Source organism: Streptomyces sp. NPDC058274, assembly GCF_042881375.1.
In the GTDB taxonomy this organism is placed as follows: Bacteria; Actinomycetota; Actinomycetes; order Streptomycetales; family Streptomycetaceae; genus Streptomyces.
Genome location: NZ_JBHVXW010000023.1, coordinates 69480 through 159804, shown reverse-complemented (window position 1 = coordinate 159804; position 90325 = coordinate 69480). Strand labels below are relative to the sequence as shown.

76 protein-coding genes, 1 tRNA gene and 2 pseudogenes (1 of these 79 running past the window's edge) are annotated in these 90325 nt (G+C 71.1%); 48 read left to right on the top strand and 31 right to left on the bottom strand.

The features are described from left to right. Positions 1-150: 150 nt before the first annotated feature. Positions 151-2442 (bottom strand): transglycosylase domain-containing protein, encoded by a 2292-nt coding sequence (locus ACFVYF_RS33175; RefSeq protein WP_389461410.1) that lies wholly within the window; start codon positions 2440-2442, stop codon positions 151-153. Positions 2443-2850: 408 nt separating this feature from the next. On the opposite strand from ACFVYF_RS33175, the gene wblA reads away from it, so the two are divergent. Further along, positions 2851-3189, top strand: coding sequence for a transcriptional regulator WblA (gene wblA / locus ACFVYF_RS33170; RefSeq protein WP_383289487.1), 339 nt, complete (start codon positions 2851-2853; stop codon positions 3187-3189). A gap of 334 nt (positions 3190-3523) precedes the next feature. On the opposite strand, the gene ACFVYF_RS33165 is transcribed toward wblA, so the two are convergent. Both ACFVYF_RS33165 and ACFVYF_RS33160 read right to left on the bottom strand, forming a co-directional pair. Next, on the bottom strand, positions 3524-4942 hold the full coding sequence (locus ACFVYF_RS33165) for an ArsA family ATPase (RefSeq protein WP_389461408.1): 1419 nt from the start codon (positions 4940-4942) through the stop codon (positions 3524-3526). Continuing rightward, complete coding sequence (locus tag ACFVYF_RS33160; RefSeq protein ID WP_389461407.1) at positions 4939-5916, bottom strand: ArsA family ATPase; 978 nt, start codon at positions 5914-5916, stop codon at positions 4939-4941. Before ACFVYF_RS33160 ends, ACFVYF_RS33165 begins: the two co-directional genes overlap by 4 nt. 72 nt (positions 5917-5988) lie before the next feature. Here ACFVYF_RS33160 and ACFVYF_RS33155 point away from each other — a divergent pair, with 72 nt between their 5' ends. The 4 genes from ACFVYF_RS33155 to ACFVYF_RS33140 all read left to right on the top strand — a co-directional run bounded on the left by ACFVYF_RS33155 (position 5989) and on the right by ACFVYF_RS33140 (position 8407). Then, complete coding sequence (locus ACFVYF_RS33155) at positions 5989-6147, top strand: DUF4177 domain-containing protein (RefSeq protein ID WP_019063748.1); 159 nt, start codon at positions 5989-5991, stop codon at positions 6145-6147. Beyond that, the gene (locus tag ACFVYF_RS33150; RefSeq protein WP_389461405.1) at positions 6144-6611 is read left to right on the top strand and encodes a RidA family protein; all 468 of its coding nucleotides are present in this window, start codon (positions 6144-6146) and stop codon (positions 6609-6611) included. Before ACFVYF_RS33155 ends, ACFVYF_RS33150 begins: the two co-directional genes overlap by 4 nt. A 99-nt stretch (positions 6612-6710) precedes the next feature. After that, on the top strand, positions 6711-7580 hold the full coding sequence (locus ACFVYF_RS33145; RefSeq protein WP_389461403.1) for an NUDIX hydrolase: 870 nt from the start codon (positions 6711-6713) through the stop codon (positions 7578-7580). Continuing rightward, positions 7577-8407 (top strand): MBL fold metallo-hydrolase, encoded by an 831-nt coding sequence (locus ACFVYF_RS33140; protein WP_389461402.1) that lies wholly within the window; start codon positions 7577-7579, stop codon positions 8405-8407. Before ACFVYF_RS33145 ends, ACFVYF_RS33140 begins: the two co-directional genes overlap by 4 nt. A gap of 18 nt (positions 8408-8425) precedes the next feature. Here the strand turns inward: ACFVYF_RS33140 and ACFVYF_RS33135 are convergent, their stop codons facing one another. Continuing rightward, positions 8426-9253 (bottom strand): nucleotidyltransferase domain-containing protein, encoded by an 828-nt coding sequence (locus ACFVYF_RS33135; protein ID WP_389461400.1) that lies wholly within the window; start codon positions 9251-9253, stop codon positions 8426-8428. Between the two features lie 249 nt (positions 9254-9502). Continuing rightward, the gene (locus tag ACFVYF_RS33130) at positions 9503-10177 is read right to left on the bottom strand and encodes a Crp/Fnr family transcriptional regulator (protein ID WP_016642758.1); all 675 of its coding nucleotides are present in this window, start codon (positions 10175-10177) and stop codon (positions 9503-9505) included. 299 nt (positions 10178-10476) lie between these two features. Here ACFVYF_RS33130 and nth point away from each other — a divergent pair, with 299 nt between their 5' ends. From nth to ACFVYF_RS33115, 3 genes are read left to right on the top strand one after another with little or no spacing between them, the layout of a single operon-like run. Then, positions 10477-11589 (top strand): endonuclease III, encoded by a 1113-nt coding sequence (gene nth, locus ACFVYF_RS33125; protein WP_389461398.1) that lies wholly within the window; start codon positions 10477-10479, stop codon positions 11587-11589. Between the two features lie 52 nt (positions 11590-11641). Further along, a complete protein-coding gene (locus ACFVYF_RS33120) occupies positions 11642-12337 on the top strand; it encodes an NUDIX hydrolase (protein ID WP_389461397.1) in 696 nt (231 codons plus the stop codon). Between the two features lie 13 nt (positions 12338-12350). After that, a complete protein-coding gene (locus ACFVYF_RS33115; RefSeq protein WP_389461395.1) occupies positions 12351-13550 on the top strand; it encodes a MarP family serine protease in 1200 nt (399 codons plus the stop codon). 112 nt (positions 13551-13662) lie between these two features. Here the strand turns inward: ACFVYF_RS33115 and ACFVYF_RS33110 are convergent, their stop codons facing one another. From ACFVYF_RS33110 to acs, 5 genes are all read right to left on the bottom strand, one after another. Then, a complete protein-coding gene (locus tag ACFVYF_RS33110; protein WP_389461393.1) occupies positions 13663-13842 on the bottom strand; it encodes a hypothetical protein in 180 nt (59 codons plus the stop codon). Positions 13843-14002: 160 nt separating this feature from the next. Then, entirely contained in the window at positions 14003-14953 is a 951-nt protein-coding gene (locus ACFVYF_RS33105; RefSeq protein WP_389461391.1) for an alpha/beta fold hydrolase, read from the bottom strand. Beyond that, entirely contained in the window at positions 14950-15438 is a 489-nt protein-coding gene (locus ACFVYF_RS33100; RefSeq protein WP_389461389.1) for a phage holin family protein, read from the bottom strand. Before ACFVYF_RS33100 ends, ACFVYF_RS33105 begins: the two co-directional genes overlap by 4 nt. 61 nt (positions 15439-15499) lie before the next feature. Then, entirely contained in the window at positions 15500-16933 is a 1434-nt protein-coding gene (nhaA, locus tag ACFVYF_RS33095) for a Na+/H+ antiporter NhaA (protein WP_389461387.1), read from the bottom strand. 194 nt (positions 16934-17127) lie between these two features. Then, positions 17128-19128: an acetate--CoA ligase gene (acs, locus tag ACFVYF_RS33090; protein WP_389461386.1), complete on the bottom strand. Its 2001-nt coding sequence runs from the start codon at positions 19126-19128 to the stop codon at positions 17128-17130. A 183-nt stretch (positions 19129-19311) separates the two neighbouring features. On the opposite strand from acs, the pseudogene ACFVYF_RS33085 reads away from it, so the two are divergent. Beyond that, positions 19312-19461 (top strand): annotated as a pseudogene (locus ACFVYF_RS33085) (RNA polymerase subunit sigma); the annotation flags it as partial. Positions 19462-19801: 340 nt separating this feature from the next. Here the strand turns inward: ACFVYF_RS33085 and ACFVYF_RS33080 are convergent. Next, on the bottom strand, positions 19802-22237 hold the full coding sequence (locus ACFVYF_RS33080; protein ID WP_389461384.1) for a bifunctional SulP family inorganic anion transporter/carbonic anhydrase: 2436 nt from the start codon (positions 22235-22237) through the stop codon (positions 19802-19804). A gap of 337 nt (positions 22238-22574) precedes the next feature. Between ACFVYF_RS33080 and ACFVYF_RS33075 the strand changes: the two genes are divergently transcribed. After that, positions 22575-23846 carry a hypothetical protein gene (locus tag ACFVYF_RS33075; protein ID WP_389461382.1) on the top strand — a complete coding sequence of 424 codons (1272 nt, stop codon included), beginning with the start codon at positions 22575-22577 and terminating at the stop codon, positions 23844-23846. Between the two features lie 94 nt (positions 23847-23940). Here the strand turns inward: ACFVYF_RS33075 and ACFVYF_RS33070 are convergent, their stop codons facing one another. Further along, positions 23941-24921, bottom strand: coding sequence for an ATP-binding protein (locus ACFVYF_RS33070; protein WP_389461380.1), 981 nt, complete (start codon positions 24919-24921; stop codon positions 23941-23943). A gap of 147 nt (positions 24922-25068) precedes the next feature. Between ACFVYF_RS33070 and ACFVYF_RS33065 the strand changes: the two genes are divergently transcribed. Continuing rightward, positions 25069-25893 (top strand): oxidoreductase, encoded by an 825-nt coding sequence (locus tag ACFVYF_RS33065; RefSeq protein ID WP_389461379.1) that lies wholly within the window; start codon positions 25069-25071, stop codon positions 25891-25893. A 402-nt stretch (positions 25894-26295) separates the two neighbouring features. Here ACFVYF_RS33065 and ACFVYF_RS33060 read toward each other — a convergent pair whose 3' ends face one another. Then, positions 26296-27129: an HAD family hydrolase gene (locus ACFVYF_RS33060; protein WP_389461377.1), complete on the bottom strand. Its 834-nt coding sequence runs from the start codon at positions 27127-27129 to the stop codon at positions 26296-26298. A gap of 573 nt (positions 27130-27702) precedes the next feature. Here ACFVYF_RS33060 and ssd point away from each other — a divergent pair. From ssd to ACFVYF_RS33025, 7 genes and pseudogenes are all read left to right on the top strand, one after another. Continuing rightward, the gene (gene ssd, locus ACFVYF_RS33055) at positions 27703-28797 is read left to right on the top strand and encodes a septum site-determining protein Ssd (RefSeq protein ID WP_389461375.1); all 1095 of its coding nucleotides are present in this window, start codon (positions 27703-27705) and stop codon (positions 28795-28797) included. Then, positions 28794-30179 (top strand): TadA family conjugal transfer-associated ATPase, encoded by a 1386-nt coding sequence (locus tag ACFVYF_RS33050; RefSeq protein ID WP_389461374.1) that lies wholly within the window; start codon positions 28794-28796, stop codon positions 30177-30179. Before ssd ends, ACFVYF_RS33050 begins: the two co-directional genes overlap by 4 nt. Beyond that, positions 30160-31032 (top strand): type II secretion system F family protein, encoded by an 873-nt coding sequence (locus ACFVYF_RS33045; protein ID WP_389461372.1) that lies wholly within the window; start codon positions 30160-30162, stop codon positions 31030-31032. The genes ACFVYF_RS33050 and ACFVYF_RS33045 overlap by 20 nt, the downstream gene beginning before the upstream one ends. Further along, positions 31029-31802 carry a type II secretion system F family protein gene (locus tag ACFVYF_RS33040; protein WP_389461371.1) on the top strand — a complete coding sequence of 258 codons (774 nt, stop codon included), beginning with the start codon at positions 31029-31031 and terminating at the stop codon, positions 31800-31802. The genes ACFVYF_RS33045 and ACFVYF_RS33040 overlap by 4 nt, the downstream gene beginning before the upstream one ends. 126 nt (positions 31803-31928) lie before the next feature. After that, positions 31929-32147: a DUF4244 domain-containing protein gene (locus ACFVYF_RS33035; protein ID WP_389461369.1), complete on the top strand. Its 219-nt coding sequence runs from the start codon at positions 31929-31931 to the stop codon at positions 32145-32147. 178 nt (positions 32148-32325) lie between these two features. Then, entirely contained in the window at positions 32326-32667 is a 342-nt protein-coding gene (locus tag ACFVYF_RS33030) for a TadE family type IV pilus minor pilin (RefSeq protein WP_389461415.1), read from the top strand. 263 nt (positions 32668-32930) lie between these two features. Further along, positions 32931-33299: pseudogene (locus ACFVYF_RS33025) on the top strand (Rv3654c family TadE-like protein); the annotation flags it as partial. Positions 33300-33333: 34 nt separating this feature from the next. Here the strand turns inward: ACFVYF_RS33025 and ACFVYF_RS33020 are convergent. Next, positions 33334-36060, bottom strand: a complete 2727-nt coding sequence (locus ACFVYF_RS33020) for a DEAD/DEAH box helicase (protein ID WP_389461367.1) — start codon at positions 36058-36060, stop codon at positions 33334-33336. Positions 36061-36140: 80 nt separating this feature from the next. Here ACFVYF_RS33020 and bldG point away from each other — a divergent pair, with 80 nt between their 5' ends. The 13 genes from bldG (at position 36141) to ACFVYF_RS32955 (ending at position 55451) form a co-directional block, all read left to right on the top strand. Continuing rightward, on the top strand, positions 36141-36482 hold the full coding sequence (bldG, locus tag ACFVYF_RS33015; RefSeq protein WP_010986038.1) for an anti-sigma factor antagonist BldG: 342 nt from the start codon (positions 36141-36143) through the stop codon (positions 36480-36482). Positions 36483-36612: 130 nt separating this feature from the next. Further along, entirely contained in the window at positions 36613-37056 is a 444-nt protein-coding gene (locus tag ACFVYF_RS33010) for an ATP-binding protein (protein ID WP_389461365.1), read from the top strand. A 318-nt stretch (positions 37057-37374) separates the two neighbouring features. Further along, the gene (locus tag ACFVYF_RS33005) at positions 37375-39780 is read left to right on the top strand and encodes a sodium-translocating pyrophosphatase (protein ID WP_389461363.1); all 2406 of its coding nucleotides are present in this window, start codon (positions 37375-37377) and stop codon (positions 39778-39780) included. 205 nt (positions 39781-39985) lie between these two features. Then, positions 39986-40591 carry a small secreted protein gene (locus tag ACFVYF_RS33000; protein WP_389461361.1) on the top strand — a complete coding sequence of 202 codons (606 nt, stop codon included), beginning with the start codon at positions 39986-39988 and terminating at the stop codon, positions 40589-40591. Positions 40592-41113: 522 nt separating this feature from the next. Then, entirely contained in the window at positions 41114-42631 is a 1518-nt protein-coding gene (locus ACFVYF_RS32995; protein WP_389461359.1) for a methyltransferase, read from the top strand. 368 nt (positions 42632-42999) lie between these two features. After that, on the top strand, positions 43000-43197 hold the full coding sequence (locus ACFVYF_RS32990; protein WP_389461358.1) for a hypothetical protein: 198 nt from the start codon (positions 43000-43002) through the stop codon (positions 43195-43197). 257 nt (positions 43198-43454) lie between these two features. Further along, positions 43455-46268: a type I DNA topoisomerase gene (gene topA / locus ACFVYF_RS32985; protein ID WP_389461356.1), complete on the top strand. Its 2814-nt coding sequence runs from the start codon at positions 43455-43457 to the stop codon at positions 46266-46268. A 274-nt stretch (positions 46269-46542) separates the two neighbouring features. After that, on the top strand, positions 46543-50022 hold the full coding sequence (gene tmk, locus ACFVYF_RS32980) for a dTMP kinase (protein WP_389461354.1): 3480 nt from the start codon (positions 46543-46545) through the stop codon (positions 50020-50022). Positions 50023-50423: 401 nt separating this feature from the next. Then, positions 50424-51629 (top strand): DNA polymerase III subunit delta', encoded by a 1206-nt coding sequence (locus ACFVYF_RS32975; protein ID WP_389461353.1) that lies wholly within the window; start codon positions 50424-50426, stop codon positions 51627-51629. A gap of 191 nt (positions 51630-51820) precedes the next feature. Next, entirely contained in the window at positions 51821-53449 is a 1629-nt protein-coding gene (locus ACFVYF_RS32970; protein WP_389461352.1) for an alpha/beta hydrolase, read from the top strand. Positions 53450-53556: 107 nt separating this feature from the next. Beyond that, positions 53557-53630: transfer RNA gene (locus tag ACFVYF_RS32965), tRNA-Thr, on the top strand. A 253-nt stretch (positions 53631-53883) separates the two neighbouring features. Further along, positions 53884-54951, top strand: coding sequence for a MerR family transcriptional regulator (locus ACFVYF_RS32960; RefSeq protein ID WP_389461350.1), 1068 nt, complete (start codon positions 53884-53886; stop codon positions 54949-54951). Positions 54952-55259: 308 nt separating this feature from the next. Continuing rightward, positions 55260-55451, top strand: a complete 192-nt coding sequence (locus ACFVYF_RS32955; protein ID WP_389461348.1) for a hypothetical protein — start codon at positions 55260-55262, stop codon at positions 55449-55451. A 175-nt stretch (positions 55452-55626) separates the two neighbouring features. Here the strand turns inward: ACFVYF_RS32955 and ACFVYF_RS32950 are convergent, their stop codons facing one another. After that, positions 55627-55872 (bottom strand): hypothetical protein, encoded by a 246-nt coding sequence (locus ACFVYF_RS32950; protein ID WP_389461346.1) that lies wholly within the window; start codon positions 55870-55872, stop codon positions 55627-55629. A 209-nt stretch (positions 55873-56081) separates the two neighbouring features. Between ACFVYF_RS32950 and ACFVYF_RS32945 the strand changes: the two genes are divergently transcribed. Next, positions 56082-56978, top strand: a complete 897-nt coding sequence (locus ACFVYF_RS32945) for a glycosyltransferase family 2 protein (RefSeq protein WP_389461344.1) — start codon at positions 56082-56084, stop codon at positions 56976-56978. A 471-nt stretch (positions 56979-57449) separates the two neighbouring features. On the opposite strand, the gene ACFVYF_RS32940 is transcribed toward ACFVYF_RS32945, so the two are convergent. The 4 genes from ACFVYF_RS32940 to ACFVYF_RS32925 form a co-directional block, all read right to left on the bottom strand. Next, positions 57450-59579, bottom strand: a complete 2130-nt coding sequence (locus ACFVYF_RS32940) for a glycoside hydrolase family 3 N-terminal domain-containing protein (RefSeq protein WP_389461342.1) — start codon at positions 59577-59579, stop codon at positions 57450-57452. Between the two features lie 711 nt (positions 59580-60290). Beyond that, positions 60291-61997, bottom strand: a complete 1707-nt coding sequence (locus ACFVYF_RS32935; protein ID WP_389461340.1) for a bifunctional 3'-5' exonuclease/DNA polymerase — start codon at positions 61995-61997, stop codon at positions 60291-60293. Positions 61998-62145: 148 nt separating this feature from the next. Then, entirely contained in the window at positions 62146-62895 is a 750-nt protein-coding gene (locus tag ACFVYF_RS32930) for a Clp protease N-terminal domain-containing protein (RefSeq protein WP_389461338.1), read from the bottom strand. Between the two features lie 150 nt (positions 62896-63045). Continuing rightward, positions 63046-63687, bottom strand: a complete 642-nt coding sequence (locus tag ACFVYF_RS32925) for an ArsR/SmtB family transcription factor (protein ID WP_389461337.1) — start codon at positions 63685-63687, stop codon at positions 63046-63048. Positions 63688-63745: 58 nt separating this feature from the next. On the opposite strand from ACFVYF_RS32925, the gene ACFVYF_RS32920 reads away from it, so the two are divergent. Then, complete coding sequence (locus tag ACFVYF_RS32920; protein ID WP_389461335.1) at positions 63746-64855, top strand: S41 family peptidase; 1110 nt, start codon at positions 63746-63748, stop codon at positions 64853-64855. 172 nt (positions 64856-65027) lie between these two features. On the opposite strand, the gene ACFVYF_RS32915 is transcribed toward ACFVYF_RS32920, so the two are convergent. Then, a complete protein-coding gene (locus ACFVYF_RS32915; protein ID WP_389461333.1) occupies positions 65028-67319 on the bottom strand; it encodes an ABC transporter permease in 2292 nt (763 codons plus the stop codon). After that, positions 67313-68071, bottom strand: a complete 759-nt coding sequence (locus ACFVYF_RS32910; protein WP_389461330.1) for an ABC transporter ATP-binding protein — start codon at positions 68069-68071, stop codon at positions 67313-67315. Before ACFVYF_RS32910 ends, ACFVYF_RS32915 begins: the two co-directional genes overlap by 7 nt. 166 nt (positions 68072-68237) lie before the next feature. Between ACFVYF_RS32910 and ACFVYF_RS32905 the strand changes: the two genes are divergently transcribed. Next, positions 68238-69422: a DUF2786 domain-containing protein gene (locus tag ACFVYF_RS32905; protein WP_389461328.1), complete on the top strand. Its 1185-nt coding sequence runs from the start codon at positions 68238-68240 to the stop codon at positions 69420-69422. A gap of 206 nt (positions 69423-69628) precedes the next feature. On the opposite strand, the gene ACFVYF_RS32900 is transcribed toward ACFVYF_RS32905, so the two are convergent. The 4 genes from ACFVYF_RS32900 to rpmB all read right to left on the bottom strand — a co-directional run bounded on the left by ACFVYF_RS32900 (position 69629) and on the right by rpmB (position 71441). Next, complete coding sequence (locus tag ACFVYF_RS32900; RefSeq protein ID WP_389461327.1) at positions 69629-70162, bottom strand: DUF4232 domain-containing protein; 534 nt, start codon at positions 70160-70162, stop codon at positions 69629-69631. Positions 70163-70341: 179 nt separating this feature from the next. After that, positions 70342-70839, bottom strand: coding sequence for a hypothetical protein (locus ACFVYF_RS32895; protein WP_389461325.1), 498 nt, complete (start codon positions 70837-70839; stop codon positions 70342-70344). Positions 70840-70899: 60 nt separating this feature from the next. Beyond that, positions 70900-71205, bottom strand: coding sequence for a 30S ribosomal protein S14 (gene rpsN / locus ACFVYF_RS32890; protein ID WP_389461323.1), 306 nt, complete (start codon positions 71203-71205; stop codon positions 70900-70902). Then, on the bottom strand, positions 71205-71441 hold the full coding sequence (gene rpmB, locus ACFVYF_RS32885; protein ID WP_383289656.1) for a 50S ribosomal protein L28: 237 nt from the start codon (positions 71439-71441) through the stop codon (positions 71205-71207). Before rpmB ends, rpsN begins: the two co-directional genes overlap by 1 nt. Before the next feature lie 62 nt (positions 71442-71503). On the opposite strand from rpmB, the gene rpmG reads away from it, so the two are divergent. From rpmG to ACFVYF_RS32860, 5 genes are all read left to right on the top strand, one after another. Then, positions 71504-71668 (top strand): 50S ribosomal protein L33, encoded by a 165-nt coding sequence (gene rpmG / locus ACFVYF_RS32880; RefSeq protein ID WP_389461321.1) that lies wholly within the window; start codon positions 71504-71506, stop codon positions 71666-71668. 5 nt (positions 71669-71673) lie between these two features. Further along, positions 71674-71928 (top strand): type B 50S ribosomal protein L31, encoded by a 255-nt coding sequence (locus ACFVYF_RS32875; protein ID WP_389461319.1) that lies wholly within the window; start codon positions 71674-71676, stop codon positions 71926-71928. Beyond that, on the top strand, positions 71928-73127 hold the full coding sequence (locus ACFVYF_RS32870; RefSeq protein ID WP_389461317.1) for a GTP-binding protein: 1200 nt from the start codon (positions 71928-71930) through the stop codon (positions 73125-73127). The genes ACFVYF_RS32875 and ACFVYF_RS32870 overlap by 1 nt, the downstream gene beginning before the upstream one ends. A 3-nt stretch (positions 73128-73130) precedes the next feature. Next, the gene (gene rpsR / locus ACFVYF_RS32865) at positions 73131-73364 is read left to right on the top strand and encodes a 30S ribosomal protein S18 (RefSeq protein ID WP_389461315.1); all 234 of its coding nucleotides are present in this window, start codon (positions 73131-73133) and stop codon (positions 73362-73364) included. Positions 73365-73871: 507 nt separating this feature from the next. Next, the gene (locus ACFVYF_RS32860; RefSeq protein WP_389461313.1) at positions 73872-74135 is read left to right on the top strand and encodes a DUF397 domain-containing protein; all 264 of its coding nucleotides are present in this window, start codon (positions 73872-73874) and stop codon (positions 74133-74135) included. A 66-nt stretch (positions 74136-74201) separates the two neighbouring features. Here the strand turns inward: ACFVYF_RS32860 and ACFVYF_RS32855 are convergent, their stop codons facing one another. Further along, a complete protein-coding gene (locus tag ACFVYF_RS32855) occupies positions 74202-74717 on the bottom strand; it encodes an ATP-binding protein (protein ID WP_389461311.1) in 516 nt (171 codons plus the stop codon). Positions 74718-75089: 372 nt separating this feature from the next. On the opposite strand from ACFVYF_RS32855, the gene ACFVYF_RS32850 reads away from it, so the two are divergent. From ACFVYF_RS32850 to ACFVYF_RS32835, 4 genes are all read left to right on the top strand, one after another. After that, positions 75090-75914, top strand: coding sequence for a helix-turn-helix domain-containing protein (locus tag ACFVYF_RS32850; protein ID WP_389461309.1), 825 nt, complete (start codon positions 75090-75092; stop codon positions 75912-75914). A 182-nt stretch (positions 75915-76096) separates the two neighbouring features. Then, a complete protein-coding gene (locus ACFVYF_RS32845) occupies positions 76097-77557 on the top strand; it encodes an aldehyde dehydrogenase family protein (RefSeq protein ID WP_389461308.1) in 1461 nt (486 codons plus the stop codon). A 203-nt stretch (positions 77558-77760) separates the two neighbouring features. Continuing rightward, positions 77761-78300, top strand: coding sequence for a DinB family protein (locus ACFVYF_RS32840; protein WP_389461306.1), 540 nt, complete (start codon positions 77761-77763; stop codon positions 78298-78300). A gap of 24 nt (positions 78301-78324) precedes the next feature. After that, positions 78325-78966, top strand: a complete 642-nt coding sequence (locus tag ACFVYF_RS32835; RefSeq protein WP_389461305.1) for a PadR family transcriptional regulator — start codon at positions 78325-78327, stop codon at positions 78964-78966. A 74-nt stretch (positions 78967-79040) separates the two neighbouring features. Here ACFVYF_RS32835 and ACFVYF_RS32830 read toward each other — a convergent pair whose 3' ends face one another. Both ACFVYF_RS32830 and ACFVYF_RS32825 read right to left on the bottom strand, forming a co-directional pair. Beyond that, complete coding sequence (locus ACFVYF_RS32830) at positions 79041-80447, bottom strand: glutamate decarboxylase (protein ID WP_389461303.1); 1407 nt, start codon at positions 80445-80447, stop codon at positions 79041-79043. 50 nt (positions 80448-80497) lie between these two features. Continuing rightward, positions 80498-81808: an ion channel protein gene (locus ACFVYF_RS32825; protein ID WP_389461302.1), complete on the bottom strand. Its 1311-nt coding sequence runs from the start codon at positions 81806-81808 to the stop codon at positions 80498-80500. Positions 81809-81894: 86 nt separating this feature from the next. Between ACFVYF_RS32825 and ACFVYF_RS32820 the strand changes: the two genes are divergently transcribed. After that, complete coding sequence (locus ACFVYF_RS32820; protein ID WP_389461300.1) at positions 81895-82656, top strand: MerR family transcriptional regulator; 762 nt, start codon at positions 81895-81897, stop codon at positions 82654-82656. Positions 82657-82797: 141 nt separating this feature from the next. Here ACFVYF_RS32820 and ACFVYF_RS32815 read toward each other — a convergent pair whose 3' ends face one another. After that, complete coding sequence (locus ACFVYF_RS32815; RefSeq protein ID WP_389461298.1) at positions 82798-83163, bottom strand: YbjQ family protein; 366 nt, start codon at positions 83161-83163, stop codon at positions 82798-82800. A 140-nt stretch (positions 83164-83303) separates the two neighbouring features. Between ACFVYF_RS32815 and ACFVYF_RS32810 the strand changes: the two genes are divergently transcribed. Further along, positions 83304-84290: a VTT domain-containing protein gene (locus tag ACFVYF_RS32810; protein WP_389461296.1), complete on the top strand. Its 987-nt coding sequence runs from the start codon at positions 83304-83306 to the stop codon at positions 84288-84290. 66 nt (positions 84291-84356) lie between these two features. Here the strand turns inward: ACFVYF_RS32810 and ACFVYF_RS32805 are convergent, their stop codons facing one another. Together ACFVYF_RS32805 and ACFVYF_RS32800 are read right to left on the bottom strand one after the other, a co-directional pair. Continuing rightward, positions 84357-86018, bottom strand: coding sequence for a threonine/serine exporter ThrE family protein (locus tag ACFVYF_RS32805; protein WP_389461294.1), 1662 nt, complete (start codon positions 86016-86018; stop codon positions 84357-84359). A 143-nt stretch (positions 86019-86161) separates the two neighbouring features. Then, positions 86162-86653: an inorganic diphosphatase gene (locus ACFVYF_RS32800; RefSeq protein WP_383289767.1), complete on the bottom strand. Its 492-nt coding sequence runs from the start codon at positions 86651-86653 to the stop codon at positions 86162-86164. Positions 86654-86732: 79 nt separating this feature from the next. Here ACFVYF_RS32800 and dacB point away from each other — a divergent pair, with 79 nt between their 5' ends. The 3 genes from dacB to tilS form a co-directional block, all read left to right on the top strand. Beyond that, positions 86733-88286 carry a D-alanyl-D-alanine carboxypeptidase/D-alanyl-D-alanine-endopeptidase gene (gene dacB, locus ACFVYF_RS32795; RefSeq protein ID WP_389461291.1) on the top strand — a complete coding sequence of 518 codons (1554 nt, stop codon included), beginning with the start codon at positions 86733-86735 and terminating at the stop codon, positions 88284-88286. Between the two features lie 131 nt (positions 88287-88417). Beyond that, entirely contained in the window at positions 88418-89545 is a 1128-nt protein-coding gene (locus ACFVYF_RS32790) for a zinc-dependent metalloprotease (protein ID WP_389461289.1), read from the top strand. Positions 89546-89738: 193 nt separating this feature from the next. After that, positions 89739-90325 carry the 5' portion of a tRNA lysidine(34) synthetase TilS gene (gene tilS, locus ACFVYF_RS32785; protein WP_389461287.1) on the top strand. 646 nt of this gene lie beyond the right edge of the window, so 587 of the gene's 1233 nt are visible here — the first part of the coding sequence; it begins with the start codon at positions 89739-89741; the stop codon falls past the right edge of the window.

Sequence of the window (90325 nt, the reverse complement as noted above, 5' to 3'; positions counted from 1 at the left end):
CCCCTGGTGACCAGGGGCGCCCCCACCGCCGTATCGAGGTGTGAATACGAAGAGGGACGGCTCGCGGCCGGGGGCGGGCCGACGCGTGACGGCCGGTCCGGTCAACGGCCGCCGGCCCAGTGAAGGAAGGGCCGGCCAGGAGGAGGCGGGCTAACCCGTCCTCCCCCCGTTCCCGTTCCCATTCGTGTTGCCGCCGTTGCCCTGCCCCTGGATGAAGCCCTCGGGGATGGAGAACGAAGGTGTCGGGAACGTGCCGCCGGTCGTGCCGCCGGCGGTGGTCAGGCCGCCGTTGTCGTTCCCCCCGTTTCCGTTCCCGCCGTTCCCATTGCCGCCATTGCCGCCGTTCTTCCCGTCGTCGTTGCCCTTGCCCTTGTCGGGGTCGGGGATGTTGACGAGGTTGAAGTCGGGCGCGGGCTTGCCTTCCAGGGCGCCGGTCATCATGTCGCGCCAGATCGGTCCGGGGACCTCACCGCCATAGACCTTGGAGTGGTAGACGCCGCCGATGGTGATGTTGGTCATCCGGCGCTTGTGCGTCGGGTCGCCGACCCAGACCGCGCCGGCCATGTTCGGCGTGTAGCCGACGAACCAGGCCGCGTAGCGGTAGTCGGTCGTACCGGTCTTGCCCGCGCTGGGGCGGCTGCCGAGGCCGGCCTGCTGACCCGTACCGTCCTCGACCACGCCCTTGAGGAGCGTGCTGACCGTGTCGGCGGTGGTCTCCGACATCGCGCGCGAGCAGGTCGACTTCGGCACCGGCAGGGACTTCTTCTCGCCGCCGACGGTCTGGCTGATCGACTCGATGGCGACCGGCGTGCAGTACATCCCGCGCGAAGCGAAGGTCGCGTACGCGTTCGCCATCGTCAGGGGGGACATCTCCTGGGTGCCGAGCGCGATGGAGGGAGCCTGGGCCAGCTTGCCGCCGTCGGCGCGCTGGACGCCCATCTTCTTCGCCATGTCGGTCACCGGGCAGATGCCGATGTCGCTGATCAGCTGCACGTAGTAGGTGTTGACCGACTTCGCGGTCGCTTCCTTCATGCCGTACGGGCCGTGCTCCGACTCGTTCTCGTTGGTGAGCTTCTCACCGCGGAGGTTGGACCAGTTCTTGCCGTTGCAGACGGCGACCGGGCTCGGGTACTCCATCTCGTACGGCGACGAGTACTGCTGTGTCGCCGACTTGCCGCCCTCTATGGCGGCCGCGGCCACGATCGGCTTGAACGTCGAACCCGGCTGGTAGCCGGCGCCGCCACCCATGCTGCTGTCCACCGAGAGGTTGATCTGCGTCTCGTGCTTGCCGAAGCCGTACGGACGCGACTGGCCCATCGCGAGGATCTTGCCGGTGCCGGGCTCGACGACGGAGGCGGCGGTCGCCACGTCGTCGCTCTTGTTGACGTGGTCCTTGATCGACGCCTGCGCCGATTGCTGCGCCTGCGGGTCGAGGGTCGTACGGATCGTCAGGCCGCCCTGGTTCCAGACCTTGGCGCGGGCTTCCTTGGTCTTGCCGAAGACCGGGTCGGTCAGGAAGACCTCGCGTACGTAGTCGCAGAAGAAGCCGGCGCCCTCGACCGCCGTGATGCAGCCGTTCTTCGGCTTGCTGACGTGCAGCCCCAGCGGGGCCTTCTTGGCCTTGTCGGCCTCCTGCTGCGAGATGTCGTGCACCTCGGCCATGCGCTGGAGGACGGTGTTGCGCCGCTTGGTGGCCTCCGCCTCGTCGTTGACCGGGTCGTACCGGCTGGGCGACTGGACGATGCCCGCGAGCAGCGCGGACTCCTGGAGATTCAGGTCCTTGGCGGGCTTGGAGAAGTAGCGCTGGGCCGCGGCCTCGACACCGTAGGCCTGCTCTCCGAAGAACGTGATGTTCAGGTAGTTCTCGAGGATGCGCTTCTTGCCGAGCTTGTCCTCGATCTGGATCGCGTACTTCAGCTCGCGGATCTTGCGGCCGAGGGTCTGCTGGGTGGCCTGGGCGACCTTCGTCGGGTCGTTCCCGGCCTCCTCGATGAAGACGTTCTTCACGTACTGCTGGGTCAGTGTGGACGCGCCCTGGGCGACCCCGCCGCTCTGCGCGTTCTGGTTGACCGCGCGGAGGATGCCCTTGAGGTCGACCGCGCCGTGCTCGTAGAAGCGGGAGTCCTCGATGGCGACGATCGCCTTCTGCATGTACGGCGACATGTCCTTGAGGTCGACCACCGTGCGGTCGCGTGAGTACACGGTGGCGATCTGGCCGCCCTGGTTGTCCAGGATGGTGGTGCGCTGACTCAGCGGCGGACGCTTGAGATTGGCCGGAATCTCGTCGAATCCCTCGACGGAGCCCTTGGCCGCGAGACCGAGCGCGCCGGCCGCGGGCAGTGCGATTCCGGCCAGCACCGCTCCGGCGAGCACACTGACACCGAGGAACTTGGCGGCCTGCTGCGATGGGGACAGACCACCGCCCGAGCGCTTCTTTGGCATGAGGGCAGCCTACGTTCTGATTCGCCGGACACGCGTATATGCCTTGGCCTAAGCTGCTCCCAACTGTCACAGCAGTAGGGCCACGTATCAAGTACGTCCGGCGACCCCGAATCGTTCCGGAGGTCTCCCAATTTTTTGTTGGGGGCGTGTCCGAATCCGCCTTGTGTGTCACGTGGCGTCCGTTGTGACTCAACTGAACTGTCCCGGTTCGCCGGGAAACTCACGCATGTCCTCAGCTCACTCCCCCGGGTGATCTGCCGCTTACGCATAGTCCGTTCGGGCCATTCAAGATTGGGCCCGAAGGGGGTGTTGCGCTGTGCCCACCTTCCGTAACGTCCTCAACTGGCGGCGGTGAATATGCCGCTGCCGCCGTGGGGGAGCCTCGATTCGGGAGAGGACGGCGCCGGTATGGGCTGGGTAACCGACTGGAGTGCGCAGGCGGCCTGCCGCACTACCGATCCGGATGAACTATTCGTTCAAGGAGCAGCGCAGAACAGGGCCAAGGCGGTGTGCACCGGATGTCCGGTGCGCACGGAGTGCCTCGCCGACGCGCTGGACAACCGCGTCGAGTTCGGCGTGTGGGGTGGCATGACGGAGCGCGAGCGCCGTGCACTGCTGCGCCGGCGGCCGACGGTCACTTCGTGGCGCCGTCTGCTCGAGACCGCGCGTACGGAGTACGAGCGCGGCGCGGGTCTGCTGCCCCTTGACGAGGAAGAGGTGTACGAGAACTTCGCGGCGGTGGGCTGAGGGCACTGCCCCTCCGCTCGGGCGCCGGGCCCCGGCCCGGATGCCGCGCCCTGCTGGCTCGACCACCCGTGTCTGTGCGTATCTGCGGACTCGGGCGTCGCGCCACTCGGGATCGGCGACATGCCCTCCGGGCTGGATGTCGTGCGCTCAGGCAGCGTGCCTTCCGGGCCGGCATCACGCCGGGCAGCCGTGCCCTCCGGGCCGGACGTCGTGCCCCTCCGGGCACGAAAACCGCGTCCCGCGGGCTCGTATGCCGAGTTCTCGCGTTCGGACGACCGCGCCCGCCCTGGAGCGGGCGCCGCGTCCTGCAGGTCGGGCGCCGGGTCTTCCGGACTCAGGCGTCGGCTTCGGGCAGCTCCGGCCGGCCGGCCGCGAGCCGGTCTCCGATGGTCCGCAGCCCCGCGAGGTCGTGCACGTCGCCCGGCAGCGCGGCCACTTCGGCCACGGCCACCTCGGGGTGACGCGCGGTGAAGCGGTCACGCGTGCGCCGTTCACGGGAGAGCAGCTGCATGCGCTCGGCGTGCAGCCTCAGCAGGCCTGCGGTGAGTTGTTCGACGGATCCGTCCGTGGCGGGGGAGCCCCCGGAGGAGTCGGAGGATGCGGGCGTCGGATCAGCGGGAGAGTCTGAACTGCCGTACGTGTCGGGAGAGTTACGAAGTCCAGCTTTCCCACCCCCCTGATCCACAATGCGAGACTCCGCAAGATTTTCTGCGGACGCGGAATCACCGCTCTCCGGGGCCGCGGGATCGAGGTTCTCGGCGGCCGAGAGGTCGAGGTTCTCGGCGGCGGCGAGCGCCCGCTCGGCGGACAGCTGGGCGGCGCCGCTGCCATGGACCCGGTTGAGGACCAGGCCCGCCAGCGGCATCTTCTCCGCGGCCAGACGCTCCACGAAGTACGCCGCCTCGCGCAGCGCGTCCCGCTCCGGGGCGGCCACCACCAGGAACGCCGTGCCAGGCGCCTGGAGCAGCTTGTACGTGGCATCCGCGCGGGTACGGAAGCCGCCGAACATGGTGTCCATGGCGGCCACGAACGTCTGGACGTCCTTGAGGAGTTGGCCACCCAGCAGCTTGCCCAGGGCGCCCGTCATCATCGACATCCCGACGTTCAGGAATTTCATCCCCGCGCGGCCGCCGACCTTCGCCGGTGCCATGAGGACCCGGATCAGCTTGCCGTCGAGAAACGAGCCCAGCCGCTTCGGGGCGTCCAGGAAGTCCAGTGCCGAGCGCGAGGGAGGCGTGTCGACGACGATCAGGTCCCACTCGTCGCGGGCCCGCAGCTGCCCGAGCTTCTCCATCGCCATGTACTCCTGCGTGCCCGCGAAGCCCGCCGAAAGCGACTGGTAGAAGGGGTTGTTCAGGATGGCGGACGCTCGGTCGCGGTCCGCGTGCGCCTCGACGATCTCGTCGAAGGTGCGCTTCATGTCGAGCATCATCGCGTGCAGCTCGCCGTCGCCGTCGACGCCCTTCACGCGGCGTGGGACGTTGTCGAGGGAGTCGATGCCCATCGACTGGGCGAGCCGGCGGGCCGGGTCGATGGTGAGCACGACCACCTTGCGGCCGCGCTCGGCGGCGCGCAGCCCCAGGGCCGCCGCCGTGGTCGTCTTCCCGACGCCGCCCGAGCCGCAGCACACCACGATGCGGGTCTTCGGGTCGTCGAGGAGCGGATCGACGTCCAGGAGGCCTGCGGAGTCGATCGCGCGGGCCGGGTCGGATGCGGGGCCGGAGCCCTGGGTGCGTGCGGGGTCCGAACTCATGAGATCCCTTGCTGACGCAGTTCCTTGGCCAGTTCGTACAGGCCCGCCAGGTCCATTCCCTCGGCGAGCAGCGGGAGTTCGTGCAGCGGCAGGCCCAGCTCCTTGAGCACGGCCCGCTGATCGTGCTCCAGGGTGTGACGCTCGGCGTACTCCTCGGCCTGCCGCAGCAGCGGCTCCACCAGCCGCTCGGCGAGCCCGCCGCGCCGGGCGCCGCCGAGCCCGGCGGCGGACAGCGACTTGGCGATGGCGGTGCGCGAAGTCGCCTCGGCGAACTCTAGATCGGCCTGGTCCAGTACGGCGGGACGCACCATGTTCACGATGATCCGGCCCACCGGCAGCCTGGCCCCGCGCAGCTCGGCGATGCCGTCCGCGGTCTCCTGGACGGGCATCTCCTCCAGGAGCGTCACCAGGTGGACCGCCGTCTCCGGGGACTTGAGGACGCGCATGACGGCCTGCGCCTGATTGTGTATCGGGCCGATCTTGGCGAGGCCGGCCACTTCGTCGTTCACGTTCAGGAAGCGGGTGATGCGGCCTGTCGGCGGGGCGTCCATCACCACGTAGTCGTACGCGAAGCGGCCGCTCTTGTCCTTGCGGCGGACGGCTTCGCAGGCCTTGCCCGTCAGGAGCACGTCCCGCAGGCCGGGCGCGACGGTGGTTGCGAAGTCGATGGCGCCGAGTTTCTTCAGCGCCCTTCCCGCGCCCCCGAGTTTGTAGAACATCTGGAGGTAGTCCAGAAGGGCCAGCTCGGGGTCGATCGCCAGCGCATACACCTCCCCGCCCCCTGGAGCGACGGCGATCTTCCGCTCCTCATAGGGCAGCACTTCTGTTTCGAAGAGCTGCGCGATGCCCTGTCTGCCCTCGACCTCGACGAGGAGGGTCCGCTTGCCCTCGGTCGCGAGGGCGAGCGCGAGGGCGGCGGCTACCGTGGTCTTGCCGGTACCGCCCTTGCCGCTGACGACCTGGAGCCTGCTCACGTCTTCGAGCCTAACCAGTCCGCGCCCGGGCTACGCGGGAGGCTGTGGATAACAGCGGATACAGTCGGCCACATGACCAAGTGGGAATACTCAACCGTGCCGCTGCTCGTCCATGCCACGAAGCAGATTCTGGACACCTGGGGCGAGGACGGCTGGGAGCTCGTCCAGGTGGTGCCCGGGCCGAACAACCCCGAGCAGCTGGTGGCCTACCTGAAGCGGGAGAAGGCATGAGCGCCGTCGAAGCCCGGCTCCATGAGCTCGGCCTGACCCTGCCGGCCGTCGTGCCGCCGCTGGCCGCGTACCAGCCCGCCGTGCAGAGCGGCGTGTACGTCTACACGGCCGGCCAGCTGCCGATGGTGGAGGGCAAGCTCCCGGTCACGGGCAAGGTGGGTGCCGAGGTCACGGCCGAGGAAGCCAAGGACCTGGCCCGCATCTGCGCACTGAACGCGCTCGCCGCGGTCAAGTCGGTCGCGGGTGACCTGGACCGGATCGCGCGGGTCGTGAAGGTCGTCGGGTTCGTCGCCTCGGCGTCGGACTTCACCGGCCAGCCCGGTGTCCTGAACGGCGCCAGCGAGCTGCTGGGCGCGGCCCTCGGTGACAAGGGCGTGCACGCCCGCAGCGCGGTCGGTGTGGCGGTCCTCCCGCTGGACGCGCCGGTCGAGGTCGAGATCCAGGTGGAGCTGACCCAGGCGTAGGCCCCCTCCCCGGGGACGGCGGTTTTGTCCGAGACCCGTCCCCGGAGCAGCGGATTGTTGGCCCTCGAACATCAGCGCGCTACGGGATAGCCTCCGGCCATGGCGAATGGGCAGTGGTACCCACCGGAGTGGCCCGAGCGGATCCGTGCGCTCGCGGAGGGCAGACTCACGCCGGTCGCCCCCAGACGGGCGGCCACCGTCATGCTGCTCAAGGACACGGACACCACACCCGTGGTGCACATGCTGCGCAGACGCGCCTCCATGGCCTTCGCCGGAGGCGCGTACGCGTATCCAGGCGGCGGTGTGGACGGCCGCGACGACGACCGCCAGATCCGCTGGGCGGGGCCCACGCGCGCGTGGTGGGCGGAGCGGCTCGGCGTCGACGAGACGACCGCCCAGGCCATCGTCTGCGCGGCGGTCCGGGAGACGTACGAGGAGGCGGGCGTCCTGCTCGCCGGGCCCACCCCCGACACGGTGGTCGGCGACACGACGGGCGAGGAGTGGGAGGCGGACCGGGCGGCCCTGGTCGCCCGCGACTTCTCCTTCGCCGAGTTCCTGGACCGCAGGGGACTCGTCCTCAGGTCGGACCTGCTCGGCGTGTGGACGCGCTGGATCACTCCGGAGTTCGAGCCCCGCCGCTACGACACCTGGTTCTTCGTCGCCGCCCTCCCGGAGGGCCAGCGCACCCGCAACGCCTCCACGGAGGCCGACCGCACGGTGTGGATCCACCCCGGGGACGCGGCCGACGGATACGACAAGGGCGAACTGCTCATGATGCCGCCCACGATCGCGACCCTGCGCCAGCTGCTCCCGTACGCCACGGCCGCCGAGGCCCTCGCCGCCGCGCCGGCCCGCGATCTGACCCCCGTCCTTGCCAAGGCCCGGCTGGAGAACGGCAAGGTGGTCCTCTCCTGGCCGGGACACGACGAGTTCACCAAGCACATCCCGACCGGTGGAGCCCCCGCATGACGGACGCAGCAGCCCTTCCCGGCCGGCCGAGGGGCGGGGTCCTCTCGGGGCCCGCCACCGCGCGCGCCGTCAACGTCCTCGCGCCCAACGCGTCCGCGATGACCCTGGACGGCACGAACACCTGGATCCTCGCCGAGCCGGACTCCGAGCTGGCGGTCGTCGTCGACCCGGGACCCCTGGACGACGTACACCTGCGGAACGTGGTGGCTACGGCGGAGAAGGCCGGGAAGCGGATCGCGCTGACGCTGCTGACCCACGGGCACCCGGATCACGCGGAGGGGGCCGGCAGGTTCGCCGAGCTGACGGGCACCAAGGTGCGGGCCCTCGACCCGGCGCTGCGGCTCGGGGACGAGGGGCTGGGCCACGGGGACGTCATCACCGTCGGCGGTCTCGAGCTGCTGGTCGTACCGACGCCCGGGCACACCGCCGACTCGCTGTGCTTCCATCTCCCGGCCGACCGGGCCGTCCTGACCGGGGACACCGTCCTCGGGCGCGGAACGACCGTCGTGGCCCATCCGGACGGCCGCCTGGGCGACTATCTCGACTCCCTGCGCCGGCTGCGCTCGCTGAGCGTCGACGACGGCGTGCACACCGTCCTGCCGGGCCACGGTCCGGTCCTGGACGACGCCCAGGGTGTCGTCGAGTTCTACCTCGCCCATCGCGCCCACCGGCTCGCCCAGGTCGAGACGGCGGTCGAGAACGGCTACCGGTCACCGGACGAGGTCGTCGCTCATGTGTACGCGGACGTGGACCGCTCGCTGTGGCCCGCCGCGGAGCTGTCCGTGCGGGCGCAGATGGACTACCTCCAGGAACACGGCCTCATCTAGACCGCCGGGACTGTCCGGCTAGGCCGGCTGGTCCGGCCGGGGAGCCTTGATGCCGTGCACGCGCGCGTACTCCTCGGCGAGCCACGGGCCGAGCTCGTCGGTGTACGCGCGCAGGACGGCGATCTCGCCGGTCGGGGCGTACGCACGGACGGCCGCCTCCCGCAGCTCCTCGGCCCGCTCGGGGTAGTACTCGCCGAAGGCCTCCGCCATCTCGTGCAGGTCGCTCGTCCAGCCGTTCCAGCGGGGCATGACGAGGGTGAAGCCGGTGCGGACGAGATGACGGGACAGGGTGCGCACCAGGGCGCGCCGGGCGTCGTCCGTGCCGGCGGCGGCGATCCGTTCGCGCCAGCGCGGAAGGAAGAGGGCGAGGTCGCCGTTCGTCTCGCGGGCGAGGAGGGCGTCGGGGCGGTAGCGCGGGAGGTATTCGGCCAGATCCTCGCCCAGCAGGCGGGTGCAGAGGCAGGCGACGAACCAGCCGCCGTCGTACGTCTCCAGGTCGCTCAGCAGCCGCGCGCGGCCGGCCAGGAGCGTCCCGGAGCCGTCGATCTGCGGGAACTCCTTGTCGAGGGCCTGATCGAGCGCCCGGGCGTCGGCCCGGTCCGCCTCCGTGGGCTCCTCGCGCAGGGCGAGCAGCAGGTCCAGATCGCTGCGGCCCACGCGCGCGGTGCCGCGCGGGATCGACCCGTAGAGGTACGCGCTGTGCAGGCGCGCTCCGAAGATGTCGGCCACGCGGTCGCGGGCCGCGGTGACCACGGGGCGGAACGCGTGCGGAATCCGTCCGAGCGAGCCCTCGCGCTCGATGTATCCCTGGGCGTCGAGGCCCCTGCGGTGCACGGTTCCGGCCATGCGTCCACTGTGCCCTGACGGGAGCGGCGGGGCGGCTCATTTTCCGGCTGGGCCCGGAGAGGGTTTCGCCCCTCCGCCCCTGCCCGTCCCGTACCGCGGGCTCCGCCCCCAGACCCCGTATCGCGCTGACGCGCCCGTCCTCAAGCGCCGGACGGGCTGAAAATCTCCAGCCCCAGGTGCGTCGGGTACGACAACGGGCCCGGCCTCTTCAGAAGGCAGGGCCCGTCGGCGTACGGCAGAGATGCAGCGTCAGCGTGATCGCTTGGCGAGTCGTTCCACGTCCAGCAGGATCACGGCGCGGGCCTCCAGGCGGAGCCAGCCGCGGCCCGCGAAGTCGGCGAGGGCCTTGTTGACCGTCTCGCGGGACGCGCCGACCAGCTGGGCCAGCTCCTCCTGCGTCAGGTCGTGCACGACGTGGATGCCCTCCTCCGACTGCACGCCGAAGCGGCGGGAGAGGTCCAGGAGCGCGCGGGCCACGCGGCCCGGGACGTCCGAGAAGACCAGGTCGGACATCTGGTCGTTCGTCTTGCGCAGCCGCCGGGCAACAGCGCGCAGCAGGGCGGCGGCCACCTCGGGGCGTGCGTTCAGCCAGGGCTGGAGGTCGCCGTGGCCGAGGCCGAGCAGCTTGACCTCGGTCAGCGCGCTGGCCGTGGCCGTACGCGGGCCCGGGTCGAACAGCGACAGCTCGCCGATGAGCTCGCCGGGGCCCAGCACGGCCAGCATGTTCTCGCGGCCGTCGGGGGAGGTGCGGTGGAGCTTCACCTTGCCCTCGGTGACCACGTAGAGGCGGTCACCGGGGTCGCCCTCGTGGAAGAGAGCATCACCGCGCGCGAGGGTCACCTCACTCATGGAGGCGCGGAGCTCCGCGGCCTGCTCGTCATCGAGCGCCGCGAAGAGCGGGGCGCGCCGCAGAACGTCGTCCACGAGTTCTCTCCTTGTCGACCTGCTCAGGGGATCTTGCTCCCCCGTGTGCCAGGGGACCGTGTTCCCCATTTTGCCGGGCGGTCCAAACAGTGTGATCAGTCACAAGTCTGCCGCACTGGCGTCCGGGGGAGTGCGGCAGGGGGCCAATTGGGGGCCGATCTTCGGGGTCCGGGGCGGATGTCGGTGCCGGGCTTTAGGCTGGCCGGGTGTCCAAATCGCCGGTGAGAGCACAGGCCAAGGGGGCTGGACGGGTGGTTGTACGGCGTGATTCCGCTGTGGGCGAACAGGCCACGGGCGGATTGAGTAATCCGACAAATACGACAAAGCCGACTCCGGTAAAGACGCCGGTAAAGGCTGAGGCCACGGCGCCGACGAAGAAGGAGCCTGCCAAGAAGACGGCGGCAGCGAAGAAGGCACCGGCTGCCCGGACTGTCGCGGCCAAGAAGGCAGCGCTCGCGAAGAAGTCCCCGGTGGCGAAGAAGGCGGTGCCCGCCAAGAAGGCGCCGGCGGCGAAGAAGGCGGTGCCCGCTAAGAAGGCGCCCGCCGCCAAGAAGGCGCCCGCAGTCAAGAAAGTGACCGCCAAGAAGGCCACCGCCGCCAACAAGAAGGCCACCGCCGCCAAGAAGACCGCACCCGCGGCTCCACCCGACCCCGCCCTCGTCCGCCGTGCCCGCCGGATCAACCGCGAGCTCGCCGAGGTGTACCCGTACGCCCACCCGGAACTGGACTTCGAGAACGCGTTCCAGCTCGTGATCGCCACCGTGCTGTCGGCGCAGACGACGGACCTGCGGGTGAACCAGACGACCCCGGCGCTCTTCGCCAAGTACCCGACCCCCGAGGATCTGGCCGCGGCCGACCCGGAGGAGGTCGAGGAGATCCTCCGGCCCACCGGGTTCTTCCGTGCCAAGACCAAGGCGGTCATGGGGCTCTCCAAGGCCCTGCGGGACGACTTCGGCGGCGAGGTCCCCGGGCGCCTCGAAGACCTCGTCAAGCTGCCCGGAGTGGGCCGCAAGACCGCCTTCGTCGTGCTCGGAAACGCCTTCGGGCGGCCGGGGATCACCGTGGACACCCACTTCGGGCGGCTCGTACGGCGCTGGCAGTGGACCGACGAGACGGACCCGGACAAGGTCGAGGCGGCCGTCGGCGCGCTCTTCCCGAAGAGCGACTGGACGATGCTCTCGCACCACGTGATCTTCCACGGCCGCCGTATCTGCCACGCCCGCAAGCCCGCCTGCGGCGCCTGCCCCATCGCCCCGCTCTGCCCGGCGTACGGGGAGGGCGAGACGGACCCCGAGAAGGCGAAGAAGCTCCTGAAGTACGAGAAGGGCGGCTTCCCCGGCCAGCGGCTCAACCCGCCGCAGGCGTACCTGGACGCGGGTGGCATCCCCGCACCGCCACTGGGGGCCGGATGACGGAACGATCCGCGCACCCGCAGGCGTTGGGAACAGCAGAACGGGGGTGCCGATGACGCGCGCGAGCAACACGGACAACGGCCGGGTGACACTCAGCAAGGACGGCCTGCCCCGCTGGCTCGACCCGGTGGCGCGCGCCGCCGAGACGGTCGAGCCGCGCCAGCTGAGCCGCTTCCTGCCGCCGGCCGACGGGGCGGGCCGTCAGTCCGCCGTGCTCGTCCTCTTCGGTGAGGGGGAGCGGGGCCCGGAGCTGCTGCTCATGGAGCGGGCCAGCTCCCTGAGGTCGCACGCGGGCCAGCCCTCCTTCCCGGGCGGTGCCCTCGACCCCGAGGACGGCGACCCGGGCACCGACGGACCCCTGCGGGCCGCGCTGCGCGAGGCGGAGGAGGAGACCGGGCTCGACCCGAGCGGCGTCCAGCTCTTCGGCGTGCTGCCCCGGCTCTACATCCCGGTGAGCAGCTTCGTGGTCACTCCGGTGCTGGGCTGGTGGCGCCGCCCGACCCCGGTCGGCGTGGTCGATCCGGCCGAGACGGCCCGGGTCTTCACGGTCCCCGTGGCCGATCTCACGAACCCCGACAACCGCGCGACGACCGTGCACCCCAGCGGCCACCGAGGTCCGGCATTCCTGGTCGAATCGGCCCTCGTCTGGGGCTTCACGGCCGGCATCATCGACCGCATCCTGCACTACGCGGGCTGGGAGCAGCCCTGGGACCGTGACAAGCAGGTCCCGCTCGACTGGCGCTCATGACAGGGTGGGCGCCGTGAATGTGCTGGACATTTTGTTGCTGGTCGCCGCCGTGTGGTTCGCGATCGTGGGCTACCGCCAGGGCTTCGTCGTCGGCATCCTGTCGGTGATCGGCTTCCTGGGCGGCGGTCTCGTCGCGGTCTATCTGCTCCCCGTCATCTGGGGTGCGGTGACCGACCACGCCGAAGTGAGCACCGCCGCCGCCGTCGTCGCGGTGGTCGTCGTGATCGTCTGTGCCTCCGTCGGCCAGGCCCTCACCACGCACATGGGCAACAAACTGCGCCGGTACATCACCTGGTCCCCCGCCCGTGCCCTGGACGCCACGGGCGGCGCCCTCGTCAACGTGGTGGCGATGCTGCTCGTCGCCTGGCTGATCGGCTCCGCCCTGGCCGGCACCACACTGCCCACGCTCGGCAAGGAAGTGCGCAGTTCCAAGGTGCTGCTCGGGGTGTCACGGGCGCTGCCCGCCCAGGCCGACACCTGGTTCGCCGACTTCTCCTCGGTCCTCGCGCAGAACGGCTTCCCGCAGGTCTTCAGCCCGTTCGCGAACGAGCACATCACCGACGTACAGCCCCCCGACCCGGCGCTCGCCAAGAGCCCGGTGGCCAAGAGCGCGCAGAAGTCGATCGTCAAGGTCATGGGCACCGCGCAGAGTTGCGGCAAGGTCCTCGAAGGCACCGGCTTCGTGTTCGGCAACCGCCGCGTGATGACCAACGCGCACGTGGTCGGCGGCGTCGACGAACCCACCGTCCAGATAGGCGGCGAAGGCAGGAAGTACGACGCCACGGTCGTCCTCTACGACTGGGAGCGCGACATCGCCGTACTGGACGTGCCCAACCTGAAGGCGCCCGCGCTGCAGTTCTCGTCCAAGGACGCCGCCAGCGGCGACAGCGCGATCGTCGCGGGCTTCCCGCAGAACGGCTCGTACAACGTCCAGCCCGCGCGCGTGCGCGGCCGCCTCACGGCCAACGGCCCGGACATCTACCACCGCGGCACGGTCCGGCGCGATGTCTACTCGCTCTACGCCACCGTGCGCCAGGGCAACTCCGGCGGACCGCTGCTCACGCCCGACGGCCGGGTGTACGGCGTGGTCTTCGCCAAGTCCCTCGACGACGACGCCACCGGCTACGCGCTCACCGCGGACGAGATCCAGGCGGACATCACCAAGGGGCGTACGGCCAACCAGCAGGTGGACAGCGACAGCTGCGCCCTGTAGGCCTCGCGGGGGACGGCCCGGAAAGCGGGAAGTCCGGTGGGTGGCAGGCCGGTCGGGTCTGCCACGGCCTCGTGGACGCGTCCGCGCGGGTGCTGCGGCCGTACGCGAAAGGTCAGCCGCGCGGGTGACGCAGCCGCGCCGAGACCCAGCGGGCCCGACGGCGCAGAATGTGCGGGATTCCCAGCCGGAGATCGGTGCCCGGCAGCTGCGGGGCGCCCCTCTGATGGGAGCTCAGGCCCGTGGCCGAGCGGCGATTGCGTGCTGCGTCACTGTAGTCGTGCGTCCAGCCCATACCCCGACGTCTGCCCGTGCCTCATGGTCGGTAACCGCGTCCCGACCCCCCAATCGGCCTATGCGCGCGGCATTTGGCTGTTCGAAGGACAGACGTTCGCGTGCGGCTGCTGAACGTGTTCAAAGGGTCACCGATCGGGCGCGGAAAGTCTTACGGTCCGTCACCGGTCCGGCTCGGGATCCTTCAGCCAGTTGACCAGTTCGGTGGAGAACGCGACCGGGTCCTCCTCGTGCGGGAAGTGCCCCAGACCGTCGAACAGCCGCCAGCGGTACGGCGCTTCGACGTACTCACCGGAACCGGCGGCACTGCGCGTCCGCATCACCGGGTCCAGCGAGCCGTGCAGATGCAGCGTCGGCACGCGCACCGGCCGCTTCATGCGCCGGTTGAACTGGATGCCGTCCGGGCGGGCCATGGAGCGCACCATCCAGCGGTACGGCTCGACCGCGCAATGGGCCGTGGACGGGATGCACATGGCGCGCCGGTACACGTCCACGGCCTCGTCGTCCGGCAGCCGGGGCCCGGACCAGTCCCGTACCAGACGGGCCACCAGGGCGCCGTCGTCCGCGACGAGTTGGCGCTCCGGGATCCACGGCCGCTGAAACCCCCAGATGTATGAACTCGCGGTCGTCTGCTTGACGTCCGAGAGCATGGCCGAGCGCCAGCGCCGGGGATGGGGCATGGACGACACCACCAGCCGGCGGACCAGCTTCGGGCGCATCACGGCCGCCGTCCACGCCAGATATCCGCCCAGGTCGTGCCCGACCAGAGCCGCGTCGGGCTCGCCGAGGGACCGGACGACCCCGGTGATGTCGAGCGCGAGGTTCGCCGGGTCGTAACCGCGCGGCGTACGGTCGCTGCCCCCGACGCCCCGCAGGTCCATCGCGACCGCGCGGAAGCCGGCGTCGGCGAGCGCCACCAGCTGGTGACGCCAGGTCCACCAGAACTGCGGAAAGCCGTGCAGCAGCAGGACCAGCGGCCCGTCGCCCAGCTCCGCGATGTGGAAGCGCGCGCCGTTGGCCGCGACGTCCCGGTGGGTCACCTCTTTCCCGCCGGGGACGTCGATGCGTACGACCGAAGTGGGTTGCGCCGAAGGTGTGGCGGGGTCCGTCATGAGGATGAGCGTGCCACAGCCTCGATGGCCTCAGGGACACGGTCCTGCGGGCCCACCGCGCGCGGATGCGGCTTGACGTTCTGCAGGACGCCCGCGGTCTCCTTCATCGAGGCGGCGACCTTCTGCGGGCCCTTGCTCTTCTTGGCCTTCTTCGCGAAGACCACGCCGATCAGCGCGATGGCCCCCGCGACCAGCACGTTCGCCGCGAAGGACAGCAGGAAGCAGACGGCGAGATTCCAGTGGCTCCAGGTCCGGATGCCGTACGCCAGGGCGAAGCTCAGCATCGGCAGGGAGAAGATCAGCACCGCCCCGGCCACGGAGAACGCGCCGCCGCTGACCGCACCGCGCTTGACGTCACGCTTGAGCTGCGCCTTCGCCAGTGCGATCTCGTCGTGCACCAGTGCGGACATCTCGGTCGTCGCCGAGGCGAACAGCTGGCCGATGCTGCGTTCGGCGCCGACCGGGCTGCCGTCGGGTGCGCTCATCGCGATCTCCCTCATCTGCATGTGTATGGGCGGTTGCCTGTGTGCGGGCGGTCGAGTCAGATCATGCCGGACCGTCGCTTTCCTCGCTTGCCCCGCCCGTCACTTCGGCAAGCCGTTGTTGTTCCGCCGCCTTCTCCGCGGCCAGTCTGCGGTGCCCGGCCGCCTTCTCCTCGTGGATCGCGGCCATGCGCAGGTGGTACGCCGGGTTGTCCTGCTCGTAGATGTCCGGGATGCCGTCGCGGTCCTCGTCGCGCTCCTCGTCCTCCCACAGGCTCCGGTACTTGGCATTCCGCACCTTCAGCAGCACCCCGGCCAGTACGGCCGCGATGAGTGAGCCGATGAGGACGGCCGCCTTCACCTCGTCGGCCAGTACCGGCCGGCCCTTGAAGGCCAGTTCGTCGATGAGCAGCGAGACGGTGAAGCCGATGCCGGCGAGGGAGGCCACGGCGAGGACGTCCGGCCAGGCCAGGTCCTCGCTCAGTGAGGCCTTGGTGAAGCGGGCCGTCAGCCAGGTCCCGCCGAAGATCCCGACCGCCTTGCCGACCACGAGGCCGAGCACGACACCGAGCGTCTCGGGCCGGGTGAACACATCGCCGAGCGCTCCGCCGGACACCACCACCCCCGCGCTGAACAGGGCGAACAGCGGCACCGCGAGGCCCGCCGACAGGGGGCGTACGAGATGTTCGACGCGCTCACCGGGGGAGTGCTGCTCACCTTCGTGGCGGTGGCAGCGCAGCATCAGGCCCATCGCGACACCGGCGATCGTGGCGTGGATGCCGCTGTTGTACATCAGCCCCCAGATGGCGAGGGCGAGCGGGACGTACACGTACCAGCCGCGTACGTTCCTGCGCAGCAGCAGCCAGAAGACGACGAGGCCCACGACGGCGCCGCCGAGCGCGGCGAAGTCGATCCGCTCGGTGAAGAAGACCGCGATGATCAGGATGGCGAAGAGGTCGTCGACGACGGCGAGCGTCAGCAGGAAGGCGCGCAGGGCGGACGGCAGGGACGTGCCGATGACCGCCAGGACCGCGAGTGCGAAGGCGATGTCGGTCGCGGTGGGGACGGCCCAGCCGCTGAGGGAACCGCCGCCGGTGACATTGACGAGCGTGTACACGAGCGCCGGGACCGCCATCCCGCACACCGCCGCCGCGACCGGCAGCAGCGCGGCCCTGGGGTCCCGCAGGTCGCCGGCGACCAGTTCGCGCTTGAGCTCGATGCCGGCCACGAAGAAGAACACGGCGAGCAGTCCGTCGGCGGCCCAGTGCTGGACGGAGAGGTCGAGGCCGAGGGCGGCGGGGCCCAGGTGGAAGTCGCGGACGCTCGCGTAGCTGTCGCGCAGGGCGGGTACGTTCGCCCAGATCAGCGCGGCGATCGCGGCGACGAGGAGCAGCACACCGCCGACGGTCTCGGCGCGCAGCGCGTTCGCGACGAACGTCCGCTCGGGCAGCGAGAGGCGGCCGAGGAACTTGCGGGTGCTGTTGCTGGGCGCGGCCACGGGGTGGACCTCCGGTCGGTAGGCAGGGCGAAGCACTTGCCGACCAGACTTCCCGGCGCACCTTGGGTTACTTGTCGCGTCGTTGACGCGTTCCTCAGCTTACCCAAGGTGCCGCGGGGCGTATCCGGCGATCTTCACGTTAAGCGCAAAAAGGGCACCCGGCGCGTTTGCCGGGTGCCCCTGGGGGAGCGCTGTCAGTCCTCGCTCGGTGCCGCGGGGAGCTTCTCCTGGATCAGGTCCATGACCGTGGAGTCGGTGAGCGTGGTGACGTCACCGAGCTCCCGGTTCTCCGCGACGTCCCGCAGCAGACGGCGCATGATCTTCCCGGAGCGGGTCTTCGGCAGCTCCGCCACCGGCAGGATCCGCTTGGGCTTGGCGATCGGCCCGAGCGCGCTGCTCACGTGGTTGCGCAGGCCGGCCACGAGCCCCTCGTCCTCGGCGGAGGCCGTACCGCGCAGGATCACGAACGCGACGATCGCCTGCCCGGTGGTCTCGTCCGCCGCGCCCACGACCGCCGCCTCGGCGACGGAGGGGTGCGAGACGAGCGCCGACTCGACCTCGGTCGTCGAGATGTTGTGCCCGGACACGAGCATCACGTCGTCGACCCGGCCGAGCAGCCAGATGTCCCCGTCCTCGTCCTTCTTGGCGCCGTCCCCGGCGAAGTACTTGCCCTCGAAGCGCGACCAGTACGTGTCGAGGAACCGCTGGTCGTCGCCCCAGATGGTGCGCAGCATCGACGGCCACGGCTCGGTGAGCACGAGATAACCGCCGCCGCCGTTCGGGACCTCGTTCGCCTCGTCGTCGACGACGGTCGCCGAGATGCCCGGCAGGGCCCGCTGGGCGGAGCCCGGCTTGGTCTCGGTGACCCCCGGCAGCGGCGAGATCATCATCGCGCCGGTCTCGGTCTGCCACCAGGTGTCGACGATCGGGGTGCGGTCGCCGCCGATGTGCTTGCGGTACCAGATCCAGGCCTCGGGGTTGATCGGTTCGCCCACCGAACCCAGCACCCGCAGGCTGCTGAGGTCGAACTTCGCGGGGATGTCGTCGCCCCACTTCATGAACGTACGGATCGCGGTCGGGGCGGTGTAGAGGATCGTCACCCCGTACTTCTGGACGATCTCCCAGAATCGGCCCTGGTGCGGGGTGTCCGGCGTGCCCTCGTACATGACCTGCGTCGCGCCGTTCGAGAGCGGCCCGTAGGTGATGTACGAGTGGCCCGTGACCCAGCCGATGTCGGCCGTGCACCAGTAGACGTCGGTCTCCGGCTTGAGGTCGAAGACGGCGTGGTGCGTGTAGGACGCCTGGGTGAGGTAGCCGCCGGAGGTGTGCAGGATGCCCTTGGGCTTACCCGTCGTACCGGACGTGTAGAGGATGAACAGCGGGTGCTCCGCGTCGAAGGCCTCGGGCGTGTGCTCCGGCGACTGCTTCGCGGTGATCTCGTGCCACCAGACGTCCCGGCCCTCGGTCCAGGCGACCTCCTGGCCCGTACGGCGCACGACGAGCACCTTCTCGACGGCGTCCGTACGGCTGACGGCGTCGTCGACGGCCGGCTTGAGCGCCGACGGCTTGCCGCGCCGGTAGCCGCCGTCGGAGGTGATGACGAGCTTGGCGTCCGCGTCGGCGATCCGGGCCGCGATCGCGTCGGCCGAGAACCCGCCGAAGACGACCGAGTGCGCGGCGCCGATCCGGGCGCACGCGAGCATCGCGACGACCGCCTCGGGGATCATCGGCAGATATACGGCGACCCGGTCGCCCTTCTCGACTCCCAGCTCCGTCAGGGCGTTGGCGGCCCTCGACACCTCGTCCTTGAGCTCGGCGTAGGTGATCGCGCGGCTGTCGCCGGGCTCGCCCTCGAAGTGGATGGCGACCCGGTCGCCGTGACCGGCCTCCACATGACGGTCGACGCAGTTGTACGCGACGTTGAGCTTGCCGTCCTTGAACCACTTGGCGAACGGCGGGTTCGACCAGTCCAGGGTCTCGGTGGGCTCGGTGGCCCAGGTCAGCCGACGGGCCTGCTCGGCCCAGAAGCCGAGCCTGTCAGCCTTGGCCTGCTCATACGCCTCCGCCGTGACATTGGCGTTCGCGGCCAGGTCGGCGGGCGGCGCGAACCTGCGCTCCTCGCGCAACAGGTTGGCCAGGCTTTCGTTGCTCACGACATCTCCCTTTCCCAGGGTGTCCGTTGTGTCCCAGACCACAGCTCATCAGACCGGGGGGCACGATGACAAGGGCCGTCCTGAAAATGGTTTAGACCTGTGGGGCGGGTCACGAGGCGCCCCCCTATTGGCACGGACAGGACGGCTGCGGGGTTCACTCGGTAACGCTTCCGGCTTCTCGGCCCAAGAACAGGCGAAGTGCCCTTGGAGCGAAGGAGACACCGAGTGGACCGGGTGGAACGAATACGGGGCGGGCCCGCCGCGGCGGCACGTGACCCTCAGCTCTTCGAAGAGTTCTACCGGCGTCATGTGGACGCCGTGACCCGTTTCGCGGCCCGGCGTGTCGACGATCCGCACACGGCCGCGGACCTGACTCGCTCGGAGGAGACGACGTTGCGTGCGACGCCGTACAGCCAGGCCGTCTCACCGCCGAGCGCGGGCCGGTAGGCGTGCGCGGAGTCGAGGACGGCCATGAAGATCTCGGCATGCCTGCTGGGTACCAGGTGATGAGCATGACGATCTACGGCGTCCGGGGCCCTGTCGAGCCCTGCCAACCGGTGAAGTCGTCCCCGCACGATCCGGTCCCCTCGCCGACGGGCAAGGGCCCCCGGTTCACCCCTTCCTGAGCGCCCCGTGACCGGTGTGCGGCCGACCCCGATCGGACCGCACACCGGCCGTTGGACGCCCCCGGTCCAGGCCGCCGATGAGTCATCGTTCACGCGGGATTGCGCAGGTCCTCCGCCGTCCCCACATGCGCGAACACCACGGCTGACTCGGGCGGGTTGGCGCCGGAGGTGACATCGGTACCCGGGCCGGCGTCGGCATTGGCCTCGGCGTCGGCCAGCAGATACGCCTGGGCCTCGCCCACGTGGAAGTACATCCCCTGCAGTTCGAGCGCGCCCTCCCGCAGCGCGCGGGCCACGGAGTCGTGCGCCCGCAGATGCTCCAACTGCTGCACCACGTTGGTCAGACACAGCTGCTCCACCGCGTCGGCGGGCGCCCGTCCGGCGAGCCGGGGAAAGGGGCGGTCGGCGGTCGCCATCCGCTCCAGGCTCGGCAGCCCGTGCCGCAGCCACCGCTTGAGCGGCGTCTGCGCCCCGCCGGGTTCGGAGTTCAACAGGGCCCCCATGGCCCCGCACCCCGAGTGCCCGCACACCGTGATCGACCGCACCTTCAGTACCTCGACCGCGTACTCGATCGCGGCGGCCACCGAGTCGTCCCCGCTCTCCTCGCCGGGCGGTGGCACCAGATTGCCCACATTGCGCACGACGAAGAGATCGCCGGGACCACTGGACGTGATCATCGACGTCACGAGCCGGGAGTCGGCGCAGGTCAGGAAGAGCTGCGACGGCCGCTGCCCCTCGCGGGCGAGACGGGCCAGCTCACCGCGCACCAGCGGCGCGGTGTTGCGCTGGAACGCGCTGATACCGCGCGCCAGTTGGTGCCCGCTCCGCCGGGCGGAACCGGCGTCTTCCGCCGGCTCTCCCGGGTGGGCGTCGGCGTGCGTGGGCCCCGGACTGGTGGTGGGCTCGCAGCCGTGGTTGCGCCAGGGCGTCCAGGGGCGGCACCGGCAGTGGGAGGCGCCCGGGAACTCGGCGGCGATCCGGGCTCCGGTCCGGCGGCCGGTGAACTCGACCGAGCCGCCCTGCGCGAGGTGCGCGTTCTGCCAGTCCTGCAACGACTCGTACGCCGCGTGGTCCATGAACGAACCGTCCAGCTCCACGACGGCCTGGACTCCTTGCGGCACCAGATGCAGCGCGCGGCTGAGCCTGGGCACCGCGAGGAACGTCAACTGCCCTCGTACGCGTACGTAATGGATTCCTTCCGTCTCTTCGTGCGTGATGCGGGTGCGGGCGAGGCGGTGCAGGGCGACGCCGACCGCCACGGCGACCCCCAGCGTCACGCCCTCCAGGACGCCGAAGAACACGACACCGGCGATGGTGGCGGCGTACACCAGGGCCTCGCGGTGGCGGGTGACCGTGCGGATGTGGTGCAGGGAGACCATCTGGATGCCGACGGCCATCACCAGGGCGGCGAGCGAGGCGAGCGGGATCAGCTCCAGGACGGGGACCATCAGGAGCGCGGCGGCTACTACCCAAACGCCGTGCAGCATCGTGGAGTTCCGGCTGACGGCGCCGGCGTGCACATTCGCCGAACTGCGCACGGCGACTCCGGCGACCGGCAGCCCGCCGAGCGCCCCGGACACGATGTTGGCGGCGCCCTGGCCGAGGAGCTCGCGGTCGAGGTCCGAACGGCCCACGCGCGCCTGCACGTCCGGCCGCCGCGCTGCCACGAGCTTGTCCACGGCGACCGCGCCGAGCAGCGACTGAACGCTGCACACCAGCGTGACGGTGAGGACGGCGGCGGCGACGCCGAGCACCGGCCCCTCGGGCAGCCCGGCCAGCGCGTGGCTGCTCCAGGACGGCAGGTCGACCATGGGGAGGGTCAGTCCGGCGAGCGCGGTGGTCGCGGTGGCTCCGGCGACGGCGACGAGCGCGGCCGGGACCTTGCGCAGGACCCCACCGACCCGGCCGGGAATCCGCGGCCAGGCCAGCAGCAGCGTCAGCGTCAGCACGCTCATCGCCACGGCGCCGGGGTGCAGGTGGGCCAACTGGGCGGGCAGCGCGCGGAGGTTGGCGGGGACGGAGCTCTGCGGTGTGCCGCCGAGCACGATGTGCAGCTGTGCGACGGCGATGGTCACCCCGATGCCGGCCAGCATGCCGTGTACGACGGCGGGGCTGACGGCGAGCGCCGTACGGGCCACGCGCAGGCAGCCCAGGCCGATTTGGGTCAGGCCGGCGAGGACGGTGATGGCACACGTCGTACGCCATCCGTAGCGGTGGATCAGCTCGGCGGTGACCACCGTGAGGCCGGCGGCGGGGCCGCTCACCTGGAGCGCGGAGCCGCCGAGACGTCCGGCGACGAGCCCGCCGACGGCTGCGGCGACCAGGCCCGCCTGGAGCGGCGCCCCGGTGGCGAGGGCGATGCCCAGGGACAGGGGCAGTGCGATCAGGAAGACCGCCACGGAGGCCGACAGGTCGGCGCCCGCGATACGGAATCGGCGCGGGGGCGCCGGCGGGGGGCTGTGGGGCTGATGGATGCGCGCGGGCCGAGTCGAGTCGGCGGCGCGGGTGGGGACGCAGGCAGACATGTTCCCGTCTCCTCCGGGGCAGCGCGGTCGCGGAACAGGTGGTCCCCCGCTCGGTGGCGGAGGGCGGGTCGCGGCCGTGGGTCACGGCGTGCAGCGGCGGGATATTTCAACGTTCGGTAAATGGATCGTAATGCAAAGTAAAGGGCGAGTGCGGGCAATGACCGCAAATGGGTCAGTAAATCACTCGCAAGGGTGAATCGGAAATTTCATCGGCTTGTCATACAAATTCCTTCCCGGGGTCCATGCGACCTTGACGGCGCTGTCGGCATGTCCCTGCACATCACCCGACAACGCCCTAAGCAGCGTTGCCTGACTGAAGGAAGAAGGTGGGCGGAAGATGGCCGCCACCCAGAGGATCGCCGCGGGCGTCGCGCTCGCCGCGGCCTGCGCCACGGCACTCGCCGGTTGCGCGACCGGCACCACCGGTTCCACAGAAGGCGCGCACGGCGCGAAGAAGGCTCCCGGCGCCCCGGCACCCAAGAGCGCGGTCCGTCTGATCGGCGACGGCTCCACCGCGTACACCGGAGCGCAGCCCCATCTGCCCAGAGCGGAGCGCCTGAAGCCGGGTCAGAAGCCGCCGCAGTTCGTGGTGTTCTCCTGGGACGGCGCCGGCGAGGACAGCCAGAAGCTCTTCTCGCACTTCCGCAAGGTCTCCAAGGAAAACAACGCGACGATGACGTACTTCCTCAGCGGCGTGTACATGCTGCCGGAGGAGAAGGCCGACCTCTACAAGCCCCCGCAGCACTCACCGGGACGCTCGGAGATCGGCTTCAACGACGAGCGGGGCATCAAGGAGACCGTGAAGCAGCTGCGCCTGGCGTGGCTGGAGGGCAACGAGGTCGGGACCCACTTCAACGGCCACTTCTGCGGCAGCGGCGGCGGTGTCGGCGAGTGGTCGGTCGAGGACTGGAAGAGCGAGATCGCCCAGGCGAAGTCGTTCGTGAAGTCCTGGAAGACCAACACCGGGATGAAGAAGGCGTCACCCCTGCCCTTCGACTACGACAAGGAGCTGATCGGCGCCCGCACGCCCTGCCTCGAGGGGCAGAAGAACTTCATGAAGGCCGCCCGGGAACTCGGCTTCCGCTACGACACCAGCGGCGTCAACGACCAGCTCTGGCCCAAGAAGAAGGAGGGGCTGTGGGATCTGTCGATGCAGCTCGTGCCCTTCCGCGGACACGCCTACGAGCAGCTCACCATGGACTACAACTTCATGGTCAACCAGTCCGGCACCGCGACGCAGGGCGACCCCGACAAGCAGGAGTACTGGGGCGACGAGATGCGTGACAGTCTCCTCGACGGCTTCAAGCGCGCCTACGACGGCAACCGCGCGCCGCTGATCATCGGCAACCACTTCGAGTCCTGGAACGGCGGCACCTATATGCGCGCCCTCGACGAGGTCATCGAGAAGGTGTGCAACAAGTCCGAGGTCCGCTGCGTCTCCTTCCGCCAGCTCGCCGACTGGCTCGACGCGCAGGACCCGGGGACCCTCGAGAAGATGCGCTCGCTCAAGGTCGGTGAGGCGCCGAAGGGGGGCTGGGCGTCCTTCCTGTCGGGCCGCCCGGCCCCGGCCCCGAAGGGCGTCCCCGGCGCCCCGGCGGTCAAGCAGTAGCCCGCGTTCCTCGGGAGGCGGCTACCAGGGGCTTCCGTACGGGGCCGGCCGCTCACGAGGCGGCCATCCGAGGCTCCCGCACGGGGCCGGCCGCTCACGAGGTGGCCATCAGGCCCTCGCCGATGACGAAGCCGGGGTCGACCTGCGCGGCCAGGTCGACCCCGGTTTTCGCGTTGCCCCAGGAGTCCGCGTTCTTCAGGTGGAAGTGCACCGTCTGGCGGGTGTAGCGCTCCCAGTCGCGCTGCTCGTACGTGGCGTCGGCGGCCTCCCGCAGGGTGCTCAGCGCCTGCTGGTTGACGTCCTCCAGGAGCTCGAACCGGGGCGGGCGGCCCTTCTCCATGGCGCGCACCCAGTCCGAGTGCCCGGCCGTCACCAGCAGATCGTCACCGACTTCGGCGCGGAGGAAGTCGATGTCGTCCTGGCCCTGCACCTTGTTGCCGACGACCTTCAGGGTGACGCCGAAGTCGCGGGCGTACTCCTTGTACTGGCGATAGACGGAGACTCCCTTCCGGGTCGGCTCGGCGACGAGGAACGTGATGTCGAAGCGGGTGAACATGCCGGAGGCGAAGGAGTCCGAGCCGGCCGTCATGTCGACCACCACGTACTCACCGGGGCCGTCGACCAGGTGGTTGAGGCACAGCTCCACCGCTCCCGTCTTGGAGTGGTAGCACGCGACCCCGAGGTCGGCTTCGGTGAAGGGGCCGGTGACCATCAAACGGACGGTGCCGTTGTCGAGTTCCACCGGCCGTGCGCAGGCGTCGTACACCGGGTTGTCCTCGGACACCCGCAGCAGCCGGGATCCCTCACCGGGCGGCGTCGTCTTGATCATCGCGTCGGCGGACGTGATCCGCGGGTTGGAACCGCGCAGGTAGTCCTTGATCAGCGGCAGCCGGCTGCCCATCGAGGGCAGCGCGGCGGCCACCTCCTCGTCGAGGCCGAGCGCGGCTCCCAGGTGCTGGTTGATGTCGGCGTCCACCGCGATCACGGGGGCGCCGGTCGCCGCGAGGTGGCGGACGAAGAGCGAGGACAGGGTGGTCTTGCCGCTGCCGCCCTTCCCAACGAAAGCAATTTTCATGTTCAGGAAGATAGTGCGGACACGGTGTCCCCGCGCGCGTGGTCGGGGAGAAATCCACTCCTTCGTGGGGTGGGCCCGGCAAAGCGGGTGCGGAGCCCGACGAGGGGTGAAGGCCAGGTGAACGGGCGGGCGCGTAGGGTCGTACTCATGAGTACGACAGGCGCGACCGCAGATCCGCTCGCGGCCCTGGGCACGCTGCCAGGCGTGGCCGGGTCCGTGGAATCCGTGCGCAAGGCCGTGGACCGGGTCTACGGGCACCGGATCATGCGCCGTCGCAGTAACGAGATCACGTCCGAGGCGGCGCTGCGCGGGGCGCGCGGTTCCGCGGCGCTGTCGGGTGCCGACTGGGCGCTGGAAGAGGTGCGCCGGCGCGCGGACTTCAGCGCGGACGACGAGGCCCGGACGGTCGGCGCGGCCCTGCGGCTGACCGCCGAGGCCGGCCAACTCCTGTCCATCTGGCGGCAGTCACCCCTGCGGGTGCTGGCGCGGCTGCATCTGGTGGCCGCCGCCGACAACGGGGACGCGGTCGGGCGCCCGCGCCAGGACGGCGAGCCGGTCGACGAACCGCTCGTCGAGCTGCCGCTGCCGGACGCGAACGAGGTCGCCGGCCGCCTCGAAGGTCTCTCCCGGCTGATCATCGCCGGCGGTTCCGCCCCCGCACTGGTGACCGCCGCCGTCGTCCACGGGGAGCTGCTCGCGCTGCGGCCCTTCGGCTCGCACAACGGCCTGGTCGCGCGCGCCGCCGAGCGCATCGTCCTGATCGGCAGCGGTCTGGACCCGAAGTCCGTCTGCCCGGCCGAGGTCGGCCACGGGGAACTCGGCCGCGCCGCTTATGTGGCGGCCCTGGACGGCTATGCCTCCGGCACCCCGGAGGGCATGGCGGCCTGGATCACCCACTGCGGCAAGGCGACGGAACTGGGCGCGCGCGAGTCGACGGCGGTGTGCGAGGCGCTGCAGCGCGGAGCCGCGTAAGACGCGGAATCGCCCTCTCCGTAGAGGGCGAAAAACTCACTGAACAGGGTTGCGGCGGTACGAATTCTCGTACCGCCGCTGGCATGTTCACCCGGTTACCATGCGTCCTCGAAATATTGCCCATCAGGTCGGGAACTGTGGCCCGTCACCTGGTGCGGCTGGCCCGTAATCGACGGGTCGACGTCGCGTGGGTGCCTGGTGTTCATGCTCGGTCCGTGGGGCCTGGTTGCGTTTAAAGGTGATCCTCTCGGATGTCCTTGGTCTCGCGGGCCGTTAACCCCTTTGTACTCCGGGTCCGCAGGAAGCGGAAGCCCTCGTAGTACTTCTTTACTTTTACCTTCAAACAGGTGTGAATCGGGCGCAGTTATGGACGGTGGAATGCGTCCACGCGTGCGTGGGGAATCACATCGCCGTCGCTCGCCGCCGGCTCGCGTACCAGACGAGCCCCGCCGTGGCCGCCGCCGCGCCGACTGCGGCCGCCGCGATGAGCGCCGGACGGGACGGCGCCGACAGCCCGGGCAGCCGCTGCTTCAGCCGGACGGGACGGTGGAAGTCCAGGATCGGCCAGCCCCGGGCGATCGCCTCGCGGCGCAGCGCGCGGTCCGGGTTCACCGCATGGGGGTGGCCGACGCACTCCAGCATGGGGACATCGGTCGCCGAATCGCTGTAGGCGTAGCTGCGATCGAGGTCGTACCCCTCCGACGCGGCCAGCTCCTTCACCGCCTCGGCCTTCGTCGGCCCATAGGCGTAGTACTCCACTTCCCCCGTGAAGCAGCCGTCGTCGCCCACGACCATCCGAGTCGCCACGACCCGGTCCGCGCCGAGCAGTTCGCCGATCGGCTCGACCACCTCGGCCCCGGACGTCGAGACGATCACGACGTCGCGGCCGGCGCTGTGGTGCTCCTCGATGAGGGAGGCGGCCTCGTCGTAGATGATCGGGTCGATCAGGGCGTGCAGGGTCTCGGCGACGATCTCCTTGACCTGCTGGACGTTCCACCCCCGGCACAGCGCGGACAGGTACTGGCGCATCCGCTCCATCTGGTCGTGGTCGGCGCCGCCCGCCAGGAACACGAACTGGGCATATGCGGTACGCAGTACGGCTCTGCGGTTGATCAGTCCGCCCTGGTAGAACGACTTGCTGAACGTGAGCGTGCTCGACTTCGCAATGACCGTCTTGTCCAGGTCAAAGAAGGCAGCTGTGCGGGGCAAGGAGTGGTTTTCCACGAGCCTGAGCATAGGCGCCCACCATTCGGCGTAGTGTGTGGCGCGTGGGTTTGCCTGAGAGGGCTCTCGGGTACACCATGGAAGTCACGGATCGTTCGCGACCGTGCTAACCCGGTCTGGCTCCTCCCCCCCCGAGTCGGACCGTGGGGACGACCCCCGCTCTCCCCCCCGGCGGGGGTCGTCGCATGTCCGGGTGCGTTTCTCCCCGACTCTCAGGACCCTCTGAGCGGCCGCGTGCCGCCTTCGTTCCCTCGCGCCGCGCGCCGTGATCCATCACTCTGTGTAGCTGTGGCGCTGCTCTGTGGAAGTCGCACACGGGCCACCGGTATGGGTGAAGGCGATATTCACAACCACTGAGTTGTCCACAGTTATCGACCAAGATCCACACGATTTTCCGGATCGCTGCACCGTGATTCCAGCGCGTCCCGCAGCCGGCAAGTTCCATGGCCGGTTCCGTTTGTCGGACGCGTTTGGCCGGTTCGTATCGGCCGTTCATATGGAGACCGGTTGCCGGTGCTTCACATGAGCGGCAATCGCGGGGTCGTCGGGGCCCCGCTGACGCAGCAGTGAAGGGGGCTGGAGATCGTGGCGGGAGCCATCACACACGGCCGTACGCCCACCGCCGACGGGCGGCAGGGCGGACCGTTGATCGTCACCGAGGACGCCGAGCTGTTGGACGACCTGCTGCGCCTGTGCGCGGCGGCGGGCGCCAGAGCGGAAGTCCATCCCGGGGTGCCGGAGCGCGGAGGTGGCTGGGAATCGGCCCCGCTCGTCCTCGTCGGCGACGACGCGGCGCGCCGGGTGCGCGGCGCCAGGCGCAGAAGGGGAGTGGTGCTGGTTGGGCGGGATCAGGACGATTCCGGCGTCTGGCAGCGAGCCGTCGAGATCGGCGCCGACCACGTCCTGATGCTGCCCGACGGGGAGCGGTGGCTGGTCGACCGCATCGCCGACGTGGCCGAAGGCGCCGGCCGGCCCGCGCTCACCGTCGGCGTGATCGGCGGCCGCGGTGGCGCCGGGGCGTCCACGCTGGCCTGCGCCCTCGCCGTGACGTCGGCGCGCCAGGGCCGGCGCACCCTGCTCGTCGACGCGGACCCACTGGGCGGCGGACTCGACGTCCTCCTGGGCGGTGAGACGGCGGAGGGCCTGCGCTGGCCCGCGTTCGCCGCCTCGCGCGGCCGGGTCGGCGGCGGCGCCCTGGAGGAGTCACTCCCCGAGCTGCACGCGCTGCGGGTCCTCAGCTGGGACCGCGGCGACTCGGTCACCGTTCCCGCCCCGGCGGTCCGGGCCGTCCTGGCCGCGGCCCGACGGCGCGGAGGTGCGGTCGTCGTCGACCTGCCGCGCCGGATCGACGAGGGCGTCGCCGAGGCACTCGCCCAGGTCGACCTCGGCGTGCTGGTGGTCCCGGCCGAGCTGCGCGCCATCGCATCCGCGGGACGGGTGGCGTCGGTGTTCGGCATGGTGCTGCGCGATCTGCGCGTAGCGGTGCGCGGTCCGTACGCCCCTGGGCTCGACGACCGCGAGGTGGCCCGGCTGCTCGGGCTCCCGCTGGTCGGTGAAGTGCCCTCCGAGCCCCAGCGGTTGGACGAGGGTCTCCCGCCGGGAGGCGCGGCGCGCGGACCGCTCGCCCGCTTCTGTACCGCCTTCTGGGAGCGGGTTCCGGTCGAGGGGGCGGGCGTATGAGCTGGGACCCGGGATCGGACGGGGGCTCCGGCGGCTTGGACCGGGGGTTCGGCGGCTCGGGCCGGGGGCCCGGCGGGCGCACCGGCTCGTATACGGGGACGGGCCCGGCTTCGGAGGCGGGTACGGACCTACTGGACGGTGTGCGGCAGTGGCTCGCCGAGAGCGGTGCCGAGCCGACACCCGCGCGAGTGGCGCAGGCGTTGCGTGAACAGGGGCGGGTGCTCGGCGACACCGAAGTGCTGGGCGCGGCCGAGTCGTTGCGTTCCGAGCTGGTCGGCAGCGGCCCCCTGGACCCGTTGCTCGCCGACCCGTCGGTGACCGATGTCCTGGTGTCGGCGCCGGACCGGGTGTGGGTGGACCGGGGCGGCGGCCTGGAGCTGACCACCGTCTCCTTTCGGGACGCGGCGGCGGTACGACGTCTTGCGCAGCGGCTGGCGGCCGTGGCCGGCAGACGGCTGGACGACGCCCGGCCCTGGGTGGACGCCCGGCTTCCGGACGGCACCCGGCTGCACGCCGTGCTGCCACCGGTCGCGGTCGGCTCCACGTGCCTCTCGCTGCGCGTCGTACGGCCGAGAGCATTCACGCTCGACGAGCTGATGGCCGCGGGGACGGTCCCGCCGGGCGGGGACCGGGTGTTGCGGGCGTTGCTGGATGCCCGGCTGTCCTTCCTCATCAGCGGAGGCACGGGCACCGGTAAGACGACGCTTTTGAGTGCGCTGCTGGGTCTGGTCGGCCCCGGCGAGCGGATCGTGCTCGCCGAGGACTCGGCCGAGCTGCGGCCCGAGCACCCGCACGTGGTCCGTCTGGAGGGGCGGCCCGCGAACCAGGAGGGTGTCGGGCTGGTCGAGTTGCGGGACCTGGTGCGCCAGGCCCTGCGCATGAGACCGGACCGGCTGGTGGTCGGAGAGGTCCGGGGGCCTGAGGTCGTGTCCCTGCTGGCCGCCTTGAACACCGGCCATGAAGGCGGCTGCGGGACGGTCCACGCGAACGCGGCGGCGCAGGTCCCGGCCCGGCTGGAGGCCCTGGGTACGGCCGCGGGGCTCGACCGGGCCGCCCTGCACAGCCAGTTGGCCGCCGCGCTCTCCGTGGTCCTGCATCTCGTACGGGACCGGGCCGGGCGGCGGCGGATCGCCGAGGTGCATGTGCTGGAGCGGGATCCGTCAGGGCTGGTGGTGACGGTGCCCGCGCTGCGCTGGGGCGCGGAGGCGTTCGCGTACGAGCGGGGATGGGAGCGGTTGCGGGGGCTGCTCCGGTCCGGGATCGAAGGGAGCGGGGGGAGCGAGGGGAGCGCGAGGCCGAGGGGCCGCGACGGCGGGGTGGAGTTGAGGGGCGGACGAGTTGTGGACGGGGACGGGGGCCGGGATGACTACGGCGATCGGTGAGATGTCGGTGGGGGCGGCCATGGCGTGTGCGGGAGCGGCGGCCTGGTTGATGGGCGGCCGGGACACGGCGGCGTGGCGGGCTCGGCTGCTGTGCGCGGGTGGCGAGGTGCTGGAGAACGGGCCCTCGCCGTGGGAGCGGGCCGTCGCAGGCGTACGGCGGCTGCGGGGACGGCTGCGGGCCGAATGGTGGTCCGCAGTCGCCGGGTTGGTGATCGCGGTGCTGGGCGCGTCCGTACTGCCTCTGCTGGCCGGCGCTCTCGGCGTGCCTCTGCTGGGGCGCGTGCGACGGGCCGGCGAGGAAAGGCGGAAGCGGCAGCGGCGGGGCGATGCGGTCATCGCACTGTGCGGGGCGCTCGCGGGCGAGGTCCGCGCCGGGCGGCAGCCGGGCGAGGCGCTGCTCCGCGCGGCACGTGACTCGGGCGGGCTCGGTGAGGCGCAGGCAGCGGTGCTGGCGGCGGCGCGGTTCGGCGGGGAGGTGCCCGGAGCTCTCTCCGGCGCGGCCCGGCAACCGGGCGCCGACGGGCTGTCGGGACTCGCAGCGTGCTGGCGAGTGGCGGTGGACCGTGGCGCCGGCCTGGCGGCCGGTCTCGACCGGCTGGAGGAGGCGCTGCGAGCCGAGCGGGACCAACGTGCCGATCTGCGCGCCCAGTTGGCCGGCGCCCGGTCCACGGCCGTGATGCTGGCCGGACTGCCGGTACTGGGCCTCCTGCTGGGCACGGCGCTCGGCGCCGATCCACTGCACGTGCTGCTGCACACCGCCCCGGGCTTGGGATGTCTGCTGGTGGGCGCGGTGCTGGAAGGCGTGGGGCTGTGGTGGGCACTGAGGATCGTACGAGGAGCGGAGGCGGTGTGAGCGCGGAAGTTGTCCACAGGCTGGGGGTTGCGGTGTGCGTGGCGGCGGCTGTCTGGTGGCTGGTCGGCGCGGTCGGACGTGAGCGGAGGGTGCGCCGGAGAGTGGCCACGGTGCTGCTTCTGGAGGCGGCTCCGGCGCGACGGCGATTCCAGGCGGGGGGTGCGGTCCGGCGATGGCTGCCGGTGGCCGGGGTGGTGTGCGCCGGCTGGGTGTTGGCCGGCGGGCTTGCCGGCCTTGTGGTCGGGCTGGTCGCCGGCTTCGGAGCCTGGCGCTGGAGATCGCGCCGGGGAGACGGGCCGGCTGAGGAGTACGAGGTGGCACTGGCGGCACGCCAACTCCCGCTGTCCGCGGATCTGCTGGCGGCCTGCATCGCGGCCGGGGCGAGTCCCGTGGCGGCGGCCCAAGCGGTGGGCGAGGCGCTGCGTGGACCCGTGGGGGAGCGGCTGGCGCAGGGTGCGGCAGAGGTCCGTCTCGGGGGTGAACCGGCCGAAGCGTGGCGCAAGTTGGCCGTCCTCCCGGGTGCGGGTTCGCTGGCCCGGCTTCTGGAACGGGCGGACGAGTCGGGCGTTCCGGCAGCCGGCCCTGTCGCCCGGCTCGCCGCCGAGGCACGCGCCGAGTGGGGCCGAACAGCCACCGCGCGTGCACGCCGGGCAGGGGTCATGGTGACCGCGCCGGTCGGGCTGTGCTTTCTGCCCGCGTTCATCGCGGTCGGAGTGCTGCCTGTGGTGATCGGGCTGGCGGAAGGGGTGCTGGGAGGGGGTGGCGGCTGACGAGACGGCGAACGCCCGGGTGGTGGCGTACGGGGAAGTGCGAGCGAGTGATCAACAGTGTTTTTGACCAGCGATGAGTGATCCCTGGCGATCGGGCCAACGGATCTGGACCTTACGGGGGTTGAGATGAGCAAGGCAGTACGAGCAGGGGTGTCCTTCCTGGCGAGCAGGGTGCGTCGGGCGCGGGCGGTACGGAGGGATGCGGGGATGGTCACCTCCGAGTACGCGATGGGGGTCATCGCGGCGGTGGCATTCGCCGCGGCGCTCTACAAGGTGCTGTCCAGCGGTCAGGTCAGCGCGGAGTTGCAGGGCATCGTGGGGCGGGCACTCGATGTCCGGATGTGACGGGGGCGGTGACGGGTGTGGAGCTTCCCGGGGCGGACGGGTTGTGCTGTGGCTGCCCGCGCGTGGGGGTGTGGGGCGCTCGACGTCAGGCTGTGACGGTGGGCGTTCGTTGCCCGGAAGCGGACGTGAGCGTGGGCGCAGGCGTCGGTGGGGCCCGGGGGCTGGGCGTCGGCGGGATCTGGACCGGGGGTTCGTGACGGCGGAGGCGGCGGTGGTGCTGCCCGCCCTCGTGCTCTTCGCGATGGCCCTCGTCTGGGCGCTGCTCGCCGCGTCCGCGCAGATCCAGTGCGTGGACGCGGCACGGGCCGGGGCACGGGCGGCGGCCCGGCAGGATCCCCCGGACGCGGTGGTGGCCGTGGCCCGCCAGGCGGCGCCGAGCGGAGCGCGCGTGACGGTGAGTCGTGACGGGGACCTGGTGCATGTGGCGGTCGTGGCACACCCGCCCGGTCCGGACGGCCTCACCCTCGAACTGCGCCACGAGGCCGTGGCGTTGGCCGAGGAGACGGTGGGGGCGGGGTGATGAGGAGAGGGCGACCTGGCACCGAGACCGGTGACGGGCTGGATACCGGCGGCGGTGTCGCCGGAGGCTCCGGAAGCGGCGCCGACAGTGCGTCCGGTGTCGACACGGCACGCGGCACCGGCGCCGGTAAAGCTCGCGGCACCGGCGTCGGCAAAGCTCCTGGCATTGGCGTCGGCAATCCCCCCGGCACTGGCGTCGGTAAAGCCCCCGGCGCCGGCAATCCCCCCGGCCCCGGCGTCGGCAAGAGCACCCGCCTCAACGCGTCGGACCGAGGTTCGGCCACCGTCTGGGTGGTGTGCGCGATCGCGGCGTTGTGCGTGGTCTTCGGTGCCGTACTGGCCATGGGGCAGGCCGTCGTGACCCGGCATCGCGCGGCGGGCGCCGCCGACCTCGCCGCGCTGGCGGCCGCGGATCACTGGACGGGCGCTGCGGCGGCCTGCGCCGAGGCGGAGCGGGTGGCGCGGGCCCAGGGCGCCCGGCTCGCCCGGTGTGCGACCGAGGGCGAGATCTCGGACGTCACGGCGGCATCGGGCCGGGGGCCTTTCGCCGCCGAGGTCAGGTCGAGAGCGGGCCCTGCGGGTCCGGCCCAGCCGAGGGCTGCGGGTCCGGGCCAACCGGGGCCTGCGGGCTAACCGGGCCCTGCGGGTCCGGGCCAGCAGAACCCTGTTAGGCCGAACCACCCGAACCCTGCTGGTCCGGGTCAACCGAGTCCTCCGCGTCCGGCCCAGCCGAGCTCTCAGGGTCACCCGAACCTTGCGCGTCCTGCCCAGCCGAGCTATCAGGGTCACCCGAACCCTGCGCGTCCTGCCCAGCCGAGCTATCAGGGTCAGCTGAGCTCTCAAGGTCACCCGAGCCCTCAGGCTCACCCGAGCCCTCAGGCTCACCCGAGTCCTCAGGCTCACCCGAGCCCTCTGGGCTCAACTGCTCCCCCGCCCCCTCTCCCGGCTTCGGTGCCCCCTGGAGCAGCACCGTGAGCAACCGGACGGCACCCCGCTTGTGCAGCGGATCGTTGCCGTTGCCGCACTTGGGGGACTGGATGCAGGACGGGCAGCCGGCGTCGCATTCGCAGGAGGCGATGGCCTGCCGGGTGGCGGTGAGCCATTCGCGGGCGGTGTGGAAGGCGCGCTCCGCGAAGCCCGCGCCGCCCGGGTGGCCGTCGTACACGAAGACCGTGGGGAGGAGGGTGTCCGGGTGCAGCGGGACGGAGACACCTCCGATGTCCCAGCGGTCGCAGGTGGCGAACAGCGGGAGCATGCCGATCGAGGCGTGTTCGGCGGCGTGCAGGGCGCCGCCGAGGATCTCCGGGTTCACCCGGGCCGCGTCCAGTTGGTCCTCGGTGACGGTCCACCACACGGCGCGGGTGCGGAGCGTACGAGGAGGGAGGTCGAGTTTGGTCTCACCGAGCACCTCGCCGGTGATGAGTCTGCGGCGCAGGAAGGAGACGACCTGGTTGGTGACCTCGACGGAGCCGTAGCACAACCGGCCCTCGCCCCAGGGGACTTCGACGTCCGTTTCCAGGACGGAGATGGCGGTCGTGTCGCGGGCGACCGTCGAGTACGGCGGGGCGGCCTCCTCGACCAGGGCGACGGAGTCCTCCAGGTCCAGCTTGCGCACCAGGTACGTACGGCCCTGGTGGAGGTGGACCGCGCCCTCGTGCACCGCGGTGTGCGCGGCGCCCGCGTCGACCGTGCCGAGCAGCCGTCCGGTGCCGGACTCGACGACCTGGATCGGGGTGCCGCCACCGCCGCGGATGTCGGCGAGGTCCGCGGCCCGCTCCCGGCGCGTCCAGTGCCATGCCGAGGTCCGGCGGCGCAGCAGCTTCGCGGCTTCCAGTTGCGGCAGCAGTTCCGCGGTGGCCGGGCCGAAGAGCTTCAGGTCGTCGTCCGTGAGCGGGAGTTCGGCGGCGGCCGCGCAGAGGTGGGGTGCGAGGACGTACGGATTGTCAGGGTCGAGGACGGTGGACTCGACCGGCTGGTCGAAGAGGGCCTCGGGGTGGTGGACGAGGAAGGTGTCCAGTGGGTCGTCGCGGGCGATCATGATCGCCAGGGCGCCCTGTCCGGAACGGCCTGCCCGGCCGGCCTGCTGCCACAGCGAGGCGCGGGTGCCGGGGTAGCCGGCGATGAGGACGGCGTCCAGTCCGGAGACGTCGACGCCGAGTTCGAGGGCGGTGGTGGCGGCGAGGGCGAGGAGTTCGCCGGAGTGGAGGGCGCGTTCGAGGGCGCGGCGTTCCTCCGGGAGGTAGCCGCCGCGATAGGCCGCGACACGCCGGGCGAGGGAGCGGTCGATCTCGGCGAGCCGTTCCTGGGTGATCACCGCGATCAGCTCGGCGCCGCGCCGGGAGCGTACGAACGCGACGGACCGTACGCCCTGAAGGGTCAGGTCGGTGAGGAGGTCGGCGGTCTCGGCGGTGGCGGTACGCCGGACGGGGGCGCCCTTCTCGCCGTGCAGGTCGGTGAGCGGGGGCTCCCACAGGGCGAAGACGAGCTCGCCGCGCGGGGAGGCGTCGTCGACCACCTCCACGACCCGCAGTCCGGTCAGCCGGCCGGCGGCGACGGAGGGCTCGGCGGCGGTCGCGGAGGCCAGCAGGAAGACGGGGGAGGAGCCGTAGCGGGCACAGAGGCGGCGCAGGCGGCGCAGCACCTGGGCGACATGGGAGCCGAAGACACCCCGGTAGGTGTGGCACTCGTCGATGACGACGTAGCGCAGGGAGCGCAGGAAGGAGGCCCAGCGGGCGTGCGAGGGCAGTATCCCGCGGTGGAGCATGTCGGGGTTGGTCAGCACGTAGTTGGCGTACTGGCGCACCCATTCACGTTCCTCGACCGGCGTGTCGCCGTCGTAGACGGCGGGGCGTACGGCATGGCCGAGGGGTTGTGAAAGTTCCTTCACGGATCGGCGCTGGTCGGCGGCGAGGGCCTTGGTCGGGGCGAGGTAGAGGGCGGTGGCGCCACGGCCGTTCGCGGCTTCGGAGCCGTCGAGGAGCGCCGACAGGACCGGGGCGAGGTAGGCCAGGGACTTGCCGGAGGCCGTGCCCGTGGCGACGATCACCGACTCGCCGTCCAGGGCGTGCTCGGCGGCCCGTGCCTGGTGGGCCCAGGGATGTTCGATACCGCAGGCCTGCACCGCCGCGATGACCTCCGGACGGATCCGGTCGGGCCAGAGGGCATGCCGACCCGCACGTGGGGGCAAGTGCTCCGTATGAGTGATGCGCGAAGCCCGGCTCGGCCCCGAGGCGAGCCGGTCCAGGACCGTGCCCGGCGAGGGGCGGGAAGCGGTGTCCGCCGAGGATCCATCGGATCGGTGATTCTTGGCCATCGGGTCCGAGTGTGTCACTGGCGTGACGGACAATGGAGCCAAGGCGTCGTGCACGCCTGCTGGTAAGTGATTGAATGCCATCGCGGCTGGCGAACCGTCCCGGGGGCTCTGCCGAGGTGTCCCTTCGGGCGACCGCTCGATAGCAAGGTGCTGGAGGATCCGTGGACCTGTCCCTGTCGACCCGTACCGTCGGCGATCGTACGGTCGTCGAGGTCGGTGGCGAAATCGATGTATATACCGCGCCCAAGCTGCGCGAGCAGCTGGTCGAGCTGGTGAACGACGGCAATTTCCATCTTGTCGTCGACATGGAAGGTGTGGACTTCCTCGACTCCACCGGGCTCGGCGTGCTGGTTGGCGGCCTGAAGCGGGTGCGTGCCCATGAGGGCTCGCTGCGTCTGGTCTGCAACCAGGAGCGCATTCTGAAGATCTTCCGCATCACCGGACTCACCAAGGTGTTCCCGATCCACACCTCGGTCGAGGAAGCGGTGGCGGCCACCGACTGACCCGTCCGACGGGCCGCGAAGCCACCGGACGGCAGAAGTCGCGCGCCCAGGACGGCAGAAGCAAGGACGGGGGACCGGGTCTCGGCGGCCCGGCCCCCTGACAGCACGCCCGTAGTTCTTAGGGGGATGCATGGCCACCGTTGAACTCCGCTTCAGCGCGCTGCCCGAGCACGTCAGGACCGCCCGACTGGTGGCGGCAGCGGTTGCGCGCAGGGCCGGAGTGGACGAGGCCGTACTCGACGAAGTCAGACTCGCCGTGGGCGAGGCCTGTACTCGTGCCGTCGGGCTGCATCAGAGCGGCGGCATCTCGGCGCCGGTTCATGTGTCGCTGATCGAGGAGGAGAAGCAGTTCTCCATCGAGGTCGGTGACGAGGCGCCGCGGACTGCTCCCGGAGACAAGGTGCCGGGCGCCCGCGGTGCGAGCGACGAACCGGACGCGGAGACCGAGGAGGACGAGATGGGCCTCGCGGTCATCAGCGGCCTCGTCGACGACGTGGAGGTGACCGCCGGCGAGCACGGCGGACTGATCAGGATGAGCTGGCCGACCACGCCGCCCGGCCCGCCTCTTCCCTGACCCTCCCGTCGTACCCCCTGGAGAACCCAAGCGAAGTACCCGTAGTGCCTCAAGGGCCCTGCTCAGCAGGGCCCTTTTGCGTGCGCGGCGCCCGCTCCCGGCCTTTTCGTGAAATGATTCACGATCAATCACGCGATTATTCGATCAAGCGTCAACGCTTTTAGGGCATTACCGCTTTCGGGTTCCGTGTGTACTGGCCGATCATTTGCTGTAGAGCATGTGAAGGCCAATTCCGCTTACCGCCATCTGTTTTGATCAGGTTCCGGTACCTACAATCCGTCCACATCTTGAGCTCAGCACAGGCGTCAAGGAGGACGAATGGCGGGGCTTTCTACCCCTCATCAGTTTGACCACCCCTCAACCCTCGCGGCCGCGGTACTGACCGACGACAACCGGCTCATCGTGATGGTGATCGGGATCGTCGCGCTCGCGGCGCTCGTGGTCGCCGGGATCCTGGTGCGCCAGGTTCTCGCGGCCGGCGAGGGCACCGACAGCATGAAGAAGATCGCGACGGCGATCCAGGAGGGCGCGAATGCCTACCTGGGGCGGCAGATGCGCACCCTCGGAGTTTTCGCCGTCGTGGTGTTCTTCCTGCTCATGCTGCTGCCCGCGGACGACTGGAATCAGCGTGCCGGCCGATCGATCTTCTTCTTGATCGGTGCGGTGTTCTCGGCGACCACCGGCTATATCGGCATGTGGCTCGCCGTACGCAGCAATGTCCGCGTGGCCGCCGCGGCACGGGAAGCGACCCCGGCGGAAGGTGAGCCCGAAAAGGATCTCACCGCCGTCTCGCACAAAGCCATGAAGATCGCTTTCCGCACGGGCGGCGTCGTCGGCATGTTCACGGTGGGGCTCGGTCTGCTGGGCGCCTCGTGTGTGGTGCTGGTGTACGCGGCCGACGCACCGAAGGTCCTGGAGGGCTTCGGCCTCGGTGCCGCGCTGATCGCGATGTTCATGCGTGTCGGCGGCGGCATCTTCACCAAGGCCGCCGACGTCGGCGCCGACCTGGTCGGCAAGGTCGAGCAGGGCATTCCGGAGGACGATCCGCGCAATGCCGCGACCATCGCCGACAACGTGGGCGACAACGTCGGCGACTGCGCCGGTATGGCCGCCGACCTCTTCGAGTCGTACGCGGTGACACTCGTCGCCGCGCTGATCCTCGGCAAGGCGGCGTTCGGTGACTCCGGGCTCGCGTTCCCGCTGATCGTGCCGGCCATCGGCGTACTCACGGCGATGGTCGGCATCTTCGCGGTGGCGCCCCGGCGCTCCGACCGCAGTGGGATGTCCGCGATCAACCGCGGGTTCTTCATCTCCGCGGTGATCTCACTGGTCCTGGTGGCCGTGGCCGTCTACGTCTATCTGCCGTCCACGTACGGCGACCTCGACGGCGTCACCGACAAGGCCATCGCCGGCAACGACGGCGACCCGCGGGTCCTCGCGCTCATCGCGGTCGCCATCGGCATCGTGCTCGCCGCGCTGATCCAGCAGCTGACGGGCTACTTCACCGAGACCACTCGCCGTCCCGTCCGGGACATCGGCAAGAGTTCGCTCACCGGCGCGGCCACCGTCGTCCTCGCCGGTATCTCCATCGGTCTCGAATCGGCCGTCTACACCGCCCTGTTGATCGGTCTCGGCGTGTACGGGGCGTTCCTGCTCGGCGGTACGTCGATCATGCTGGCGCTCTTCGCGGTGGCGCTGGCCGGCACCGGACTGCTCACCACGGTCGGCGTCATCGTCGCCATGGACACCTTCGGGCCGGTCTCCGACAACGCGCAGGGCATCGCCGAGATGTCCGGTGACGTCGAGGGCGCGGGCGCGCAGGTGCTCACCGACCTGGACGCCGTGGGCAACACCACCAAGGCCATCACCAAGGGCATCGCCATCGCCACCGCCGTACTCGCGGCGTCGGCGCTCTTCGGGTCGTACCGCGACGCGATCTTCACGGCCGCTGACGACGTGGGCGAGAAGGTCTCCGGCGCGGGCGCGCCGCTGAACCTGATGATGGACATCTCGCAGCCCAACAACCTGGTGGGTCTCATCGCGGGCGCCGCGGTCGTCTTCCTCTTCTCGGGGCTGGCGATCAACGCGGTGTCTCGGTCCGCCGGGGCCGTGGTCTACGAGGTGCGGCGGCAGTTCCGCGAGCACCCCGGGATCATGGACTACAGCGAGAAGCCGGAGTACGGGCGCGTCGTCGACATCTGCACCAAGGACGCGTTGCGCGAGCTGGCCACTCCCGGTCTGCTCGCCGTGCTCACCCCGATCGCGATCGGTTTCACGCTCGGGGTCGGCGCGCTCGGGTCGTTCCTCGCGGGCGCCATCGGCACCGGCACGCTGATGGCGGTCTTCCTCGCCAACTCCGGCGGTGCGTGGGACAACGCGAAGAAACTCGTCGAGGACGGTCACCACGGGGGCAAGGGCAGCGAGGCCCATGCCGCGACGGTGATCGGCGACACGGTCGGCGACCCGTTCAAGGACACCGCCGGTCCCGCGATCAACCCGCTGCTGAAGGTGATGAACCTGGTGGCGCTGCTGATCGCGCCCGCGGTCGTCAAGTTCTCCTACGGCGACGACAAGAGCGTGGGCATGCGCGTCCTCATCGCGGTGCTCTCGCTGCTCGTGATCGTGGTGGCGGTGTACGTCTCCAAGCGGCGCGGTATCGCCGTGGGTGACGAAGACAACTCGGAGAGGGTGGCCAAGTCAGCTGATCCTGCGGTGGTTTCGTAGCTCACGGGACTTCATCGCTGGTCGGGATACCGGCCAACAGGCGGGCGGGCGGCGCGCATTGACGTGCCGCCCGCCCGTCCGTGTGTGTGCACGCCCTCTCCGTGAGCCTTCTCTCTCTGGTGCAAATGGCTGCAATAACGCATAAAGCGGACGTTGGACACGGGGTTGTCGCCCACTTGGCGTGTATGTTCCGGGGCCGAGAGCCATGGAAGGGACCAATCCGGTGAACAAGAAGCTCGCGGCCGCTGTGTCCGGCGGTGCGGTACTGGTGATGGCGCTGTCGGGATGCAGCAGCGACAGCGGCAACAACGACAAGCTGAACTCCTGGGCCAAGCAGGTCTGCGACGCGGTGCAGCCGCAGGCGCAGAAGATCGAGGCCGCCAACGCCGCGATCCAGAAGGAGACCTCGGACAACAGCACGCCGGCCGCCGTCCAGTCGACCGACTCCAAGGCCTTCCAGGACATGTCCGACGCCTACAAGGCGATCGGCGGGGCCGTCGACAAGGCCGGGGCCCCGGACGTCGAGAACGGCAAGAAGAAGCAGACGGACGCGGTCAACGAACTCAACGGCATCTCCTCGTCGTATGCCGGCCTGAAGAAGCAGGTCGACGGGCTCGACACCAAGGACCAGGCGAAGTTCGCCGACGGTCTCAAGGGCATCGCCACCCAGCTCGACAAGCTGAGCAAGAGCGGGAACGACGCGTTGAAGAAGCTCGAGGAGGGAGACGTGGGCAAGGCGATGGCGAAGCAGGAGAGCTGCAAGTCCGCGTCCGCTTCGACGGGGGCTGGGGCTGGGGCCACCAAGGGGTGAGGTTCGGTTTGGGGGCCCTCCGCGGGGTCCCGGGTCCCTGGGCGCCGGGGGTGGATCCAGGGCTCCCTGGGCGCACCTGACGGCGCCTGGGCGCGCCGCTTCGGGGTGTGGGGTGCGGGGTGCGTGGGGCGCGAGGCCGGCCTCGGGGCGCGAGCGTGCTCGACGTGCGCCCGGCGTGTGCCGCGTGCGGTGCGCCCTGCCCGTGGCGAGTGCGCTGCGCTTGCGCGCGGTGCGCCTGGCGTGAGGTGCGTGTGGTGCGCCCGGCGTGAGGTACGTGCGATGCGCTTGGGCGCGGTGTGTCCGGCGTGAGGTGCATGTGGTGCGCCCGGCGTGAGGTACGTGCGCTGCGGTTGGGCGCGGTGCGCCTGGCGTGAGGTGCGTGTCGTGCGCCCGGCGTGGGGTGTGTGCGATGCGCTTGGGCGCGGTGCGCCCGGCGTGAGGTGCGTGTCGTGCGGTGATCGTCGCTGTCCGCGCTCGGGCGGCCCGACGGCCCGGTGACGCGTTGCGGGTGACAATGGACGGGTGAGTCACAGCAGCCTGCCCCCGTTGCCCTCGTCCGATCGTCCCGAAGCTGCCGCGCGGCTGCGTGAGGCCCTGCTCGGGGCCTCCTTCACCGTCGACGGGATGCTCGACCTGCTCGGCGCTCCCGCGTACGCGGCGCTGGCGCGGAGCGAGACCGTTCCCGCGCTCCGGGCGACCCGCGGGGACACGCCGCTGGAGACGCTCGTACGGCTCTTCCTGTTGCAGCAGCCCGTGCCCCACGCGCGCGTGGCCGACGTACTGCCCGTCGCCGGCTGTCTGGACAGCGGGTGGCTGACCGCGGTCGGCGGGGACGAGGTGGCCGCGACCGTGGATGTCAGGCCGTACGGCGGGACGGACGGCGAGGACTGGTTCATCGTGTCCGACCTGGGGTGCGCGGTCGGTGGCGCCGGCGGGATCGGCAGCCGGGACGAAGGCGTCGTACTCGGTGTGGGCGGGGCCTCGACGACGCTCGCCGGCATCACCGTGCGGACGCCCGTCGCCTCCGCGCTCGACCTCGGCACCGGCTCCGGGATCCAGGCGCTGCACGCCGCGCAGCACGCCACGCGCGTGACGGCGACCGACCTCAATCCCCGTGCCCTGGAGATGACAGCGCTCACCCTCGCGCTCTCCGGTGCGCCGCGGGCCGATCTGCGGGAGGGCTCCCTCTTCGAGCCGGTGGGCGAGGAGACGTACGACCTGATCGTCTCGAACCCGCCCTTCGTGATCTCTCCCGGCGCCCGGCTCACGTACCGGGACGGCGGGATGGGCGGGGACGATCTGTGCCGCACGCTCGTTCAGCAGGCGGGGGAACGGCTGAACGACGGGGGGTACGCGCAGTTCCTCGCCAACTGGCAGCACGTGGAAGGGGAGGACTGGCAGGACCGCCTCCGGTCCTGGGTGCCGCGCGGGTGTGATGCGTGGATCGTGCAGCGTGAGGTGCAGGACGTCACGCAGTACGCGGAGTTGTGGCTGCGCGACGCGGGCGACCACCGCAACGATCCGGCCGAGTACCAGGCGCGGTACGACGCCTGGCTCGACGAGTTCGAGGCGCGCAAGGTGCGGGCGGTCGGCTTCGGGTGGATCACGCTGCGCAAGGCGGCGGCCGCGCAGCCCTCGATCACGGTCGAGGAGTGGCCCCACTCCGTGGAACAGCCGCTCGGCGACGCCGTGCGCACGCACTTCGAGCGCGTCGACTATCTGCGTGCCCACGACGACGCGGCGCTGCTCGCGGGGCACTTCAAGCTGGTGGCCGAGGTCGTGCAGGAGCAGGTCGGGCTGCCCGGAGCGGAGGACCCGGAGCACGTGGTGCTGCGCCAGCACCGCGGGATGCGCCGGGCCACCAAGGTGGACACCGTCGGCGCGGGCTTCGCGGGCGTGTGCGACGGCACGCTGAGCGCGGGGCGCATTCTCGACGCCATCGCCCAACTGGTCGGCGAGGATCCGGTATTGCTGCGCGACCGGACGCCGGCGCAGATCCGGCTCCTGGTGGAGCAGGGGTTCATCGAGCCGACCGGGTGACGCGCGGTTGCCTCGCCGTCCGGTGAGGCGTGCGGTCGTCCGTCCCCGGCTACGTGACCCCGCCCGCAGCCGGCGACGTATTCGCGTCGAGTCGGTCACCCCCACGGCGCGCCCGGCGCCCGGCCGGACCACGTGCCGGGCCCCGAACCGCCCCCGCCGGAACGACAGATTCGCCACAGTCCGGCGGACGCCTTGCCGGGCAGACGACGGGACGCCCGGCCGCGAAGGCGCGGCCACCGGCACGGCACAACCGCCCCATGGCGACCCATGGGCCCCCGTCCGCCCCGCGTTCACCGTGGCGTCGCCCGCCCGATTCCCGGGCGTGCCAGCCTCCCGACCCTGGGTACCCGGGGCGGAAGGACAGACCCATGGAAAGCGGACCGGCGATCTTCGCGGGGGCGGTGTTCGCCCTGTTCGGGGGCGGACTGCTGACGTGGACCGCGGTGCGGTCGCGTCGGCGCGAGCCCGTCGCCCTCGGTGTGAGCCCCGTCGCATCGGCGATGTTCGCGACCCTCGCGGCCTCGGGCGCGCTCGTGCTCGGCGCGTGGTGCTTCACGCGCGTGTGACGCCCCGCTCCCCGGTTGCCGGCCCACTGGCTGCGGGTAATTGATAGGTCACCCTCCGGATGGGGCAGAAACGGCTGGTGGCCACTTCGGGCGGCAGGAATGGCGGTAGTCGGGTTACCGTTCGAGTGGCCGTTGCGGGCTTTTCCCGTTTGACACGGGGGCGGGATGTACCGTCACACTCCGCAGCGACAGCACGACACGACCCCCGGGAGCAAGCCCCGGGGAGACCCCCGCGTCGACCGGAGAGAAGAGCGAAGTTGTCCCCGACCAGCGACACCGCACACGGCGGCCGCCGACTCGTCATCGTCGAGTCGCCTGCCAAGGCGAAGACGATCAAGGGCTATCTCGGCCCCGGCTACGTCGTCGAAGCGAGCGTCGGGCACATCCGCGACCTCCCCAACGGCGCCGCGGAGGTGCCGGAGAAGTACACCGGCGAGGTGCGCCGCCTCGGCGTGGACGTCGAGAACGACTTCCAGCCGATCTACGTGGTCAACGCTGACAAGAAGGCCCAGGTCAAGAAGCTCAAGGACCTGCTGAAGGACTCCGACGAACTCTTCCTCGCCACCGATGAGGACCGCGAGGGCGAGGCCATCGCGTGGCACCTCCTCGAGGTCCTGAAGCCCAAGGTCCCCGTCCACCGGATGGTCTTCCACGAGATCACCAAGGACGCGATCCGCGAGGCCGTCGCCAACCCGCGCGACCTCAACCAGCGCATGGTCGACGCCCAGGAGACCCGCCGCATCCTCGACCGCCTCTACGGCTACGAGGTCTCGCCGGTCCTGTGGAAGAAGGTCATGCCGCGGCTGTCGGCGGGCCGTGTCCAGTCCGTGGCGACCCGTCTCGTCGTCGAGCGGGAGCGCGAGCGCATCGCCTTCCGCTCCGCCGAGTACTGGGACCTGACCGGCACCTTCGGCACCGGCCGCACCGGCGACGCGAGCGACCCGTCCAATCTGATCGCCCGTCTGACCGTGGTCGACGGCAAGCGCGTCGCCCAGGGCCGTGACTTCGACTCGCTCGGCCAGATCAAGGGCGCCAACACCCTCCACCTGGACGAGGCGAACGCCCGGGCGCTCGCCGCCGCCCTCCAGGACACGAACTTCGCGGTCCGCTCGGTCGAGTCCAAGCCGTACCGCCGCTCGCCGTACGCCCCGTTCCGTACGACGACGCTCCAGCAGGAGGCCTCGCGCAAGCTGGGCTTCGGTGCGAAGGCGACCATGCAGGTGGCGCAGAAGCTGTACGAGAACGGCTTCATCACCTACATGCGTACGGACTCCACGACCCTGTCGGAGACGGCCATCACCGCCGCCCGCACCCAGGTCACGCAGCTGTACGGCGCCGACTACCTCCCGGCCCAGCCGCGGACGTACGCCGGAAAGGTCAAGAACGCGCAGGAGGCGCACGAGGCGATCCGTCCCTCGGGTGATCGTTTCCGCACGCCGGCCGAGACGGGTCTGACCGGCGACCAGTTCCGGCTGTACGAGCTGATCTGGAAGCGGACCGTCGCCTCCCAGATGAAGGACGCGGTCGGAAACTCCGTGACCGTGAAGATCGCGGGCACCTCCGCGGACGGTCGTGACGCCGAGTTCAGCGCGTCCGGCAAGACGATCACCTTCCACGGCTTCCTGAAGGCGTACGTCGAGGGTGCGGACGACCCGAACGCGGAGCTGGACGACCGCGAGCGCCGGCTGCCGCAGGTGGCCGAGGGCGACCCGCTGTCCGCCGAGGAGCTCTCGGTCGACGGCCACGCCACCAAGCCCCCGGCCCGCTACACCGAGGCCAGCCTGGTCAAGGAGCTCGAAGAGCGCGAGATCGGCCGCCCGTCGACGTACGCGTCGATCATCGGCACGATCCTCGACCGCGGTTACGTCTTCAAGAAGGGCACGGCGCTCGTGCCGTCCTTCCTGTCGTTCGCCGTGGTCAACCTCCTGGAGAAGCACTTCGGGCGGCTCGTCGACTACGACTTCACCGCCAAGATGGAGGACGACCTCGACCGCATCGCCCGGGGCGAGGCGCAGGCCGTGCCGTGGCTCAGGCGGTTCTACTTCGGCGAGGGCGAGGCGACCGGCGCGGCCGAGGCGGGCAACGGCGACGGCGACCACCTCGGCGGCCTCAAGGAACTCGTCACCGACCTGGGCGCCATCGACGCCCGCGAGGTCTCGTCCTTCCCCGTCGGCAACGACATCGTGCTCCGTGTCGGCCGCTACGGGCCCTACGTCGAGCGCGGCGAGAAGGACTCCGAGAACCACCAGCGCGCCGACGTGCCCGAGGACCTGGCCCCGGACGAGCTGACCGTCGAACTCGCGGAGGAGCTGCTCGCCAAGCCGAGCGGCGACTTCGAGCTCGGCGCCGACCCGGTCTCGGGCCACCAGATCATCGCCAGGGACGGCCGCTACGGCCCGTACGTCACCGAGGTGCTCCCCGAGGGCACCCCGAAGACGGGCAAGAACGCCGTCAAGCCGCGTACCGCCTCGCTGTTCAAGTCGATGTCGCTGGATACGGTGACGCTCGACGACGCCCTGAAGCTGATGTCGCTGCCGCGGGTCGTCGGCAAGGACGCCGAGGGTGTGGAGATCACCGCGCAGAACGGCCGTTACGGGCCGTACCTGAAGAAGGGCACGGACTCGCGGTCGCTCACCGCCGAGGACCAGCTCTTCACCATCACGCTCGAAGAGGCGCTGGCGATCTACGCGCAGCCCAAGCAGCGTGGCCGTGCGGCCGCCAAGCCGCCGCTGAAGGAGCTGGGCGCGGACCCGGTCAGCGGGCAGCCCGTCGTCGTCAAGGACGGCCGTTTCGGGCCGTACGTCACCGATGGCGAGACCAACGCGACCCTGCGGTCCGGCGACAGCGTCGAGGAGATCACTCCGGAGCGCGGCTTCGAGCTGCTCGCCGAGAAGCGCGCCAAGGGCCCGGCCAAGAAGACCGCCAAGAAGGCCCCCGCCAAGAAGACGGCGACAAAGAAGGCTCCTGCCAAGAAAACGGCCGCCAAGAAGACGACGACTTCGAAGACGGCCGCCAAGAAGGCACCTGCCAAGAAGGCCGCTGCCAAGAAGACGGCGGCTTCGGAGAGCTGACTCCGGGATACGGGTGGCCGCGGCTTCCGGTGGCTGCGGCTTCCGGGGCGGTGACCCGTTCTGACGGTGACAACGGCTTCCGGGGCGGAGACCCGTTCTGACGTTGACAGCGACGTCCGGGGCGGAGACCCGTTCTGACGGTGGCTGCGGCCTCCCGGATTCGCGGCCGCGCTGAGTCTTGTTATGTGTGTGCCCCCGCACCTTCTGGTGTGGGGGCGTCCACATGTTCGGACCGCCCCTTCGGGGACCGGGCGCCTCCGGATAGGCTGTCAGGATGACGCGAGCCGAGCAGCCAACGGCCCACCATCCGGCCTCCGACGACGCCCTGGTCGCAGATTCCCGGGAGCGCGCCGTCCGGGCGCTGCTGCGCCAACCGCAGCTGAAACGGCTGTGGAGCGCGCAGCTCGTGGGGGGTGTCGGCGATGTCCTCGCCCTGCTCGTCCTCGTGGTCCTCACGCTCCAGGCGGCCATCGCGGGCGGCACCTTCGGCGGTGGCTACCGCGGAGTGAGCCTCGCCGTGGCGGCGGTCTTCGGGGCACGCGTTCTCGCCACGCTGCTCTTCGGCGCCGTACTCCTCGGGCCGCTCAGTTCGCTCACCTCCCAGGACGGGCCGCTCGACCGGCGCTGGACCATGGTCGGGGCCGACGGGCTGCGGGCCGGCCTGCTGATCGTCGCGCCCCTGTGGATCGACTGGACGCCGGACGACGCGCCGGCCGTGCTCCTGGTGACCGCCTTCGTGACCGGTGTCGCCGAGCGCTTCTGGACGGTGTGCCGCGAGAGCGCCGCGCCCGCGCTGCTGCCCGCGCCGCCCCTGGAGGGCGCGACGGTACGCCCGTTGCCGGACCACCTGGACGCGCTGCGGCGCCTGTCCCTGCGGACCAGCTTCGTGGCGGTGCCGATCGCGGCCGCCGGGCTGGTCGCCGTATCGCTGCTCAACAACCTGCTGGGCGCCGGGATCGCCTGGTTCGACCAGCACCAGGCGGCGCTCGCGTCGTATGTCGCGGCCGGGCTGTTCGCCGCCTCGCTGTCCGTGCTGACCTTCCTCGAACTGCCCGACACCCGCACCCCGCGCGCGCGGTCGCCCCTCGAGGGCCTGCGCCGTCCCAAGACCGGCTCGGGCGTCGACAAGGGCCGCACCGGAGCCGTCCCGCTGCTGGTGCCGGCCTGCGCGGCCGTCGCCGGGGCCGTCGCGGCCGCAGTGGCCGTATCCGTGTTGCACGCCAAGGACCTGGGCGGCGGACCGGTCACGTACGGACTGCTGGTGTTCGCGCTGACCGCGGGTGTCGTGATCGGCATCCGTACGGCGCCTGCCGTGCTGCCGTCGCTGTCGCGGCGCCGGCTGCTCGCGCTGGCGATCGCCTTCACCGGGGTCGCGCTGCTCGCCGCCGGGCTCGTCCCGGACGTCACCACCGTGCTGCTGATCATGGGCTTCGCGGGGGTCGGCGCGGGCGTCGCCGCCAACACCGGGCACACACTGCTCGACCAGGAGACCGAGGAATACCGGCGGCCGCGGACGACCGAGCATCTGCACGCGGTCGTACGGGTGATCGTGGCGCTCGGCGCGCTCGTCGCGCCCCTGGTGGCCGCCGCGATCGGGCCGCACCGGCTGGAGAACGGCAAGTTCGTCTTCGCCCACGGCGGCGCCGCCTTCACGCTGATGCTGGTCGGCGCGCTGCTGCTGCCGGTCGCCGCGCTGGTCCTCGCCAAGGTCGACGACCGCTCCGGAGTGCCGCTGCGGCACGACCTGCGGGACGCGCTGCGCGGCGGCGACGACCCGGAGCAGGCGGCGGCCACGAACGGCTTCTTCATCGCCCTGGAGGGCGGCGACGGCGCCGGGAAGTCGACGCAGGCGGAGGCCCTCGCGGAGTGGATCCGGGCCAAGGGCCACGAGGTCGTGGTCACGCGGGAGCCCGGGGCCACGCCGGTCGGCAAGCGCCTGCGGTCGATTCTGCTGGACGTGTCGTCGGCGGGACTCTCGCACCGCGCGGAGGCGCTGCTGTACGCGGCCGACCGCGCGGAGCACGTCGACACCGTGGTGCGGCCCGCGCTGGAGCGGGGTGCGGTCGTCGTCTCGGACCGGTACATCGACTCCTCGGTGGCGTACCAGGGGGCCGGGCGCGATCTGTCGCCGACCGAGATCGCGCGGATCTCGCGCTGGGCGACCAACGGCCTGGTGCCGCATCTGACCGTGCTCCTCGATGTTGCGCCGGAGACGGCTCGTGAGCGGTTCACGGAGGCGCCCGACCGGCTGGAGTCGGAGCCCGCCGAGTTCCACGCGCGCGTGCGGTCCGGTTTCCTGACGCTCGCCGCGGCCGCCCCCGCCCGCTATCTGATCGTCGACGCGGGCCAGGAGCCCGAGGCCGTCACCACGGTCATCCGGCACCGCCTCGACGTGATGCTGCCCCTCTCCGAGGCCGAGGTGAAGGCCCAGGAGGAGGCCCGCAAGGCGGCCGAGGAAGAGGCGCGCCGCAAGGCTGAGGCGGAGGCCGCGCGCAAGGCCGAGGAGGAGCGCCTGGAGCGCGAGCGCCAGGAGCAGCTCGCCCGGCTGCGCGCCGAGGAGGAGGAGCGCAAGCAGCGCGAGCTGGAGGAGGCTCAGCGGCGCGAGGCCGAGCGCCAGGCCGAGGAGGCCCGGGTACGCGCCGAGGAGTCCCGCCGCCGCGCCGAGGAGGAGCGGGTCCGCAAGCTCGCCGAGGAGCAGGCGCGGGCCGCCGAGCAGGACCGGCTGCGCAAGCAGGCCGAGGAGGAGGCGCGGCTGCGGGCCGAGGCGGAAGCACGCCGCCTGGAGAAGCAGCGGAAGGCCGAGGAGGCCCTGTTGCGGGCGGAGGCCGCGCGTCGGGCCGCCGCGGAGGCGGCGGAGGCTGCGGCGGCTTCGGCTGCGGCGGCCGCGGTGACTTCGGCGGAGCCGTCGGAGGGCGGTTCGGGCGCGCCGGGCGCGTCGTCGTCGCCGTCGGCTTCCGGCAACGAGACGACCGTGCCGACGCCCGTCGTGACGCCGTCGAACGCGTCCGGTGGGCCGGTGGACGAGACAGCCGTGCTGCGGCCTGTCCGGCCGGGCGAGTCCGAGGAGTCCGAGGGACGGGGCGCTGCGGGTTCCGGCTCGGGTGCGGGTTCCGGGGACCGGACGGGTGGGGGCTCGGGTTCCGGGTCCCGCTCGGGTTCCAAGGCCCGTACGGGTCGGGGTTCCGCCTCGCGGTCCGACGCCGAGGAGACGGCCAAGCTGCCGATTCCGCCGGCGCCGAAGGGTGCGGCGGACGAGACGGCTGTGCTGCCTCCGGTGGTGCCGGGGGCTGATGAGACCGCGGTGCTGCCCCCCGTGACTCCGGGGGCCGCCGATGAGACTGCGGTGCTGCCTCCGGTACGTGAGGAGCGGCCGGCCGATGAGACGGCTGTGCTGCCTCCGGTACGGGACAGGGGCGCCGCTCCGCGGGACGCGGGCGCCGGGTCCGTACGTGACCGTGACCGTGACCGGGGCGCGGCTCCGGCGCAGGACCAAGGCGCGGGTGACCCCGCGGACAGGGTCCCGCCGGGGTTCTTCCGCGACGAGCACCAGGGCCCCGGGCCCGAGGACGGCAACGACCGCACCCGTGAACTCCCTCAGGTCGACGCCGAAGGCAGTCCGCGCCGCCGGCCCCGCTCCGACTGGGCGGAGGAGACCCCACTGGACGACCTGCCGACCCTGGCGGACGAGCTGCTCGGCCCGCATGAGGACGACGACTGGGACGACGGGCGCGACACCGGCGGGCGGCGGCGCTGAGGCCCGGTTGGGATGGGCGTTGGTGCTGAGGCCCGGTTGGGATGGGCGTTGGTGCTGAGGCCCGGTTGGGATGGGCGTTGGTGCTGAGGCCCGGTTGGGACGGGCGATGGCGTTGAGCTTGGCCGGGACGGGCGTTGGTGCTGAGGCCTGTCGGAGTGGGTCTCGGCGTTGAGGCCGGTGGAGGCCGGGGCCGGCGCTGAAGCCGGGGAGGCCGGGGCCGGCGCTGAAGTCGGTCAGGGCGGGCCCCGGCACTGATGTCGGTCAGGGCGGTCCCCGGGTGCTGAAGCCGGCCGGGCGGGCGCCGGCTTGAGGCCGTCGGGGCGGCTGCCGGACCACGTTGTCAGTCCCCTCCCGCACAATGGGACGCGGCAAGGCGAAGTGCGACGAAAGGGCGGTGCCCCATGCCCGTATGGGACGACCTGGTGGGTCAGGAGAAGGTGACTGCCCAGCTCGCCGCGGCCGCCCGTGACGCCGACGCGCTGGTGACGGCGAACACGACCAGCACCGCACCCCCCGAGGCGTCGAAGATGACGCACGCCTGGCTCTTCACCGGGCCGCCCGGCTCCGGCCGTTCCACGGCGGCGCGGGCCTTCGCCGCGGCGCTCCAGTGCGTGAGCCCCGACCGCGCGCTGGGCGGTGTGCCCGGCTGCGGATTCTGCGACGGCTGTCATACGAGCCTGGTGGGCACGCACGCGGATGTGCAGATCGTGCGCACCGACCTCCTGTCCATCGGCGTCAAGGAGACCCGCGACCTGGTCCGCCGCGCCCAGCTGTCCCCGGCGAACGGGCGGTGGCAGGTCATCGTCCTGGAGGACGCCGACCGCCTCACCGAGGGCGCGGGCAACGTGATCCTGAAAGCGGTCGAGGAGCCGGCCCCGCGCACGGTCTGGCTGCTGTGCGCGCCGTCCATCGAGGACGTCCTGCCGACGATCCGGTCCCGCTGCCGCCTGCTCACACTGCGCACCCCGCCGGTGGACGCGGTCGCCGACATCCTCGTACGCCGTGACGGCATCGAGCCGGCCGTCGCGGCCGCCGCCGCCCGCGCCACCCAGGGGCACATCGGCCGGGCCCGCCGGCTGGCCACGGACGAGCGGGCCCGCTCCCGCCGGGCCGCCGTCCTCAAACTGCCCCTTCGGGTCGACGACATCGGCGGCTGCCTCAAAGCCGCCCAGGAGCTGATCGACACGGCGTCGGAGGACGCCAAGCAGCTCGCCGAAGAGGTTGATGTGAAGGAGACCGATGACCTGAAGACGGCGCTCGGGGCGGAGAAGGGCGGCCGGATGCCGCGCGGCACCGCCGGCATCATGAAGGACCTGGAGGACAAGCAGAAGCGCCGTCGTACGCGTACGCAGCGCGACAGCCTCGACCTGGCCCTGATCGACCTCACGGGCTTCTACCGCGACGTGCTCGCCCTGCAGCTCGGTTCGCGCGTGGCCATCGCCAACACGGAGGTCCACGACTCCCTGGAGCGCATAGCGCGCGCCAGCTCGCCGGAGGCGACCCTGCGCCGCATCGACGCGATCGGAGCCTGCCGCGAGGCCCTCGACCGGAACGTGGCCCCGCTGCTCGCGGTCGAGGCGATGACGGTGTCGCTGCGCGCGGGCTGACTGGCGCACGTGCGATTGGGGGGTCGGGCCGAGGCGCGCTCGTGCGGTCGGTGGGTGGGCGTGACGTTGGCTCGTGCCGCCGGTGGGCCGTTCATCGGGCCTTCGGGAGCGGCTGGTTGACGGCATCACTCGTACGAGTCGCATCGGTCGCTAATGGTGATCACGCCGTTGCGCACGGTTACGCTCGCGAGATGCACATCAGGCGCCCCCTCGGGCCGATCCGTACCCACCGGCCGACCGCGTCCCGTCGCACGATCCGGGCTCTCCGTACCCCCTTCCGCACCGGCGGCACGCTGCTCGCCACCACCGCGTTGCTCATCTCCGCCTGCTCATCGGGTGGTTCGACCAGCACGTCGACGGCGGACGCGGTGCTGGCGGCGCTGCCCCGTGCCACACCGTCGACGCTGTCGCCGTACTACGGACAGAAGCTGACCTGGCGCACCTGCGGCGTCCCCGGCTTCGAGTGCGCCACGATGAAGGCGCCGCTCGACTACGCCAAGCCGGCCTCGGGCAGCATCAGGCTGGCCGTCGCCCGCAAGAAGGCCACGGGCCCGGGCGAGCGCCTGGGCTCGCTGCTGGTCAACCCCGGCGGGCCGGGCGGCTCGGCGGTCGGCTATCTGCAGTCGTACGCGGGTATCGGTTACCCGGCGGCGGTCCGTGCCCGTTACGACATGGTGGCGATCGACCCGCGCGGGGTGGCCCGCAGCGAGCCGGTCGAATGCCTCTCCGGCCGCCAGATGGACACGTACACGCAGACGGACGTCACCCCGGACGACAAGCAGGAGACGAACCAACTGGTCGGCGCCTACAAGAAGTTCGCGGAGGGCTGCGGCAAACGCTCGGCCGATCTCCTGCGGCATGTGTCGACGGTCGAGGCGGCTCGCGACATGGACGTCCTGCGCGCCGCGCTCGGCGACCGGAAGCTGTCGTACGTGGGTGCCTCGTACGGCACGTTCCTCGGGGCGACGTACGCCGGGCTCTATCCGGACAAGGTGGGGCGCCTCGTGCTGGACGGCGCGATGGATCCGTCGCTGTCGGCCCGCAGGATGAACGAGGACCAGACGGCCGGGTTCGAGACGGCGTTCCAGTCCTTCGCGAAGAACTGCGTACGGCAGAGCGACTGCCCGCTGGGCCGGGCGGGCACGAGCACGGACCAGGTGGGCAAGAACCTGAAGGCGTTCTTCACGCAGCTCGACAAGGAGCCCATCCCGACGGGCGACGTCGACGGACGCAAGCTCGGGGAGGCGCTGGCCACCACCGGCGTGATCGCGGCGATGTACGACGAGGGCGCCTGGCCGCAGCTGCGCGAGGCGCTCACCTCGGCCATGAAGGAGAAGGACGGCGCCGGTCTGCTCGTCCTCTCGGACAGCTACTACGAGCGGGACGCGGACGGTAAGTACACGAACCTGATGTTCGCCAACGCGGCCGTGAACTGCCTGGACCTTCCGGCGGCCTTCTCCGGCCCCGACCAGGTGGACAAGGCGCTGCCCGACTTCGAGAAGGCGTCCCCGGTCTTCGGCAAGGGCCTGGCGTGGCTCTCCCTGAACTGCGCGTACTGGCCGGTGAAGCCCACCGGTGAGTCCCGTCGCATCGAGGCGAAGGGCGCGGCCCCGATCCTGGTGGTCGGCACCACCCGGGACCCGGCCACCCCCTACCCGTGGGCGCAGTCTCTGGCCGACCAGCTCTCCTCCGCGACCCTCCTCACGTACAACGGCGACGGTCATACCGCCTACGGCCGCGGGAGCACCTGCATCGACTCCGCGATCAACCGATACCTGCTCCAGGGCATCCCGCCCAGCAAGGGAAAGCGCTGCTCATAGCACCTCCGCACGCCCCGGCGGCGCAGGCCCCGGGGCGTGTACGGAGCACCCTTGGAAACTGTGTAGACTTACCGACGTTGCTGATCGCACCATAGTGCGGACAGCGCGCCGCCTTAGCTCAGATGGCCAGAGCAACGCACTCGTAATGCGTAGGTCTCGGGTTCGAATCCCGAAGGCGGCTCTGTAGAAGCCCCAGACTCTCACTCGCCGTGACCTGGGGCTTTTGCTTTTTCCTTGACTGTCTGAGTCGGGGGCGCTGAGCACTGAATTCCTCCGCTGAAGGTCAGGGGAGGCCAGGGCAGGCAATTGACGCAGTGCCGCCTGACTGCCCTCGGCCCGCAGGCACCCGCCTTCCGCTGTCGCGAGATCCGCTCGGGAGCAAGGTTGACCCTCGACCTTGTTCAGGGAACAGAGTGCTGGGTGTGGAGAACGACATGCGCAGCATTGGCGATATGGCCCGCGACAGCGGCCTGGGTGTGAGCGCCCTGCGGTTCTACGACCGTGCCGGCGTGCTGGTTCCGGCCTGGGTGGATCCGGTGAGCGGTTACCGCTGGTACGAACCCGAGCAGTTCGAAGAGGCCCGGCTGCTGGCCCGCTTGCGCCGGGCCGGGATGCCGCTGGCGGACATCCGGCTGGCGCTGGCCAGCTGGTCCGGCGCGGACCGTGATCTGGTCCGGAAACTGCTCAAGGCGCATCTGCGCCGTCTCGAACAGGGGCTGTCCGATGCCCGCAGCGAGTTCTCCGCGGTCCACGCACTGCTCGATCACAGGGAGAATGTCATGACGTCGCTCCGCATCGCCACCGTCCGGCTGTCCATCGCTGCGCCGGAGCTGGCAGCCGCGCTGGACACGGTCCGTTTCGCGGCGAGTACCGACCCGGAGCTGCCGATGCTCGGCGGGGTCCTGTTCGACATCGAGGGCGAGAGCCTCCACGTCGTGGCCACCGACCGGTACCGAATGGCTGTCGCACAGGCCGGTATCGCCGGGCACGACGGAAGCCGAGTGCAGGTCATCGTGCCCACTCCGCTCGCCGTCGCGATGCGGGCGCTGTTGGACAGCGAGGGGCCCGTGCGGCTCTCTGTCGACGGTGACCGCGTGACACTGGAGGTCGGGGACAGGCAGGCGGCCGGTCAGTGCCTCGACCACGACTTCCCCGACTATCGTCGTCTCCTGCCCGCGGCCGGCGGGCGCCGCGCTCTCGTCGAGGTGACGGCTTTCCGGAAGGCCCTGGAGACCGGTCCGGTCCGTTCCGGCGAGGCCGGAGCGCATGACCTCAGTGTGCTCAGGGTGGAGGACGGCGGCACGGTGACCGTCTGCACTGACGATGACGACGACCCGAACCGCGTGGCAGTCAACCGTAAGTTCCTGCTGGACGCGCTGGCCGCCGGTGCCCGGGCCCGACTGATTCTGGAGTTCGGCACACCCACGGCGCCGATCGCGATCCGTCGGCCCGACGACGAGGGCACCCTCTCGCTCCTGATGCCGTTCCGCCTGGAGGACTGACGGCACGTTCACCTGATCCGGCCCCCAGACCAACCGGCCGGAGCCGGATCAGGGAGCCGCCACGGCTGCTGGGCCTCGGCCTGACGCCGCCGGCGCGAGGCGCGGGGACATCAGCCGACGAGACGTCGACAACCACGGGGATCACCCCGCAGGGCCGACGAACTGCCCTGCCGAACCACGGCGAGTACGTGCGATGCAGGCGGCCCCACCCCTGGGCAGAAACCTCCCGGTTACCCCCAATAACCGCCGAGGTGATTTGTCGATCCCGTCAGCTGTGTCCCCGAACTCGGCCCCGCTAGCGTCCCGTTATGAGGCGACGTCAGCACATCGGGGTGCAGCGGATCAGGTCCTTACAGCGGGTGCGGGACAAGGCGCTGCAGCGGCGGGAGAGCAGACGGTCCGGCCTGGGGCGACGGCTCGGACGCCGGGCGGAACGGGCCCGCCCCTGGCTCCAGTTCGTGGCCGACCTTGCCACGCTGCTCGCGAGGCTGGTGCGGTAGTAGGTCTCGCGGTCGTATCCCGGAGGCGGGGACTGATCGACCCGCGGCGGACGCGATGGCCGCTGCGGCCCGGGCGGGGATGTCGGCCGGTCGCCTCGTCGGTGGCGGGCCTGCCGACCCGGACACCGCGTTCGAGGGGTTCGGTGGAGCCGCATCCCTGCCTCCACCGAGGTGATCACATGCGTTCGGCCTTTCCCTTCAGCGTTCTTGTCATCCAGGACTGACAGCCCCATTGGGCGAGTCCGCCCACGGCGAGGGTAGTGAGAATCGCTCCCCAGTCAATGACGTGCGGGAGTCCGGGGAAGAACGCGAAGAACGCGAGTGTGGCGATCAGGCCCACGAGGAACGCGGCGATTCCGGTCCGGCGCCGCCTTGTTCGCCATGCCTGGGTCGCATCCGGGGCCCTTTGCGGCTCGATCATGAACAACTCACTTCGTGATGTGGTGGCACTGACTGACGCGCCGCACTCCGTTGACGTAGAGATGCGCGCATGCCTTGCCATAACGAGGCAGCGTCTGGGGAAGGGGGCCGGGGATCGTATGGCGCACGGAGTGTGGGCGTACGCAAGGCGGCTGCGTGGTTAACGGCTAGCATCGCGGGCGAGTCGTCGGTCGAGATGGGGTGCATGTCGTGGCGCAGGAACCGCGGATCGCGGTCGCCGTGGTGACCATGGGGAACCGGCCCGTCGAGGTCGACGCGCTGCTCGCCTCCGTGGCCAAGCAGGACGTCGCGCCTGCGCGGATCGTGATCGTCGGCAACGGCTGCCCGTTGCCCGACTTCGCCGAGCGGCTCGGGCTGCCGGGTGAGGTCACCGCCATCGAGGTGGACGAGAACCTCGGGTGCCCGGGCGGGCGGAACGTCGGCCTCGCGAAGCTGCGGGAGTTCGGGGACGTCGATGTCGTCGTCGAACTCGACGACGACGGGCTGCTCGTCGACGCGGACGTGCTGCGCAGGGTGCGTGATCTCTACACTGGTGACCCCCGGCTCGGCATCGTCGGGTTCCGGATCGCCGACGAGCACGGCGAGACACAGCGGCGTCATGTGCCGAGGGTCGGAGCCCGCGACCCGATGCGCGGCGGACCGGTGACCGGATTCCTCGGGGGCGGGCACGCCTTCTCCATGCGGATGCTGGACGAGATCGGTGACTGGCCCGCCGAGTTCTTCTTCGCGCACGAGGAGACCGATGTCGCCTGGCGCGCAGCCGACGCCGGGTGGACCGTCCTGTACGAGCCCGAGTTGCTGCTCCAGCACCCCAAGACCTCGCCCGCGCGGCACGCCATCTACCACCGGGTGACCGCCCGCAACCGCGTCTGGCTCGTCCGGCGGCGGCTGCCCCTTCCCCTCATCCCCGTCCACCTCGGCATCTGGATGCTGCTCACCCTCGTACGGACTCGGTCCCTGGGTGGACTGCGGGCCTGGTTCGGGGGGTTCGTGGAGGGCTTCCGCGCCTCGGGCGGCGAGCGGCGGCCGATGCGGTGGCGGACCGTGTGGCGGCTCACGCGGCTGGGGCGGCCACCCGTCATCTGAGGTCCCCGGCTGTGACAGCAGCAACGGGAGCCCGTCCTGGGCTGTGACAGCAGCAATGGGAGCCCGTCCTGGGCTGTGACAGCAGCAATGGGAGCCCGTCCTGGGCTGTGACAGCAGCAATGGGAGCCCGTCCCGGGCTGTGACAACAGCAATGGGAGCCCGTCCTGGGCTGTGACAACAGCAATGGGAGCCCGTCCTGGGCTGTGGCAGCAGCGGTCGTCCGTGCGCCAGGTGGTGCGCGACGCGAAAACGCGACGACGAAGGCCCCGGTCATTCACCTCTGATGACCGGAGCCTTCTCGCGTCCCGGATCCGGTTTCGGCGGCGGCACTCCCCCGAGCTGCGCGTTGTACGCGCGCGCCGTCGGACCAGATCCGATGAAAGGATCATATTGGATCGCGCCAATGGATCGTTAACATCTGGTCAACGGTTCCATGGGGAGACGTGAGTTGGCTCGGCCGATCGGCTGTCCTTACCGCGCGAACTGGAACCAGTTGAGGTTGACCAGATCCCCGGAGCCGTTGGACGTGAAGGTGGCATAGAGGGTGTGCACACCGGTCGCGGCGCCCGACAGATTGACCTTGGGACTCGTCCAGGTCTGCCAGCCGCCGGTACTGGTGACCGGGACGGTGGCCACGACCGGCCCGGTCGTGCTGTCCAGGCGGTACTGGATCGCGCCGGCGGTCGCGGAGGCCGAGGCCAGCCGTGTCGTCACCGAGGCCGCGGTCGTCGACCCGAAGTCCACGGCGCCGTAGGCGAGCCAGTCGCCCGCGGTGATGTACCCCACGTCCTGGCCGCCGCCGGTGTCCGTCGTCGTCTCCGTCTGCGTACCGGACTGGGACGTGTAACTCTCCGCCTGCGTCACGTCGTACGCGCTGTGGCCGGCCGGTGCTCCATAGGTGAGGCCGAACCCGAAGGGGAACAGGGGGGTCTTGCCGTCACCGTCGTTGATGGGCTGCTGGCTCGCCGACTGCATCCAGGTGCTGGGGAGTGTGCCGGTCGGGGCGTAGTCGCCGAACAGGACGTCGGAGACGCCGTTGCCCTCGGTTCCCGGCAGCCAGGCCGCGAGCAGGGCGTTCCAGTTGGGCAGTTGGGCGGCGATGTCCAGTGGGCGGCCGGAGACGAGTACGACGATCACCGGCACCCCGGACGCCCTGAGCGTGGCGATGGTGTTGAGGTCGGTGCTGTCCAGGCTCATCGAGCCGGGCCGGTCTCCGGCGCCCTCGGCATACGGTGTCTCGCCGACGACGGCGACGGCCGCTTTGTACGAGCTGTCGATGCCCGTGCCGTTGGCGTTGTACGTGACGGTGGTGCCCGTGCCGGCGGCGGACCGGATCCCCTGCAGGACGGTGGTGCCGGGTGTGGTGGCGCCGCTGCCGCCCTGCCACGACATGGTCCAACCGCCCGACTGGTAACCGATGTTGTCGGCGCTCTTGCCGGCCACGAAGATCTTGTTGTTGGTCTTCGCCAGCGGGAGGATGTTCCCGGAGTTCTTCAGCAGGACCTGGGACTCGCGCACCGCCTGGCGGGCGAGTGCGCGATGGGTGGCGGAGCCGACCGTCGGGGTGTAGCTGCGGTCGGTCAACGGCTTCTCGAACAGGCCGAGTTGGAACTTCTTGGTGAGGATGCGCCGGTTGGCGTCGTCGATGCGTGACATCGGCACATGGCCGTTGTTCACCTCGGCGCGCAGGGTGCTGATGAACCGCTGCCAGTCGGTCGGCACCATGACCATGTCGATGCCGGCGTTGATCGCCTTGCTCACCTCGGCCGCGGTGAAGCCGGTCTGGCCGTCGATCTCGTCGATGCCGTTCCAGTCGGAGACGACGAAGCCGGAGAAGCCGAGTTCGCCCTTGAGCAGCGTGGTGATGAGGTACTGGTTGCCGTGGTCCTTCACGCCGTTCCAGCTGTTGTACGAGATCATGACCGAGCCGACGCCGCGCCGGACCGCTTCCTGGAAGGGCGGCAGGTGGGTGGCGCGCAGTTGGGCCTCGGTCAGGGTCGCGTTGCCCGCGTTGACGCCGTTGTCGGTGCCGCCGTCGCCGATGAAGTGCTTGGCGGTCGCCAGCACGGACCCGGGTGCGTTGAGGGAGCTGCCCTGCATACCGTTGATGTAGCTGGTCATCATCGTGGCCACTTCGGGCTTCTCGCCGAAGGATTCGTAGCTGCGGCCCCATCGGTCGTTGCGTACGACGCACAGGCAGGGCGAGAAGTCCCAGTCGATACCGGTGCCCGAGACCTCCTGCGCCGTGGCCTGGCCGATCTGCTGGACGAGGGCGGGGTCGCGGGTGGCGCCCAGACCGATGTTGTGCGGGAAGATCGTGGCGCCGTAGACGTTGTTGTGGCCGTGCACGGCGTCGACGCCGTAGATGACCGGGATGCCGAGGCGGCTGGTGAGCGCGGCGTTCTGGAAGCCGTCGTACATGTTCGCCCAGGACGTCGCGTTGTTGGGCGAGGGCGCGGAGCCGCCGCCGGAGAGCAGTGAACCGAGCCCGTAGGCCGGGACGTTGGCGGTGGTGACGGAGGCCCGCTCGGCCTGGGTCATCTGGCCGATCTTCTCGTCCAGGGTCATCCGGGAGAGCAGGTCCTCCACACGGGTCGGCACGGGCAGCGTCGGATCGCGGTACGGCTCGCCTGCGGCTTGAGCCGGCCGGGCCTGTAAGCCCGTCACGACCAAGGACGCGGCGAAGACCAACGCCGCTGCGGATCTCGGGATCTTGAGGACGGCTGTTCGCACAGTGTGTCTCCCGTCTCGTGGGACATGGCACGTCGGGTCGCTGCGTCCCGGGAACCGCCCGGGCCTTGAAACTCATCGATGCCGGTTCGCGGTGCTGGCCGGCCAGGGGTGCCGGAGGCGGCGGTGACGCACTGCGCCGCGGTGGGGGTCCACTCGTTGACTGCGGGGTGTGCCTAGCGCCGGTCGGATGCTGTTCAGGCCGTACAGGATGCTGTTCGAGCCGTACAGGATGCTGTTCAGGCCGTACTGGGTGCTGCTCAGGTCGTGCCGGCTGCTGTTCGGCTTGTGAAGGGGAGAGGCGCTCCCATGGGGGCGGACGAGGCGTCAGGCGTCCCCGGGAAGCGGTGGTGTGGGGGTGTCCGAAAGGTTTCAGTGGCATTGAACAAGCCCGTCGATACGGGGTCAAGGTCTGTACCAATACTGGGGATCCGGGGTCCATCGAGCGGCCGGCGACCCCTGTTGGTTTCACGACATGAACGACCCGAGGCCCGCAATCCCGCGGTTGACGGCAAGCAGTAAAACAGCTCCCGCTACGGCGCCGTCGTCCCGCGACGGCGGACGGGGCCGTCCGGACTCACCTCACTTCGCGTCCGCGTAACACTCCACCACCGCCGTGGTGAACGGGAAGCGGACCGGGGTCTCCCCGAAGGTGAGCCGGCCCGCGAGGTCCGCCGCCTCGCGGATGGCTTGCACCACCGAGTCGGCCTCCTCGGCGGGGCAGTGCACGATCACCTCGTCGTGCTGGAAGAAGACGAGCTCGGCGGCCAGCTCCGCGCAGGTGCGGCGGAGGGCGGCGAGCATCAGCAGGGCCCAGTCGGCGGCGCTGCCCTGGACCACGAAGTTGCGGGCGAAGCGGCCGCGGGCGCGGGAGTTGGTGGACGCGTAACCGGGGACCCAGGCCTGGTCGGCACCGCCGGCGGCATCGGTGAGGTCCGCGGGGTCGTCCTGCGGGATGCCCGCCTCCTCCGAGGCCGCCTCGGCGGAGCCCGCCACCGGTGGGCACGTCCGCCCCAGCCAGGTCCGCACCAGCCGGCCCTCCTCGCCCGCCCGGGCCGCGTCGTCCACGTACGCGACGGCCTTCGGGAAGCGGCGGCGCAGCAGGGCGAGGTTCTTCAGGCCGTCGCCGGACGTCTGTCCGTACACCGCGCCCAGGACCGCGAGCTTCGCCTGGGCACGGTCGCCGGAGAAGGCCCGGTCCGATACCGACTGGTACAGGTCGCTCGCTCGGCCGGCGACCTCCATCAGGCCCGGGTCGCGCGAGATCGCCGCCAGCACCCGGGGCTCCATCTGGTCGGCGTCGGCCACGACGAGCCGCCAGCCGGGGTCGGCGACCACCGCGCGCCGGATCACCTTGGGGATCTGCAGGGCCCCGCCGCCGTTGGTCACCCAGCGGCCGGTGACCGTCCCGCCCGCCAGGTACTCGGGCCGGAAGCGGCCGTCGCGCACCCAGGACTGGAGCCACGACCAGCCGTGCGCGACCCAGATGCGGTACAGCTTCTTGTACTCGATCAGCGGCTTCACGGCCGGATGGTCGAGGGACTCGATCTCCCAGCGCCGGGTGGACTTGACCCGGATCCCGGCCTGGGCGAAGGCCTTGACGACGTCCGCGGGCAGGTCCGGGCGCACGCGTCTGCCGAACGCGGCCGACACCTCGTCCGCCAGCTCCGCGAGGCGCCGGGGCTCGCCACCGCCCGGGTAGCGCTCGCCGAGCAGCTCGTGCAGGACCTCGCGGTGGACTTCGGCGCTCCAGGGCAGCCCCCACGCGTTCATCTCCGCGGCCACCAGCATCCCCGCCGACTCGGCGGCGGTGAGCAGCCGCATCCGCTCGGGGTGCGCGGTCTCGTCATGGCGGCGCTGCTGATCCGCGTACACCTCCAGGAGGTCGCGCAGGGGTACGTGGGCGGGGCGCGGTTCGAAGAGGGAGGACTGCGAGCCGGGCTCGGCGGAGCGCTGCGGCGGATCCGGTGGTACGGGGCCGCCGCGCAGTCTTGCCAGCGCGGCGGCCGCCGACCTGGGCTCGCCGAGGCGGCCCTCGTGGCCGAGCAGCAGGCCTTCGGCATCCTCGATGTCGTAACACCGCTCCACTCGCACCCCCGTGGCGAGCAGGTGCGGATACACCTCGGCCGTCGAACGCCAGACCCAGCGGACCACGTCCGGCCGGGCCCGCACGGCCTCGCCGAGATCGGCCTCCCGGCGCACCGGTCCGGCGGGCAGCCCGTCCGGGCCGAGGACGGCGACCTCCACACCGCCGTCCTCGGCCGGCGCGAGAGCCCACCGGTCACTCATGCTGCGAGTGTGGCAGGGGGGTCTGACAACGCGCCCGCCACGCGCTGCGCAAGAGGCGCCGGGCGCCCCGCGCTGTACAAGCCGTACAAGCCGTACAAGCCGTACAAGCTGAACAAGAGGGACCTCGCCCCGCTCGGTCCGCCCCCGGTCAGTCCGTCGTCGTCTCCCCACGGGAGTTGACGATGTCCGAGATCGCCTGCGTGACGTGGGACTCGGTGGTCGCCTTGTCGATGCCCAGGCCGGTCAGGACGCCGTCGCCGTTCTCCTGTTCCAGGAGGGCCAGCAGGACGTGTTCGGTGCCGATGTAGTTGTGGCCGAGGCGGAGGGCCTCGCGGAAGGTGAGTTCCAGGGCCTTTTTGGCAGCGGGCCCGTACGGGACGAGTTCGGGGACCTCGGCGGCGGCCGCGGGAAGGGCGGCGGACGCGGCCTCGCGGACGGCGTCCAGGGACACGCCCTGCGCGGTGATCGCCAGCGCGCCGAGTCCCTCGGGCTCCGCGAGCAGACCGAGGACGAGGTGCTCGGGGAGGCCTTCGGTGCTGCCCGCGGCCTTCGCCGCGTTGTGCGCGGCCATGACCACGTTCCGCGCGCGGGGGGTGTAGCGGCCGAAGGCCTGGCTGGGGTCGAGGTCGGCGGGCTCGCCGGAGCCCTTCGGTACGAAGCGCTTCTGGGCAGCCTGCCGGGTGACGCCCATGCTCTTGCCGATGTCGCTCCAGGAGGCGCCCGAACGCCGGGCCTGGTCCACGAAGTGTCCGATCAGGTGGTCGGCCACGTCGCCCAGGTGGTCGGCGGCGATCACCGCGTCCTGGAGCTGGTCGAGCGCGTCGGTGTGGACCTTCTTGATGGCCGCGATGAGGTCGTCGAGACGTACGGATGGCGTGCCGATCGGGTTCGTCGTCATGCGTCAACCGTAGGTTGACAGCCCCTGGTCGTCAACCCGAAGTTGACACCCAAGTTGACACCCAAGTTGACACCCAAGTTGACGCCCAAGTTGACGCCCCAGGCTGACGCCCCATTTCCTTTCCGGGCCCGGCGGTCGGCCCGGTCGGCGTCAGTCGCTCCCCGCCCCGCTTCCCGCCCCACCTGCCGGCGCATGCTCGTACATCGCCACCAGCACCCCGTGTACGGCTTCGCCCTCCGCGTCCTCCTCGGCTCCGTCGACCAACTCGGCGAGTGTGTCGGCGAGTTGACGCGCTCGCTCCGGCGTCAGGCGCAGATGCCGAAGGGTCAGCAGAGGGTCGCCGGGGGAGCGGTCCAGTTCCTGGGCGACCGCGCCGAGCAGGGCGGCCGTGCCCGCCGCCTGCGGTTCGGCCACCAGGAGCCGCCGGGCCACCCGCTGGTAGTACTGCTCGGTCCCGCCCCGGACCTTCCGCGTCAGGGCGACCCGTACGAGCCCTGCCGTGCGCAGCACCTTGAGATGGTGCGCCACATTGCCCTTGCCGACGCCGAGCTGCGCCGCGAGCCCGCTGATGGTGGCCGGCCGGTGCCCGAGCGAGAACAGCAGTCGCTGGCGCAGGGGATGGGCGAGCGCCGCGAACTGCTCGGGCGCGGTGATCTCAAGAACCTCCTGGGGTGGTTCCCCGGGGTCGGCCTGGGGTGGTTCCCCGGGGTCGGCCTGGGGTGGTTCCCCGGGGTCGGCGGAGGCGGGCCGCCCGTCCTGGGGTGGCGGAGGCGAGATCGGTGCGTCGTTCATGCGTCAAGCGTCCAATTCTCTTGACGCTTTCGCAAGCCCCCTGCTGTACTCACCTCCCATGACCACCAAAACGGCGCCGTCCGGCCCCACTTCTGACAGCGACATACGCGATCTGCCCGATGTATCCGGCATCGTGAACGAGACCGCCCGGCTCGTCGTGGAGCACTACGTCTTCCCCGAAGTCGCCGACCGGCTGGCCGCCCTGCTGCGCCGCCGCCTCGCCGAGGGCGCGTACGACCTCGCAGTCACGAGCCCCGCCACCGACCCGGCGAAGGACCTGGCGACGGACCTGGCGACGGACCTGGCGACGGACCCGGCGAAGGACCTGGCGAAGGACCTGGCGAAGGACCTGGCGAAGGAGCCGGACAAGGAGCCCCCGGCCGGCACCGCGGCCGCCGCGCGGCTGGCCCGGCTGGTCACCGCGGACCTCCAGTCACTGAACGGCGATCCGCACCTGCGCCTGAAGCACCACGTGGAGCCGGTCCCCGAGGGCCGGGGAGCCGCCGCACTGTCGGCCATGCGGCGGGAGTTCGACGCCTCGCTGGGCGGCGTGCCCGGAATCCGGCTGGAGGCCGCGGGGGTCGCCGTACTCGAACTCGCCCCGGCCTTCTTCCCGTTGGAGTGGTCCGCCGAGCCGCTGACCGCCGCGCTCACCCTGGTCTCCCGTGCGGATGCCCTGATCCTCGACCTGCGCGGCAACACCGGGGGTGATCCGGAGACGGTCGCCTTCGTCTGCAGCTATCTGTTCGACGAGCGCACCCACCTCAACTCCATGTACTGGCGTGCGGGCGAGCGTCTTGAGCAGTCCTGGAGCCTGCCGTACGTCCCCGGTGCCCGCTTCGGGGGGAGCAAGCCGCTGTACGTGCTGACCAGCGGCCGTACCTTCTCCGCCGGCGAGGAACTGACGTACGACCTCCAGCAGCTCGACCGGGCCGTCGTCGTCGGGGAACCCACGGGCGGCGGGGCGCACCCGCGGGAGGGGTGGACGCTCCACCCGCACCTGGAGGCCACCATCCCGGTGGGCCGCTCGGTCAACCCGGTCTCCGGCACCAACTGGGAAGGCACGGGCGTCCAGCCGGACGTGCCGTGCCCGGCCGCGGAAGCCCTCGACCGGGCAACGGCACTGGCCCGAGCCGCCGTCGCCGTCCCGGCCCCCAGGACGCCGTGACACCCCAGCCCCTAACCGCCCCCTAGCCGCCCTCGATCCGCCCCGATCCGCCCCGATCCGCCCCGATCCGCGTGAGCCGAGGCCCCGCCCCGGCTCAAGCGCGCCCCCGCCCCGGCACTCCCGCACCCCTGGCTTACGCGCACTCCCGCCCCGGCACTCCCGCACCCCCGGCTCAAGCGCGCCCCTTCCTCCAGGCCCCCGTCACCGACGCCCCCACCGCGATCACCAGGCAGGCCGCCACGCAGCCGCCCGCGAGCTGCCACGGCACCGCCATCGCGACCGGCGCCGACAAGCGCCCGAGGGCCATGCCCAGCCCGGCGAGGTGCACGGCGGTGACGGCGGCTCCGAGGACCGCCCCCACCCCGACGGCCAGCACCGACTCACCGGCCACGACCCGCAGTACCTGCGCCCGGGTGGCCCCCGCCAGCCGCAGTGCGCGCAGTTCCCGGCCGCGGGCCGAGGTCGCCATCAGCAGGGTGCCGGCGAGTGAGATCCCGGTGTAGACGAGGGCGATGCCCAGGACCACGAGGAGCCCGAGGCGGGTCTGGGGGCTGGTGCGTGGGTGGGTGGCGGCCAGCCAGGCCGACGTCGTACGCACCTGTCCGCCGGTGGCGCGCAGGGCCGTCGCCACGGCCGCGGAGTCCGCCCCGGGCGCCACCCGTACGTCGAGGCGGTCGACGGTGGCGCCCGGCGCGTTCGCCGCGGTCACGTACGCGCCGTTGTTCCCCGTGCCCCGCGCCAGCACCGCGGCGATACGCAGCCGGGCCGGCCGTCCGTCGCCGAGCCACACCCGGACCCAGGAACCCACCTCGTGCCGCTCCCACTCCTCGTTCACGATGATGGAGTGGTCGTCGAGCGCGCGTACGTCCCCGGCCACCACCGGCAGCCGCGTCACCGCCGCGAACGCAGTCACGTCCGTCACCGCCCGGGCATCGGACCGGATCAGCGCGGTCCTCTCCTCCCGGACGAAGACCGCCGTGGACGCGGTGCCCGACACCGTGGCGCCGGGTGCCCGTACGTCCGTCGAGCCGTTCGCCGACACCGCGACGCCGGGTGCCCGTCTCCCCGCCGACATCGCGACGCCGAGTGCCCGTCTCCCCGTCGAGTCCGCGCCGGATGCGCGTACCCCCGTCGAGTCGCCCCCCGGCACCGGAGCCCCGGCTGTCCGCAAGGGCATCAAGTCGTCCGCGGTCACGATGAGTTGGGCCCGCGTCTGCTGCCGGGCCTCAGTGGCCCGGGCCTCCGCGACTGTCTGCGCCGACCCCAGCAGCGAACCCGCCAGGGCGACCGTCACCAGCACCGGCGCGGCGACCGCGGACGTCCGGCGGACCGATGTGCGCGCGTTCTCGCGGATCAGCAGACCGCTCGTGCCCGGCAGTCGTACGAGCCGCATGAGGGGGCGCACCAGCGCGGGTGCCAGCGCGGCCGTTGCCGTGATGAGGACCATGGGCTGGGTCGTGTACGTCTTCCGCTTCAGCAGCTCGGCCGGTTCCGTCCCCAACTTCCAGGCCAGCAACCCGAGTCCGCACGCGAGCAGTCCGACGCCGAGCGTCCGCCGCGTCCACGGCATCGCCCCGGTGTCCACGGCCGCCTCGCGCAGCGCCTCGGCGGGACCGGTCCGGCCCGCCCGCCGAGAGGCGGCCCACGCACCCGTGACGGCGACCAGCACGCCGGTGCAGAAAGCGACTTCGTACGGCCAGTGGGTCGTACCCCGCAGCGCGAACCACGACGGCGCGACCCCGCCGTCGACCAGCGCCCGCACCAGCCGCGGCGCCGCCCATGCCCCCAGCGTGCACCCGACGGCCGAGGCCGCGACCCCCAGCGCCGCGGCCTCGCCGAGCAGCATCCGCCGCACCTGTCCCGGCGTCGCCCCGGCCAGCCGCAGCAGCCCGAACTCCCTTCGCCGCAGGGCGACCACGAAGGCGAACGTGGAGGCGGTCACGAAGACCGAGACGAACGCCGTCACCCCGGCCGCGGTCCCCAGCAGGGCGTTGACCCCGACCAGCGCCTCGGCGTCCCGGGCCGTCGCTGGGTCGGCCAGCAGGCGGTCGTCACCGGTCAGCACCCGGGCACCGCCGCCCGACCGCCCGGCTTCGCGGACGACCTCGCGTACGGCCGCGGCGGGGGCGTCGACGCCGACCGCGTCCCGCGCCGGGCCGTCCGTCCGTACCGGCCCCAAGTCCCTGAGTCTGCGCAGCAGTTCGTTGTCCACAGGGTGTGGATGCGCCAGCTTCTTGGTGATGTGCGCGATGTCCGTCCCGCGCCGGACCTCCACGGTGAGCGTGTCCCGGCCCATGACCACGACGGGCGAGCCGGCGAAGCGCTGGGGCTCGCGCGGGGGCGCGTCGAGCGTCGCGGCGAGACCGAGCCCCATCGCCGTCATCACGCCGACGCCGAGGACGACGGCGACGAAGGACCCGAGGAAGGAGGCCCAGCGGGTACGGAGCGACGACCAGGTCAGCACGTCACACGCTCCGGGCTCCCGGCCGCGGCGCGCCCGCCGCCTTCGAGGCCCGTCAGCCGGGCGGCGACCTCCCCGGCCGTCGGTGCGGACAGCTCCCCGTGCACCCGTCCGTCCACCAGGAAGACCACCCGGTCCGCGTACGAGGCGGCGACCGGATCGTGCGTCACCATCACCGTCGTCAGGCCCGCCGTGTCCACCAACTCCCTTAGAAGCAGGAGCACTTCACGGCCGGTCGTGGTGTCCAGGGCTCCCGTGGGCTCGTCGCCGAAGAGGACGGCGGGGCGGGTGATCAGCGCCCGCGCCAGGGCGACCCGCTGCTGCTGGCCGCCCGACAGCTGCGACGGGCGGTGTCCGGCGCGCTCGGCCAGCCCCACTCGGGCCAGCGCCTCGCGCACCGCGTCCCGCGACGGCCGCCTGCCGGCCAGCCGCAGCGGCAGCGCGACGTTCTGCGCTGCGGTCAGCGACGGCAGCAGGTTGAAGGACTGGAAGACGAAACCGATCCGTTCCCGCCGCAGCAGCGTCCGCCGCCGCTCGCTCAGCCCGGCCAGTTCCACTCCGGCCACGGCGACCGTCCCGGAGGTCGGCCGGTCGAGCCCCGCCGCGCACTGGAGCAGCGTCGACTTGCCCGACCCGGACGGTCCCATCACCGCCGTGAAGCTCCCGGCGGCGAAGTCCAGGTCGACCCCGTCCAGGGCGGCGACGGCACCGTAGTGACGGCGCAGGGATCGGATACGTACGGCTGTGGTGGTCATGCCTCCAGCGAACCGTCCGGCGACCGCGCACACACGACCACCAGGGGGCGTCCACGGGGTAGGGCCGGCCCTACCCCCGCCGGGGCTTCCGGCCCGGTGCCCATCCTGGCGGCCCGCGTCCGGGAGGCCCCGGTCCGCTCTCCCGGACGCATGGCACGATCGAGGGATGAGCAGCACGTCCAGCACCGTGGAGCGCGCCTTCGAGGCGGCCCTCTATGCCACCGCTCCCGGCGGCGCCCGAGCGGGCGGTACCCGCGTCGTCGACGCGGCCCTCGACACGGGCGCCTCGCTGCTCGCGGCCGACCCCGCGGCCGACCTCGAACTCACCCGGCGCGGCGAGGAGTTCGTCGCCGCGGCCTGGCGTCGCGGCTGGCAGCCCGCCGACGTCGTACGCCTCGTGCGGCGTGATCTGGACGACGTCCATGTGCGCCTGGTCTCCGAGCTGATCCGGGCGCAGGCGCGGCAGCGGCAGGAAGGGAGCCGGGGGCCGCGGTGGGCCGCGCAGCTCGACGAGCTGGCCGCCGGCGCGACGGCGACGCCCCCGTGCACGGACCGCTTCTCGCACGCCACCGCCGTACTGGAGCTGTACCGGTTGCTCCTGCGGCTCCCCGGCATCGAGCCCCTCGACCCGCCCCGGGGGACCGCCGGCCTGGGCTCCCGTCAGGCCTCGCAGGACACCCGCATGCTCAGCCGTATCCGCGCGCTGCTCGCCAAGGCGGAGGCGACCGGGTTTCCGGAGGAGGCGGAGGCGCTGAGCGCGAAGGCGCAGGAACTGATGGCGCGGCACAGCATCGACGAGGCGCTGCTCGCCGCCCGCACGCACGCCAAGGACGCACCCGGCGCCTGCCGGATCGGCATCGAGTCGCCGTACGAGACGGCCAAGGCGGTGCTCCTGGACGCGGTGGCCGGAGCGAACCGCTGCCGGGCGGTGTGGAACGAGGCGTACGGGTTCTCGACCCTGGTCGGCTTCGAGCCGGACCTGGAGGCGGTCGAGCTGCTGTACACCTCCCTCCTCGTGCAGGCCACGGCCGCGATGACCAAGGCGGAGGCGGCCCAGCGGGCCGGGGGCCGGAAGCGTACGAAGACCTTCCGGCAGTCCTTCCTGGCCGCCTACGCGCACCGGATCGGCGACCGGCTCGCGGCCGCCGCGGAGGGACAACTGCCCGACAGCGAGGGGGAGTTGCTGCCCGTACTCGCGGCCCGCGACGTGGCGGTCACGGACGAGACGGAGCGCATGTTCCCGCGGACCGTGACCACCCGGCTGCGCGGGGTCAGTGACGCGGCCGGCTGGGAACAGGGCGCGGCGGCGGCCGACCGCGCCCAGGTCAGATCCCGGCCCCCGCTGCGCTGACCCGACCACCGGCGCGAGCCGACTGGGCTCGCGCCCGCCGCCTTCGGAAGCCGACTGGGCCGCGTCCGCCGTCCGGAAGCCGACTCGCTCACGCCCGCGGGCCGCACCCGCCGTCCGGAAGCCGACCGGGCCGCGCCCGCCGTCCCGAAGCCGACCGGGCCGCGCCCGCCGTCCGGAAGCCGACCGGACAGGTCCCACGGCAGGGCCTAGTCGCCCGCGGTCTGGAACGGGCTCACCGAGGCGTCCGGCGCTCTCGCCGTCTTCAGTGCCACCTCCCCGTACGTCCACGGGAAGCTCTGCGCGTCGCCGCCCGCGGACAGCGAGATCTTCACGTTCTTCGCGGCGGCACTCTTCTTCGGATCGCCCTTCGGCCCCCGTACGTAGGTGAGCGTGAAGGTGGCCGCCTCGGCCGGCTGCAGTGTCACCTTCTGCGGGTTGGCGGGCTGCTGTTCGGCGACCGGCCAGGAGGTGCCGCCGCCGGACAGCTCGACGCCCGGGAAGCCCTTCAGGGTGCAGTCGGCGGAGCCGCGGTTGGTGACGGTGACGGGGATGTTGCCGGTGTCCCCGGCGACCGGGGCGGTGTTGCCGGGGCCGACCTCGAGGGCGAACTTGCCGGCCGCGCAGGTGCCGGAGGCCGCGGCCGGCTTCTTCTTGTCCGCGCCCCCTCCGCCGCTGTCGTCGCAGGCGGTCAGAGTGAGGGCCGCCGCGAGGACGGTGACGGCGATCGGAAGGGCGCGCATGGGGTTCCCCCTGAGGTCGTGACAGTGCAGGAGGATCATCACGCAGCCCGGTCCCGGCCCGTCGGCCGCCCCCGCTCCCGGCGTCCCCGCCTCACCGCATCCAGGCCGGGAATGTCCGCAAACCTCCCGTGCGCTGACGCGATGAGCAGGCTCCGGGCGCTGAAAGGACCCGGCGGAGGTCAGGACCCGAGGCTCGCCGTGGGCAGTCCGGACGGCAGCTGGCCGCCCTCCGTCTTCCGGTACGTCTCGGTGCCGAGGCCGCCGTTCCACTTGACCTTCATGGTCGTGGCGCCGACGGACTCGACCATGCCGGTGGTGCGGTCGTCGCTGCCGTCCGTGCACTTGAGGTGGATCATCTGCATGCCCGCCTCCTTGCCCGCGGTACCGCTGCACACGGCACCGCCCGTCGCGAACAGCCCGGCCTGCTTGCCGGTGATGACGAGGGCGACGGCCTTGCCGTCCGTCGTGGCGAGCCAGCTGCCCTCCAGCTTCCCCTTGGGGGTGGCCGTGTCCCCGGAACCGCCCCCGGAGTCCGCGGTCGAGGTGGGGCTCGCGGACTTGTCGGTGCCGGAGTCACCGCTGTCGCTGCAGGCGGTCAGCACGAGCGCGGCCGCCATCAGCCCCGCGGCCGCCGCCGTGCTGCGCACCCGCTGACGCGGGAAGGTCGCCGAAGTCACTGGAAGTCCCCCAAGGGTGGGCCGGGTGAGCACTGAGGTCGCCGGGACGACCGCAGCAAGCTACCAGGAGGACTTACGAACCCCCGGAAGAAATCCTGCGTGCGCTTGCTCACGCAGATTCACCCGGGACAGCCCGAAGGCGCGCAGATAGCCGCGCGGGCGCCCGTCCATGCTGTCCCGGTTGCGTACGCGGGTGGCGCCGGCGTCCCGCGGCTGCCTCCGCAACTCCGCCTGGGCGGCGGTGCGTTCGGCCGGTGACGAGGACGTACGGCGGATGATCTCCTTCAGCTCGGCCCGCCGGGCGGCGTACCGCGCGACGGCCTCCTGGCGCTTCTCGTTCTTCGCGATCTTGCTCTTCTTCGCCATCAGACCCGCACCCCGCGGGCCCGGATGCGGGCGACGGCGGCCTCGACGCCGATCGTGTCGACGGTCTTGATCCCCTTCGCGCTCAGCCGCAGCCGCACGTACCGGCCCTCGCCGGGCAGCCAGTAGCGCTTGCGCTGGACGTTCGGGTCGAAGCGGCGCGAGGTGCGCCGGTGGGAGTGGGAGATGGAGTTGCCGAAGCCGGGCCGGGCTCCGGTCAGCATGCAGTGGGCGGACAAGGGTGACGCACCTCTCCAGGTCGTTGGTTGGTAATGGGATTCATTTTCAGTAAGATAGCAGCATGGCACGCAACGAACTCCGCCCCGTCATCAAGCTCCGGTCCACGGCCGGGACCGGCTTCACCTACGTCACCCGCAAGAACCGCCGCAGCGACCCGGACCGCATGACCCTGCGCAAGTACGACCCGGTCGCCCGCCGCCACGTCGACTTCCGAGAGGAGCGCTGAGCGTCATGCGCGAGGGAATCCACCCGGCGTACCGGCCCGTCGTCTTCCGTGACCGGGCCGCAGGCCACGCCTTCCTCACCCGCTCGACCATGACGAGCGGGAAGGCGATCGAGTGGGAGGACGGCCACACCTACCCGGTGGTGGACGTCGAGATCTCGGACGTGAGCCACCCCTTCTACACCGGCAACGCCCGCGTCCTGGACACGGCGGGCCGCGTCGAGCGCTTCGAGCGGCGGTACGGGAAGCGCGAGGGCCGCTGATGGCAGGCGGGGGAGCGCGGCCCACCCCGGGCCTGGCCGTGGCGATCGTCGGCGGACTGCACGCCGACGCCCGCCGGGCGGCCGTCGAGCGACTGCTGACGGACGTCCCCGGCAGCGTGGCGCTCCACCACGACCTGGCCACGGCCACCGCCGGCACGGTGGTGCGGACCGTCCGCGACCGCACCGGCCTGCTGTCGGCCGGTGAGGCACCCCTCGTGAACGACTGCGCCTGCTGCGCCCTGCGCGAGGACCTGGTCCCCGAGCTGGAGCGGCTCGCCGACGCGGGACTCACCCGGCTCGCGGTCGTCGAGCTGTGGGACTCCGTCGAGCCCAAGGCGATGGCCGAGGTGGTGGCGTCGAGCGGGCTGACCCTGACCGGCGTGATCACCGCGGTCGACCCCGCCCTGCTGCTGCCGTACCTCGGCAACGGCGACGACCTCGCGGACGTCGGCCTCGCCGCGGCCGCCACCGACCGGCGCACGGTCGCCGACACCTTGGCCCGCCAGCTGGAGTACGCCCCGGTCCTCGCCCTCGTCGACTCCCCGGAGGCCGACGACGAGGACCGCGCCCTGCTCGCCCAGCTGCACCCGACCGCCCGGCAGGTCCCGGTCGGCCGCGGTGCCTCGGTGAGCCCGGAGACGGGATCCGCGGGCGCCGGCCGTTCGGCGCTCGCCGCGGCCGCGCTCGCCGGCTTCGACGTGGAGGCGGCGGCCGCCGCCCAGCACCCGGCCTCCGCGCTGCTGCCGACCGAGGCCGACGCGTGCGGGGTCGCCACCCTCGTCTGGCACCGCCGGCGTCCGTTCCACCCCGAGCGGCTCTATGCCGCGCTGGAGGACCTGACCTGTGCGGCGGCGCGCAGCAGGGGGCGGTTCTGGCTGGCCGACCGGCCCGACACGCTGCTGCACTGGGACGCGGCCGGCGGCGCGCTGTGCGTGGAGAACGCGGGCCCCTGGCTCGCCTCGCTGCCGGACGCCGCCTGGGAGATGGTCCCGCCCGTCCGCCGGGCCGCCGCCGCACTCGACTGGCACCCGGAGCACGGCGACTGCTGCCAGCACCTGGTCTTCACCTCACCCGGACTCGACCGGGACGGGCTCGAACTGCTCCTGGAGTCCTGCCTGTTGACCGACGCCGAGTACGCCGCCGGGCCGACCGCCTGGAAGCGGCTCCCGCCCGCCTTCGACACCCTCCTGGAGGTCTGACCCATGGCCCGCAAGCCCGAGCGCAAGCCTGCCAAGCCCCGCCCCAACCCGCTGGACGAGGCCGGGATCACGTACATCGACTACAAGGACACCGATCTCCTGCGGAAGTTCCTCTCCGACCGCGGCAAGATCCGCGGGCGCCGGGTCACCCGCGTGACGGCGCAGCAGCAGCGGCTGCTGGCCCGCGCGATCAGGAACGCCCGGGAGATGGCGCTGCTGCCGTACGCATCCCGCTGACTGCTGACTGCTGACTGCTGACTGCCGGCCGGTGACCGCCGGCCGCTGACCGTTGGTCAGCATGTTCGCCAACGCAATCCGATGCCCTCCGGGCCGCGGTCGGCGCCGGTCCCGCGCGTCCCGCGGACCGGACCATTTCGTTGAGAGGGGAACAGGAAGGCCACGGTGTGCGTCTCTTCCTAGTGGACGAGGGATTCGATCCGGACGTTCCGGCACGGATGAATGGCGCGGAAGAGCATGGACGGGGACCGGAGGTCGCATGCCCTGTGACCTCCGGGGGCAGACGCTCGACGGGATCCGGGCGGTCTCCGGGGCCGCCCGGCAGCAGGTCGTAGCCGTACGACCGGCGGACCGTAGTCAAGCGCCGGTAAAAGCTGTAACCGCAGGACCACCCCGCGTGCACGTGCATCTGCCCCTGCATCTGCACATGAACAGAGTTATGATCCGGGTCAGTTGACCAATGCATCAATGGCCACATCAGCCAATGCACCACCCGGGGAGCGACCTGTGGACCACGACGTGTGCGACGTGGACGACGTGTACAACGGCATGGCGGCCACCCAGCTGCATGGGGTGAACTGGCAGAAGAGCAGGCACAGCAACTCGCAGGGATCCTGCGTGGAGTTCGCGCGGCTGCCCGGTGGTGGCGTGGCGGTGCGCAACTCGCGCTTCCCGGAGGGGCCCGCCCTCGTCTACACGCGCGCCGAGATAGAGGCCATGCTCCTCGGCATCAAGGACGGCGAGTTCGACCACCTGGTGGCCGGCGCCTGAAGGTGTCCGTCCGTGCGCGGTGGGTAACGCGCGTAGAACCGCGGCGCTGAAAAGCGCCGCGGTTTCTCATTCCGTCGTGGCCGCGGCCGCCGGGGGCGGCAGCCGGAACAGCGCCCACACGACCTTGCCGCTGAGGGTGCCCGCGAGCGGGTGCCAGCCCCAGCTGTCGGTGAACGAGTCGACCAGGAACAGTCCGCGGCCCGACTCCGCCGAGAAGTCGTCCGTCTCGCGTGCGACCGGACTGTCGTGACTGGGGTCGCGCACCGCGCACACCAGCCGGGTGGTCCAGCGCATCAGGTGCAGCCGCACGGGCGGCTCCTGCTCGCAGCCGCGCGGGGTGTCCGCGGGCAGCGCGTGCCGCAGCGCGTTGGTGACGAGTTCGGAGACGACCAGACAGACGTCGTCGAAGCGCTCGCCGATGTCCCACTGGTCCAGCGTCCTGCGGGTGAACTGCCTTGCCTCGCGCACCGCTTCGTAGCGGGCGGGCAGTGCGCAGGAAGCGGCGTCGGACACGGCCGCGGGGTCGAGCGGCGGAAGCCCCTGCCGTAACGGCTCGAGCATGGTCGATCCATTCGTCCCCATGCGAGGCACTCCCGGGGTTCGCGGTCGTTGCGATGCAGCGGTGGCGCGGGACCATGGTTCCGAATGCGTTCAGCAGATGCAAGGGCAGATGCACGTGCACGCGCCAGAGTTAGGCCGTCTCATCCCTGTTTCTGTTCATTTCTTCTCTCACCTTCTTCCCACTTATTTGGCCTCTCCTGATCTTTTCCTGTGTAACTCCTTTGGCTCCTTTCCCTTTCTGTAACCGAACGAGTACAGCTCGAAGTGTTTTAGTGGCAGACTTCGGGCCCTGAAGGACGGTTGGGGAGGCGGACGAACGTGAGCGCTGGTGAGGCATGGGGATACCCCCGGCCGAACGCCGTTGAGGCCGGGGGCGGCTCGGTGGTGCGGCGCATGCTGCTCGGGTCCCATCTCAGGCGCCTGCGAGAGGCGCGTGGCATCACCCGGGAAGCGGCCGGCTACTCGATCCGTGCCTCCGAATCGAAGATCAGCCGCATGGAGTTGGGACGGGTGAGCTTCAAGACGCGAGACGTCGAGGACCTGTTGACCCTCTACGGCATCACCGACGAGGTCGAGCGCACCTCCCTCGTCTCCCTCGCGAAGGAGGCCAACGTCGCGGGCTGGTGGCACAGTTACTCCGACGTGCTGCCCAGCTGGTTCCCGACGTACGTGGGTCTGGAGGGCGCGGCCCATGTGATCCGCTCGTACGAAGTGCAGTTCGTGCACGGCCTGTTGCAGACCGAGGCCTACGCGCACGCGGTCGTCGCGCGCGGGATGAAGGGCGCGAGCCCGGCCGACATCGACCGGCGGGTGGCGCTGCGCCTGGAGCGCCAGAAGCACCTCGCCGCCGAGAGCGCCCCCGAGTTCCACTGCGTCCTCGACGAAGCCGCGCTGCGCCGGCCGTACGGCGACCGCGAGGTGATGCGTGGTCAGCTCCAGCACCTGATCGAGATCTCGGAGCGCCCGAACGTACGACTTCAGGTCATGCCGTTCAGCTTCGGCGGGCACTCGGGCGAGAGCGGCTCCTTCACCATCCTGAGCTTCCCCGAGTCCGACCTGTCGGACGTCGTCTATCTGGAACAGCTCACGAGCGCGCTCTACCTGGACAAACGCGAGGACGTCACGCAGTACGAGAGCGCGCTGAAGGAGTTGCAGCAGGACAGCCCCGGCCCGGACGAGAGCCGCGATCTGCTCCGGGGGCTCCTCCAGCTCTCCTGACGGTGGCCGGAAAGGCCGCCCTCGGGTTTCGGACGGTCTTCCGCACGTCCTCACGCTCTGTCCTGAGGTGCTCTCCAACTCCGTTTAAACACAAGTACGATGACGCATGATCAGACGTTGATCGGATGACTGCTGACTCAGACCGGATGTCTGCCTCGGCAGCACAGGGATTGAGGGAGCACATGTCGTCCTACTTCACCGACCTGGCCCAGCAGTACATCGACGGTGAGTGGCGCCCGGGCACCGGCTCATGGGACATCATCGACTTCAACCCGTACGACGGTGAGAAGCTCGCGTCGATCACCATAGCCACGGTCGACGAGGTCGACGACGCCTACCGCGCGGCCGAGCGCGCCCAGAAGAAGTGGGCCGCCACCAACCCCTACGCGCGCCGTGCCGTCTTCGAGCGCGCCCTGCGGATCATCGAGGACCGCGAGCAGGAGATCACCGAGGTGATCATCGCCGAGCTCGGCGGCACGCACCTCAAGGCCGCCTTCGAGCTGCACCTGGCCAAGGAGTTCCTGCGCGAGTCGGTCCAGCTGGCGCTGCGGCCCGAGGGTCGGATCATCCCCTCGCCGACCGACGGCAAGGAGAACCGCGTCTACCGCGTCCCGGTCGGCGTGGTCGGTGTCATCAGCCCGTTCAACTTCCCCTTCCTGCTGTCGATCAAGTCCGTCGCGCCGGCCCTGGCGCTGGGCAACGGCGTGGTGCTCAAGCCGCACCAGAACACCCCGATCGTCGGCGGCTCCCTCGTCGCGAAGGTCTTCGAGGAAGCGGGTCTGCCCGGCGGCCTGCTCAATGTCGTGATCACCGACATCGCCGAGATCGGTGACGCGTTCATCGAGCACCCGGTCCCGAAGGTCATCTCCTTCACCGGCTCCGACAAGGTGGGCCGCCACGTCGCCACGGTCTGCGCCGCGCAGTTCAAGCGCTCGGTCCTCGAACTCGGCGGCAACAGCGCGCTCGTGGTACTCGACGACGCGGACATCGACTACGCCGTGGACGCCGCGGTGTTCAGCCGGTACGTGCACCAGGGCCAGGTCTGCATGGCGGCCAACCGCATCCTGGTGGACCGCTCGGTGCTGACCGAGTTCACCGACAAGTTCGTCACCAAGGTCAAGGGCCTGAAGACCGGCGACCCGAGCGACCCGCAGACGATCATCGGCCCGGTCATCAACTCCTCGCAGGCCGACGCGATCACGGGCGTCGTCGACCAGGCGATCGCCGAGGGCGCCACCGCGCTGGTCCACGGCAGGGCGACCGACAACCTCGTCGAGCCGTCCGTGCTGACCGGCCTGCCCGCGGACTCCGCCCTCCTCCGCCAGGAGATCTTCGGTCCGGTGGCCCTCCTCGTGCCGTTCGACGGCGAGGAGGAGGCAGTGCGCCTCGTCAACGACACCCCGTACGGCCTCAGCGGCGCCGTCCACACCGGCGACATCGAGCGCGGTGTTGCCTTCGCCAAGCAGATCGACACCGGCATGTTCCACGTGAACGACGGCACCGTCCACGACGAGCCCCCGGTCGCCTTCGGCGGCGAGAAGCACTCGGGCATCGGCCGCCTGAACGGCGACGCGGTGGTCGACGCGTTCACCACCCAGAAGTGGATCTCGGTCCAGCACGGGCGCAGCCGCTTCCCGTTCTGACCGGGCGCGTGAGCCAAAGGGGTGCCTGTGCCGACGGCACGAACGTGATGTCGGCACAGGCTTCCGCATGCCGGAGGCGAACCGACGCAGTGGGCCGGCCAGGAGACGCACCGGCGAGCCACCCGATGAGGACAGAAGCCGACCTAAAGGGCCCGTAGCGTGATCGGTGTCAGGCAACAGGACCCGAGGAAAGGCGGCCGGTCATGGTCACTCACGTTTCCCCCGAGGCAGACGGCGACGAGCGCGGAGCGCTGCTCTCCTTCCTGGAGGAGGAGCGGGGCGGTATCAGGCGGGCCCTCATCGGCCTGACGGCCGAGCAGGCCGCGAGCCGCCCGACTGCGAGTGCGCTGTCGCTCTCCGGGCTGATCAAGCATGTCGCCGAGGTCGAACAGGGCTGGATCGCCCGCGCCCGGCAGGAGCGGCCCGCCGTCAAGCGGGACCAGTCGAACTGGCACGAGTGTTTCGTGCTCGTCGGCGACGAGACCGTCGAGGAACAGCTCGCGTACTGGGAGAAGGTCGCCGCGGAGACCGAGGCGTTCATCCGCTCGGTGCCCAGCCTCGACGAGACGTTCCCCCTTCCCGACGACCCCTGGTTTCCGCCGGAGGGGCGGGTCTCCATCCGCTGGACGATGCTCCACCTGATCCGCGAGACGGCCCGCCATGCCGGCCACGCCGACATCATCCGCGAGTCCCTGGACGGCGCGACCGCCTTCGAGCTGGTGGCCCGGGAGCAGGCGGGCTGATGCCCGCGCTCTAACCTGGACCGCATGTCAGCGATCCGTCTCCTGGTGCTCGGCGCCGTCCGCCAGCACGGGCGGGCCCACGGCTACCAGGTGCGCAACGACCTGGAGTACTGGGGCGCGCACGAGTGGTCCAACGCCAAGCCGGGCTCGATCTATCACGCGCTCAAGCAGATGGCGAAGCAGGGACTGCTGCATGCACACGAGATCGCGCCGTCCACGGCGGGCGGCCCACCGCGCACCGAGTACGAGATCACGGACAAGGGCACCGAGGAGTTCCTGGCCCTGCTGCGCACGTCCCTGACCTCGTACGACCAGAAGATGGACGTCCAGTCGGCGGGCATCGGCTTCATCGTCGACCTGCCGAGGGGCGAGGCGGTGGCGCTGCTGAAGGAGCGGATCCGGCGGATCGGGGAGTGGCGGGGGGCCGTCACCGAGCACTACGTGCCCGAGGACGGCCCCGAACAACTCGGCCACATCGGCGAGATCATGAACCTCTGGGTGCACACCGCCGACGCGGACGCCGAATGGACGCGCGGGCTGATCGAGCGCATCGAGCGCGGGGCCTACACCTTCGCCGGCGAGGGCGAACCGTTCGTCGGGGTCCTGGGGGAGGGCGAGAAGAACCCGTACGCGACGGGGACTCCCCATCCGGGAGACCGTGGCTGATCACGTTTGATGAATGCCCGCCCTGGAGTATTGCTTCAGGTCGGCCGACGCGGGCCGTGCGCCGGCGGCCCCGCTCAGTGGTGGAAGCCGGTCGCCTTCTCCTTGTCGCCCGTCAACGGATGCGGCTGTCGCCGCAGTTCGGGCAGCAGCCGGCCCAGATCCTCCACGAACAGCTCGGCCAGATCCATCGAGAAGCCGTTGCGGCACACGACGCGCAGCACGGACAGGTCCTCCCGGTGCGGCGGGAAGGTGTACGCGGGCACCAGCCAGCCCCGCTCGCGCATCCGCCGGGACACGTCGAACACGTCGTACGCCGTCACCTCGGGCTTCGTCGTGAAGGCGAACACGGGCAGCTCGTCGCCCCGGGTGAGCAGCCGGAAGTCGCCCAGCGCCTCGATGTGCCCGGCGAGGGCGAGGGCCACGTCCCGGGTGGTCTGCTGCACGGCCCGGTAGCCCTCGCGGCCCAGCCGCAGGAACGTGTAGTACTGCGCCACGACCTGAGCGCCCGGCCGGGAGAAGTTGAGCGCGAAGGTCGGCATGTCGCCGCCCAGGTAGTTCACGCGGAAGACGAGTTCCTCCGGCAGCTCCGCCGCCGTACGCCACAGCGCCCAGCCGACACCGGGGTAGACCAGGCCGTACTTGTGCCCCGAGGTGTTGATGGACGCCACCCTCGGCAGCCGGAAGTCCCAGACCAGGTCCTCGTCCAGGAAGGGCGCGACCATGGCGCCGGACGCGCCGTCGACGTGGACGGGGATGTCGAGGCCCGTACGGTCCTGGAGCGCGTCGAGGGCCGCGCACAGGTCGGCGATCGGCTCGTAGGACCCGTCGAAGGTGGAGCCGAGGATGCCGACGACCCCGATGGTGTTCTCGTCGCACAGCTCGGCGGCGGCCCCCGGATCCAGGTGGAACCGGTCGCCGTCCATGGGGACTTGGCGCGCCTCCACCTCCCAGAAGTTGCAGAACTTCTCCCAGCAGACCTGGACGTTCACACCCATCACGAGGTTCGGACGGGCCCCGGGGTAGCGGTCCGCGTTGCGCTGGGTCCAGCGGCGCTTCAGGGCCAGCCCGGCGAGCATGCACGCCTCGCTCGACCCGGTGGTCGAACAGCCCACGGCGGCCGACGGGTCGGGCGCGTTCCACAGATCGGCGAGCATCGCCACACAGCGCCGCTCCAGCTCGGCGGTGCGCGGGTACTCGTCCTTGTCGATCATGTTCTTGTCCCGGCACTCGGCCATCAGCACGCCGGCCTGGGGTTCCATCCAGGTGGTGACGAACGTGGCCAGATTCAGCCGGGCGTTGCCGTCCAGCATGAGTTCGTCGTGCACGAGCTGGTACGCGGTCGTGGGCGGCAGTGGCCCGTCCGGCAGCCGGTGCCTGGGCGGGGCCTCGATCATGCCGCTGACCGGGTTCGTCTCCCCGTAGAAGGGGTTGACGGACATCGGGCGCTCGTCGTGCGTCTCGGGGCCTTTGTGGAGCGGCACTTCGCCTCCATGCGGTCAGTCGTGGGATCGGGGTTGCGTCGCACGGTAGATCAGCGGACCGGGGTCCCGTCGTCGTGGAGCTGCATCTGGGGTCTGCCGGTCACCAGCAGCCAGGCCGGCACCGACGCCAGCACCAGCAGCGGCAGCACGGCCGGGTCGGACACCAGGACGGCCGCCGTGAACAGGCTGATCCAGCCCTGCCGGGTGACCGCGAGCAGTACCCCGAGCACGCCGCAGACGACGGCGAGCGTGGGATGCGCCTGGGGCACCAGCGCGTGCGCGCACAGGCCGAGGGCCACTCCGGCGAAGACCGCGGGAAAGATCCGGCCGCCCCGGAAGCCGCAGGACGCGGCGACGACCAGCGCGACCAGCTTCACCACCGCTATCAGCGCGAACCGTCCCGCCGACCAGCCGTCCGGGTCCCCGGCCAGCGTCTTCACCTCGTCCAGCCCCTTGAAGAGCGTCAGATGCCCGCCCAGGGCCCCCAGCAGGCCGAGGACGACTCCGCCGACGGGAATCGCCAGCATGGGGTGCCCCAGCCGCGCGAAGGCGCCGTGGACGTACGGCAGCGCGTACACCGCGGCCATCCCGATCACCGCCGCGGCCGAGGCGATCACCAGGGCGGTCAGCAGATCGCCCCAGCGCGGTCCGCTGTAGTCGGGCAGCGAGAGGTCGAAACTCGGGTGGGCCAGCAGCGTCATGGTCAGCGCACCCGTGCCGCCCGCGAGCAGCGGGGGCAGCAGCCGGTCCCAGAGCGCGCCGGGTCCCGGCTGCCCGGCCAGCACCTCGGAGAAGATCAGCGCGGCGGCCACCGGCGTGCCGAACAGCGCGCCGATCGTGCCGGCCGCCGCCAGCGACATCCACAGCGCGGCCGGGGAGCCCGGGGCCGCCCGGCTGCCCAGCCAGTACGCGAGCGCGATGTTGGCGGCCGTGATCGGGTTCTCGGGACCCAGACTGACCCCGCCCGCCAGCGCCAGCACGGTGGCCAGCAGCAGCCCGGGCAGCACCCGGGGCGGCAGCGGCGGGTCGACAAGACCGGTGGTCGCGGGGTCGGGGCCCGCGTGTCCCGGCGCCTTCCACACCACCAGGCCCACCGCGACACCGGTCGCCGTGAGCATCACCAGCATCCAGAGCACCGAGTAGCGGCCCACGCCCAGCGCGTCCGGAAGGGTCTCCCACAGGACGTCCTTGAGCTGTTCGGCGACCAGACTGACGCCCAGCAGGACGAGGGCGGCGGCCACGCCGACCACGGCGGAGGGCACGATCAGCGGCAGCAGACGCCGGACGGGGGCCTGTCCCGGCGCCGCCGGGGCTTCGGTGCTCACGGGCCACACCCTAAGCGGGCAAAAGCCGCACAACATCCCGAGAATTTTCGGCGTGAGTCTCGACTTGCACCTCACGTGACGTGAGGGCCCAGCCTGAAGTGCGTACCGAGAAGGGAGCGGAAGTGAGCTACTCAGTCGGCCAGGTCGCCGGTTTCGCCGGGGTGACGGTGCGCGCGCTGCACCACTACGACGAGATCGGCCTGCTCGCGCCCAGCGAGCGCAGCCACGCGGGGCACCGGCGCTACAGCGACGCCGACCTCGACCGGCTGCAGCAGATCCTGTTCTACCGGGAGCTCGGCTTCCCGCTCGACGAGGTCGCCGCCCTGCTCGACGACCCGGAGGTGGATGCGCGCGCGCATCTGCGCCGCCAGCACGAGTTGCTGACCACCCGGATCGAGAAGCTGCGGAAGATGGCGGCGGCCGTCGAACACGCCATGGAGGCACGGAAGATGGGCATCAACCTCACGCCCGAGGAGAAGTTCGAGGTCTTCGGGGACAACGACCCGGAAGAGCACGCCGAGGAGGTCGAGCAGCGCTGGGGCGGCACGGCGGAGTACGCCGAGTCACAGCGCCGCACCGCGCGCTACACCAAGGACGACTGGCAGCAGGTGCAGGCCGAGGTCGCCTCCTGGGGCGAGCGGTACGACGCCCTCATGGAGGCCGGTGAACCCCCGGCCGGCGAACGGGCCATGGCCATGGCCGAGGAGCACCGCCAGCACATCCGCAAGTGGTTCTACGACTGCTCGTACGAACTCCACCGGTGTCTCGGCGGGATGTACGTCTCCGACGAGCGCTTCAAGGAGTACTACGACTCCATGCGGCCGGGGCTCGCCGAGCACCTGAGGGACGCGATCGCGGCGAACGCCGCCCGCCACGAGGGATGACGGCAGAGGGATGACGGCAGGGATGACGGCAGAGGGATGACGGCAGAGGGATGACGGTAAGGGGCGCCCGCCATTGCGGACGCCCCTTACCGCTGTACGCGATCCCTCTTCCGCACCCCTTGTTCCTTGTTCCTTGTTCCTTTATTCCTTGACCAGGACCACCGCCGTGCCGTACGCGCACACCTCCGTGCCCACGTCGGCCGCCTCCGTCACGTCGAACCGGAACATCAGCACACCGTTGGCGCCACGCGCGCGTGCCTGCTCGACGAGCCGCTCCATGGCCTGATTGCGGGTCTCCACGAGGGTCTTGGTGAGACCCTTGAGCTCACCGCCGATCATCGACTTCAGACCCGCCCCGATCTGGCTGCCCAGATGCCGGGAGCGGACCGTGAGGCCGAAGACCTCCCCGATAACCTGTTCGACGCGGTACCCCGGTACGTCGTTCGTGGTCACGACCAGAACGTCGGACTGGGGGTTCATGCCGCCGCCGTAATCCTCGATGCCCATACCTCACAGCTTTGTCCCAGTCGACGCACAGTGCATCCTGGAGACACCGGTGGAACCTGGCGCAGACACACGGCGTTGATAGCTTTGACCGCTCGAACCCAGCCGCCGTACCTCCCTTCACCCCACAGGAGCCCGGAACCGTGACGACGCTTGCCCTTGGACCAAGCTGGCTGGATCCGAACTACCTCCTGGACAGCTTCGGCATCTGGGGTCTGCTGCTCATCGTCTTCGCCGAGTCCGGCCTGCTCATCGGCTTCTTCCTGCCGGGCGACTCGCTGCTGTTCACCTGCGGTCTGCTGATCACGTCGAACCAGCTGGACTTCCCGCTGTGGGCGGCCGTCGCGCTGATCTGCGTCGCCGCGGTCCTCGGCGACCAGGCGGGCTATCTCTTCGGCAAGAAGGTCGGCCCCTCGCTCTTCACCCGCCCGGACTCCCGCCTCTTCAAGCAGGAGAACGTGGTCAAGGCCCACGAGTTCTTCGAGAAGTACGGCCCCAAGTCCCTGGTCCTGGCCCGCTTCGTGCCCATCGTGCGTACGTTCACGCCGATCATCGCCGGCGTCAGCGGCATGCGGTACCGCTCGTTCCTCACGTACAACATCATCGGCGGCGTCCTGTGGGGCGCGGGCGTCACGCTGCTCGGCTCCTGGCTCGGCAAGATCGACTTCGTGAACAAGAACATCGAGGCGATCCTGATCCTGATCGTTCTCGTCTCGGTGATCCCGATCGCCATCGAGTTCCTGCGGGCCCGCGGCAAGGCCAAGAAGGAAGCGGCCCAGGCTCCGGCCGCCCCGGCCGCCGGCCCCGCGCCCGACGCGACCGCGCAGCTGCGCGTACCCCCGCTCCACCAGGGCCAGAACCAGGGCGGCTACCACCCGAACCAGGGTTATGACCAGGGCCAGGGTTACAACGCGAACCCCGGATACGGCCAGGACCACGGCCAGAACCCGGGATACGGCCAGGACCACGGCTACAACCAGAACCAGGGCTACGGCGACCCCCAGAACCAGGGCTACGGCGAGAACCAGAACCAGGGCTACGGCGAGAACCAGACCTACAGCCAAGACCAGACCTACGGCCAGGACCAGGACCCGCAGCAGCCCCCGCGCGGCCGCCACGCCAAGCGATAGCGCCCGCCGACACCGGGGGCACGCGACCCCGGCACCTGATGCCGGCAGACGGTCGGCCCCGTACGCCTAGAAGCCGCGCGTCCGCTTGGCCGCGCGGCGCCCCGCCGCGTTCCCGCCCGGCATCCGCAGGAACAGCCGGGAGATCTCCGAGCCGAGGTTCACGCCGATGGCGATGGCCATCGCGAGGGCGGCCGCCTTGGTGAGGGACACCAAGCCCTTGTCGACGTCGCTCTGGGCGAAGGCCAGCAGGCCGAAGTACGTGGCGGAGCCCGGCAGCAGCGGGCCGATCGCGGCCGTCGTGTACGGCAGCGCCGAGGCGAACCGGTAGCGGGACAGCAGCTGCCCGAACAGGCCCACCAGGCCCGCCGCCACGGCCGTGGAGGCGACCGGTGAGATGTCGCCTGCGTAGTGCATCGCGCCGTACACCGACCAGGCCACGCCTCCGTTGAGGGTCACCGCGAGCACGGTGGACCGTTCCTGCTGGAGCAGGACCGCGAAGGTGAGCGAGAGCAGCATGGACGCGGCGATCTGCAGCAGCGGCCGCTCGGAGAGGCCGAGCGCCTGGTCGGGATTGAGCTCGGCGCCCAGCTTCACGCCGAAGTACAGGACCAGCAGCACGCCGGCCACGATGCCCACGAAGAAGTACATGACCTCCAGCAGGCGAGCGGACGCGGTGATGTAGAAGCCGGTCAGACCGTCCTGGACGCCCGCGACCAGGGCCCGTCCGGGCAGCAGGGCGAAGAGCCCACCGGTGATCACCGCGGACGCCTTCACGCCGCCGCCCGACAGCTGGAGCGCGACCCCGATCGCGGCCGGCGGCATCGCGGCCACCGTGAACTGGTAGAACTCCGGCAGCCCGCGCCCGGCGCACAACCAGGCCAGCCGGTCGCCCAGCATCGCGCCCAGCGCGGCGGCGACGAACACGATGGCGTCACCGCCGACGAGGATCGAGGCCGCACCGGCGAGCAGACCGTTGGAGGCGGTCAGCACCCAGCCGGGGTACGGGTGCCGGTTACGGCGCATCTCGGCGAGGCGCCGGTAGGCCTCCTCCAGGGTGATCGCGGTCTCGGGGTCGCTGAGATCGTCGACGAGCCGGTAGACGGCCGCGAGGCGCGTGTAGTCGGTGCCCCGGCGGCGTACCGTCCGGGAGGCCGTGACCGGGTCCTCCACCAGGGACGGCTGGTGCGAGATCGACAGCAGCGTGAAGGTGACGTTCGGCTCGCAGCGGTCCAGGCCGTACGAGCGGCAGACCGCGAACATCGCGGCCTCCACGTCCTCGGCCCCCTCGCCGCCGGCCAGCAGCAGCTCGCCGATACGCAGCGTCAGGTCCAGCACGCGCGGAACGGCGGGCCCGGACTCGTCGTCCTCCTTGTGCACCAGGTCGGGCGCCGGGCGCTCGGTCACCGGCATGCGCAGCATGGTGCGCATGCGGTCCTGCCAGGGCGCGTCCTTGGTCAGCCGGACCACGGGGATGCCGGTGGCCGGCGTGAAGGCGGGCGGAGCCTGCTTGGCGCTGTAGGTGGCCGGAGTGCTGAAAGCCGAACCCTCGGAGTCGGCCGGTGTGCCCTGGGGGACATCCATACCCCTGGGCAGCGCGAACTCGGATGTCGTGGACGACTCGTCCTCGATCACCGGTGCCTGCGGCGCCACCACACCGGCCGGTTGAGCGAAGGCACTCCTCGCCTCGTCCGACTGCGGCTTGCGGTCTTCCGCCTCCGGTTCCGCCACTCGTTCAGCCTTGCCTTTCGTGCACGTACGTCTCTTGCGTCTTTCCGCGTACCTTCCGTACGGCTCAGTATGCGTACGGATACGCGAACGGGCCGCGCGACCCCATCGAGGTCACACGGCCCGAACGGAGGAGCAGGGGCAGGTCAGTGACCGCCCGACTCCTTGGCGCGCTTGTAGGAACGCTCGATCTCGGCCTCGGCCTCCGTGCGGCCCACCCAGTTGGCGCCCTCGACGGACTTGCCGGGCTCCAGGTCCTTGTAGACCTCGAAGAAGTGCTGGATCTCCAGGCGGTCGAACTCCGACACGTGGTGGATGTCCCGCAGGTGCTCCACACGCGGGTCGTGCGCCGGGACGCACAGCAGCTTGTCGTCGCCGCCGGCCTCGTCCGTCATCCGGAACATGCCGATCGTGCGGCACTGGATGAGGCAGCCGGGGAAGGTCGGCTCGTCCAGGATGACCAGCGCGTCCAGCGGGTCGCCGTCCTCGCCGAGGGTGTTCTCGACGAAGCCGTAGTCGGCCGGGTAGCTGGTCGAAGTGAAGAGTCGACGGTCCAGGCGGATCCGACCGGTCTCGTGGTCCACCTCGTACTTGTTCCGCGAACCCTTCGGAATCTCGATCGTGACGTCGAACTCCACCGGTGGCTCCTCCATGATCAGCACATAGTTCTGGTGATTAAGTGTCCCTCACGCAGGTGTGTGATCGCGAAAGGGGCTGGTGCTCGTGCCGGAGCTGAGGGCTTGGCGGGCCGCGAGACCGCATGTCGCGCGGGTCGCGCGATCGGTGAAACCGCATGTGGCGCGGGTCACCCGAGCGGTCCGGACGCGTCCCGTGACAGTCACAACTCCGCAGCTCACAGCCGTTGCCGCCACCGTGGGCCTGGCGCTCGCCGCCGGGGCGGTGGCCGCCGCCGGCCCCTGGGACTCCTCGGGCCAGCGTACGGCGGAGCGTGACTGGGCCGCATCGCGGGCCGGTGAGGGTGGCGCAGATCACGGACGTAATTCCGGTACGTCGCCGAACGGGCCGCGGCCCGCGCCCAGCGCCGCGTCCGTCCTGGCCGGGCTCGGCGGCGCCGCCGGTTCGGTGCCCCCGCCCGACGAGAAGGCGCTCGGAGACGTACTCGGCCCGCTCCTCAAGGACCCCTCGCTCGGCACCCGGCACACCGCCGTGGTCGTCGACGTCGCCACCGGCAAGCGGCTGTACGGCATGGGCCCCGGCGACCCGCTGACCCCCGCCTCCACCACGAAGATCGCCACGGCCGTCGCCGCGCTCACGGCGCCCGGTGCCGACCACCGCATCACCACCCGCGCGGCCCTGGAGCCCGACACCAAGGAGGTCGTGCTCGTCGGCGGCGGCGACCCGACGCTGACGGCCCACAAGGACGCGAAGGGCTGGGCGAGCCTGGCCGACCTGGCCGACGAGACCGCGGCCGCCCTGAAGAAGCGCGGGACGACCGAGGTGACCCTCTCGTACGACACCTCGCTGTACGCGGGCTCCGGTCAGCCCCCCAGCGGGGTGGAGGGCAACCTCGCCCAGGTCACCGCCCTGATGGTCGACGAAGGCCGGCTCGACGACTCGGCCAGTGGTGCCGCCGGCCGCAGCCCGGACCCCGCGACGGACGCGGCCCGGAAGTTCGGCGACCTGCTGCAGGAGCGGGGCATCAAGACGAGCGCGCCCGGCCCTTCGAAGGCGACGGGCCGCTCCAAGACCCTGGCCGAGGTCCAGTCGCCGCCGATGTCCGCCCTGGTCGAGCGGATGCTGACCAACAGCGACAACGACATCGCCGAGGCCCTGGCCCGGCAGGTCGCCCTCGCCTCGGGCGAAAAGGCGAGCTTCGAGGGCGGCGCGGCCGGGATCCGAACCCAGCTGAAGAAGCTCGGACTCCCGCTGGACGGCGCGGCGTTCGCGGACGGCAGCGGACTGAACCGGGACGACCGGCTCTCGGCCGACCTGCTGACCGCGCTCCTCACCAAGGCCGGCGACCCCGGCCACCCCGAACTGCGTCCCGTCCTCACCGGGCTCCCGGTGGCCGGCTTCACCGGCACCCTCAGCGAGCGCTACGCGGCGGGCGCGGACCGCACCGCCACCGGCGTCGTACGCGCCAAGACCGGCACCCTGACCGGCGTCAACGCGCTGGCCGGCACGGTCGTCGACACCGAAGGGCGGCTCCTGGCCTTCGCGTTCCTCGCCTCCGGCACGACCGACCGCACCACGGCCCAGGCGGCCCTGGACCGCACGGCGGCGGCGCTGGCGGCCTGCGGCTGCCGGTAGCGGTGGCCCGGCCGCGGCCCCGCGCCCCCGCCGCCCCGGGGGCATCAGCGGCACCGCGGGGCCCCCGGGCGGAAGCACACCCGCTGCCGTACCCCTCACCGCACTCGGACGCGCTCACGTACGGTTGACGCATGACGAGCATCGGTGGTGCCGAGATGGTCGACTGGAATCTCGCGGTGGCGACCGCGACCCGGCTGGTACGGCCGGGCCCCGAGGTGAGTCGCGACGAGGCGCGGGCCGTCGTCGCGGAGCTGCGCCGGCACGCGAAAGCCTCGGAGGAACACGTCCGGGGCTTTACTCGTATGGGTGAGGACGGAGTGCACGACACCCCCGTACTCGTCGTCGACCGCCCCGGCTGGGTCCGGGCGAACGTCGCCGGGTTCCGGGAGCTCCTGAAGCCTCTTTTGGACAAGATGCAGGAGCGGCGCGGCAGCACTCCCGGCGGAGCCGTGTTCGGCGCCGTCGGCGGCAAGGTCACCGGCGTCGAGCTGGGCATGCTGCTGTCGTTCCTGTCGTCGAGGGTCCTCGGGCAGTACGAGACCTTCGCCCCCGCGACCAGGGAGCTGCCCGCCGGGGAGAACGGCGGCGGCAGGCTCCTCCTCGTCGCGCCGAACATCGTGCACGTGGAGCGCGAACTCGACGTGGAACCGCACGACTTCCGCCTCTGGGTCTGCCTGCACGAGGAGACGCACCGCACGCAGTTCACGGCGGTGCCCTGGCTGCGCGACCACCTCGAGGGCGAAATCCAGTCTTTCTTGGGAGAGACCGAGGTCGACCCCATGACCGTCCTCGAGCGGGTCAGGGAAGCCGCCCAGTCCTTCGCGGGCGGGCGCCCCGAGGGCGAGGAGGACGAGGACGGCGGACGCTCCCTGGTGGAGCTGGTGCAGACACCGGCCCAGCGCGAGATCCTCGCCCGCCTCACCGCGGTGATGTCGCTGCTCGAAGGGCACGCCGACTTCGTCATGGACGGCGTCGGTCCCTCCGTCGTCCCGTCCGTCGGCGAGATCCGCGAGAAGTTCCAGCAACGCCGCGCCAAGGGTGCCTCCCGCCTGGACCTGGCGCTGCGCAAGCTGCTGGGCCTGGACGCCAAGCTCCGGCAGTACCGGGACGGCGAGCGCTTCGTGAGCGGGGTCGTCGAGCAGGTCGGCATGGACGGCTTCAACCGGGTGTGGACCTCCCCGAACACTCTCCCGACCAAGGCGGAGATCGCCAAACCGGCGGACTGGGTCGCGCGGGTGCACCGCAAGCCGGAGTCGTGAACCTTACGGAAGGGTCGTGAAACGAATCCGGCCGACGGCAGGTGAACGCCCCTCCAATCACCCGTCCGAGGGACCGTGAGCGATGGGTAGGCGTGCAATGCTCGGGGAACGGCCCGGTTCTGTCACCATCTACACACTCTGAGTGACCGATCCCGGGGCTCACCCCCCGAAAACTTCATGAAGGGAACCGGACATGGGTCCCCATCCTGCGGTCGCGGCGATACGCCTGGCGGTTCGCCGCGTACTCCACGACATCCTGACCGAGCACACCCCCGCCCCCGGCACCGCGCGCCTGCCCGCTCCCGGCGCGGCGCTCATGCCTGCCCTCGACACCGGACGCGCCGTCGCTTCCGACAGCGGACGCGCCGTCGCTCCCGACGCCGGGCGTGCCCAAGTCCCGCACGCCGGGCGCACAGCCGTCCCCGGCAGCGAGCGCGTGCCCGCCCCCGCCTCCCGCCGTACGTCCTCCGACGCCTCGGTGGACGCCCCGCACGAGCAGCCGTCGAAGCCGCTCGTGCTCGTCGCGTGCTCCGGCGGCGCCGACTCCATGGCGCTCGCCTCCGCCCTCGCCTTCGAAGCCCCCAAACTCGGCATCCGCGCCGGCGGCATCACGGTCGACCACGGTCTGCAGCCCGGCTCCGATCTGCGCGCCGACGAGGTCGTGCTGCGCCTCACCGAGCTGGGACTGGCCCCCGCCGAGTCCATCGCCGTCACCGTCGGCCGCGACGGCGGGCCCGAGGCCGCCGCCCGCGACGCCCGGTACGCCGCCCTGGACGCCGC

Coding starts and splice junctions, on each gene's coding strand:
- ACFVYF_RS33175 (WP_389461410.1), bottom strand. CDS start 2,442: ATGCCAAAGAAGCGCTCGGGCGGTGGTCTGTCCCCATCGCAGCAGGCC.
- wblA (WP_383289487.1), top strand. CDS start 2,851: ATGGGCTGGGTAACCGACTGGAGTGCGCAGGCGGCCTGCCGCACTACC.
- ACFVYF_RS33165 (WP_389461408.1), bottom strand. CDS start 4,942: ATGAGTTCGGACCCCGCACGCACCCAGGGCTCCGGCCCCGCATCCGAC.
- ACFVYF_RS33155 (WP_019063748.1), top strand. CDS start 5,989: ATGACCAAGTGGGAATACTCAACCGTGCCGCTGCTCGTCCATGCCACG.
- ACFVYF_RS33150 (WP_389461405.1), top strand. CDS start 6,144: ATGAGCGCCGTCGAAGCCCGGCTCCATGAGCTCGGCCTGACCCTGCCG.
- ACFVYF_RS33145 (WP_389461403.1), top strand. CDS start 6,711: ATGGCGAATGGGCAGTGGTACCCACCGGAGTGGCCCGAGCGGATCCGT.
- ACFVYF_RS33140 (WP_389461402.1), top strand. CDS start 7,577: ATGACGGACGCAGCAGCCCTTCCCGGCCGGCCGAGGGGCGGGGTCCTC.
- ACFVYF_RS33135 (WP_389461400.1), bottom strand. CDS start 9,253: ATGGCCGGAACCGTGCACCGCAGGGGCCTCGACGCCCAGGGATACATC.
- ACFVYF_RS33120 (WP_389461397.1), top strand. CDS start 11,642: ATGACGCGCGCGAGCAACACGGACAACGGCCGGGTGACACTCAGCAAG.
- ACFVYF_RS33110 (WP_389461393.1), bottom strand. CDS start 13,842: ATGGGCTGGACGCACGACTACAGTGACGCAGCACGCAATCGCCGCTCG.
- ACFVYF_RS33105 (WP_389461391.1), bottom strand. CDS start 14,953: ATGACGGACCCCGCCACACCTTCGGCGCAACCCACTTCGGTCGTACGC.
- ACFVYF_RS33100 (WP_389461389.1), bottom strand. CDS start 15,438: ATGAGCGCACCCGACGGCAGCCCGGTCGGCGCCGAACGCAGCATCGGC.
- ACFVYF_RS33080 (WP_389461384.1), bottom strand. CDS start 22,237: ATGTCTGCCTGCGTCCCCACCCGCGCCGCCGACTCGACTCGGCCCGCG.
- ACFVYF_RS33075 (WP_389461382.1), top strand. CDS start 22,575: ATGGCCGCCACCCAGAGGATCGCCGCGGGCGTCGCGCTCGCCGCGGCC.
- ACFVYF_RS33070 (WP_389461380.1), bottom strand. CDS start 24,921: ATGAAAATTGCTTTCGTTGGGAAGGGCGGCAGCGGCAAGACCACCCTG.
- ACFVYF_RS33065 (WP_389461379.1), top strand. CDS start 25,069: ATGAGTACGACAGGCGCGACCGCAGATCCGCTCGCGGCCCTGGGCACG.
- ACFVYF_RS33060 (WP_389461377.1), bottom strand. CDS start 27,129: ATGCTCAGGCTCGTGGAAAACCACTCCTTGCCCCGCACAGCTGCCTTC.
- ACFVYF_RS33050 (WP_389461374.1), top strand. CDS start 28,794: ATGAGCTGGGACCCGGGATCGGACGGGGGCTCCGGCGGCTTGGACCGG.
- ACFVYF_RS33045 (WP_389461372.1), top strand. CDS start 30,160: ATGACTACGGCGATCGGTGAGATGTCGGTGGGGGCGGCCATGGCGTGT.
- ACFVYF_RS33035 (WP_389461369.1), top strand. CDS start 31,929: ATGAGCAAGGCAGTACGAGCAGGGGTGTCCTTCCTGGCGAGCAGGGTG.
- ACFVYF_RS33020 (WP_389461367.1), bottom strand. CDS start 36,060: ATGGCATTCAATCACTTACCAGCAGGCGTGCACGACGCCTTGGCTCCA.
- ACFVYF_RS33010 (WP_389461365.1), top strand. CDS start 36,613: ATGGCCACCGTTGAACTCCGCTTCAGCGCGCTGCCCGAGCACGTCAGG.
- ACFVYF_RS33005 (WP_389461363.1), top strand. CDS start 37,375: ATGGCGGGGCTTTCTACCCCTCATCAGTTTGACCACCCCTCAACCCTC.
- ACFVYF_RS33000 (WP_389461361.1), top strand. CDS start 39,986: ATGGAAGGGACCAATCCGGTGAACAAGAAGCTCGCGGCCGCTGTGTCC.
- ACFVYF_RS32990 (WP_389461358.1), top strand. CDS start 43,000: ATGGAAAGCGGACCGGCGATCTTCGCGGGGGCGGTGTTCGCCCTGTTC.
- tmk (WP_389461354.1), top strand. CDS start 46,543: ATGACGCGAGCCGAGCAGCCAACGGCCCACCATCCGGCCTCCGACGAC.
- ACFVYF_RS32975 (WP_389461353.1), top strand. CDS start 50,424: ATGCCCGTATGGGACGACCTGGTGGGTCAGGAGAAGGTGACTGCCCAG.
- ACFVYF_RS32970 (WP_389461352.1), top strand. CDS start 51,821: ATGCACATCAGGCGCCCCCTCGGGCCGATCCGTACCCACCGGCCGACC.
- ACFVYF_RS32960 (WP_389461350.1), top strand. CDS start 53,884: ATGCGCAGCATTGGCGATATGGCCCGCGACAGCGGCCTGGGTGTGAGC.
- ACFVYF_RS32955 (WP_389461348.1), top strand. CDS start 55,260: ATGAGGCGACGTCAGCACATCGGGGTGCAGCGGATCAGGTCCTTACAG.
- ACFVYF_RS32950 (WP_389461346.1), bottom strand. CDS start 55,872: ATGATCGAGCCGCAAAGGGCCCCGGATGCGACCCAGGCATGGCGAACA.
- ACFVYF_RS32935 (WP_389461340.1), bottom strand. CDS start 61,997: ATGAGTGACCGGTGGGCTCTCGCGCCGGCCGAGGACGGCGGTGTGGAG.
- ACFVYF_RS32930 (WP_389461338.1), bottom strand. CDS start 62,895: ATGACGACGAACCCGATCGGCACGCCATCCGTACGTCTCGACGACCTC.
- ACFVYF_RS32925 (WP_389461337.1), bottom strand. CDS start 63,687: ATGAACGACGCACCGATCTCGCCTCCGCCACCCCAGGACGGGCGGCCC.
- ACFVYF_RS32920 (WP_389461335.1), top strand. CDS start 63,746: ATGACCACCAAAACGGCGCCGTCCGGCCCCACTTCTGACAGCGACATA.
- ACFVYF_RS32910 (WP_389461330.1), bottom strand. CDS start 68,071: ATGACCACCACAGCCGTACGTATCCGATCCCTGCGCCGTCACTACGGT.
- ACFVYF_RS32905 (WP_389461328.1), top strand. CDS start 68,238: ATGAGCAGCACGTCCAGCACCGTGGAGCGCGCCTTCGAGGCGGCCCTC.
- ACFVYF_RS32900 (WP_389461327.1), bottom strand. CDS start 70,162: ATGCGCGCCCTTCCGATCGCCGTCACCGTCCTCGCGGCGGCCCTCACT.
- rpsN (WP_389461323.1), bottom strand. CDS start 71,205: ATGGCGAAGAAGAGCAAGATCGCGAAGAACGAGAAGCGCCAGGAGGCC.
- rpmG (WP_389461321.1), top strand. CDS start 71,504: ATGGCACGCAACGAACTCCGCCCCGTCATCAAGCTCCGGTCCACGGCC.
- ACFVYF_RS32875 (WP_389461319.1), top strand. CDS start 71,674: ATGCGCGAGGGAATCCACCCGGCGTACCGGCCCGTCGTCTTCCGTGAC.
- ACFVYF_RS32870 (WP_389461317.1), top strand. CDS start 71,928: ATGGCAGGCGGGGGAGCGCGGCCCACCCCGGGCCTGGCCGTGGCGATC.
- rpsR (WP_389461315.1), top strand. CDS start 73,131: ATGGCCCGCAAGCCCGAGCGCAAGCCTGCCAAGCCCCGCCCCAACCCG.
- ACFVYF_RS32855 (WP_389461311.1), bottom strand. CDS start 74,717: ATGGGGACGAATGGATCGACCATGCTCGAGCCGTTACGGCAGGGGCTT.
- ACFVYF_RS32850 (WP_389461309.1), top strand. CDS start 75,090: ATGCTGCTCGGGTCCCATCTCAGGCGCCTGCGAGAGGCGCGTGGCATC.
- ACFVYF_RS32845 (WP_389461308.1), top strand. CDS start 76,097: ATGTCGTCCTACTTCACCGACCTGGCCCAGCAGTACATCGACGGTGAG.
- ACFVYF_RS32840 (WP_389461306.1), top strand. CDS start 77,761: ATGGTCACTCACGTTTCCCCCGAGGCAGACGGCGACGAGCGCGGAGCG.
- ACFVYF_RS32835 (WP_389461305.1), top strand. CDS start 78,325: ATGTCAGCGATCCGTCTCCTGGTGCTCGGCGCCGTCCGCCAGCACGGG.
- ACFVYF_RS32825 (WP_389461302.1), bottom strand. CDS start 81,808: ATGTTGTGCGGCTTTTGCCCGCTTAGGGTGTGGCCCGTGAGCACCGAA.
- ACFVYF_RS32815 (WP_389461298.1), bottom strand. CDS start 83,163: ATGGGCATCGAGGATTACGGCGGCGGCATGAACCCCCAGTCCGACGTT.
- ACFVYF_RS32790 (WP_389461289.1), top strand. CDS start 88,418: ATGACGAGCATCGGTGGTGCCGAGATGGTCGACTGGAATCTCGCGGTG.